The sequence below is a fragment of the Cryobacterium sp. N22 genome (genome assembly GCF_002929555.1).
Lineage (GTDB): Bacteria > Actinomycetota > Actinomycetes > Actinomycetales > Microbacteriaceae > Cryobacterium.
Genome location: NZ_PJJP01000036.1, coordinates 1 through 115,343, shown reverse-complemented (window position 1 = coordinate 115,343; position 115,343 = coordinate 1). Strand labels below are relative to the sequence as shown.

The window sequence follows — 115,343 nt, the reverse complement described above, 5'->3', positions numbered from 1 at the left end:
GATGATGCGGTCGTCGGGTTCCATCACCGTGCGGGCCTCGTCGGTGAGCAGCTGCGCCATCGGCACCAGGGCCGATCCGTCGATGGCGACGATGTCACGCTCCCACGGCTCCCGGATGTCCACGAGAACGAAGTCGGCGGTGCCCGCCTGCCGGTCGGCGAGCAGGCCCGCGAGCTCGGCCGAGGTGACCTCGTCGGGTGCGGGTGCGCCGGCGTGCGGGGGCACCGGGATCGGGTGGGTGTGCACCTGGCTGTGGCTGGTGTCGCGGGGCGGGTCGGCGGCCGCGGCCGGTTCGAGGTGGCCGGTCACACCGGTCGCGGCATCCGCGGCCGGGTCAGCGGCGGCAGGGACGGCGCCGGCAGGGACGGTGCCGGCCGGGGCGGCCGCGCCGTATGGCACCTCCCGCCAGGAGGCGTCGAGGCCGTCGTGCACGAGCAGCCGGCCGAACAACGGTTCGCCGAACCCCACGATGAGCTTGAGGGCCTCACTGGCCATCATGGCGCCGACGCCGGCGCACACCGAGCCGAGCACACCGGCCATGGCGCAGGTTTCGGCCTCGTCGGCGCCCGGGGTGCTCGGGAACAGGTCTTCCAAGCGGGTTCCGCCGGTCGGCCCGTCGACCCAGAACGTCGTGACCAGGCCGTCGAAGCGCAGCACGGAGCCCCAGATGTACGGCTTGTGCAGCAGGGCCGCGGCGTCGTGGGCGAGGTGGCGGGTGGCGAAGTTGTCGGTGCCGTCGACCACGATGTCGTAGTCGTCGATCAGCGCGAGCACGTTGGCGGCCGTGAGGCGCGTCTGGTGGGCCACGACCTCGATCAGCGGGTTGTGCGCGCGCAGGGCGGCCGCGGCGGCCTCGGCCTTGGGCAGGGCCAGGTCGGCCATCGAGTAGATGGTCTGGCGGTGCAGGTTCGAGACCTCCACGCTGTCGGAATCCACGATGCCGAGGGTGCCGACGCCCGCGGCGGCCAGCGCGGTGAGCACCGGGGAGCCGAGTCCGCCGGCACCGATCATCAGCACCCTGGCGGCCGCGAGGCGGCGTTGGCCGAGGTCGCCGACCTGCTCGAGCGAGAGCTGGCGGGCGTAGCGCTGGCGCTGGGCCGGGGTGAGCGGCGGCCCCGGTGAAACGAGGGGAACGTGCGGCATGGCGGCCCTTTCTGCTGGCTTCCAGCCTAGGCCTGAACCGCGGCCGGCCGGCCGGAACCGTGCTGCGTCTCCTGCCGTCATCCTCTGCCGGGGCACGGCGGGTGGCGGTATCCTGAAGTATGACGTTCGTCGCACCACCCTCTGCCTCCGTGCAAGACCAGACCCCGAATGACGAGAGCCTGCCTGACCAGACTCTGAGTTCCGACGAGGTGCTGCGCATCCGCAATGACTTCCCGGTGCTCCACCAGCTCGTCAATGGGCATCCGCTGGCCTACCTCGACTCCGGTGCCACCTCGCAGAATCCGATCAGCGTGATGGAAGCCGAGCAGGAGTACTACGAGCAGCGCAACGCTGCCGTGCACCGCGGCGCGCACACCCTGGCCTTCGCGGCCACCGAGGTGTTCGAGGCCGCCCGCGCCACCGTCGCCGCGTTCGTCGGCGCCGCCGAGAACGAGATCGTCTGGACCTCCAACGCCACCGAGGGAGTGAACCTCGTCTCGTACGCGTTCTCGAACGCGTCACTCGGCCTCGGCGGCCCCGCCGCCGCCCGGTTCGCGTTGGGAACCGGCGACGAGATCGTCGTCACCGAGATGGAGCACCACTCCAACCTCATCCCGTGGCAGCAGCTGGCGCTCCGCACCGGAGCCACCCTCCGCTTCATCCCGGTGCTGCCCGACGGCACCCTCGACCTCGCCGCCGCCGCCGAAATCCTGAACCCGCGGACCCGGCTGCTGGCCGTCACCCACGCCTCCAACGTGGTGGGCACCATCAACCCCATCGACGAGCTGGTGGCCATGGCGCACGCCGTCGACGCCCTGATCTTCCTGGACGCCTGCCAGTCGGCGCCGCACCTGGCCCTGGACCTCACCGCGCTCGACGTGGACTTCGCGGTGTTCTCCGGCCACAAGATGCTCGGCCCCACCGGCATCGGCGTGCTCTTCGGCAAGGCCGAGTTGCTCGCCGCGATGCCGCCGTTCCTCACCGGTGGCTCGATGATCACCACCGTCGACATGCAGAGCGCCGAGTTCCTCGCCCCGCCGCAGCGCTTCGAGGCCGGCACCCAACGCATCTCCCAGGCCATCGCGCTGGCCTCCGCCGTCGACTACCTCAGCCACACCGGCATGGGCCGCATCCGCAGCCGCGAAGCCGAACTCGGCCGCCGGCTCGTCGAGGGCGTCACCGCCATCCCCGGCGTGCGGTTGCTCGGCCCCGGCCTCGGCGTCGAACGCATCGGCCTGGCCGCGGTGGATGTCGCCGGCGTGCACGCCCATGACGTGGGCCAGTTCCTCGACGAGGCCGGCATCGCCGTGCGGGTCGGCCACCACTGCGCCCAGCCGCTGCACAAGAAACTCGGCGTCACGGCGTCCACCCGCGCGAGCACCTACCTGTACACGACCGACGACGAGGTCGACAGGTTCCTGGCTGTGCTCGCCGAGGTCGGCCCGTTCTTCGGAGTATCCCGATGACCTCATCCGCCATGCAGCAGCTCTACCAGCAGATCATCCTCGACCACGCGAAGTCCGCGCACGGCGCCGTCGCCGAGCTGTCGGCGCTGGATGACGACGCGGCAGCGGTCGCCTCCGTCGACGGCCTGCGCCAGGCCCAGTCGCACCAGGTGAACACCACCTGCGGCGACGAGATCACCGTGCGGGTGGCCCTGTCCGGCGCCGGGACGGCGGCCCGGATCGACGGCTTCGCCTGGCGGGGCGTCGGCTGCTCCATCTCGATGGCGTCGGCCTCGGTGCTCAACGACACCGTGCGCGGCACCAGCGTCGCCGAGTCCGAGGTGATGCTCGACCTGTTCCGGGAGATGCTGCGCTCGCGCGGCACCATCGAACCCGACGAAGAGGTGCTCGGCGACGCCGCGGCGTTCGCCGGTGTCTCCAAGTACCCGGCCAGGGTCAAGTGCGCCATGCTGCCCTGGGTCGCCTTCGAGGCCGCCCTGCTGCAGCTGCGCTAGCTGAACCCGGCTCGGCGCTAGCCGATCGAGGTGGCGATGCGGTCGCGTAGGGCGCTGGTGGGGGCCAGCCGGGCCAGGTACTCGGCGCCGTCGAGGGCGTTGGCGATGGCGGGGCGGATGTCGACGTCCGGCCACAGCTCGCGCAGGCCCCGCTCGAACCTGGTGGCGATCTCGGGGGCGCGCAGCACCCCGCCGATGCCGCAGACCACGGGGGCCGGGCTGGTGTCTTCGCCGACCCGGCGGAGCCCGGTGGCGGCCGAGAGCACCAGCTCCGCCGCGGCTCCGTCGCAGATCGCGGCGGCGACGGCATCCGTTGCGGCCAGTTCGGTGACCTGACGGGAGTAGGCGGCGATGCGGCTCACCCGCAGCGGATCGGCCTGCAGATCGAGATAGGCCATCTCGATGTTGGGGAACTCCCGGCGCATGACGCCGGACAGCGCCGTCACCGGGCCGCGGCCGTCGTAGGCGCGCATGACCGCGTCCAGGGCCGCGCGGCCGAGCCAGTACCCGCTGCCGGCGTCGCCGATCAGGTTGCCCCAGCCGTCAATGCGGGCCACGTCGCCGGCGCCCACCGCGAGGGTGACCACGCCGGTGCCGGCGGCGACGACCACGCCGAGCTCATCGCCCAGCGCGCCGAGGTAGCTCGTGACGGAGTCGTGGGCGAGGAAGACCTCCCGCACCCCGAGTGCCGCACCGGCGGCGAGGAGTTCGCGCGGGTCGGTTTCTGCCTTAGAGAAGCCGGAGATGCCGGCGCTGACGGTGACGATGGGCTGCCGGGTCGACGACGCGACGGAGGCGACGACCTCGCCGAGCTGGGGGATCAGGGCGCTGTCGGTGCGGATCCCGCCGAATTCGAACGGAAGCCACTGCCCGTCCCCGGTGTGCAGGCGCGCCCGGATGCCGGTCTGGCCGGCGTCGATGGTGAGGGAGCTGGATTCGACACTCATGGGTGGTCCGTTCTTGCGGGTGTTGCGGGTGCGGGTGCTGCGGGTGCGGGCGGTGCAGAACTGGGCGGTGCAGCCAACCAGGCCCGGTACTCGCGGCCCAGGAAGTCCGCGGCGGGTTTGCCGTAGACACAGTAGTCGTCATTCTGCGCCGCATCGGCCGCGGAGTACAGAGTCGTCGGCCAATCCCAGAGCATGAAGCCGCGCATCCACTCTCGCCGGCGGGTGGCCGCGAACATGTCCTGGTAGTAGCGCAGCTGCTCGGCACCGGACGGCACCCCGGGCAGGGCCCAGTCGTTGGGCTTGTCCGGCGACCCGGTGCGGCTCGGGCAGCCGGCCTCCATGAAGAAGAACGGCTTGCCGGTGGCCGTCACGACCTGCTCGATGCGATCCAGCTGCTCGTCCCACCTTCCGACCGGGTAGTAGCCGCTGGACGTGATCACGTCGACGGCGTCCCACCAGGTGACGTGGTCCTCCTGGAACTTGTCGCAGTTGTAGGTCACCAGGCCGTTGTAGACCTCGCGCACCGCGCTGATCAGGGTGCGCCAGCGGGCGTCCTGCCCATCGGCGCGCACCATCTCGCAGCCGATGCAGAGCATCTCGGCGCCCTCCTCCTCGGCGAGCCGGGCGGCGTGCAGGATGAACGCCGTGTACGACTGGAACCAGGCGGTCCAACCGGGTTCGCCGGGAACCTCCCAGTCGAAGAAGCCGATGTAGGCGCGCCAGGTGCCGTCGGCACAGTTGACAACGGGCTTCAGGCAGACCTTGAGCCCGTGCGACTTGGCCTCGCGGATGGCCCAGCGCACCTCGTCGTCGGTGACCGTCGGCGCGTCGCCGAACGGGATCTCCTCAGACTGGGCGGTGTCCTGCAGCGCCGCGTAGGCCAGGGCCGTCCAGTTGACACCGAGGTCGGCCATGCGCCGCAGGGAATCGGCGGCCGCCGGGGTCGCCCAGGTGCCGCGCACCCCGGTCCAGCCCCAGGTCATGCCGCAGACCGGTTCGCTGAGAACGGATGCGGCGTCTGGCCGGGTCTCATTCGTCACCGCTGCACCAGCTGGTTGGTGCTGCGCAGCACGCCCGGCGCCGTGAAGGCGGCCGGGTCGACCTCGAGCAGGGAGGCGACAGTGAAGACCACGCTTTCGCCGGGCAGCAGCGTGACCAGCATGTCGTCGACCCGGGCGTCCGGGTCGACCTTGTCGACCAGCAACGCCAGGTCGCGGGTGAGCACCGGCACGGTCACGCGCACGCTGTAGCCGCCGTCGGTGCGCACCGCGCTCACCTCGGGGTCGCCCGGTGTCAGGGTGCTGTCGCGGGCCTCGGCGAAGAACCAGTGCCCGCGCGCCCCGGCCAGGTCGGCGCGGAGGAGCTCCGCTGCCGCATCCGTTGCCGCGGACACGGATGCGGGCAGCGGCACGGTCACCGTCGACCGCGCCGGCAGGGTGACCTGCTCGGCGTGCTCGGCCAGGACGGCTCCCGTGTCTGTGTACCGCCGCACCAGGAGCTCTCCGCTCCACGTGTCGGCGGAGTCATTGACCGCGATGACGGCCAGGCCGCCATCGCGGGGCTGGATGGTGACCAGCCGGTCGGCGTAGGCGTGCTTGATCGCGTACAGCAGCGGCTTGGGCCGGCCGTAGCCGTCCACGGCGGCCCAGGAGGTGACCGGCCAGCAGTCGTTGAGCTGCCAGACGATGTTGCCCATACAGTGCGGGGAGAGCGAGCGGAAGTGCTCGATCGCGGTGCTGATGGCGGTGGCCTGGTTCAGCGACATGGCCCAGTGCCAGTCGCCGATCTCTCTGGGCAGCGGCAGGTGCGGCAGCAGCCCGTCGGTGAGCTTGACGTTGCCCTCCATGGCCTTCTGGTGCACGAGCATGCCCGGGGATTCCGGGGTCAGCGGCACATCGTGGATCGACTCGGTGAGGGTCGACCAGGTGGGCGGGCCCTGCCAGCCGAACTCGGCGACGAACCGGGGCTGGTACTCGCGGTAGGCGGGGTAGTCGCGCTGGTTCCAGAGGTCCCAGATGTGCATGGTGCCGTGCTCGGGGTCGTTGGGGTGCAGGTCATTGGCGATGCTGCCAGCCACCGGTGAGAACGGGCTGCCGGGCGTGTACCCGACGTGCGGGGCCAACTCGGCGACCAGGGCAGGGAACACGTCGTAGTAGAAGCCGCCGCCCCAGGTCTTGCCGTCCAGGCGCAGCTTCCAGTTCCACTCCTCGAAGCCCCAGAGGTTCTCGTTGTTGCCGTTCAGCACCACCAGTGAAGGGTGCGCGGCGAGCCGGATGACGTTCTCCCTGGCCTCGGCCTCGATCTCGTCGCCGAGCGGGGCCTCTTCGGCGTAGGCGGCGCAGGCGAGCAGGAAGTCCTGCCAGGTGAGCAGGCCCCGCTCATCGCAGAGGTCGTAGAAGTCGTCGCTCTCGAAGATGCCGCCGCCCCACACCCGGATCAGGTTGATGTTGGCGAACTCGGCCTGCTCGAGCCGGTCGAGGTAGCGTGCCCTGGTGACCCGGTGCGGGAAGGCGTCGTCGGGGATCCAGTTGGCGCCGCGCACGAACACCGGCTGGCCGTTGATGACCAGGGTGAACGGGGTGCCGTTCTCGTCGGGGGTGGTGTCGAACTCCACGGTTCGGAAACCGATGCGGGTGGTCGACCGGTCCAGTTCCACCGCGGTGTCGGCCGCCCGCAGGGTGACCTCCAGATCGTAGAGCGGGTGCTCGCCGTAGCCGAGCGGCCACCACAGGTCCACGTCGGGCACGCTCAGGCTCACGGTGGTGCCGGTCGCACCGGCCGGCAGCTCAACGGTGCGGCTGACGCCGGCGACGGATGCCGTGACGCTGACGGGGGTCTCCGTCGCACGGTCCACGTCGACGTGCACCTCCACGAGCCCGGAGCTGGTCGGCCCGGTTGGGTCGCACACGGTGGCGATCGGGCGCACCGTCGCCAGGCGGGCCGTCGACCAGCTCACCAGGGTCACCGGCTTCCACAGCCCGGAGGTGGACGTGTCGATGCCCCAGTCCCAGCCGAAGCTGCAGGCCATCTTGCGGATGGCGTTGTAGGGGTGGTGGTTCACGTGCGGGCGGTAGCCGAGGTCCAGGCTCGCGGCATCCGCGGCCTTGATGGGGGAGCGGAACACCACCACGAGTTCGTTGAGGCCGGCCTTGAGGCGGGCGCCCACGTCGAAGCCGTAGCTGCGGTGCATGTTGCGGGTGGTGCCCAGCGCCACCCCGTTCAGCTCGATCTCGGCGATGGTGTCGAGTCCGGCGAAGACCAGGTCGGTCCGGTCGGCGCCGACCGGGTTCCAGGCGAAGGTGGTGCTGTACCGCCAGTCGGTCAGCCCGATCCAGGAGAGCAGCTGCTCGTTGCCGTCGAGGTACGGGTCGGGAATGAGCTCGGCGGCCAACAGGTCGGTGTGCACGGAGCCGGGCACGATGGCCGGCACCGTGAGGCGCCGGATGCTCGGGGGCACCGGTCCGTCCAGGGCGGTGACACTCCAGTCGGTGTCGAGCAGCCGGGTGACGGGCGTGAGGGAGGACGACGTGATGGTGAGTGCAGACATTACAGTTTTCCAGACATTACTTGGTGGCTCCGGACGTGACGCCGTTGTAGATGAATCGTTGCAGGAACAGGAAGATGATCAGGGTCGGCACGATGACGATCATGATGCCGGCCGCGATGATCTCCCATTGTGCGCCGTATGGTCCCTGGAACCTGAAGAGCGAGGTGCTGATCACGGCCAGGTCTTGAGCGGGCATATAGAGGTACGGGATGTAGAACTCGTTGTAGATGGCGATGCCCTTGATGATGACCACCGTGGCGATGGCGGGGCCGAGCAGCGGCAGGATGATGCGCCAGTACACTCCGAACCGGCTCGCGCCGTCGAGCATGGCGGCTTCGTCGAGCGACCGGGGGATCGACTGCATGAACTGAATGAAGATGTAGATCGACAGGATGTCGGTACCCATGAACAGGATGATCGCGGCCCCGTGGGTGTTGACCAGATGGAAGAAGTTCACCACCTGATAGGTCGCCACCTGGGTGGTGACGGCCGGCACCAGGGTGGCCACGAGGAAGAGCCCGAAGACCACTTTCTTGAAGCGGAACTCGAACCTGTCGAGCACGTACGCGGCCATGGTGCCGATCAGGATGGTTCCGGTGACCGAGATCACCGCGATGATCGAGGTGTTCAGGAACCCGAGCATCATGCGTCCGTCGACGAAGGCCGTGGCGAAGTTGGCGAAGTTGAACCAATTCGACGGCGGCACCAGTGGACCGGTTGTGGCGTATTCGGTGTTGCTCTTCAGCGATGCGAACAGGATCACGATGATGGGCACGAGCGCGACGAGAGAGCCGAGAACGAGGGACAGGTACTTCCCCGTGGTGCCGAGATGTCTGATCATGAGGCCAACGTCACTTTCTCGTCGGGGACGACCTTGCGCTGCAGCCAGGTGACGAGCAGCACGATGATGAGCAGGATGACCGCCATCGCCGAGGCGAGGCCGACCTTGCGGTACACGAAGGCCGTTTGGATGGTCTGGATGACGAAGGTCATGCTGCCGTTGGTGCCGCCGGTGATGATGTACGGCAGTTCGAACGCGGAGAGGCTGCCGGCGATCGCCAGGATGAAGGACAGGCTGATGATGCGCTGGATGCCGGGGGCGATGATGTAGCGGAACTGCTGCCACTTGTTCGCGCCGTCCAGGTCGGCCGCCTCGTAGAGCTCGCCGGGGATCGACTGGATCGCGCCGAGGAACAGGACGAAGTTGAGGCCGATGTAGCGCCAGATGGCGACGCCGGCCAGCGAGTAGTTGACCACATCCGGGTTACCCAACCACTGGGTGGAGAGCTCGCCGAGGCCGACGAAGCCGAGTACGGCGTCGAGGGTGCCGCCCGGGCGGAAGAAGAACAGGAAGATGAACGCGATCGCGACGGCGTTGATCAGGTAGGGGAAGAACAGGATGCCCTTGAACAGGTTGCGGAACCGGGTCTTGAAGCTGAGGATCGTGGCGAAGTACAGCGCCAGGGCCATCTGCAGGAACGACGCCCCGAAGTAGTACAGGCTGACCACGAAGACCTGCCAGTACTTGGGATCGGTGAAGATCTTGACGAAGTTGTTCAACCCGACGACATCTTTGGTCTTGTCCAGGCCGTCCCAGGACGTGAAGCTGTACCAGATCATGTTGCCCACCGGGATATAGGTGAACGTGATCAGCAGGGCCAGCGGGATGGCCAGGAACAGCCACGGCATGACGATGGAGTCCTTGCGTTTGCCGGTTGCGGTGACGGTGGTGCGGATGAAGCGTTGCGAGAACCGGCTGAACAGGTCCGGCGCTTTCGCCGGGGCCAGTTGTTGAGACACCGAGCGTCCTTTCTCTTGCCTGGGGCAGACATGGTCTGGGCAGAGCGCGGCCAGCCGTTGGGTGCACGGCCGGCCGGCTGCTACTGCTGACTTCTCCTGCGGGTGGTGCGGGTGGGGACGGGGCCTAGCCCTCGACGGATGCCTTGGCCTTGGCCCAGGCGGTGTTCAGGTCGGCGAAGAGCGACGCCTTGTCGCCGTCGGCGGCACCGCGGGCGGTGTCGACGATCTTCTGGCGGTAGAGCGGGCCGGTCAGGTCGATCTCGGACTCGCTGGTGATGTCGTTCTCCAGGGTGGCCTGGTCGGCCGGCACCGGTGTGAGTTCGAGGAATTCGACGCCGCTGGCGGTGAAGTCGGCGAGGGCGTCCGGGGCGGGGCCGTCGACGACGGGGGAGAGCCCGCCTTGGTCGGTGGCGTAGCCGGACTCCTGGGCGAACCAGTCGATCCAGGCGCGGGCCGTGGCCTTGTTCTTGGAGTTGATGCTGATGGCGTTCTGGTAGTCGCCGCCGATGGTGGAGTACGCCTGTCCGTCGACGGCGCTCGGGAACGCCATGTAGCCGATGTCGTCGGCGGAGCCGCCCGCGGTCACCGCGGCATCCTGCATCTGGGTGATGGCCCACGAACCCAGGACCATGGAGCCGATCTCGCCGCTGCCGAGCCCGCCCTTGGACGATTCCCAGTCCGTGGTGGTGGGGTCTTCTTCACTCAGGCCCCGCTCGACGATGTCGTAGAGCAGTCCGTCGGCGATCTCGTGGTACTCGCCCGTTGCCCAGGGGGCGTCGGACTCGACGAGGCTGATGGAGGCGTCCTTGTCGCCGGTGGCTGCCCGGTTGCCGTCCCACTGGCTCAGCGGCCAGCCGTCGCCGTAGTTCGTGTAGTACGGCACGGCGTCGGTGTTGTCCTTGATGAGCTGGAGGTCGGCCAGGAACTCGTCGGGGGTGGTCGGCATCTCGCTGACACCGGCGTCGGCCCAGACGTTCTTGTTGTAGACGATGCCCTGGGCGTTGCCGGTGATGGCGACCCCGTAGGCCAGGTCGTCGTAGGCCTTCTCTGCGACGAAGCGGTAGGTCTTGCTGAGCTCGTCCAGGGAACCGAGCGGCTCGAAGAACTGCGCCAGCTGCACCTTGGTGACGGTGCTGGGAATGAGGAGCACATCACCGTAGCTGCCGGAGGACAGCCGTGTGGAGATGTCGGTTTCGTAGTCCTTGATGGCCTCGAACTTGACGGAGGTGCCGGGGTAGGCCTTTTCGAACTCGGCGGCGTAGTCCTTGAACACGGTGTCGACGATGTCGGTGCGCTGGGTGATCACAGTGATCTCCCCGGTGATCGCGCCCTCGTCTGCCGGGGCTGACCCGGAGCATCCTGCCAGTAGTGCGGTGGCCGCCAGAGCAGCCACCCCCATGATGAGCTTCTTTGCCATCGGTTTTCTCCTAATCGGTATCACCATCGACCCGTTGAGACACGACCGCGACTTCCCGCCCGTGGATCCTTGGTGTTGCTGTTGGGCCTCATGCTAGGCCCGGATTCGGCGGCCAGTCAAACAAAAATGTCAACGCTGTCCCAAGTTGTCCTATCCGCGTTTCGACGCTGCCGATCCTTGAATTAGCGGGGAACTCGCGCATGTTTCGAGTCAAAAACCGTTGCCAATGTCTGCAAAATGTCTTACGTTGACATTGCGGCGATCTGGCCGGTTTGGAGCACTCGCCCATCGAAGGAGATTTCATGACGACACAATCGCGCGCGACGCTGGCCGACGTGGCCATGCTCGCTGGAGTGAGTTCCAAGACGGTGTCGCGGGTCTTCGCCGGCGCCGGCAACGTCTCGGCCGACACCCGGGAGCGGGTGCTCAAGGCCGCCAAGCGGTTGCGCTTCCGGCCCAACAACCTGGCCCGCAACCTGCGCCGGGGGGGAGTGACGAACACCGTCGCGTTCGTCATCGGCGACCTGAAGAACCCGTTCTACTTCCACGTCGCTGCCGGCATCGAACGCGAACTGGCGCTGCGCGGCCTCACCATGGTGCTCGCCACGACGGACGACTCACCGGACAGCGAGGAACGGGTGGTGGACGCCCTGATCTCCCAACGCGTGCGGGCCCTGCTGCTGATCCCCATCGCCGACGACCAGTCGTACCTCGAGGGCGAACGCCAGCTGGGCACCCCGGTGGTCAGCGTCGACCGGCCCGCCCGCAACCTCGTCGCCGACTCCGTGGTGCTGCAGAACCGCCAGGGCATGGCCGAGGCGGTGCGCTCGCTCACGGCCATCGGCCATCGCAGGATCGGTTTCATCTCCAACCCGTCCGCGATGTACACCCAGAGGGAACGGCTGGCCGGGTACCGCGAGGCGCTGCGCGAGGTGGGCGTGCACGAGACCGCCGCGTGGGAACGCCTCGACGACGACCCCGACATCTCACCGGAGCTGGCCGTGCAGAGCCTGCTCGCGCTGCCGGAGCCGCCAACGGCGATCGTGGCCGGCAACAACCGGGGGAGCGCGGGTGCCGTGCGGGTGCTGCGCAATCTCGAGCCGCCGGTGGCGTTCATCGGCTTCGACGACTTCGAGTTGGCGGACGCCCTGGACATCTCCGTTGTGGCCTACGACCCGATGGAGCTCGGCCGCACCGCCGCCCGGCTGGCCCTGGAGCACCTGGAAGACCCCGACTCGTTCACCAAACAGGTCGAGATCCCCACCCGGCTCATCCACCGCGGCTCCGGCGAGATCCCGCCGCCCGCGCGCTGAGCCGGTCGGCCGATCCGGGCCGCAACTGTTGCCCGTGCGGACAATTGCACCCGGTACGCCGGGCGCAGAAGTCCGCAGCGGCAACAGTCAGGCGGTTACCCCGCCAGCTGCGGGGCGAGCTGGTGGGCGAGCCAGGCGGCCTGGCGCACGAAGTGGTGGCCCTGGCCGCCCTCGTGCTCGTTGAACGGGTACACCTCGATCTCGGCATCCGCTGCCCAGTGGTTGTGCGCGGCGAAAACCGTGGACGGTGGGCAGACGGGGTCGAGCAGCCCCACCGAGAACAACGCGGGGGCGGTGGCCCGCTTGGCGAAGTTGACCCCGTCGAAGTACGAGAGGGTCGCGAAGGTCTGCTCGACCTCGTCCCGGTGCACCGAGAGATACCGCACGACCTCCTGGTACGGGTCGCTGCCGGTCATTCCGACGGCGCGCTCGAAGTGGCAGAGGAACGGCACCTCCGGCATCGCGCCCACCAGACCGGTGGAGAGCCCCGCGGCCGCGAGGGCGATGCCACCGCCCTGGCTGCCGCCGCATACCGTCACCCGCTCGGGGTCGACCCTGTCGAGGGTGCGCACGGCGTCGATCGCGCGCACGGCGTCGGTGAACACCCGCCGGTAGTAGTAGTCGTCGGGCGAGTCGATGCCGCGGGTCATGAACCCGGAAGCGGCCGGGCCGCTGCCGTGCGGGTCGGCGGTGTCGCCGCCGGAGCCCCAGCCGCTGCCCTGCCCGCGGGTGTCCATGAACAGGTAGGCGTAGCCGCTGGCCACCCAGCCCAGGTGCTCGTGCGGGAAGCCCCTGCCGCCGCCGTAACCGTTGTACTCGACCACCGTGGGCAGCCGGGCCGGCAGAACCCCCGCCCTGTCGGCGGGCAGCATGAACCAGGCCTTGACGGGGTCGCCGGCAAAGCCGTTGAAGGTGACGTCGTAGACCTCCACCTCGCTGAGCGGCGAGTCGACCCTGGTGAGCCGTGGCGCGGCCGGGTGCACGCGGGACTCCGCCAGGGTGCGCTGCCAGAACGCGTCGAAGTCGGCCGGTTCGGCGACCTCGGGGCGGTACTGGCTGAGCTCGGCCAGGGACATGTCTAAGCGGGGCACTGGTTGCCTTTCGGTGGAGAGCGAATGCGGGTGGTTGAGTTTGTCAGGAGTTCTGGTGCGCGACTATGGCCGAATACCGGCCGCCGAGCGCCAGCAACTCGTCGTGGCTGCCGAGTTCGACGATGCGGCCGGCTTCGATGTAGGCGATCCGGTCGGCCTCGCGGATGGTGGACAGCCGGTGCGCCGCGATGATCGTCGTACGATCCCTGAAGAGGGTGCTGAGGGCATCCTTGACCTTCTCCTCCGAGACGGAGTCGAGGGCACTGGTGGGTTCGTCGAGCACCAGGATGCGCGGGTCACGCACCAGGGCCCTGGCGATGGCGAGACGCTGGCGCTGGCCGCCGGAGAGCCGGGCGCCCCGGTCGCCGACCACGGAGTCCAGGCCGGCGCCCTGGCCGGCGAGGATATCCAGAGCGTTGGCGCCGGCCAGGGCGGCCAGCACGGCCTCGTCGCTGACGCCGGTGAGACCGTAGGCGACGTTGTCGCGGATGGTGCCCTCGAACAGCACCGACTCCTGCGGAACGACGGAGACGAAGAACCGGGCGCTGCGCAGGTCGAGGGTGGCGGCGTCGACGCCGTCCAGCAACAACCGCCCGGTGCCGGGCCGCACGAAGCCGAGCACCAGGTTGAGCAGCGTCGACTTGCCCGACCCCGACGGGCCGACCAGGGCGATGGTCTCGCCGGCCCGGATCGACAGGGTGATGTCCCGCAGGGCGGGCCGGCCATCCTCGTAGCTGAAGCCCACGCCCTCAAGGTCGATCCGGCCGGCCACCGCGGTCACGAGCTCCTTGCCCTCGTTCACCTCCACGTCGGGCTCCTCCATCACCTCGGCGATCGACCGAATGGAGTCGATACCGCGGGTGAAGATCGGCGTCACGTTGAGCAGGGCCACGATGCCGCCGGTGAGCACCGTGAAGTAGGTGCTGAGCAACACGACCTCGCCCGGGCTGATGGCGATGACCCGGGTGATCGAGGCCGCGGATGCGCCGATCAGGCAGATCACGCCGAGCGCCTGGTACGACAACCAGGAGAGCGCCCCAAAACGGCCGTTGAGGGTGTCCAGTTCCTGCCCGGCCACGCGCACGTTCTCGGCCTGACCGGCGACCCGGCTGGTGGCGACCCGTTCGAGGCCGTGCCCGCGGGTGATGGGGATCAGCGCCGCCATCTCGCCCACGCCGGCCGAGAACCGTTCTACCTCGTGCCGGAAGTTCTCGTTGCGGTCGGCGGCGCGCGATCGGATGTAGCCGATGAGCAGCACGGCCAGGGGGACCGTGACGGCGAAGACGCCGACGAACGCGGGCACGGTGAGGGCGGTGAGCACCACCGCGCCGGTGAGGGTGAAGAGGGCGGAGAGGAAAGTGGGCAGGGCCTGCTGCATCATCATTTCGATGCTCTCGACATCGCGCACCACCTTGGTGTGCACGATCGAGGCGCTCTGCCGGTTGTGAAAGCCGATGGACAGCCGCTGGAGGCGCTCGGCGAGGGCGTTGCGGACATCCACGGCCATCGACCGGATCGACCGGCTGGACAACCGCACGAAGATCATGTGGAACGGGTAGTTCAGGCTCAGCAACGCCAGGGCGCAGGCCGCCCAGAACCACAGCTGCGGCAGGGGACCGCGGTCCACGACGATGTCGATGACGGCGGCGGTGATCGGCGGCAGCAGCCAGGCCGGACTGTCCTTGATGAGAAAGGCCAGGGTGGCCAGAGAGAGCCGGCCGCGGTGCGGAAGCAACAGTCGCAGCAGCGAGCGGACCGGGGAGGCTGCGACGAAGGACCGTTCGACCGATCGCAGTGCGGAATTGTCACCCATGGAAGACCTTTGGAGTTCATCCGCGGCGCGCAACAGGCGCGGCGGCAACCTCGACGCGGGTCGAGGGGCTGGGGTGCGTCCTCAGCCGGGAGCTGTCGGAGCCCACGGCTGTCGCGGGTGAGGTCGCCGGCACCAACGCTGGTGCCAGCACCGACTATACCGGCGTTGAGAGCGCGACCACACGACCGGAGAACGGCACGGGCTTAGACCGCGGCGACCTCTGGCTCGGCGCGTGGGGTGAGCTCGGCGCGTAGCGGCCAATCCTGGCCGTCCAGGATGATCTGGGCGCACCGGCCGGTGTCGGCGTTCACCACGATGGGAGCCATCAGGTTCACGGTGGTGCCGGTCTCGCCTGGGTTGGTGACCACCAGGACCATCGCCTGCTCGGGTCCGGCGAGGTCGAGGGCCCTGGCGTGCTCGTCGGAGATCACGGGCGCGTAGTGCGGCAGATAAACCGACGCGTCGAGCACGAACAGCCGGGTGTGCTCGTCGATCGCGGACTGCAGGGCGAACAGTCCGGCGGCGCCGGTGATCTCGCGCAGCTGGAAGTCGGTCAACGGTGCCAGGCCGGGCGGCGGGGAGAGGAAACTCAGGGTGGCGGTCATGAAAGGAAGTCCATCAGGGTCGGTTGAATCACACGGGCGGTGACGGCGAGGGCGGACTGGTAGGCGACCTCCTGCAGCTTGAGGTCGAGGATCACCGTCGCCAGGTCGGCATCCTCGAGCTGCACCCGTTGTGCCTCGAGGCTGCCCTTCTGGGCCACGAGTGATGCCGAGGCCGTCTCGATGCGGTCCTGCCGGGCGCCGACCTCGGACCGGGCGCCGATGACGGCGGTGACGTGTTTGTCGATGGCGGCCAGATGCGCGGACACGCTCACGGTGGGGTCGGGGCTGCGCAACGCCGACGAAATGTTGTCGAGCAGGGTGAACACCGAGGTGTCGCCGGAGCCGAAGATGGCGGCGCCGTCGGCATCCACCCGCACAGTGCTGCCGGCGCCCACGCGCCGTTCGACACCCGCTGAGGAGCCGCCGCTGTGGATACCCTCGGGCGTGAACGCCACGCCGGCATCGGAGTTGCCGGCGAACACGGTTCGGCCGAGGTAGCTCGCGTTGGCCTGGGTGAGCAGGTCCTTCTTCAGGCCGTCGATCTGAACGGCGATGGCTTCCTTGGCCGCCGGTGTCATGGTGCCGGCGTTGGCGCCCTGCACGGTGAGGTCGCGTACCCGGTTCAGGATGGTGGTGCTCGCGCCGAGCGCGGTGTCCAGAGTCGTCAGCCAGCCGTTGCCGTTGTCGGCGTTGCGGGTGTACTGGGCGGTGGCGCGCTGCTCGGCCCGCACCGCGAGCGCGTTCGCTGCGCGGGCAGGGTCGTCGGAGGCCCGGCTGATGGTCTTCAGCGAGGAGGACTGCTCCTGCAGCTGGGCCAGACGCTGCGCGCTGGCCTGCAGATTGGCCTGGGCGGAACGCATCTGGGTCTGGCTGGTGACGCGGGGGATCATCGGTTACCTTCCCACTAGTCCGGTGCGGTTGATCAGGGTGTCGAGCATTTCGTCCACGGCCGTCATCACCCGAGCGGCGCCCTGGTAGGCGTGCTGGAAGGTGAGCAGGTTGACGTTCTCCTCGTCGATGTCGACGGAGGAGTTGGACAGCTGCAGGGTGACTGCGGCGGTGGCGGACAGGTTCGCCGACGAGGCCTGGGCGAGTTCGATGCCGGTGGCGACACCGAGCTGGGTGACGAAGGTGGACCAGACCGCGTTGGGGGAGGTGATCGGCTTCCCGGCACCATCCACGGCACGTCCGGCGCCGAGCTGGGCGATCTTGTCGGCGTTGGCACCGTTGGTCGCCCCAGCACCGACAGCGCCAGCGGCGATCTCGGTGGCGTTCTTCGGTGAGACGCTCAGCGTTGCGGCGGCATTGCCCGCGACGTAGTCGAAGAACTTCCCGCCAGGGATTCCAGCGCTGGTGACCCCGCCGAGATGGATGCTGTTGACGGTGTCGGCCAGATGGGCGGCGAAGCCATTGTAGGAGGCTGCCGCCTGGGCGAGAGCGCCACCGGTGCCGGCAGCATCCGCCGGTCCCAGGAGTGAGAGGGCGCCGGCGAGTTCGCCGCCGTCGACGACAACGGGCTGGCCAGGGTGATGGGCCCATTCGAGCTGAACGGGGCCGTTACCGGCGGCCAGGCTGGTGGGCCCGGAGACCGTGAGCACCCGCACATCGGTGCCGGACACCAGGGGGTTTCCCCCGATGAGCACATCCACGGTGCCATTGGCCTGGGGGCGCACGCTGGCCCCGGTGATGGCGGCGATCGTGGCGGTGAGCCCATCGCGCTTGTCGATGAGCTCGTTGGCCGACCCGCCGGAGGCGAGGGTCTGGCGGATGACGCCATTGAGTTCGGCGACCTGCTTCGCGGCGCCGTTGACCTCGGTGACCAGCGCGTCGGCGCTCGTGCGCACGGCGGCCCACTCGTCGGTGACGGCCCGGTACCCGGTATTGATCTGGGCGGTGAGCTGGCCGGCTTCGCCCAGCAGCAGGCCGCCGGATGCGGCGGCATCGGTGCCGTTGGAGAGTTCCTGCCAGGCCGCCCAGAATTCCTGCAGCTGGTGGGAGAGGCCGTTGACGCCGGGTTCCTTGAGCGAGTTCTCGACCGAACCGAGGGCATTGGCGCGCACAGCGGTGTAGCCGGCGGTCGCGGCGGTCGCGCGCACCTTGGCGTCGAGGGTGGCACTGCCCAGTCGCGCGATGCCGTCGACGGATACTCCGGTTCCCGGCGTGGCTCCCCAGGCGACGAGGCCGGCGCGGGCGGCGGCATTCGTCGAGGATGTCGTCACGCGCTGGCGGGTGTACCCCTCGGTGTTGACGTTTGCGATGTTCTGCCCGACGACGTCGAGGCCGGCGCGCGCCGCGATCAGTCCGGTGTACGCGGTGTTCAGTCCGCCGAAGGTGCTCATGCGTGGGTCACGGGTGGGGTTCTCACAGGCTCTGGTCGAAGAGTCGGGCGCCGGTCGCCGGGGCGCCGGAGGCTCCCCGGGCATCGTAGGTGGTGGCCTGCGCGTCAACGCCGGCCAGGGATTCCTGGGTGTAGCGGGCGGCGGAACGCAGGAACTGCTCGTTCACGTCCCGCAGGCTTCGGATCTGCGCGATCAGCTCGGTCATGGCCGTCAAATGCGCGGTGAGGATGTCGCTCCACGGGCCGGCGGGCGCCTGCTGGACCAGTTCGCTCAGCGTGGCGTCCGGTGAGGTGCCCCACTCCTGGGCGACCGCGGCCACCTCGACCGATCGGCCCAGGCCGGCCTCGCGCACCAGCTCGAGTACCTGCTCCACCTCGCGGGTGGCGTGCTGAATCCAGCGCGTGCGGCCGGCGCTGAGCAACAGCTGTTCCTCGTCGAGCTTGAAAACGAGCAGTTCGAGCAGTTCACGTTCTCGCCACAGCAGGGCAGACAGTTCATTGGCGCCCATGTCGTCACTGCCTTCCCGCTGTTGAAAACCCGATGGTCCATCGTACGAGCCCATGCTCGTTCGGGGGTACTATCGGCCGGTTCTCCCGGTTGGTTAGCGGCATTCTGGTCACACCGCACACCCAGGCCCCGATTTTCGGCGGCCGTGTCCTCCGAAGAGAGGACACGGGATGCCCCGTTCTGGGGGCACGCCTACGCCAGAATCAACAAGCGCGGTTGTTACCGTAATAGCTAGGCGCGAACGCACCGAAACGGGACCCGAACCCCTGTTTCGGCGGGCTGTTTGCGCTCTTGATACGACGTCACCCCTCACGCGTGCTTACCCGGCAGTGAAACGCAGAACCAGTCTTGCGCTCACCGTCAGCGAGAAGAACGCCGGCACCAACCAGGAGGGCAACCGTTGAACCGTTCGGAGCGTAACCGGCTCGTCGTCGACAACCTGCCCCTCGTCGGCTATCTCGTCTCCGAAGTCTGGGCCAAGGCCCGGCACCTCTCCCGCGACGACCTGGCCTCGGCCGGCTCCCTGGCCCTGATCACCTCCGCGGACGCGTTCGACCCGGCCCTGGGCGTGCCGTTCGGCGCTTTCGCCCGCCGCCGCATCATCGGCGCCTTCGCCGACGAGATGCGCTCCAATGACTGGGCCACCCGGATGGCCCGCCGCCGTATCAAGGACACCCGCCAGGTGCAGGAGACCCTCGCCGCCGCGCTCGGCCGCAGCGCCACCGTCGACGAGATCGCCTCCGCGCTCGGCGTCGACCGGGAGACCGCTTTGGCCGGCCTGGCCGACTCCGAGCGCACGCTGAGCACCCTCGACGACAGCACCGCCGAGTTCCTCGTCGCCGACACCGTGCTCCCCGAGGAGTCCCTGCTGTCTGCCGAGCGACTCGCCTATCTGCGAGCGGGCGTCTCGGCGCTGCCCGAGCGGATGCGGCTGATCATCGAGCAGGTGTACTTCGAGGACCGCTCGGTCAAGGAGATCGCCGCGGACCTCGGCATCACCCACTCCGCCGTGTCCCAGCAACGCTCGGAGGCCATCCGGTTGCTGCGTGACGGCCTGGGCACCCACTACGCCGACGACGCCGAGGCCGACTTCGTACCGGAGTCCACCGTGGCGCCGGCCCGCCGCAGCGCCTACCTGTCGCGGATGGCCGACCAGGCGATGCTCGGCATGGCACACCTGGCGCACGACAGGATGCCGGATGCTCCTCCCGTCCTCTCCACGAGCGCGCTGCCCTCGGCCGCCACGGCTGCGTTCGCGACTGACGGGCTGGCCGGCGTCACAGACATCACTGTGGCCCAGTCGATCGCAGGGGCCCAGCCGGCAGCGTTGGATTCCCGCGAACTTTTCTCCCGCAACGGCTAACGCGCCGCGGGGTGGGGCCGATAGGTCACAGTGTCAGCCCATGGATGGGCCGGCGAACACCACCCAATCACGGAGGAACACATCATGGGTATGCAGATCAACACCAACCTCGCGGCGAACAACACCTACCGCAACCTGGCTTCGACCCAGACCGACATGGCCAAGTCGCTCGAGCGCCTCTCCAGCGGCCTCCGCATCAACCGCGCAGCGGACGACGCGGCCGGCCTGGCCATCTCCGAGGGCCTGAAGTCGCAGGTCGGTGGCCTCACGGTCGCCAGCCGCAACGCCCAGGACGGCATCTCGGTCATCCAGACCGCTGAAGGTTCCTTGAACGAGGTGCAGACCATTCTGCAGCGCGTTCGTGACCTCGCCGTTCAGGCCGGTAACGACTCCAACAACGTCAAGTCGCGCGAGGCGATTTCGACCGAGGTCCTCGCGCTGGGTAAGGAACTTACTCGAATCGGGGCGTCCTCGAACTTCAACGGAACCAACCTCCTCGACGGGGTGAAGACGTCGCTCACCTTCCAGGTCGGAGCGGGCAGCGTTGCCGCCGCGGACCAGATCGACGTGAAGCTCACGAACGTTTCTCTGATCGGCGCCGCCATTGAGGTTCTTGGAACGGCCGCAACTGATGGGTTCAAGGACGCAGCGACGGCCCTGACCACAATCGCGACACTGGACACGAACATTGCTGCCGTGTCCACCTCGCGCGCCGAACTCGGTGCGAGCCAGAACCGGTTCGAGAGCGTCATCCGCAACCTCGCCGTCTCCAAGGAGAACCTCACCGCTGCCGGTTCGCGTATCCGCGACACCGACATGGCCGAGGAAATGGTCAAGTACACCCGCTCCAGCATCCTGTCGCAGGCCGGTACCGCCATGCTCGCGCAGGCGAACCAGTCCAACCAGGGCGTTCTCTCGCTGCTGCGCTAAATCACGGACTGACCGACCGACCGGCTGAAAAGCCGCAGAGTCGACTGACCGGGAATCGGCCGGTGGCACGCACGATCTGACCTGGACCTCAGACCGAGCGGGCCGCCGGCCACTCGCACACCCGCAGACAACGGAAACGGACACGGCGCCCATGGGACTCTCCATCGATGGCCTGATCAGCGGTCAGGACACCACGACCCTGATCAACAACCTCATCGCTGTCGAAGCGATCCCGCAGACCCTGCTCAAGGGCAAGGTCTCCGCCGCCCAGAACTACACCACCGCCGTGCAGGGCCTGAACACCCAGGTCGCCGCCCTCAACGACGCCGCCACCAAGGCCGCCAAACCCGCCAGCTACGACCTCTACACCGCCACCAGCAGTTCCAGCCAGGTCACCGCCACCACGAGCACCGGCGCCGCCGCCGGCGTGCTCGACATCACCGTCGGCCGGCTCGCGCAGAACCAGGTCACCGTCACCGGGCCTCTCACCGCCTGGCCCGACGCCACCCTCACCCTCACCGACGCGGCCGGAAAAGCCACCGTGCTCACCCCGGCCTCCACATCGCTTGACGACGTCGTCAGCGCCGTCAACGCGGCCGGCCTCGGCATCACCGCCACCAAGGTCGCCGTGGGCGCCGACGGCTTCCGCGTGCAGTTCAGCAGTGCCGCCCCCGGCGCCGCCGCGTCATTCACTCTCACCGGCGGCACGGTTCCGACCACCCAGGTCAAGGCCGCCCAGGATGCCCAGGTCACGCTGTGGGCCGGCACCACAGCCGAACAGAGGATCACCTCGGGCAGCAACACCTTCACCAACCTGCTGCCCGGCCTGGATGTGACCGTCCAAGCGGTCTCCACCACACCGGTCACGCTTACCGTGACCAGGGACGACGCCGCCATCACCGAGATCGCCGGCGGCCTCGTCAGCAGCCTCAACGACATCTTCGCCGTCATCACCAACCGGTCGGCCGTGTCGACCACGACCGACTCCACAGGTAAGAGCGTCACCACCGCCGGGCTCTTCGCCGGCGACGGCACCATCCGCACGGTCAACCAGAACCTGCTCACCGCCGCGTCGATGCCCGTGGACGGGCGCTCCCCGTCGGAGATCGGCATCAGCATCACCAAGAGCGGCACCCTGGAATTCGACGCCGAGAAGTTCGCCGCTGCCCTGGCCAAGGACCCGGCCGGCGTGATGAAAACCGTGCAGGAGATCTCCGGCCGGGTCGCGTCGGCCGCGGCGACGGCATCGGACAAATACGACGGCACCCTCACCACCACCATCACCAGCCAGCAGTCCCAGGTGCGCACGATGGGCCTGGAGATCAGCGACTGGGACCTGAGGCTCACCGCCAAACGCAGCTCGCTCGAACGGGTCTACACGGCCATGGAATCCAGGCTGGGTGAGCTGAAGACGCAGTCCTCCTGGCTCACGTCGCAGATCAATTCACTACCCGATACCTACACAGGGAGCTCCAGCTGATGACCACCGCACTGTTCCCACCCCACCAGCTTTCGATGCCACAGCAGTCAGCCCAGCCTTCGGCGGCCCAGCTGGCCGCCGCACAGGGCAAACGCGCCCAGCTCAACCGCGAGGCCGTGCTGTCGGCCACGCCGGTGCGCTTGCTCACCATGCTCTACGACAGGCTGATGCTCGACCTGGACCGCGCGGAGGCGGCGCAGGACGGCGAGAACTGGCCGGTCGCCTCCGAGAACCTGCTGCACGCGCAGGCCATCGTCGACGAACTCACCACCTCGCTCAACGTCACGGCGTGGGACGGAGCCGACGGGCTTCTCGCCATCTACACCTACGTCTCGAACGCTCTGATCGGTGCGAACATCCACCGTGACGTGGCCCGCACCCGGGAGAGCATCGTTTTGCTCGAGCCGCTGCGCCAGGCCTGGCACGAAGCGGCCGCTGCGTTGCCCGCGACGCCGACCGCCGCCAGCGGGGAGGGCTACCGTGGAGTCGCCTGAGGTCCACTCCAGCAGTGCCCGGCCCCACAGCACCCGTTCGGGTGCCGCCGCGCCGGGGGAGCCGCGCACCAGCAACGCCGAATGGCTGCAGGTACTCGACGAACTGGAGACCAGCCTGGGCAGCGGTGCCAGGGACGCCGTGCTCTCCGCCCAAGGCGGCCAGCTCGTTACCGGGGTGCAGTGGCGTGCCCCCGAACACATCGGCCAGCTCCCGCGCGAGCTCGAGGAACGGGCGCGGGTTCTGCTCACCGGCCAGCTCGAACTGATCCGCGAGATCGAGGATGCGCGCCGCTCCGCGGGCGCCCACCTGGCCGCCGTGCGCACCATCCTCTCCACCCACCTCTCCGACCAGCCGGTCTATCTGGATATCGCGGGCTGACCCGGCAGATTTTCTGACAGATTCCCTGACAAATATCCCGAAACGTCCTAACGCACGCTCGTCGACGGCCGATAGCTACGGATGAGCACGGATTGCTCACCACAGGCCACGGATCGGCCGTCCGGCACATTGACGACGAATCGGGCCTCTGCGTGATTGAATCCGTGACCACCGCGGCGCTGACCAGCGCCCTGGACGGACTGGCCCTGCGCCAGCGCACCATCGCGAACAACATCGCGAACGTGAACACCCCCGGCTACCAGGCCCAGCGGGTCTCATTCGAGGATGCGCTCGCCCAATCGGTGCGGGACGGCGACGGCCACACCGCGGCCAGCACTGCACGCTCGCTCGAGCCGACCAGGCTCGACGGCAACAACGTGAACCTCGACACCGAAACGGTCTCGAACATCGACACCGTGCTGCGCTACCAGTTCGCCGCCCAGGCCGTGGCGGGCGCCGACTCGAGCATGCGCGCAGCGCTCCGGACCAGCTGATGGGCCTCGACGCTCTCGGCATCGCCGGCACCGGTCTCACGCTGCACCGCAAGTGGCTCGACGCCGTCGCCGACAACATCGCCAATGCCAACACCGCCACCGCCACCTCCGGGGATGCCTTCCAGGCCCGGTACATCGTCGCCCAGGAGGGTGAGGGCGTCTCGGGGGCCTACGTGGCCGGCACCGCGTTGGGCGACGCCGAGGGCCTGTTGGTCTACGAACCCGACAACCCCATCGCGGATGCCGACGGCTACGTGCGCCGCCCCGACATCGACATGGCCGAACAGATGGGCGAGCTGATCATGGCCCAGCGCGGCTACCAGGCCAATGCCGCGGTCATCGACCGGGCCAAGACCTCCTACGAAGCCGCCCTGCAGATCGGACGTAACTGATGACCATCCCCGCCATCGGCTCCGCGCCCGCCGTGAGCGCCACGTCGTACCTGCCCGCCAGTACGGCCACCAGCGGCACCGAATCCTCTGACACCGGCTTCGCCAGCGCCCTCACCGGCGCCGTGAACAACCTCCAGCAGCTGCAGTCCACCTCCAACAGCTATGCCATCCAGGCCGTCACGGGCGATCTCGACGACATCCACACGGCCACCATCGCGTCCTCACGCGCCGCGGTCACCCTTGAGCTCGTCGCTGCCGTGCGCAACAAGGGTGTCGAGGCGTTCAACGACATCATGAGAATGCAGGCCTGATGCCCGCTCAGATCACCTCGGTGTTCCGTCGCCTGGGCAACGCCATCCGCGAGTTCACCGTCGCCCAGCGCACCATGGCCATCATCGGGGTCGCCGTGCTCGCCCTGGGCACCGCCGCGCTCACGATGTGGGCCACGCAACCGGCGTACACCCCGCTGTACTCGGGTCTGAGCGGCTCCGACGCCAACACCATCGTGGAGCAGCTGCGCACCGATGGTGTCGCCTACGAGTTGAGCGACGGGGGAGCGACCATCCTGGTGCCGGAGGCCGACGTCTACGACCAGCGGCTCAAGTCCGCCGCCGCCGGCCTGCCGACGTCGAGCACCGGCGGCTACTCCCTGCTGGACACCATGGGTGTCACCGCCTCCGAGTTCCAGCAGTCGGTCACCTACAAGCGGGCCCTGGAGGGCGAACTCGCCGCCACCATCGAGGCCATGAAGGGTGTGCAGACCGCTTCGGTGCGGCTGGCGATCCCCGAGGCGACGGTGTTCACCGAGGAGACCAACGATCCCACCGCATCCGTCTTCGTGGGTACCCGGAACGGCGTCACCCTGAACGCCGAGCAGGTGCAGGCCATCGTGCACCTCACCAGCGCCTCCATCGACGGCATGAAGCCCACGGATGTCGCGGTCATCGACGCGGCCGGCGTCGTGCTCTCCGCGGTGGGCGTCGGGGCCACAGGGTCGGCCGGCCAGCAGGCCAGCGACTACGAGGAGCGGGTGCGCGGTTCGGTGCAGGCCATGCTCGACAAGGTCGTGGGACCCGGCAACGCCACGGTCGTGGTCGCCGCTGACATGAGCTACCAGAGCGCCCAGGTCGTGGAGGAGTCGTTCACGGTTCCCGAGAACGCCCCGGCGCTCAACGAGGCCGTGACGACCGAGTCGTACACCGGTGCCGGGGATGCCGCGGCCGGCGTACTCGGACCCGACAACATCGCCGTGCCGGCCGAAACCACGGCGGACGGCACCTTCACCAGCGAGGACACCACCCGCAACAACGCCATCAACAAGGTCACCGAAACGCGCACGGTGCCGGCAGGTGAGATCAACCGGCAGACGGTGTCGGTGGCGGTGAACGCCGCGGTCGCCGAAGACCTCAACGTGGCCGACGTGACGAGCCTGGTGTCCTCCGCCGCCGGCATCGACGTGGCCAGGGGAGACGCCGTGACCGTGGAGGTCGTGAGCTTCAACGCCGCCGGCGCCGACGCCGCGGCTGCGGCGCTGGCCGAGGCCGCCGCGGCCGAAGAGGCCGCCCGCAACGCCGGGATCCTGCAGGTGGGGCTGATCGTGGCCGGCACCGTGATCGCTTTTGTGCTCGGACTGATCCTCTATGCCCGGCGCTCACGCCGGCAGAGCCGCCAGGCCATCGAGTTGAGCGACCTGGTGCAGGCGCGGTCAGCGCTGGATGCGCCGACGGTGCCGTTCTCGTTGCCGCCGCAGTTGGCGCCGCTGCACATCGACCCGCCCACCCAGGCGTACCCACTCAGCGGCGGCCCAGCCGGCGCCCTGCCGGGCGGCGGCGACCAGCGGGTGGCCGACATCGACGCCCTCGCCCTGCGTGACCCGCAGATGGCGGCCGAGATGCTGCGCGGTCTGATGGACGATCGGCAGCCCGCATGATGGACGCCAAGACCGGCCTGACCGGCACCCAGAAGGTGGCCGTGGTCCTGATGACCATGGACCAGCAACGCGCGTCCGAGGTGATGAAACAGTTCTCCGAGGTCGAGGCGGCCGAGATCATCGCCGAGATCGTGCAGTTGCGCCGGGTCGACGCGTCGGTCATGGACAGCGCCGTCGCCGAGTTCCACGAACTCACCACCATCGGCGCCCGCAACCCGCGCGGCGGTCACGCCGTAGCGGTCGGACTGCTGGAGAAGTCCTTCGGCGCCGAGCGTGCGGCCGGCGTGATGAGCCGGGTGGCGACCTCGATGGCCGGCAAGGCGTTCGAGTTCCTCGACACCGTCGACTCGATGCAGGTGCTCGCTCTTCTCGACGGCGAATTGCCGCAGACCATCGCCCTGGTGCTCGCCCACCTGCGGCCGGAACACGCCTCCGCGATCCTCTCCGGGCTGGACGGCCCGGTGCGCACCGATGTCGCCCAGTGCATCGCCTCCACCGGGCCCGCCACGCCGGAGGCCGTGCGGGTGGTCACCGACATCCTCAAGAAACGCATCGGGGCCGTCGCCGCGTCGCGGGACTCCGCCGAGGTCGTCGGCGGCGTGCAACCGCTGGTGGAGATCATCAACCGAGCCGACATCAACACCGAAAGGGCGCTGCTCGAGGCGCTCGAGGAACGTGACCCGGTGCTCGCCGAAGAGGTGCGCTCGCGCATGCTCACCTTCGCCGACATCGTCAAGCTGGAGAACCGCGATGTGCAGCTGGTGCTGCGCGGCATCGACGCCGCCGTGCTGGCCGTGGCCATGAAGGGGTCCACCGAGCTGGTCGTCGACATCATCCAGCGCAACCTCTCGGAACGGAACCGGGAGATCCTGAACGACGAGGTCATCGGCCTCGGACCGGTTCGGGTCTCGCAGGTGGAGGAAGCCCGCGCCACCATCGTGCGGTCGATCCGCGACCTGGCCGCGCAGGGCGCGATCACCGTGCAGCGCGCCGACGAGGATGACTTCGTTGTTTAGCGCGGCACGGTCCGGTCAGGCAGCGGCGGTGCCGGACAGCGACTTCTCGGCGCTGGTCTTTCCCACCGTCGCCGATGTCGGAGAGCGCGGCGGCCGGGGCGACGACCGCGCCAGGCTCGAGCGCCAGTGGCAGGCCAGGGGCCACGCCGCCGGATACACCGAGGGACTGCGGGCGGCGGCGGCTGCCGTCGACGCGCGGGTGGCCAGGCTCGAGGCCGAGCATGCCGAGCTGATGCGGGCGGCCGGCCAGCAGCGCGACCGCACGCTGGACGTGCTCAGCGCCGCGGTCCGCGCGCTCGAGACCCGCACCGTGCCCGTGCTCCACGACGTCGAAGACACCCTGCTCGCCGCCGCCATCGACCTGGCCGAGGCGATCATCGGCCACGCCCTCGCCGACGAAGCGACCGCGGTGCGGTCGGCGCTGGGGCGCACCAACGCCGACGGGACAGCGGGGTCGCCCGGTCACACCGTGCGGCTGAACCCGCACGACCTGGCCGCGCTCGATCCCGCTACCGTGGCCGGGGCGGGCGTCACCCTGGTGGCGGATGCGAGCCTGTCCCGCGGCGACGCCGTCAGCGAGTTCCCCGACGGCTACCTCGACGCCCGCATCGGCAGTGCCCTGCAGCGGGCCAGGGCGGCGCTGGCCGGAGGCGCGTCATGACCCTCACCCGGCCGGACAGCACCGACCGCCTGGCCAGAGCCCTGGCGGCGGCCCGCCCGGAGCGGGTGGGCGTGGTCTCGTCGATCGTGGGCCTGAGCGTGGACGTGCGCGGGCTGAACGGCGCCATCGGCGACCTCGTCGTGATCGGCGGACCCGGAACCCAGGCCGGCACCGGCCCTGCCGGCGTTGACGCCGAAGTCGTGGCCACCACCCCCGATGGCATGCGTTGCATGCCGTTGGCCAGGCTCACCGGCATCCGGGTGGGCGACCCCGTGCGCGCCGGCGGCGGCGGCACGGGATTCCTCGTCCCCACCGGTTCGGGCCTGCTCGGCCGGGTGATCGACGGGCTCGGCCGTCCCATCGACGGCAAGGGACCACTCGTCGTGGAGCAGCGGGTGCCCCTGGACCACGCCAGCCCGTCCGCCATGGCGCGGTCGCGCATCCAATCGCCCTTGCAGCTGGGGGTTCGGGTGCTCGACACCCTCACCACCGTGGGCAAGGGCCAGCGGATGGGCCTGTTCGCCGGCTCCGGCGTGGGCAAGTCGTCGCTGCTGTCGATGATCGCCCGCGGCACCGATGCCGAAGTGTCGGTGATCGCCCTGGTGGGCGAGCGCGGGCGCGAGGTGCGCGAATTTCTCGAGGACGACCTCGGCGCCGAGGGACTGGCCCGGTCGATCGTCGTCGTGTCGACGTCGGACGAGCCGGCCATGATGCGCCTGCGGGCCGCGTTCGTGGCCACCCGCATCGCCGAGTCGTTCCGCGACCGGGGTGCCGACGTGATGCTGATGATGGACTCGCTCACCCGGGTGGCGATGGCCCAGCGGGAGATCGGACTGTCGGTGGGCGAACCGCCCGCCACCCGCGGCTACCCGCCGTCGACGTTCTCGTTGCTCGCCCGGCTGCTCGAACGGGCCGGCACCGACCAGGCCGGCTCCATCACCGGCATCTACACTGTGCTCGTCGACGGCGACGACCACAACGAACCCATCGCCGATGCCGCCCGCTCCATCCTCGACGGCCACGTGGTGCTCGACCGCAAACTTGCCGTGCTCGGCCATTTTCCCTCCGTCGACGCCCTCGCCTCGATCTCCAGGGTGGCCTCACGGGTGACGACGACGGAGCAAGCCGCCGTGGCCGGCACCCTGCGCGGGGTGCTCGCCGCCCGGCGCGCCGCACAGGACCTGCTCGACGTTGGCGCGTATCGCCGCGGCACCAACCCGTTGGTCGACGCCGCCGTGGAGCACGACGCGGCCATCACCGCCTTCCTGCAGCAGCGGATGGACGAGCACACCCCGGCCGCCGAGGCCTGGGACCGACTCGCCGCGCTGGCCGGGCTGCTGGGCGGCGCCCGATGAGCCGCACCTTCTCGCTCGCCGGCCTGTTGCGCCTGCGACACCTGCAACAGGACCAGGCCGCGGGCGACCTCGCTGTCGCCAACGCGCGGCTACGGGCCGCCGCGACCCGCATCGACGAGACCCGCGCGGCGCTCGAGCACCTGCCGATCAGCGCCACCGGCGCCGACACCCTCTACGCGATCGCCGCCGCCCGGGCGTCATCCCGCAGCATGCTCGCCGAACTCGCGGCCCTCGACGCCGTCGCCCAGCAGGGCGTCGTCGACGCGCAACGCGAATTCGAGTCGAGGAAGTCCGCCGCGGTGAGCCTGGAGAAGCTCGAGGGGCGCCACGGCGACCTGGCAGCCGCCGAAGACCTGCACGCCGAACAGACCATCATCGACGAGATCGCGTCGACCGGCTGGCACCGACGGCTGGGCGACGAACGCGCCGGCACCGGATCACCGGTTGCCGGCGGGGCACCAACGGGGGAGAAGCGATGACGATGGTGGATGCGCTCGGCCGGATGGGCGAGATCCAGGCCAGGCTGGTGCAGCTCAACGACCTTGTCGCCGGCGGCACCGGGGCGACGAGCGTCACGGCCGGCAGCGCGGCGGGCAGCACCGCCGGTTCGTCAGCTTCCGCGACCAGCTTCGCCGATGCTCTCGCCGCGGCCACCGGCACGACAGCCACGGCCACCGGCGCCGCCGGCTCGGGAGCGACCGGCGCCGGCGTCGTCGCGGCGGCCGAGAAGTACCTGGGCGTGCCGTACGTGTTCGGCGGCGAGGACAGCACCGGAATGGACTGCTCGGGTCTCGTGCAACGCGTCTACGCCGACCTCGGCATCGAGGTGCCCCGACTGGTGTCCGGGCAGATGACCATCGGCACCGAGGTGGCGTCGCTGGCCGAGGCCAAGCCCGGTGACCTCATCGTCACCGGCGGCGGCGACCATATCCTGATCTACGCCGGCAACAACCAGGTGATCCACGCGCCATACGAGGGACGCACGGTCAGCAAGGTGGATGCCTACATGGACGATTCCGAGATCACCACCATCCGCCGGGTGATCCCCGATCAGGCGACCACCGCCGGCGTGGCATCGAGCTCCACCGACCTGCTCACGGCGGCATTCGCGTCGATGTTCAACGGTGCCGCGTCCACCGGCACCGCGTCCACCGGCAGCGCGTCCACCGGCTCCTCGTCCGCTTCGGCGCTGTCCCGGTCTGGATTGTTCTCGTGACCGCGCCCGCTCAGTTCCCTCGTTCCCCGGGAGCGCCCGGGGTCGCCCCAGGTCGCGGGTCTCGCGGGTCCCAGCCGGATTTCGCCGGCGGCGCCGACGCGTTCGCCGGAGTGTTGCGCGGTGCCGCGTCCGGTCCGGAATCCGGCGCCGGATCGGTTGGGGCTCGGCGCGTCGCCCCTGCAGGCCCCCGCGGTACTGGTCCCGGTGGAGCGGGGCCCGGTGCAGCTGTCCCTGGCGGCGCTCCGTCCAGCAGTGCCACTGCGCCCACCCGGCCCGCGCCGACCCGACCCTTACCCAGCACAACTGCATCCGCGAGCCGCACCGAACGCAGCAACACTGAACCCAGCAAGACTGAACCCGGCGACGTTGACCTCAACGACGCTGATTTGCCTGCCGCCTCGCTACCCACAGGGTCGCTGACGGCTCCATCCGCTCTCGTCACGCCGCCTCAGCCGGGATCAGCTTCGGCTTCACCTGCCGATCCCGGCGCCGCCCCGAGCGGCCCGGGCAACGTCGCCCCGGTCGGAGCGGGGGACGCCGGTGTCGGATCCGCAGCCGGCCACGCGCCGATGGCACCAACGTTGGGCCAGCCGACGGGAACTGCCGCCACCGGGCACGCAGCACCCGCTGCGACCGGCAGCACCGACGCCGGCATCGCCGCGATCGGGACTGTGGCGAACGGCACCGCCGCGAACGCACCCGCGGCGAACGGGACCGCCTTGATCGCGACCGCACCCACCGCCACCGCAGCGACCGCCACCGCAGCGATCGCCACTGCCACGACCACCACCGACGCGACCGCCCCTGCCGCTGCCGCCACTGCCACGACCACCACTGACGCGACCGCCCCTGCCGCTACCGCGACTGCAGCGACCGGCACCGCAGCGACTGGCATGGCAATTGGCCCTGCCGGGACGGCGACCGCGGTGACGGGCACTGCCACGACGGCGACCGCGGCGACCCCGGCGACCGTGGCGACCGGTACTGCCGCCGGTGCCGCCACTGCCGTGGGGCCGAGCCGGACGCCCGGTGCGGCTACAGACGAACCCGCTGGTGCCAAGGTGCCAACGGCAGGCCTCGCCCTGCCGGCCGCCGCCGGGCCGGTTGCCGCGGTACCCGTCAACGGCTCACCCGCCGGTGCCCCAGCGCTGCCGCCCTCGACTGGCCCCGCCGTTCCGGTGCCGCTGGCGAGCCAGGTGGCCCGGCCGCTGTTCACCCTGGCGGCCGCCGGACCCGGCGAACACACCATGTCGATCAGCGTCACCCCCGACGATCTCGGGCCGGTCCTGGTGCGGGCGCAGATCAGCGCCACCGGCATCCGTCTGGAGCTGTTCGCCCCCACCGACGTCGCGCGGGATGCCCTGCGGCTCATCCTGCCCGAGTTGCGCCGGGACCTGGCCGGCGGCGCACTCTCGGCCAGCCTCGACGTCTCCGCGCGCAGCCAGCCCGGCGATGCCAGCGCGTCGGGCCGGCAGGACCGTTCCGCCGCCGACCAACCCGGCCAGGGCAACGCGGCGCTCGGCGGAGATCAGCGCGGAGCCCAGGACCGCCGCCGGGAATCTGGTGCCGCAGATCAATGGCTGCGGTCCCCGCCGATCGGCGCCAACGCCGCAGACCCAGTAGCGGACCCGACCCGACCCGACCAGACCAGGGGACGTATCGATGTTCTCGCCTGACCCGCCGCCCGGCTCCCCACAGCCCCGTACCTCACCCCGCACCGCTCACCGCATGCAGCCTCCCAGAATCGAGATCCCATGACCGTCGACGCCGTCGGCTCCGTGTCCACCGCCGCAGCCGACTCCAGCGCTGGAGCCAGCCTGTACTCGACGACACCGGTGCGCACGCCCAAGCAGACTCTCGATTCCGAGACCTTCATGTCGCTTCTGGTGGCCCAGTTGCGCAACCAGGATCCGAGCTCGCCCATGGACACCAATCAGATGATCTCCCAGACTACCCAGCTGGCCATGATGGAGAAGCTCACCGCGCTCTCCACCACCGCGGATGAGAACTTCTCGCTGCAGATGCGCACGGCCGCAGCCGCTCTTGTCGGCCAGAACGTCACCTACACGGATGCCACCGGCGCGAGCGTCACCGGCATCGCGTCAGCGGTCTCCTACGCCGGCTCGGTGCCCCAGGTCACCGTCGGCACGGCCAGCGTGGCTCTCGATGCGATCTCGGGGGTGACCGCCCCCACCGGGTGATCCGGAACCGCGCTCGCACCCAGCGAGCCCGCCACTCGCCAGCTCGATCCGCACCAACGCGACACACTCCCGCAAGACGGGCGAGGTCGCCGCATCCCTTCTCCTTCATCACCTTCTGAAAGGCAGCACTCATGCTTCGCTCCCTGTACTCCGGCATCTCCGGCCTTCGCGCCCACCAGACCATGCTCGACGTCACCGGCAACAACATCGCCAACGTCAACACCACGGCGTTCAAGGGCTCGGCGACCCAGTTCCAGGACACCCTCTCGCAGCTCACCCAGGGCGCCGGTGGCCCGGGCGCCACAACCGGCGGCACCAACCCGGCACAGGTGGGCCTCGGTGTGCAGGTCGCCGGCATCGCCACCAACTTCGCGCAGGGGTCGTCGCAGGCCACCGGCAAGGCCTCCGACATGCTCATCTCCGGCGACGGGTTCTTCCTCACCCAGCAGGGCGGCGAGACCATCTACAGCCGGGCCGGCTCCTTCGACTTCGACTCCGCCGGTCGCCTCGTCACCCCGTCGGGTGCGATCGTGCAGGGCTGGGGCGCGGTGAACGGTGTCGTCAACGAGGGCGGCGCTGTCGGGGACCTGTCCCTGCCGCTGAACGCGGTCGTCCCGGGCAAGGCGACGAGTTCGGTCGCGATGAGCGGCACCTTGCCCTCCGATGCTGTCGGAGGCACGCAGCTGCTGCGAGACATCAAGGTCTACGACGCCTCGGGTGCTGCCCGAACTGTCTCCCTGACCTTCACCAAGGCTGCGACGGGCAGCGGTTGGGATGTCTCGGGCGCCGATGGCGGCACCACGGCAACGACCACGTTGGGCTTCACCGGCAACGTCGTGACGTCCGGCGGCACACTTGTCCTCGGTGACCCCGCCGCCGGCGGAATCACCGTCGACCTCAGCACGCTGAACGGCCTGGCCAGTATCAGCACTGTGGCGGTCAAGTCGCAGGACGGCAGCGCCCCCGGCTCGCTCGAGTCCTACTCCTTCGGCAAGGACGGCACCCTGGTAGGCCTGTTCAGCAACGGTGAGCAGAAGGCGTTGGGCCGGATCGCCCTCGCCACCTTCACCAACCCTGGCGGGCTCGAGAAGACCGGCTCGAACGGCTACCGGGCCACCTTCAACTCCGGAACCGCCAAGCTCGGCGCGCCCGGCTCCACCGGGCTGGGCTCGCTCACCGGGGGAGCCCTGGAAATGTCCAACGTGGACCTGTCGCAGGAGTTCACCAACCTCATCGTCGCCCAGCGTGGCTTCCAGGCGAACGCCCGCATCATCACCACCTCCGACGAGGTGCTGCAGGAGCTCACCAACCTCAAGCGGTAAGAACCGGGCAGGGAGCAGGGCGGGCATCCAGTTCGACTGGATGCCCGCCTTTTCGTGACGTCTGCTCTCAACCGATACTCACATCGCCAGCCATGGGGCCGTTGGCCTCAGAGAGCGTCCGGCATGCCCCTGTGGCTGGGCATCTCGATGAGGGTCTGCCCGGGGTCGATGCTGGCGGGTGGCCGGAGCCAGTAGCAGCCGGTGTTTTCGAAGATTTGCCAGCGTTGGTTGTGCAGCAGCATGTGGTGGGCGGGGCAGAGCAGGATGCCCTGGTTGATGTCGGTTCTGCCGTGGTCCCGAAGCCAGTGGTCGATGTGGTGGGCTTCGGTGAAGGCCGGGGGCCGGTCGCATCCTGGCCACCTACAGCCGCCGTCGCGGGCGGCGAGGGCGCGGCGTTGGGCCCGGCTGAACAGTCGTTGTTCATGGCCGACATCGAGGGGCCGGTCGAACTCGTCGAGCCTGATCTCGACGGTGCCGGAGTCGCAGATCAGGCGTTCGATGGTTTCGGGGGAGACCGGGGCGTTGTTGCCTTCGATGTAGCCGTGGCCGGCCTGCCCGGGTAGGCAGATCAGGATGTCGTCCGGTGTAGCCGGTGCAGCCGGTGCGTCGGTGGCGTGGGGTTCGTTGGTATCGGTGGGCCCTGCGGCGGCGGGCCGGGCGGCCGGGGTGTGGGCGGTGAGGATCTGCACGGCGGGGCGTCGGCCGCCGAGCATGTTGTGGGGGTTGATGGTGGTGCCGGCCTTGAGCAGGTCGATGAAGCCGTCGCAGGTGATCTGGGTGGTTGTGCGCGGGTCGTCCTTGACCCGTTTGGCCCAGGCGGCCCGGTCGCTGTCGACGAAGCGCACGCCGCCGCGGCGGGGGCTGGTGAAGCTGTCGAAGGCGGATTTGATGAACTCGCCCTGTTCCGGCGGGAAGAGGCCATCGACGCGGACCTGGCCGGTGTTCAGGGTCCAGATGCGCAGGTAGCGGTCGTCCCAGGCCTTCTGTTCGCGCACCCGGATGCCGGCCTCGTCGAGGGTGTCACGTACTTGGCGGGCTCGTTTGAGCAGCTGGTCCACGTTCATCGCTTCGGCGTCAACGAGCAGCCCGGCCAGGGCGTCGGCGAGGGCCGCACCGGTGACGACGGTGTCGATGTCGCCCAGGCCGGTGCGCAGGGCGTGGGCGGCATCGATAGAGAGGGTGCCGCCGGTCACGGCGTGCGAGATCGGTGCGTGCCACGGCGCCGGCGCCGGCGGCAGCAGCGGAACCGCACAGTCCAGGGCGGCGGGGTCCAGGGCGTCGGGGGAGTCCGGGTCGAGCGCACCATCCAGCGCGCCATCCAGCGCACCGTCGAGCAACCGGCGGGCCGCCTCGTCCTCGGCAGCCCGGAACGCGGCCGCCTGCGCTTCGGCCTCTTCGGTCTCGGCGAGCATCCGCCCCACCCCGACGAGCTTCCGCGACTCGACCTTGCTCGTGCCGGTCAGCTCCTGGATCAGGGCCTCAGGGTTGAGGAAACCCTGCTGCGCAGCCAGGCCGGAGTGGCCCAGCTCCCACCGGGAACGCTGGGCCAGGGTCTTCGCCATCCAGGCCTTGCGGGTATCGAGCTCGCGCTGCGCCTGCGCGAGAGTGCGCTGACCGGCCAGCACAGCGGCATCCGACAATGTGTCGTAGTCGGTGCTGCAGGAGCCCAGCCGGGCCACGTCGAGGGCCGCACCCACCAGCGCATCGTCGCGAGGAGCGACGAATGTATCTGCGAGAGTCGACTGGTTTGTCATGCCCTGAATCTAGCCCGATTACGAAGCTTTGTGTGAGCAAATGTCAATTTGTGGATAAGATTTTTGGGCCCAGGTGAGACCGCGATCATCTCAGCATTAATCGGCTTGTGATCGGGTTTTTAAATGACTTGCCCCCACCGCGAATGACGGCTAGCTTCGCCTTATGGGCGCACAAGTGATCGGGCAGGGGAACTGGATGAGAACGGCCGCCACCAGGGGCATTCGGGCCGGGGCCATCCTCGCGACCGCGGCGCTCTCCCTGGGTGTTGCACTGGCCCCGACCCCTGGCCCCAGCGAGCCCGCCGAAGCGGCGGCGGCATGGCGCGTCACCGAGCATGCCGGAGCCGGGCTTGCCTCTGACGACGCCTCCATCATGGCGCGGGAGATCTACCCCGGGCACACCCTCGCCGAGTTGGACTACTCCCCGCAAGAGCAGGAATGGGCGCTCTACCAGAAGCCTCTGGGTGACGCCGCGAGTGTGATCGAGACCGAGTTCGCCGACGACTACGCCTACTGCTACTTCGGAGAATCGCGCACCTTCACGATGGCCTTCGCCGGTGACGCGCCGGCCGGGGCGATCGCGGCTCTCGACGCCACCGGTTTGCCGTACACCACCGTCGAAGGCCTCGGCTTCTCTGCGACCGAGTACCAGGCGGCTGCTGACGCTGTGACGAACCAGGTCATCGATGCACTCGACGAGGCGGGACTGAGGTCGACCGCCGGGTTCATGGTCGGGTCGGATCCCACGATTCAGCCCGGAGCCATCGTGGTCTCGATCATGGGTGACGACGCCGCAAGCCGCCGGGCCGGGTTGGCCGCCGTCGGCACGCCGTCGATCAGCGCACCGTTCTCTGTGACCGTCATCGAGGGCGGCGGGATGCTCCGCGCGGCTACGTTCTAGCCCTGACGTCTCCGGCTCCCATCGCCCCCTAACGCAGCGCAGGGAGCGGCCGACAGTGGTCGTTGACGACTGCTGGAGTCGTCCGGGAACCAGGGACGGGTCCATGATCGTTGTAACCAGGCTGAACGACAGTCAGTTCGCGATCAATCCCGACCTCATCGAACGCATCCACGTCAACCCTGACACCACCCTCGTGATGGTGGATGGGGCCAAATTCATCGTTACCGAGAGCCTGGCCGAGGTCATCGAGAAGATCGCGGCCTACCGGGCTCACGTGATCGGCCTGGCCTACAGCGCTGGAGATGGTTCCGCCGGCGACCCCGACACCCGACCGGACGCCGTTGTCCCCCTGCGCCCCCGGAGAATATAGATGGATCCCGCAACCCTGATCGGCATCGTGCTGGCCTTCGGCGCGCTTTTCGCGATGATCACCATCGAGGGCTCGCACATCACCGCGATCCTGCTGCCCGCCCCGATGGTCCTGGTCTTCGGCGCCACCATCGCCGTCGGCATCGCCGGCGGAACGCTGCGTGACACGGTCAAGGCCGTCAAGGCGCTGCCCGGTGCCTTCCTGGGCAAGACCACCCCGCCCCAGAAGCTCATCGACCAGGTCGTCGGCCTGGCCGAAAAGGCGCGCAGCTCCGGCCTGCTCGCCCTCGAGCAGGAGGCCGACTCGATCACCGACCCGTTCCTGCGCGGCGCGCTGCAGAACATCGCCGACGGCACCGACGGTGACGAGCTGCGCATCCTGCTCGAAGACGAGATCGCAACCCGCACCAAGGAGAGCCGCAACGCCGCCAAGTTCTTCACCACCCTCGGCGGCTATGCCCCCACGGTGGGCATCATCGGCACCGTGATCTCGCTCACCCACGTTCTCGAGAACCTCGACACCCCGTCTACCCTCGGCCCCATGATCGCCGCCGCGTTCGTTGCCACGCTCTGGGGACTCCTGTCCGCCAACTTCCTCTGGTTGCCGATCGGCAGCCGGCTGAAGAGGCTCTCCGACATCGAGGCCGAGCGGATGATGCTGCTCATGGAGGGCGCGCTGGCCGTGCAGGCCGGCAGCCAGCCCCGCCTGCTCGGCGAGCGGTTGCAGGCCATGGTTCCGATGGCATCCGCCAAGGGCGCCAAGGCCGGCAAGTCGTCGCCCAAGCCGCTCAAGAAGGCCGCGTGAGCGGACGCGGCCGGGGCCGCGGTCGTGGTCTCGAAGAGGAACACGAGGAGCACGTCGACGAGCGCTGGATGGCCTCGTACATGGACATGGTCACCGTGCTGATGTGCATGTTCATCGTGCTTTTCGCCATGTCGACGGTGGACCAGGCCAAGTTCGTGCAGTTGAAGAACTCGTTGGCGACGGGCTTCGGCGCGGTAGATGTGGGCAAGGTGGACACCGCGGAGGGCATCGTGGTGCCGGCCGACCTCGTCGACACCCCGGCGGTGAACCAGGATGTCGGTCTCACCGACCTCGATCTCGCGATAGCCGAGGTCAACGACCTCACCGCCGTGCAGGCGGCCATGGAGGCGGCGCTCAGCGCCGTCGGACTCGACACCCTGGTGGAGTACACCATCGACGAACGCGGCCTCTCGGTGGGTCTGATCGGCTCGGAGACCTTCTTCGAGCCCAACGTCGCCACCCTCAGCGGCCAGGCGGTCTCGGTGCTCGACACCATCGGCCCGGTGCTGGCCGGCAGCCAGCGCGAGGTGTCAGTGGAAGGGCACGCCGACCGGCACGGTGTGACCATCAACTACCCGACCGACTGGGAGCTCTCCAGCGCCAGGGCCACGCAGGTGCTGCGCCATCTGGTCGAACGCACCGGGGTGGCCCAGGAACGGATCGGCGCGATCGGTTACGGTTCGGCCCGGCCGGTGGACACCGGCGACGACCTGGCCGCGATGGCCCGCAACCGAAGGGTCGACGTAGTGCTGCTCTCCAACCAGCCCGACAGTGTGCGTGCCCTGATCCCGTCGGTGCTCGACGGCACGGCCGTGCCCGAAGAGACGAAACCGGCCGAGAGCGTCCCGGCTAAAAGCGGCAACAAGACCGGCGCGAACAAACCGGTGGTCAGCTCCGGTCACTGAGCTCGCGCAAACAACTGCATCGATGCCCGAGATCCGGGGCAGGTGAAGTCGGGCCCGGATTCCCCTTTGCGTCTATTCGGGTGGGGTTGTCGAGGAGCGCTCGATACGCGGGCCGGTCCATGGCCTCGTCGAGTGGCACGTCCGCGTGGAACGATCGGTAGCTCCACCACCCCCACATCAGGGCGTCGACGGCGCGGGCAGCGTAAGGTCATCGACCCCAGCGGCACGCCCGCCTGTGCTGCGATTCGCATCGTTGGGTGTGCCTTTCCGCACCAGATTCTCCCTATGTCGGTCGAAGTACGTACCGTTGTACGTACTTTCACTCTCGCGACTTTGATCTTGGAGGGCATATGCGGGCCGACACGCTGCAGCATTACGCCAGGGACCGCGTGGAGGAGCTCCCCGGCGCCGGGGCCGAGCATCCGTTCGGCCCGGACTGGGAAGTGTTCAAGGTGCGGGACAAGGTGTTCATGCTGTTGACCGGGATCACCGGGGAACTGATCGTGATCATCAAGGCCGCACCGGAGGACGGCAAAGCGCTCCGGGAGGAGTTTGCGGACATCACGCCCGGCTACCACATGAACAAGCAGCACTGGATCACCCTGCACCCCGGCGGAGAGCTGCCGAAGCGCCTCGTGGAGGACCTGGTGACCGAGTCGTACCTGCTCGTCGTGGAGAACCTGCCCCGAGCGAAGCGCCCTGTGGACCCCGCAACGTTCGGCAGGAGCGAGCAGTGACGCTCTCGGGAGAGCAGCTGCAGCAGACCGCCCGCGACACCGCGGCGGCACTCGCACACGTTAGTCGCGGGCGACCGTTCACACCGCACCTGGACGTGTGGAAGGTGCGAGACAAGGTGTTTCTCATCGTCACGGAGGATGACTCTGATCTGCAGATCATCACCGTGAAGGTGGACCCGCACCACGGGGACGCTCTCCGCCGCGACCACGACTCGATCACGGCCGGGCACTACCTCAACAAGCAGCATTGGATCTCCGTTGGCGCGGGCCGGGGCGTCACCAAGCGGCTCGTCGAGAACCTGGTGCACGGCTCCTACGACCTCGCCGCGGGACATCGAGTGGAGGAGGGATCGTGAGCGAGCAGCCGCCATCCTTGTTCGAGGTGGATGACGAGTCCCGGCCGCTGGCCGACCGGCTGCGCCCCCGCATCCTGACCGACGTCGTCGGTCAGGACCATCTCCTCGCCGATGACGCCCCGATCGGCCGGATGGTCGGTGCGCACCGGCTGGTATCGATGATCCTGTGGGGGCCGCCCGGCAGTGGGAAGACCACCATTGCCCGGCTCCTCGCGGAGCAGACGAACCTCGCATTCGAACCGCTGTCGGCGACGTTCTCGGGTGTCGCGGACCTCCGGAAGGTGTTCCAAGCGGCACAGCGGCGCAGGGAAGTCGGCCAGGGAACGTTGCTGTTCGTCGACGAGATCCACCGCTTCAACCGCGCACAGCAGGACTCGTTCCTGCCCTACGTCGAAGACGGCACGATCGTCCTCGTCGGCGCGACAACCGAGAACCCCAGCTTCGAGCTCAACGGCGCGCTGCTGTCCCGCTGTCAGGTTTTCGTCCTGAAACGCCTCGATGCCGCCGCCCTAGGCACCCTCATCGGCCGCGCCGAGGCCCTTCTCGGCGCACCGCTACCACTCGACAAGGGCGCCAGGGAGGCTCTCGTCGCGATGGCGGATGGGGACGGCCGGTACCTGCTGAACATGATCGAGCAAGTGCAGGCGCTGCCCGGGCCCGTCGACTCGGCGGCCCTTGCCGCGGCGGTGCAGAAACGAGCGCCGCTGTACGACAAGTCGCAGGAGGGCCACTACAACCTCATCTCCGCGCTTCACAAGTCGATGCGCGGTTCCGACCCTGACGCAGCCCTGTACTGGTTGGCGCGGATGCTTGACGGCGGCGAGGACCCGCTGTTCATAGCCCGCCGCATCACCCGGTTCGCTACCGAAGACATCGGCATGGCCGACCCCAACGCGATACAGCAGGCCCTGGCCGCCTGGGACGTGTACGAACGTCTCGGCTCGCCCGAAGGCGAACTCGCGATCGCGCAGGCCGTGCTCTACCTGGCGACCGCGCCGAAATCGATCGGCGTGTACCGCGGCTTCAACAAGGCCCGCGCCGCGGCGAAGCAAACCGGCTCGTTGATGCCGCCGGCGCACATTCTGAACGCCCCGACCCGCCTCATGAAGGACCTGGGCTACGGCAAGGACTACCAGTACGACCCCGACACCGAGACCGGCTTCTCCGGAGCGAATTACTTCCCGGACGGCCTGCCACGGCAGACCTTCTATGAACCCACGACCGGCGGATACGAGAAGGCAATCACCGAACGGCTCCGCCACTGGGCGCAGCTCCGGAACGGTGGCACCGCCGAACCGGCCGCAGACTGACCCTGTCACCGAAGGGACTCTGACGAACGGGACCGCTCAGGTCAAGGAGCCAATCCGGGCCATCGGATGCGTCGGCGATTCCGCTCATGGCGTCGATCGCCCTCAGGCTGTGGGCTTGAGTTGGTCGCTCCGAAGGCACCGAAATCAGCACCGACGACTTTGCCGCTGTCGCTAACATCCGTTTCCGCCCGGCCGATAGTGCCAATCGTGACGGTCCAGGAACACATCAGCACCGGCGTGCCCGGAAAAGCCGCGCGCGCGGTGGAGGTCTACGACTTCAGCCGGCCGACGACGCTGGCCCGGGATCACGCGAGGGTGCTGGAGCTGGCCTTCGAGACCTTCGCCCGCCAGTGGGGCACCCAGCTGACCGCCCAGGTGCGGGTGATCTCGCAGGTCACCTGCGAGCAGGTCGTGATGAGCGGCTACGACGAATACGCGGCCTCACTGCCGGCCACGACCACCATGGTGCTCTGCACCGTCGAGGGCCTCGAAGCGCAGGCCGTCCTCCAGTTCCCGTCGGCGGCAGCGCTGTTCTGGGTCGCCCACATGCTCGGCGGCACCGGGCTGCCCGCACCGCCGGAGCGCCCCTTCACCCAGATCGAACAGGCCCTCGTTCGCCGGTTGATGGATGACGCCCTCGAGGACCTGCGCTACTCGCTCGGCGCCCTGCTCACCCTGCCCATCGCGGTCGGCGGCATCCAGTACAACTCCCAGTTCGCGCAGGCCGCGGCCACCTCCGACCTGATGATCGTGGCGTCCTTCATCATCAGGGTCGGCGACAAGACCACGGCGGCGACCCTGGCCCTGCCGGCCGAGGCGCTGCTTCCCCAACTCGGCGAGCCCGGTCCGCCGATGTCGGCCACCCCGCCGGTGGACCTGCTGCGTGCCCAGCTCGGCTGGGTGCCCGTCGACGTGTCGCTGCGGCTCGCGCACGCGCGGGTGCTGCCGAGCGCCATCCTGGCCCTCGGCGTCGGCGACGTCCTGGCGATCCCGCATCCCACCCACCGGCCGCTCGACCTGGTGGTGGATGGCCGCACTCTCGCCCGCGCGGCCGTCGGCTCCACGGGCTCCCGCCTGGCCTGCATCATCATCGACACCGAGGAAAAGACTCCATGACGATTCATAGCCCCGCCTCCGCCCAGTCACCGTCAGCCGCCCGCGGCACCGGGGTCATCGGCTCCGGGCTCTCCGACGGCGTCGCGGGTGCGGCTGTCGACGCCCTGCTGACGGTGCTGCCCACGCCCACCGTCCTCAGCGCGGCGGCCGGTTCCGGCGCCGTCGTCGTCGGCCGCGCCGGGGGAGCCGTGCACGGTGCCGTCGTCGCCTCGTTCGTGGGCGCCACCTCCGCCGACCTCGCCGTGGTGCTCGCCGATCCGGGCTCCCTCGACGCGGCGGCCGGCGCCGAGAGCGGACTCGTCTCGCGGGAGGACATCATCCGCCCGGCCCTCGAACGCGCCGCAGGCGTCCTCGGCCTGGGCGTACTGGGCGACGCGCGGATCGACGATGCCACGACGCTGTTCCTCGACCCGGAGACCGTGGTCTTCGACCTCACCGGCGCCGGCGTCACCTTTGGCTGGTTCGCGATCCGCCTGCGTCAAAACGGCACGGCCGCCGCCGCCGGGGACCGCACCGTGGTCGGCAACCTCGGCCGCATCAACAGCGTGGAGATGGCCCTCACCGTTGAGATCGGCCGCACCCGGATGACGGTGCGCGACGTGCTCGCCCTCGAACCCGGCGCCGTCGTCGAACTGGACCGCTCCGTCGGATCGCCCGCCGACATCCTCCTCAACGGCCGGCTGATCGCCCACGGCGAGATCGTGGTCGTCGACCAGGATTACGCGGTGCGGATCACCAAGATCCTCGACGTCGCCGAGAGCCTGACCTAGGTGGACACCGTCGTCGTCGCCCTGCGAGTGATCCTGTCCCTGGCCGTTGTGCTCGGGCTGCTCTGGGTGCTGCAACGACGCCTGAGCCGGGGCGCCGGAGCGCGCACGAACAACGTGGTCACCGTCGTGGGCCGGCAGGGCGTCGGCCAGAAGGCATCCGTGGTGGTGGTGGATGTCGACGGCCGCCGCTTCGTGCTCGGCGTCACCGAGCAGTCGATCAGCGTGCTGCACGACGCCGAGACCGACCACGGCGCCGTCGCGGCGAGCCGCCCGGTGCGGGCCGGCTCCGGCAACGATCGGTCGGCGGTGGCGTTCGCCAGGTCGCTGCACGCCGCATCCGGTGGCCCGACCCTCGTGCCGCCGGAAACCGACACCCCGGCCGAGCCGCCCCTCACCTTCCGTCCGCGCCGGGACCGCAGCGCCGGCGCCCGGCTCGGCGGATCCATCCTCTCCCCGTCGACCTGGCAACAGACCGCCGCCCTGCTCCGGCCCGGCCGGTGAACACCACGAACCACCCTCTCGGCCGGTCAGAGTTCGCGGCTCACGCCGCCGCCGTGAGGGAGCGGCGCCGGCGGCTGGCCCGCGTCCTCGTCATGGCGGCGCTGGTGCTCGTCATCGTCGGGGCCCTGATGCTGCTCGTCGCCTCGACCGGCCACGCGGCGCAGCTCACCGAGCCGATCGCGCCCACCGACCCGGCCACCCCCACACCGGCGGCGACCCCCGGCACCGGCCTGACCGTGGAGATCAACGGTCCCAACGGGGCACCGTCCTCGGCCATCGTGACCCTGATCGGGATCACTCTGCTGTCGGTGGCACCGGCGCTGCTGCTGATGATGACCTCGTTCACCAAGATCTTCGTGGTGCTCGCCATGACCCGCAACGCCCTCGCGCTGCCGTCGATCCCGCCGAACCAGGTGCTCGCAGGGCTGGCCCTGTTCCTGTCGCTGTTCATCATGTCGCCCATCCTCACCGACATCAACACCGAGGCCCTGCAGCCCTACCTGAACGGCTCGATGACCTTCGACGACGCCGTCGCGACGGGGTCGGAGCCGCTGCGCACCTTCATGCTCGCGCACACCAGGCAGGAAGACCTCGCGCTGATGGTGCGCGCCTCCGACCAGCCCAACCCGGCCAATCCCGCCGCGGTGTCGTTGCTCACCCTGATCCCCGCGTTCATGATCTCCGAGCTCCGCGCGGCGTTCATCATCGGCTTCGTGATCTTCATCCCGTTCCTGGTCATCGACCTGGTGGTATCGGCGGCGCTGATGTCGATGGGCATGATGATGCTGCCGCCGGTGATGATCTCCCTGCCGTTCAAGATCCTGCTCTTCATCCTCGTCGACGGCTGGGGCCTGGTCATCACCACCCTGGTCAACAGTTACCGGGGTGGCTGATGGATTCCAACGCCGTTCTGGACATCGGCCTGCAGGCCATCGTCGTGTCCGCCAAGCTCTCCGCGCCCATCCTGATCACGGCCCTGGTGGTCGGTTTCGCCATCTCACTGGTGCAGTCGATCACCCAGATCCAGGAGGTGACGCTCTCGTTCGTGCCCAAGGCCATCGCGGTGTGCTTCGCCATGCTCATCTGCGGGCATTGGATGATCTCCGAGATCGTCTCGTTCACCACCAACCTGTTCGACAAGATCCCCGGCCTGATCGGCGGCGGCTAGGTGAACATCACCCTGGACTTCGCCTGGCTGGAGGCGGTGATGTTGGCCGGGGTGCGCCTGGTCGTGTTCCTCGTCATCGCGCCGCCGTTCTCGTTCAACGCGTTCCCGCTGCGCATCAAGGGCATGCTCTCGATCGGCCTGGCCCTGGCCGTGGCCCCCCGGGTGGTGCCCGGCTACGTCTCGCCGGACACCGGCGGTTTCATCCTCGCACTGCTGCTCGAGATCGTCGTCGGCGGGGTGCTCGGCTTCCTGGTGCTCGTCGTGTTCTCCGCCATCCAGTCGGCCGGAAACCTGATCGACCAGTTCGGCGGCTTCCAGCTCGCGCAGGGCTTCGACCCGCAGTCGATGGTCAACGGCGCCCAGTTCACCAGGCTCTACCAGATGACCGCGCTGGCGCTCCTGTTCGCCTCCGGCGGCTACCAGCTCATCCTGGGCGGCCTCGCCCGCTCGTTCGCCGCGCTACCGGTCGGCGGCGGCATCGACCTGGCCGTGCCGATGGAGACGATCACCGCCGCCGTCGGCCAGATGTTGCTCGCCTCGGTACAGATCGCCGGCCCGCTCATCGTGGTGCTGTTCCTCGCCGACGCCGGCTTGGGCCTCCTCACCCGGGTGGCCCCCGCCCTCAACGCCTTCGCGCTCGGCTTCCCGCTCAAAATCCTGATCACCCTCACCCTCGGCGCTGCCGGGTTCATGGCCCTGCCCGGCATCGTCGCCTCCCTCACCGACGACGCCGTCGCCGGCATGTGGAGCGTGCGCTAAATGAGCGACTCCGGCGAACGTACCGAACAGGCCACCGAGAAGCGGATGCGCGAGGTCCGCTCCAAGGGCCAGCTGGCTCGTTCGCAGGACCTCACCGCCTGGGTCGGCATCGGAGCGGCCGCGGTGATGATGCCGATGACCATCGAGGCCGGCGCCGCGGCCGGGCGGGCGCAGCTGTTCGACATCCGTGCGGTGGCCGAGAACCCCGACCCCGAGCGGGCCCTGCAATTGCTCGCCGAGGGGCTGGGCGCCATGGGCGGCATCCTCACGCCCATGCTCGCCGTGGTCTGCGTGGCGGTACTGGCGGCGTCGGTCGCGCAGGGCGGCATCCACGTGAAGAAGGTCGCCGGAAAGTACGACCAGTTCAACCCGGTCACCGGGCTCGCCCGCACCTTCGGCACCCAGGCGCTCTGGCAGGGGGTGAAGGCCCTGCTCAAGACCATTGTCGTCGGCGTGGTGCTCACCGCGGTGATCCAGGGCCTGACCCCGGTGCTGATGACCGCCGGGGGACTCCCGGTGAACGTGCTGATCGGCGCGGCCGGGGACGGCACCGCCGCCCTGGTGCAATCGGCGGTGATCGCCGGACTCGTGCTGGCCGCCGCCGACGTGATGGTCGTGATGCGGCGGAACCGCAAGCGCACCCGGATGACCAAGAAGGAGGTCACCGACGAGCACAAGAGCTCGGAGGGTGACCCGCTGATCCGCTCGCAGCGCCGTGCCCGTCAGCTGGCGATGAGCCGCAACCGCATGATCGCCGCCGTCGCCACCGCCGACGTGGTGCTGATCAACCCCACCCACTTCGCCGTCGCGCTCCGGTACGAGCCCGGTAAGTCCGCGCCCCGGGTCGTCGCCAAGGGTGCCGGGGTGATCGCCGCCCGCATCCGCGAACAGGCCGAGACCGACACCGTGCCCATCGTTCGGGACATCCCGCTCACCCGGGCGCTGCATGGCGCCTGCGAGCTCGGCCAGGAGATCCCGGTGGAGCTGTACAACGCCGTGGCGCGGGTGCTCGCGTTCGTCCTCGCCCTCAAGACCCGCGGCTCCCGGGCCGGCGTGCACACCATGACCCATCCCGCCCAGACCCAGACCCAGACTCAGACCCAGACCCGTCCCACCCGCCCGTCGGAGGCCACCTAAGTGAACAGCACGCTCGCAAAACTCGCCGTTCCCATCGGGGTGGTCGGCATCATCCTGCTCCTGGTGGTGCCGATCCCCGCCGGGCTGCTCGACGTTCTCATCATCGTGAACATCCTGCTCGCCCTGGTGACGCTGCTCACCACCATGTTCGTCAAGAAGCCGCTGGACTTCTCGGTGTTCCCGTCGCTGCTGCTCGTGGCCACCCTGTTCAGGCTCGGCCTGAACGTCGCTTCCACCCGGCTGGTGCTGGGGGAAGGCTATGCCGGCCAAGTGATCGCCTCGTTCGGCCACGTCGCCGTCGGCGGGTCGATCATCATCGGCGCGGTGATCTTCCTGATCCTGGTGGTCATCCAGTTCGTCGTCGTCACCAAGGGCGCCGAACGTGTCGCAGAGGTGGGCGCGCGGTTCACCCTCGACGCCATGCCCGGCAAGCAGATGGCCATCGACGCCGACCTCAACGCCGGCCTGATCACCGACGTGCAGGCCAAGGACCGGCGCGCAGAGGTCTCCGCCGAGGCCGACTTCTACGGCGCCATGGACGGCGCCTCCAAGTTCGTCAAGGGTGACGCCATCGCCGGCCTGATCATCATCATCATCAACCTGATCGGCGGCATCGCAATCGGCATGCTGCAGCGCGGCATGGAGGTCGGCGACGCGCTGAACACCTACGCCCTGCTGACCATCGGGGACGGCCTGGTCACCCAGATCCCCGCCCTGTTGATGGCCGTGTCCACCGGCATGATCGTCACTCGCTCCAACGCCGAGTCCGACATCGGCGCAACGGCGTCGGCCCAGCTCACCCAGTCGCGCACCGCCCTGATGATCGCCGGCGCCGCCGCGATCCTGATGGCGCTCATCCCCGGCATGCCGATCATCCCGTTCATCATCGTCGGCGCGGGACTGATCATCATCTCCCAGCGGATCAAGGGCAACGAGGCCAAGGCCAGGGCCGGAGCCGCCTCGGCGGCGGCCGTGGAGAGTCTCGCGCCCCGGTCGGACACCGCCGAAGACCTCATCGAGCAGATGCGCGTGCACGCGCTGGAGATCCAGCTCGCCCCCGACCTCGTCGACCTGGTCTCCGGGGCCTCCGACGACCTGCTCGCCCGGGTGCGGGCGCTTCGCCGCAAGGTCGCGATCGACCTCGGCGTCGTCGTGCCGCCGGTGCGCACCAGGGACAACATCGACCTGCCGCCGTCCACCTACGCCATCCGCATCGCCGGGGTCGAGGCCGGCCGCGGCGTCGCCCCTGCCGGCAAGGTGCTCGCGCTCGGCGACAACCTGGAGTCACTGCCGGGCACCGCGACGGTCGAGCCGGTGTTCGGCCTGGTCGGCAAGTGGGTGCCGGGTGAGATGCGGCCCCGCGCCGAAATGGCCGGCGCCACCGTCATCGACAGGGTCTCGGTGCTGGTGACCCACCTGTCCTCGATCATCACCGGCAATGCCGCCCGGCTGCTCACCCGCGAAGACGTGCGGGTGCTCACGGATGGCGTCCGCCAGGTCAGCCCGTCGGCCGTCGACGACCTCATTCCCGGCCTGCTGTCGCTGGCCGAGGTGCAGCGGGTGTTGCAGGGCCTGCTCGCCGAGCAGATCCCGATCAACGACCTGCCTCGCATCTACGAGGCCCTGTCGGTGCGGGCCAAGGTCTCCGCCGATCCCGAGGGCCTCGTCGAGGCGGCCCGGCAGGCGCTCGGTCCCGCCCTCACGGCGCTGTACCTGGACGGCGCGGTGCTCAGGGTGATCATGATCGAACCGGGGCTGGAGCAGTCGATGCTCGAGGGCATGCGCCCCAGCGACCAGGGCAGCCAGATCCTGCTCGACCCGGTGCGGATCGACGCGATCCTCGGCTCGCTCCGCACGGCCATGGCCACCGTCGAGGCGAGCGGCCTCACGGCCGTGCTGGTCTGCGCGCCGGCCCTGCGCCCGGCCATCCGCCGTCTGGTGTCCGCCCAGGCGGGCGGCCTGCCGGTGTTGTCCTACGAGGAGGTCACCTCAGCGCGGGTCGCGATCGAGACCGTGGGGGTGGTCCGTGGAACCGAAACGATTACGGCTTGAGGGTTCCACCCTGCCCGAGCTGCAGGCCCGGGTGGCCGCCGAGCACGGCGACGGCGCGCGCATCATCGCGGCAGAGCAGGTCACCGTGGGCGGCATCCGCGGGTTCTTCGCCAAACGGCACATCGAGGTGACCGTGGAGGTGCCGGCGGACGAACCGGCCGAGATCCTGGTGGCGGTCCCGTCGAGTCGCCGGCGCGCGTCGCACGCCCGCGACGAGCTCAGCACCCGGCTCGGCATCGCGGCCCTGCTCGACGATGCGGATGACGCCGAGTCGCTGTTGCACGGCGACAGGGCACCGTGGCCGACCGGCGGTGCTGTCCCGGCCGGGCCTGCTCCGGCAAGCCCCGCTTCGGCCGGCCCAGCCCCGGCCGGCCCAGCCCCGACCGGCCCAGCCCCGGCCCGGCGCCGCGCACGCGAAGCGGCCGCGTCAGCGGATGTCGTGTCGACGGACACGCCGGACTTCGCCAGGTTGATGGACGAGCTCACCTTTGCGACATCGCCCGCCCGTGCCGCACAGGCTGTGGCCGTGCCGGTGCCGCTGCCCTGGCACGCCGTGGCGACGACCGACGCCGCCGCGGCGGCCGCCGCCCAGGATTCGGTGGAACTCACCCCGGGAGCGCCGAGGATTCTGGACGGCCCCGGCGACCTGGTGGTGCTCATCGGGCTGCACGCCGATGTCCTCGAGGCCGCCCGGCTGCTCTCCAGCGGCCCCACGGCGCCGATGGTCGACAGCACCGACCACGCCGTGACCGACCGGCGTTCGGCCCTCGCCGCGCGGGCCAGGGGAGTGGAACAGGGCCGCGGCGTTCTCGTCGTCCGAGGTCTGCCGGCCCGGCCGGGCACGCACCCCGCCGGCCCGCACTCCGCCGGCCCCCAACCCGCCGGTCCCGTGGCCGCGCTGGGCGCCGACCAGGTCTGGGCCGTGGTGCACGCCGGCCGCAAGCCCTCAGACACCGCCCGCTGGGTGCGGGATGCCGGTGCCGACGTCAGCATCGACGGCATCGCGGTGCTCGGCATCGACTCCACCGCCACCCCGGGAACGGTGCGGGAGCTGGGCCTGCCGATCGGCTGGCTGGCCCCGGCGCCTGCGCCCGAGCCGGCGGCGTCCGCCGGGCCGTCCGACCCGATCGCGATAGGCTGAACGGATGCTGGTTCTCACGCGCAAACAGGGGGAAAAGATCCTCATCGGTGACGACATCGTCATCACCGTGCTCGACGTACGCGGCGACAGCATCCGCCTGGGCGTCGACGCCCCGCGGGGCATCTCGATCCAGCGTGCCGAGATCCTCACGGCCGTCACCGAGGCCAACCTCGAGGCCAATCTCGCCGCGGACCGGGACGACCAGGTCGCGGCCGACCAGCTCAAGTCGAGCCTGGGCCTGCTCCCCGCCGCGCCGCCGCCGGCCGCCCAGCCCTAGCCGCCCAGCCCCAGCCGCACCGCCGCTAACTGTTCCCGAAACGGACACGTGCGCCCGGCGTACCGGGCGCACGTGTCCGAACGGGCAACAGTTGCCGCCCGCTGGGTCTACTCGGCGGCGCGGCGGTCCAGCCTGGCCACTCCGATCTTCGAGTCGGCCATGCCGTAGAAGACGTAGAACTGCCCCTCGATCTCCTCGATCGCGGTGGGGAACACCACATTGGGCACGATGCCGCTGGTCTCGTCGGCGGTCTCGGCCTTCAGCAACGGTTCGCTCGTGCGGCTGAGCACGATGGTGGGGTCGTCGGCGTCCAGGATCATGCCGCCGGCGGCGTAGTTCACCTTCTGCTGCTGGTCGAACGCCTTCGCGAGGATGCCCGTGACGCCGTGGTGCAGCAGCAGCCAGCCCTCCGGCACCCGCAGCGGTGCCGGGCCGCCGCCGATCTTGAGCTCTTCGAAGGGGAACTCGGGTCCGGCCAGAAACCGGTGCCCGCGCCAGAGGGTCAGCGCCGAGACATCCGCCACCGCGTCGGCGACGGGCACATAGCTGATCCAGATGCTCTGCCGCTGGTCGGTCACGCCGGCCGGCACCCGGATGCCCTCACCGGGCTTGGTCTCGTCCAGGTCCCACATCGGCCGGTGCAGCACCGCGAAGCTCTCCACGCCGTCCGGCGCGGTGACGGGTTCGGGGAAGAAGACGGTGTCCTTGTTGTGGAACAGGTTGAGGTCCATGTCCAGGGCCTCGTCATAGGCGAACAAGGCCGGGCCGAGGCGCCGCCAGTCGCGCAGGTCCTCCGACACGGCGATTGCCGTGCGCGGGCCGAGCGGCCCGTAGGCGACGTAGGTCATCACGTGCAGGCCGAGCCGCGGAACGAAGGTGACCCGGGGGTCTTCGACGCCGGCGTTGTTGGCCCCGCGCTCCCATCCGCGATCGGGTGCGAGAACCACGCCCTCACGTTCGACGCCGGTGGGTACGCCGTTCTCGATGATCACCCTCGCCAGTCCCACCCTGGAGACGTTGCCGCTGGCAACGAGCCGGGGGAGCAGGTACAGGGTGCCGTCCGGCGTGTGCCCGCTGCCGGGGTTGAGCACGCCCTCAGCCTCGAGTTCGTTGCCGGCTTCCGGCGTCATGATGACGCCCATCCTGGTGAGGGTGTACGGAAATGCTGTGGTGGTGGAGCTCATGACTAACCTTTCACGCCGGAGCCGATATCGCTCGAGACGAAATGCCGTTGGAAGATGATGAAGAGGATGACCATGGGGGCGGCCAGCACACAGGCGCCGGCGAGAACCGCCCCGATCGGGTTCGCGGCGGTGCCCGCGACATTGGTGAGGTAGTTCGCCAGCGAGACCGCGAGCGGTTGCAGCGAGGTTTCCTTGGTGATCAGGAACGGCCAGAGGAACTCATTCCACGGGCCGATGAAGGTGAGCAGCACCACCGTCAGCAGGGCCGGCCGCACGAGCGGCAACGCGATGCTCCACAGGATCTTCAGCTCGCCGGCGCCGTCGATGCGGGCGGCGTCGAAGAGGGCCCGGGGTACCTGCAGGAAGTACTGCCGGAAGACCAGTACCGCCGTCGAGTTGATCGCGAACGGGAGGATCATGCCCGCGTAGGTGTCGGCCAGGCCGTAGTCCCTGGCGATCATCACGTAGAGCGGAATCATCAGCAGCTGGAAGGGAATCACCTGCACGAGCAGCATCAGCCCGAAGGTGACGCCGCGTCCGCGCCACTCCAGCTGCGCCAGGGCGTAGCCGACCAACACGCCGAACACGACGGTGCACAGGATGACGCCGCCGGCGAAGATCCCGGAGTTGACCAGTCCCTGGAACAGGTTGATGCGGCTGTTGATGTCGACGTAGTTCTGGCCGGTGATGTTCGCCGGATTGGGGAACGCCCCGGCGATGGTCGGGTCCGGCGTCGTCTGGAGGGAGCCGATCACCATGTAGTAGAACGGGAACAGGAACAGCAGCGCACCGATGGAGAGAACCACGTACCGCAGGATGTTCTGCCCCCGGCTCAAGCCGTCGACCTTGCGGACGCGGGGCCGAGCGGCGCCGGCACGCGCCTTTTTCGCCGCAGCGGGGTCCGTTTTTGCGAGGTCCGCGGCGACCGCCGGGTTCTGTGCGTTGCTCATGATTCGTCCCCTCCGGCCAGCTTGCGTTGGGCGAATGCCAGGATGAGCACGCCGATCACGAGGATGACCCCGATCGCGGCGGCAATGCCCGGCTCGCCTTGTTCGATACCGCGCTGGTACATGATCAGCACGGGTGACGAGGATGCCCCGTTCGGGCCGCCGCCGCCGGTGAGCAGGTACGGCTCGGTGAAGAGGTTCGCGCCGGTGACCGTGGCCAGCAACAGGACCAGCACGGTCGCCGGCCGCACGCCCGGCACGGTGATCGAGAAGAACATGCGGATCTTGCCCGCACCATCCGTCGCCGCGGCCTCATACAGTTCGTCGGAGACGTTCTGCAGGGCGGCCAGGTAGAGCAGGATGAAGAAACCCATCTGCTTCCAGGTGACGAAGATGGCGATCGTGGGCATCGCCAGTAGCGGGTTGATCAGCCAGGTCGGATCGGGCGCCAGCGGACCGAGGATCTGGTTGACCAGGCCATTGCTGTTGAACAGGAACAGCCAGACGACGACGACGGCGACGCTGGCCGTCACGTACGGCACGTAGAAGGACACCCGCAGGAAGGTGCGGGCACGCACGATCTTGTTCAGCGCTGTGGCGAGCACCAGTGACAGCACCACGGTGAGGGGCACGTTGATCAGCAGGAAAATACCCACGTTGCCGAACGAGCGGACGACGGCGGGGTCGGTCAACACTTCTTGGAAATTGGCCAGCCCGACGAAAGGTCGGTCCACTACGGCGCCGGGTGCGGCGAAGAAGTAGTCGTGGAACGACATGTAGAAGGCGAAGACCAGCGGGTAGGCGAAGACCAGGAGCACGAAGATCAGGTACGGGGCGCTGAGCAGCAGCCCGAGGGGGTTCCTGCCCAGCAGCTGGCGCCGGCGGCCCCGGCGGGGGCCCCCGCCGCCAGGCTTTGCGGGCCTGGCGGCGGGGCTCGGGGTGACGCTCCCGGAGGAGACGGTCGAGGACATCAGCCTTACGGCTCCGCGATCAGTTCGTTGACCTTGTCGGCCGCGGCGTCGAACGCGTCGGCGACGTCGCCCTCACCGCTGATGACCGTCTTCGTCCAGGCATCCCGGAAGGCCTGCCAGGCGGCGACAGAGTTCGGCACCTGGGGCACCTCGATCGTGCGCGACGCCTGGTCACCGAACTGCTCGTAGGCCGGGTTCGCCGCGAAGTAGTCCGGGTAGACCTCGGGGAGGTCCTGGCGCAGGGGCATCTGGCCGGTCAGCTCGAGCAGCTGGCCGTCCTGCTCCTCGCTGGTGGCGAACTTGAGCACATCCCAGGCCGTGGCCTGGTTCTTGCACGCCGTGAACATGCCGACGTTCTTCGCGTCGCTGAAGGTGTACGCGTCTTCAGGGGCGACGCCGGAGCTGGTGGGGAAGGGAACAGCTCCCCAGTTCACCACATCCTTGTAGACGGACACCGCCCACGGTCCCGCGCTGGCCATGGCGGCCACGCCGTCCGCGAACGAGTCACCGGTGTACTTCTCCTTGCCGGCGAGGTTCTCGGCGTACACGGTCTTCCAGAACTCGCCGACCGCGACACCCTCGTCCGAGTTGAAGGTGGCTTCGCCATCTTCGACGAACAGGGTGCCTCCGGTTTCGTTCCCGTACGCCGGGTAGAAGTCGAACCAGCTCTGGAAGAACTCGCTCGTTGCCGCCGGGTTGATGGCATACTGCGACACGCCGGCCGAGACCAGGGTGCGCGAGGTGGCCAGGAACTCATCGTAGGTGGCCAGGGCGGGGTTCTCCGGGTCCAGGCCGGCCGCGGCGAAGAGGTCCTTGTTGTAGAACAACATCACCGGGTTGGACTTCCACGGCATCTGGTAGAACTTGCCGTCCTCGCTCTGGTACTGCGTGCTCAGGTCGCCGGTGCGCTCCTCGATGTAGGAGTCGCCGTCCTTGAAGCTGCTGAGGTCGACCAGGCCGCCCTGCTTGACGAACTGCGGCACCGCAACCGGTGCGGTGTTGAAGATCAGGCAGGGCGCATTGCCCGCGGTGATCGCGGCGCCGATGACCTCTTCGCTGCTCTTCCCGGCCGGGATCTCCTGCGCCTTGACCTGCTCGTCGGGGTTCTCGGCGTTCCAGGCGTCGACCATCGCCTTGCCCCACTTGACCTCGTTCTCGTTGTTCGAATACCAGATGGTGATATCGCCGCGTTCCGTGGCCGAACCGGAGTCGCCTCCGCTGGAACAGGCGCCCAGGGCGACGATCATGGCCGCGGAGGTGGCGGCGGCGGCCAGGAGTCGCCTGGTCGCTCGCGCACTGCGGTGCGGTGTTGTGGTGCTGCTGTGCATGTCCTTCTCCATTCATGAATCCGCAGCGGCTCTGCTGCGGCATGGTGTGCAGTTATACGACTCAGTGCGGCAATAGGTCTCAGTGCGGCGCCGGGATGGACGCCGAGCCCCGGACGATCAGCCGGGCAGCGGGAAGGTCGACGTCCTCGGCGCTTCCGGTGCGGATGAGTCCGAGGAGGGTGGTGGCTGCCGCGCGGCCCCAGACCAGGGGAGTGGCGCCGACGGTGGTGAGCGCCGGGTACAGATACCGGGCGAATTCGATGTCGTCGAACCCGGTGATCGACACGTCCTCCGGAACCCTGACGCCGAGCTCATGGGCAACCCCGATGCCGGCAATGGCCATGGGGTCGCTGGCGAAAACGATGGCGGTGGGCGGCCCGGGCTGGCTGAGCAGCCGGCGTGCGGCGTCGGCGCCGGCGGCGATGGAGAAGTCGGTCTCCACGACCTGGCCGTCGCCGAGGCCCGCCGCGCGCATGGCGCCGGTGAAGGCCTCCTGTCGCCGGCTGCCGTGCAGCATGGCGGGGCTGCCGGCGACGTGGGCGATGCGCCGGTGCCCGAGACCGGCCAGATGGCGCACCGATTCGGCGATCCCGTGGGTGTCGTCGATCGACACGGCCGGGAAGGGGCTGGGCTGGTCGGGCCGGCCGAGGGTGACCGTGGGTAGCCCGAGCTCGGCCAGGTAGGTGATGCGCGCATCGTCGATGCGCAGGTCGCTGAGGAAGACCCCGTCGACGCGGCCGTCCGTGACGAGGGTGCGGTAGGTCTGCAGTTCGGTCTCCGCGTCAGGTACAACACTGAGCACCAGGGCGAGACCTTCCGGGGCGAGAACCGTCTCGACACCCGCGATGAACGAGGTGAAGAACGGGTCGGAGCCGAGCACCTCCGGGTCACGGGCGATGACCAGGCCGAGCGCGAAGGACCGCTTCGACGACAGCGACCTGGCACGCAACGACGGTGTCCAGCCGAGCGCTGACGCAATCTTGAGGATCCGGGCCCGCGTTTCCACCGCTACGCCTGGCCGGTCGTTGAGCGCGAACGAGACCAATCCCTTGCTGACGCCGGCCTCCCTGGCCACGTCGGCAATGGTCACCTTGGCGGAATTCTTGACCGAATCCTGGGTGGACTGCACGGGGCCTCCTCGTTGATGGCGACCAGTTCGCATCCGCGGATGCCTGAACCGGTTTAGGGCCAAACCTAGACCGGTTTAGTCGGCGAAGTCAAGCACATCTCAGTTTCGGCCGCACCCGGGCGCCCGTCCCTCGGCCGGGGGACAGCGCGCTCTGCCCCGCGCGTCTTGTGTCGCGGCCGGGGGAGCCTAGGGTGAACTGCACCATGGACTGGTTCGGAACCGGGGACTACGACATCGCTCGCGAGGTGTTGCAACGGGGAATCGCCGCCATCTTCCTGGTCGCGTTCGCTTCGGCGTTGGCCCAGTTCCCGGCCCTTCTGGGCGAGAACGGGCTGCTGCCGGTGCGCGATTTTGTCGCGCGGGTGCCGTTCCGTCGCACGCCGAGCCTGTTCCACTGGCGCTACTCCGACCGGCTGCTGCGCCTGGTCGCCTGGTCGGGGATCGCTCTGGCCGCATCCGTGGTGCTGGGCCTGCCGCAGCTCGGCCCGGCCTGGTTGGGAATGATCGTCTTCCTGCTGCTCTTCGCCGGCTACCTGTCGATAGTGAACGTAGGGCAGACCTTCTACGGGTTCGGGTGGGAGAGTCTCCTGGTCGAAGCGGGCTTCGTCGTCGCGTTCCTGGGCTCGACCGCCGTGGCCACGCCGGTGCCCATCCTGTTCTTCCTGCGCTGGCTGGTGTTCCGGCTGGAGTTCGGTGCGGGCATGATCAAACTGCGCGGCGGGCGGGAGTGGCGTGACCTCACGGCGTTGTTCTACCACCACGAGACCCAGCCGATGCCCAACCCGGTGAGCTGGTTCGTGCACCACCTGCCCCGGTGGTTCCACCGCGGCGAGGTGCTCGCCAACCACGCCGTGCAGCTCATCGCCCCGTTCCTTCTTTTCGCTCCGCAGCCGGTGGCCTCGATTGCGGCCGGCGTCATCGTGCTCAGTCAGCTGTGGCTGGTGCTCACCGGCAACTTCGCCTGGCTGAACTGGATCACCATCGTGCTGGCCGCCGCGGCGGTCGACGACGCCGCTTTCCGGTGGCTCGGTGGAATTGTGGTGCCGGCCCTGCGCGCGCCCGAGGCATCCGCACCGCCAGCCGCTGCGGGGGAGCAGCCGCTCTGGTTCGTGGTTGTGGTACTTGCCGTGACCGTCGGCCTGCTGGTGCTCAGCTACTGGCCGGCCCGCAACCTGCTGCGCCGCCGGCAGCTCATGAACGCGAGCTTCAACCCGTTCCACCTGGTGAACGCCTACGGTGCGTTCGGCACCGTCACGAAGGAGCGTTTCGAGGTGGTCGTCGAGGGCAGCGATTCCGCGGATCCGCGCGATCCCACGGCCTGGCGGGTCTATGAGTTCCGCGGCAAGCCCGGTGACGTGGCCCGGATGCCCGGGCAGTTCGCGCCGTACCACCTGCGGCTGGACTGGCTGATGTGGTTTCTGGCCCTCGGGTCACGGGAGTCCAGGTGGTTCGAGGTGTTCCTGGCCCGGTTGTTGCAGGGCGACCGAGCCACCCTGCGGATGCTCGCGCACAATCCGTTCGCCAACCAGCCGCCGCGCTATGTGCGAGCCCGGGTGTTCCTCTACAGGTTCAGCACGCCGGCCGAACGCCGGGCCGGGCACGTCTGGTGGGTGCGCACCGAGGTGGGCACCCTGGTGCCGCCCGTGCGGCTGCCGGGCGAAACCGAACCCGGCGCCACAGAGTGACCCGGCCCGCCAGGAACGGCCGGCCGGTCAGTGCCCGCGTAGCTCCTCGATCTCGCGGCGCTCACGCTTGGTGGGCCGGCCGGCGCCACGGTCGCGCATCGGCACCAGGGCCATCTCCTCGCGGGGCGGCGGGGGCGGTGTGTTGTCCACGAAGCACTCGGCGGCCACGCTCGGCCCCACCCGCTTCACAATGATGCGCGACACCACGAGCACCCTGTCGAAGCCGTTGGCCCGGATGCGCACCTCGTCGCCGGCCTTGATGGACTGGGCGGACTTGGCCCGTTCCCCGTTCACCCGCACGTGCCCGGCCCGGCAGGCCGCCGTGGCCTGCGAGCGGGTCTTGTACATCCGCACCGCCCAGGCCCAGCTGTCCACCCGTGCGCTTAGCAACTCCATGCCTTGACTCTACGCGGGCCAGGGCGCGTGGTCAGCGCAGAGCCACCCAGAGGATGAGCAGCATGGTCACCAGGAACCCGGTGACGAAGTTCAGCCGCAGGAATCGCTTCCAGCCGTTGTTGGCCCGCTCGGAATCGTCGTCGCTGATTGACCGGTACGGCCAGGCGGCGAGGATGTACGGGATCACCAGGAGCGCGGCGAGCGGCCCCGGCCAGTCGGTGACCAGCATCAGCAGACCGGCCAGCAGCCAGAAGCCGATTGCCAGTCGCACGGTCTGGGCGGCGCCGAACGCCGTCGCGATCGAGCTGATGCCGCCCTGCCGGTCGGGTTCGACATCCTGCACGGCACCGAAGGCGTGGCTGGCGATGCCCCAGAAGAAGAACGCCGCCAGCACCGCCACGAGGTCCGGCGTGACCAGGGCGCCCGCCACGGCGAGGCCGTAAACGGCCGGGCTCACGAAGTGGATGCTCGAGGTCACCGAGTCCAGCACCGGCCGTTCCTTGAAACGCAGCCCGGGGGCCGAGTATGCGACCACGGCGAAGAGGCTGATCATGAGCACCACCCACGACCAGGGGTCCGCGCCGGCGAGAACGAGCATCAGCAGCAGCACGGGCACCGCCGTCGCGACGCCGGAGATCAGCACGGTGCGGTGCAGGCCGGGGTCGAGCATGGCGCCCTCGACGCCACCCTTTCGCGGGTTGCGCAGGTCGGATTCGTAGTCGAAGACGTCGTTGATGCCGTACATGAGCAGGTTGTAGGGAATCAGGAAGAACAGGGTGCCCACCACCAGCAGCGCGTCGACCCGGCCCGTTGTGACGACGTAGGCGGCGGCGAACGGGAAGGCCGTGTTGATCCAGCTCAGGGGGCGGGACGAGAGCAGCACCTGCCGAACCGTGTGGCCGAGTCCGGTTGCCGCGGGGCCTGTGGGGTGAATCGACTCGGTCATTCGTCCTGCTCCGATCGTGGGGTGTTCCGGCGGCGTGCGGGCGGCCGGGTGTCGCCGCCGAGGAGCGACCAGACGGCCGGCAGCAGCAGGGCCGCGGCCACCGGATAGCCGAAGTCTTCCACGGGCGCGATCCCCACGAACACTCCGGAGATCAGGGCCGGATCGTACGCGACGAGTCCCACCCCGATCATGATGTTATCGAAGACCGCGGTCAGTAGCAGTACGGCGGCCAGGGCGAGCGCGGATGCGGCGTAGAGCCGTCTCGACGCCGGCCGCCGCCACAGGGCCACGGCGGCCACCAGCACCGCGAGGCCGAGAAAGATCGTGTTCAGCGCCAGGTAGCTCACGCGGTGCGCCTCCACTCGAGCAGCATCCGGGCGCCCTGCAGGGCATTCATGAACAGGTAGCAGAGGAAGGTCAGGAAGAGCACCTCTTCGACCGGCAGCTCGGGGGCGACCTGCAGCCCCGTCATGAAGGCGGTCTCACCGCGGTAGAAGATGCCCGTGGCGATGCCGATCAGGTCCCAGGCCAGGAAGAACAGCACCCCCACCGTGAGCACGACGGCCGCGGCGCGCGGGGCACGCCAGAAGAACAGGCCGAACCGGCGGTCGAGCACGACCATCCCGGTCAGCGACACCAGCAGGGCCAGCAGGTACGCGAACCCCAGCATCAGCGCAGGACGGCGCGACTCGGCTCGGGCAGCGGGCCGGTACTCACGTCCCCGCGAATCCGCTTGAGCAGAATCTCCGCGCTGATCAGGCACATCGGCAGACCGATCCCGGGAATCGTGGTGCCGCCGGCGTAGTAGAGCCCGTCGATGTGCGCGGACACATTGGCGCCGCGGAAAAAGGCGCTCTGCCTGAGCGTGTGCGCCGGGCCCAGCGCCCCGCCCTTCCAGGAGTTGAGGTCGTCGGCGAAATCAGCCGGTCCGATGGTGCGCCGCACCAGGATCCGCTCGGCGAGGTCGGGGATGCCGGCCCACTCGGCGAGTTGGCCGATCGCGGCATCGGCGATGCCCTCGACAGCGGCCGAGCCGGCTCCGTCGATGCCACCGTGCCCGATGCCGGTGTCGGCGGGAACCGGGATGAGCAGGAACAGGTTGCTGGCGCCGTCCGGGGCCACGCCGGGGTCGGTGGCGCTGGGCAGGCAGGCGTAGAACGACGCCGGGTTGGGCACCGAGGTCTCCCTGCCGAAGATGCGGTCGAAGTTGTCGGCCCAGTCCTCGGTGAAGAACAGGGTGTGGTGGGCGAGCGCGGGCAGCTCCCCGCTCACGCCGAGCAGCACCAAGACGGCACCGGGCCCCGAGGTGCGCTTTGTCCACCAGCGCTCCGGGTAGGTCTGTTTGGCGGGTTCGACCAGCTCGGTTTCGGTGTGGTGCAGGTCGGCGGCGGAGACGACGATGTCGGCATCCAGCCGCACGGTCTCGCCGGCCGCGTTCGTGTAGGTGACACCTTCGACGGCGGCCTGCGCGCGCCGGCCGGCGGGGGTGGGCCCGCTTCGGATGGCCTGCACGGTGGCGCCGGTTTCGATGGTGACGCCCTCCGCACGGGCCAGGTCCGCAATGCTCTGGATGAGCCGGGTGAAGCCGCCCTGCGGGTAGAGCACACCGTCGGCCAGGTCGAGGTGGCTCATCAGGTGGTACATCGACGGGGTGCGGTCGGGGGAGGAACCCAGGAACACGGCCGGGTAACCGAGGATCTGGCGGATCCGCGGGTCGCGGAAGTAGCCGGCCACGAACCTGTCCAGCGGCTGCAGCAGCAGACGAGTGAGCCGGCCCATCCTGGCGAGCACGTCTGGCACCAGCAGGGGCGTGAACGAGGCGAAGCTCGTGTAGAGGAACCTGTCCACGGCCATGTCGTACGTTTCCTTGGCACTGGCCAGGTACGTCTCCAACCGGGCGCCGGCGCCGGGTTCGAGGCTCTCGAACAGGCGGATGTTGTCGGCCCGCTCCGCGCGCACGTCGACGGGCTCGGCATCGGACTCGAAGAACACCCTGTAGCCGGGGTCGAGCCGGGTCAGCTCGAGCTGTTCGGCCGCGCTCGTGCCCATCAGCCGGTAGAAGTGCTCGAAGACCTCCGGCATCAGGTACCAGGACGGCCCGGTTTCGAAGCGGAAGCCGTCGGCCTCCCAGAAGCCGGCCCGGCCGCCGAGGGTGTCGTGGGCCTCCAGCAGGGTGACCTGGTGGCCCTCCCTGGCCAGGAGCGCCGCGCTGGCCAGGCCCGCGATGCCGCCGCCGATCACGACGGTGCGGGTCGGGGCGGTGCGGCTGCCGTCCTCAGCGCCGCTCACCGACGCCACGCCTGCGGACCGAGCGAGGACGAGAGGGCGATCATCAGTTTCTCCGGATCCGGCACCCGCACGCGGGTGCTCATCAAAGCCTGGGCGGGGGTCTCCCGCAGTTTCGCAGACAACCGGGCGAATAGCCGGTGGGCGGCGGTGACGGCGCGGCGGCTGCCGGGCGGCAACAGGGGCAGCACCCGTGCGGCGGCCTCGAGATCGGCATCCATATCGTCGAGCAACAGGTGCTTCTGCGGGTCGGTGAGCCGGGTCAGGTCGACGCCCGGGAAGTAGTTGCGCCCCAGCGCATCCCGGTCGGCGGCCAGGTCGCGCAGAAAATTCACCTTCTGGAACGCGGCGCCGAGGCTGCGCGCGCCGTGTTCGAGAACGGCCAGCTCGTCGGGCGACCGGGGGGAGTCGCGCAGGAAGCTGCGCAGGCACATCAGCCCGACGACCTCCGCTGATCCGTAGATGTATTCGGCGACGCTCGCCTCGGTGAACGGGGCCGGGTCGAGGTCCCGGCGCATTGAGGCGAAGAACGGGCGGGTGAGGGTGGGGTCGATGCCCACCCGGCGCGCGGTGACGGCGAAGGCGTGCACCACGAGGTTGGTGCTGAAGCCGCGCGCCATCGCGTGTTCGGTTTCGTGCTCGAGGTCGTCGAGCAGCTGCCGCTGTCCGGCCAGGTCGATGCCGGCGCCGCTGGCGGCGCCGTCGACGATCTCGTCGGCGATGCGGACGAGCGCGTAGATGCTGCGCACCTCGTCCCGCAGCCCGGGCGCGAGCAGGCGGGCGGCCAGGCCGAAGGAGGTGGAGTATTGGGCGATCACGGTCGTGGCGCTGGCCAGCGCGGCCGCGTTGTAACTGTCCAGGCCCGTGGTCGCCGCCCCGACCAGGGGACCGGCCGTGTCGCGGCTCATTTCTGCCGCGTCACGGCGCTGAGGGCGAGCTGGGTGAGGGTGGCGCGCAGGTCGTCCGGCATCTGCGGGCCCTGCAGGGCCTGAACCGCGCGGCCGGCGTACTCGCGGGCGAGCGCGTCGGCGGTGTCCGGGGCGCCGCAGTCGCGCAGGTGCCCGCGCACGAGTTGGGCCTCGGCCTCGGTGAGGTCGCTCTTGCCCAGGAACGGGGCGATCAGGGGCCACCGGTCGGTGGCGCCGGCGTGCGCGATCAGCGCGGTCTGCTTGCCCTCGCGCAGGTCGGCGAGAACGCTCTTGCCGGTGCTGGCGGGGTCGCCGAACACGCCCAGCAGGTCGTCGGTGAGCTGGAAGGCGACACCGATCAGGCGGCCGAACCGGCCGAGCGCATCGATGGCCTCCTCCGGCGCGCCGGCCAGGACCGCGCCGGCCTGGAGGGGAGCCTCGAACGAGTAGATCGCCGTTTTGTGCTCGAGCGTCGCGACGACCTGATCGATCGTGAGGGGATCCCGGCTGACGGTGTTGGTCACATCCGCCAGTTCGCCGGCCGCGGAGACGAACACGGCCCGGTCGAGCAGGTCCAGCAGCCGGCCGCGCAACCCGGCGGGCACCGGCAGCAGGGCGAGCGCGCGGTGCGCCTCGCTCAGGGCCAGGTCTCCGGCGAGGATGGCGGCCGTCGCGGCCCACGCCTCGGCCTGCCCGGTTGCTGCGCCGTGGGCGATGGCACGTTCGGTGAACCGGCCGGCGATGTTGGCCATCCCGCGGCGGGACAGGTCGCGGTCGATCACGTCGTCGTGGATGAGGAACGCGGTGTGCAGCAGTTCAAAGCTCACCGCGACGGGCGTCGACAGGGTGCGGTCGGTGCCGCCGAAGCCGTCGTAGGCGGCCAGGACCAGGGCGGGACGTACTCTCTTGCCGCCGCGGCTGGCCTGGTCCAGGGCGTCCCAGAGAGCGACGTAGTGGTCGCCGTAGTCGCTGGCGCGCAGCCGGGCCGCGGCGAAGAACCTGTGCAGTTCGGTTTCGACGCCGAGCGTCGCGATCTCATGCACGGAAGGTCTCCAGTTCGCTCATCTGCAGCACCATCCAGGGACTGAAGGCGAACGGACTGGCCAGCACGGAGCGGCGGAGGCTCTCGGGCTGGGTCCAGGTGAATTCCATCACCTCGTCGGGGTTGGGCACCGGATCCCCGGATGCCCGGGCCAGGTAGACCGGGCATACCTCGTTCTCGACGATGCCGCTGCTGTCGGTGGCGCGGTAGCGAAACAGGGGCAGGGCCAGGTCGATCTGGTGGATGTCGAGACCGAGTTCGAAGTCCGCGCGTCGGTGCACAGCGTCGGTGAGAGTCTCGGCCGGGGCCGGGTGGCCGCAGAAGGAGTTGGTCCAGACGCCGGGCCAGGTCTTCTTGGTCAGCGCCCGCCGGGTGACCAGCACCTCGCCGCGATCGTTGAAGACGTAGCAGGAGAACGCCAGGTGCAGGGAGGTGTCGGCGCCGTGCACGCTGCTCTTGTTGGCGGTGCCGATCTCGCGCCCGTCCTCGTCGAGCAGAACGACCAGGTCGTCGGCAGGGGCGGCGTGCCGAGGTCCGATGGTGTCGAATTCGATCGTGTGTTCTGCTGTGTGCATCACGGGACTTCCTCTCGTGCAGCCAAGATACCCGAAAAAGTACCTAACCGAGTTAGCGATATTAGAGGCTAGCATGGTGCCTATGCCTCCCGCCGTCGAACCCGCCGCCGAGCCGAGTCGACGCGATCTGGGCGCGTACTGGTACCGGGACAGCGCCGCCGGGGCCGGCGCACCTCCGGTCACCGCGGTCGACGTTCTCCGTGCGGTGCGCCGGTTCCGCGCGGCCGATGTGGCCATGCGCATCCGGGCCCGCTCGGACATGGACATGAACGACTCCGACATGGTCGCCCTGCGACACCTGATCGCGGCGGAGGAACGCTCGGAGCCGATTGGGCCGAAAGATCTCAGCGTGTTGCTCGGCATCACGTCGGCCGCCACGGCCAAGCTCCTCTCGCGGCTGGAGGCCTCCGGCCGGCTACGCCGTGAGCCGCACCCGAGTGACCGGCGGGCGCAGGTGCTGCACGCCACGGGGCGCGCCCACGACGAAATCCGGCGCGTGCTGGGAGCGGCGCATGAGCGGATGCTGGCCGCCGCCCAGAAGCTCACCGCACCGGAGCAGCTCGCCGTGGTGCGGTTCCTCGACGAACTCAGCGGCGCGATGGACGAGCCTGACGAGCCCGACGAGCCGGTCGAGCCGGTCGCCACCGCAGAGTAACCCGCTGGCCGAGGGGCGGGCAGGCCGGGCGGTACCCTTGAGTACGTGATTGTTCCCGCTGCCCAGCACGTGCAAACCCTCCTCGCCTCGTACCCGGACTTCCCGCAACCCGGGATCCTGTTCCGTGACCTCAACCCGGTCTTCGCCGACGCCGTGGCCTTCCGCGCGATCATCGAGGACCTGAGTGAGCGCTACCAGGGCCAGTTCGATGCCGTGGCCGGCATCGAGGCGCGCGGGTTCCTGCTCGCGGCCGGGATCGGCTATGCGGCACAGTGCGCCGTCCTCGCGGTGCGCAAGGGTGGCAAGCTCCCCGGCACCGTGCTCACCGAGGAATACGACCTGGAGTACGGCTCCGCGCGCCTCGAACTGGAGGTCGGGCAGTTGCCCGCCGGCTCCCGGGTGCTCATCGTGGATGACGTGCTGGCCACCGGCGGCACCGTCGCGGCGACCGCACGCCTCATCGAACGGGCCGGCTACCTCACGATCGGTGTCGGCGTGGTGCTCGAACTGGCCGAGCTCGACGGGCGCAGCCGCATCGGCGACACACCCGTGCACACCATCGTGTCGGTCTAACCAGAGACCCTCTGCCCGCGGCACAGGGCGTTTCCCGCGGCACGCGGTAATTGCGGCGGCACAGGTTAGACCGTGTGCCGCCGCGAATACCCCGTGCCGCCGGGGCGCTACTAGTAAGCGGCGGGGTTGGCCGACGGCTCGACCGGTGCGCCGGAGAGCACGGCCTTGCTGCCGGAGACACCGAGGCGGGTCGCGCCGGCCTCGATCATGGCGAGGGCGTCGGCGTGGCTGCGCACCCCGCCGGAGGCCTTGACGCCCAGGGCGTCGCCGACGGTTTCCCGCATCAGGCGCACGGCGTGCACGGTGGCGCCGCCGGCCGGGTGGAACCCCGTCGAGGTCTTGACGAAGTCGGCGCCGGCGGCGACGGCCGCGCGGCATGCGCCGACGATCTCGTCGTCGGTGAGTGCGGCGGACTCGATGATCACCTTGAGGATCAGGGGAGCGGGGATCTCGGCGCGCACGGCGCTGATGTCGGCCTCGATGAGATCGAACCGGCCGGCCTTGGCCGCACCGACGTCGATGACCATGTCCACCTCGTCGGTGCCCTGCGACACGGACAGGGCGGCTTCGGCGGCCTTGATCGAGCTGGCGTGCTTGCCGCTCGGGAACCCGCAGACTACCGCGACCTTGAGGTCGGCGTCCGCGGGAAGGATCAGCGGCAGCATCGACGGCGACACGCAGACCGAGTAGACGCCCAGCTGTACGGCCTCGGCGATGAGGGCGGCCACGTCGGCCTGGGTGGCCTCGGGCTTGAGCAGGGTGTGGTCGATGTAGCGGGCCAGGCCGGCGGCGTCGAGGGCGGTGGCGGGTGTGGAAGACGTCATGCTTATAAGTCCTTTGGGAGGGGCGGTGGGGTGTCCGCCGGGCTCGATCTTACCCGCGTACGGATGATGTTCCCTGGCTGGTGCGGCATGCTTAAGCCATGAACGGCAGTGGTCAATGAGCGGCAGCGGTGATGCGTGGGTCTACGGCCCCGACGGCGCCAGGTTCTGGGGCCGGTACGGGGCGGCCGGCCTGCTCGTGCACCATCCCGAGCTCGGTGTGCTCCTGCAGCACCGTGCCCTCTGGAGCCATCAGGGTGACACCTGGGGAGTCCCCGGCGGTGCCAGGCACGAGAACGAGAGCGCCCTCGACGCCGCGATCCGGGAGGCCGGCGAAGAGGCCGGTGTTCCCGCGCACCTGCTCAGGCTGAGCTTCAGTTCGGTGGTCGACCTCGGCTTCTGGTCGTACACCACGGTGGTCGTGCGGGCGCTGGAACCGTTCGACCCGATCATCAGCGACACCGAGAGCATCGCGCTGCGCTGGGTGGCGCCGGCGGAGGTGCAGCTGCTGCCGCTGCATCCGGGGTTCGCGGCCAGCTGGCCCGCGCTCAGGGATCGCCTGGCCTGAACGGGTCGTCGCCGGCGGATGCCCGAACAGCGCTGGGCGCCGGTCGGCGCGGCGGCCACGGCACGAGAGCCGACACCTCGCGCTGATATGCCCGATAGCCGGGATGCCGCGAGACCGAGATGCTCTCGGTGAAGGCGATGGAACCCGCGAAGAGCAGGGTCAGCAACACCGCACCCAGCCCACCCGGCTGCAGCCAGCTGCCGGCGGCGATGGCTCCGAAGCCCGCGATCACCCACCACTGGGCGATCTCGCAGAAGTAATTCGGATGCCTGGAAAACCCGAACAGCCCGCTCCGCAGGAAGCCCGGGTCGGCGCCGCCCTGCGCACGGAGGACGGCCCGGGAGCGTTGGAAATCCCACTGTTGCTGGTCGGCCACGGTCTCCCCGGTGAGGAACGCGAGGAACAGTGCGGTGGCGACCAGATCGGCAGCGCCGAACGGTGTCTGGGGGTGCTGCAGCCCGATCCACGCTGGCAGGGTGATGAGCAGCAGCAGCACGTTCTGGTAGCCGGAAATGAAGCCCAGGTTGAACAGGGCGAACTGGCGCCGGCTCATCCGGCGGCGCAGCGCCACCCACCGATAGTCCTCGCCCCCGGGCCGGTAGCCGCCCTTGCGGGCGAAATTGAGGGTCAGCCGCAGGCCCCACAGTGTGCCCAGCACGGCCATGACGACCAGCCGGGGATCGGTGAGCCCGCCGGCGACGGCGAACACCCACAGATAGACCGGCGGCAGCACCGACCAGGCCCGGTCGACCCAGGAGTACTCGCGGGTCAGAACGGACAGCAGCCAAGTCGTGGCGATCGCGGCCGCACACAGACCCAGGCACACCAGCAGGGCGGATGCGGCAGCGGCGGTCATCGGGGCGCCGGCCCTTCCTGCACCACATCATCGGGGGACTTGTCGGGGCGCAGGCCCCGCCAGCTCGGGTGCCGCAGCCGGCCGGCCGGCGTCCACCCGGCGAACTCCACCTCGCCCACGAGCACCGGCTGCACCCACACGGCGTCGGCGGCATCCTCCGGCGGCACGTCGCCGAACGGGTTGTCCGTCGCCGGCAGCTCGTCGAGCCGGCGCCGCAGGCTCGTGAGGTCGCGGTCGCGAAAGCCGGTGCCGATCCGCCCGGCATAGCGCAGGCCGGCCGCCGTGCCCGCTTCGCCAGCCTCACCCCCGGGTCCCGCCGTCGGCACGCCCACCAGCAGCGAGCCGAACGTGCCGCCGCGGTGCCCGTTTCCAGGCCGCCAGCCGCCGATCACGACCTCCTGCGCCGCGACGTTCTTGATCTTCACCCACCGGTCGGAGCGGCGTCCGCTCGAGTAGGTGCTGCCGGCCTCCTTGGCGATCAGTCCCTCCAGGCCGAGCTGCAGGCTGGTGGCCAGCACGGTGGCGGCATCGCCGGTGAAGGACGGCGGCACCTGCACGGTCCCCGTTGCCGTCACGCGGTCCTCCATCGCCGCGCGGCGCTGGGAGTACGGCTGGTCGACCAGGGCGACGCCGTCGTCCTCGAGCAGGTCGAAGACGAAATAGTGCACGGGTGCCCTCCGTTGCGCCCGGCGCACATCACCCTCGTCGGTGAGCCCGAGCCGGGTCTGCAACAGCGAGAAGTCGGGCCGGTTTTTCGTGTCCAGGGCCACGACCTCCCCGTCGAGCACGGCACCGCCCGTCCCCACGGCCGCGCGCAGGTCGTCGACGAGCTCGGGGAACGAGGCCGTCACGTCGTTGCCGTTGCGGGTGAGGAAGCGCACAGTCCCGGCGGCGCCGCCGTCGAGGTAGGCCAGCATCCGGATGCCGTCCCACTTCATCTCGTATGCCCAGTCGGCCTCGGCCGACAATTCCCGCAGACTGCCCAGCCGAGCGAGCATGGGGGAGTAGCGGGCGGCGGCTCCGTCCATCGCCGTCGCTGTGGCCGGGGCCCGGCCCGCCGGGACCGGCCGTTTCGGTTTCATCAAATGGATCAGCCAATTGCGCGACTCCGCCCCGCCGGTGCGGATGAGCGCGAACTCGCGTTCGGCGCCGGCGAGGCCTCCGTCCGGCCGCCCGTTCAGGGTGACGATGACCTCGTCATCCCGCCACTTCTCCAGCGAATAGGTGCCGGAATCCCAGATCGACATGGAGCCGGCGCCGTATTCTCCCGCCGGAATGTCGCCCTGGAATTCGAGGTACTCCAGCGGGTGGTCCTCGGTGTGCACGGCCAGGTGGTTGTGCGTGGGGTCGACGGGCACGCCCTTGGGCAGCGCCCACGACACCAGGACGCCGTCACGTTCCAGGCGCAGGTCGAAGTGCAGGGCCCTGGCGTGATGCTCCTGGATCACGAACGCCGCCCCGCCGCTGCCGGCGGGCGCCGACGGTGAGGTCAACGGTGTGGCCGCCGGGACGGGCTCAGGGGTGCGCCGGGCGTCCCGCTTGCTGCGGTACTGGTGCAGACGGTCCTCGTCGGTTCGCGAGGCCGATCCGGCGCCGGCGTCGATGGCGTCCGCCACCGGGCCCAACAGGTCGGGGCGTCGCTCCAGGCGCTTCTGCACCTGCCGGTAGTCCAGCTGCTCCAGCCCCGGCGACTCCAGCTCCCGCCAGCTGCGCGGCGCCGCCACCAGCGGTCGCAGCTGTCCCCTCAGGCTGTACGGCGCGATGGTGGTCTTGTTCGCGCTGTTCTGGCTCCAGTCCACGAAGACCTTGCCGTCCCGCAGCGACCGGGTCATCGCGCTGAGCACCTCGCCGGGGTGGTCAGCTTCCAGCGCCCGCGCCAGTTCATGCGCCACCTGGCCCACTTGCTCGGAGGTGTGGCCGCCGTCAAGCGCCGCGTAGAGGTGGATGCCCTTGCTCCCGCTGGTCACCGGCAGAGTGTCAAGGCCCATGTCCAGCAGCAGCGCCCGGGCCCACCGGGCCACCTCGGCGCACTCGGCGAGGCCGACCCCCTCGCCCGGGTCCAAGTCCAGCACCAGCCGGTCGGGCCGGGCCGGGGAGCCCGCCGCGTCGAACCGCCACTGCGGCACGTGGATCTCCAGGGTCCCGATCTGGGCGAGCCAGGTGAGGGTGGCCAGGTCGTTCACCAGCGGGTACACGGTGGTGCGCGACGTGTGCGCCAGTTCCCGGCGTTCCACCCAGGCCGGCGTGCCCTCGGCCAGGTTCTTCTGGAAGAACACCTGCCCGGGCTCCTGGGGCGTGCCCACGCCGTGCACCCAGCGTTTGCGCGTCGCCGGCCGGTCCCGCGCATGCCGGATGAGCGCGTCAGCGACCGCCGCGTAGTAGCCGAGGATGTCGGCCTTGGTCGTGCCGGTCTCCGGGTACATCACCTTGTCGAGATGGGTGAGGGTGACCCGTCGGCCACCCACCGTCACGACCTCCCGGCGGGCGTCGGCGCCCACAACGCTCTTCCCCGCAGCCCCCGCGCCAGTCGCCATGTGCCCAGCTTGCTCCACGCCCGGCCGTCGGTCTAGCCTCACCCCATAGGACGGGTGTGTACTGGGGTCGGGAGGACGAGCGATGAGATCAATCTGGAAGGGCGCCATCACGTTCGGGCTGGTCAACGTGCCGGTCAAGGTCTACAGCGCCACCGAGGACCACGACGTCGAACTGCACCAGGTGCACGACGAGGACGGTGGCCGCATCCGCTACCAGCGCCGCTGTGAGGTCTGCGGCAAGATCGTCGACTACGCGCACATCGACAAGGCCTTCACCGACGGCGACAAGACCGTCGTGATCACCGATGCCGATCTCAAGTCCCTGCCGGAGGAACGCAGCCGCGAGATCGACGTCGTCGAGTTCGTGCCGAGCGACCAGCTCGACCCGATCATGTTCGACCGCAGCTACTTCCTCGAGCCCGACGGCTCCTCGCCCAAGGCCTACGTGCTGCTGCGCCGCACCCTGGAGCAGACCGACCGCACCGCCATCGTGCACTTCGCGTTGCGGCAGAAGACCCGCCTCGCCGCCCTCCGGGTGCGCGACGGCGTCCTGATGCTGCAGACGTTGCTCTGGGACGACGAGGTGCGCGTGGCCGAGTTCCCGGCCCTCGAGCAGACCGTGAAGATCTCCGACCGGGAGCTGGACCTCTCCGCGGCGCTCGTGGACTCCTTCGCCGACGACTTCACCCCGGGCGACTACACCGACGAATACCAGGCGCAACTGCGCCGCCTCATCGAAGAGAAGCTCGAGAAGGGTGACGCGATCGACACCGAAGCCACCTTCGGTGGCGGCGACGAGGAGGCCAGCGGGGGAGAGGTGCTCGACCTGATGGAGGCCCTGCGCCGCAGCGTCGACCGCAGCCGGGCCGGCGGCAGCGCTGCCAAGACTGCCACAGCCAAATCCGGTGCCGCCAAGACCGGTGCCGCCAAAACCGGCGCGGCCAAGACCGCCGCCGCGAAGTCCGCCGCCCCCAAGAAGAAGAAGACCGCGGCCCAGGCGGATGCGGCGCCCGCCACCAAGAAGAAGACGACGAAGAAGACGCCGGCCACCCCGCCGGACGAGACCACGGAAGTCCGCCGTGAAGCCTGAGCCTTCCGCGCCGGCGCCTCGGTAGACTCGTGTCGTGACCGGGCCCGTTCCAACCGACCTCAGCTCCAGGGTGCTGACGGTGCCGAATCTGCTCAGTTTCCTACGGCTGGCACTCGTGCCGGTCTTCCTCGTCCTGCTGGTGCGCGGCGAAGACGCCTGGGCGCTCCTGGTCCTCGCGGTGGCCAGCCTCACTGACTTCCTCGATGGCGCGATCGCGCGCAGGTTCAACCAGATCACCCGGCTGGGCCAACTGCTCGACCCGGCCGCGGACCGGCTCTACATCTTTGCCGCGCTCATCGGGCTGGCCTGGCGCGACCTCGTTCCGTGGTGGATCGTTGCCGTCGTCGTCGGCCGCGACGTGTTCCTGCTCGGGTTGGGAGTTGTCCTGGCCAACCATGGTTTCGGCCCGCTTCCCGTGCATCAGCTGGGCAAGGTGGCCACGTTCTGCCTCTTTTACGCCCTCCCGATGATCATGCTCGGCCAGGCGTTCCCCGAGCTGGCCTGGTGGTCGCAGCCCGTCGGTTGGGCGTTCGGCCTCTGGGGCGCGTACCTCTACTGGTGGGCCGGCGTCATCTACGCGATTGAAACGGTTCGGGTGATTCGGCTGCCGCGCGCTTGAAGGCCCGTTCCATCCGATACGATTTACCCAGTAGGAGGTGCACGGTGGTCGATTCCGACGAGAAGAAAGAACCCGAGCGTAGGGTGGCGCCTGAGAATGCCACGGGCAACGTCGATACGACAATGACGTTCAGCCAGGAGTTCGCGGCGTCTTTGGCCGCGCTCGACGCCAACGTCACTGTCGAGGAGCAGGAAGCCATTGCGGCGCTGCCCTCAGGGTCAGCCCTCCTGGTGGTGCGCCGCGGTCCCAATTCGGGTGCGCGCTTCCTCCTGGATGCCGATGTCACCACTGTGGGACGACACCCGAACGCGGACATCTTCCTCGATGACGTCACGGTGTCGCGCCGCCACGCCGAATTCCTGCGTAACGGCCGCATCTTCCAGGTGAAAGACCTGGGATCGCTCAACGGCACGTATTTTGACGGCGAACGCATCGACCTGGCCGTCCTCACCGACGGATCCGAAGTACAGGTCGGCAAATTCCGCCTCACGTTCTACGCCTCGCGGCTCGACCTCGTTCACCTGGCGAGCGACTAGTGTCGGCGTCCTCCGCCCAGGCCAGACTGCCGGGCGCGACGTCACTCTTGAGTATCGGCCAGGTCCTGGCCCGGTTGACACCGGAATTCCCGGACCTGACCCCGTCCAAACTGCGGTTCCTTGAGGAACAGGGCCTTGTCTCCCCGGCACGCACGGAGTCCGGCTACCGCAAGTTCAACGGCGGCGACGTCGACAGGTTGCGCCTGATCCTGTCCATGCAGCGCGACCACTACCTGCCGTTGAAGGTGATCCGCGCCTACCTCGACGACCTCGATGCCGGTCTGTCGCCCGTGCTCCCCGGTGGCGGAGCGCCCGGTCCGAGCATGCTCGTGATCGCGCGACGCTTCACCCGTGACGAGCTCGTGCGCGAGGCCGGCGCGTCCTCCACTCTTCTGCACGACGCCGTCACCGCGTCGATCATCGTGCCCGCCGAACACTACGGCGACGACGCCCTCAAGGTGCTCCGCGCCCTGGTCGACCTGCAGCAGAGCGGGATCGAACCGCGCCACCTCCGCGGCTTCCGCGGTGCGGCCGAACGCGAGCTCGGCCTGATCGAAAGCGCCCTGGTGCCGCTGGCCCGCCGCAAGGACGCCTCCAGCCGCGCCAAGGCGGCCGAGATGGCCGTGGAGATCGCCGGGCAGCTCGAAGTGATCCGTGGCAGCCTCATCAGGTCCGCTCTGGGCCGCCTGACCAAATAGGTCGTAGACTGAAAGTTCAACGCACCGAGAACCAGCGTTCTCTCGACACGCCGACACGTTCGGGCGGATGTCATCGGTTGGGGCCGTCGGCCTCGCTAACGTTGAAGTGCGGGCTGAAGGTTCGCATCCACCCCCGAGAGGCTGTCCGTATGAGTGAACTCAATCCCCGAGACGATTCGTCTCGGTACGGTCAGGGACTGCTCTTCACCGACGGCATGCCCGAGCTCGACGAGAACTCCGGTTACCGGGGCGCCGTCGCGGCCCGTGCCGCGGGCATCAGCTACCGCCAGCTCGACTACTGGGCCCGCACCGAACTCGTGGAGCCCACGGTTCGCGGCGCTGCCGGCTCCGGCTCCCAGCGGCTCTACGGCTTCCGCGACATCCTCGTGCTCAAGCTCGTCAAGCGCCTGCTCGACACCGGCATCTCCCTGCAGCAGATCCGCACCGCGGTCAACCAGCTGCGCGAATCCGGCGTCAACGACCTGGCCCAGACCACGCTCATGAGCGACGGCGCCAGCGTCTACCTCTGCACCTCCAACGACGAGGTCATCGACCTCGTCAGCCGCGGCCAGGGCGTCTTCGGCATCGCCGTCGGCAAGGTCCTGCGCGAGGTGGAGACCACCCTCGTCGAACTCGACACCCAGTCCAGCGACCCGTCCGACGAACTCGCCGCCCGCCGCGTCTCCCGCAAGGTCTCCTAACCTGCGCGAACTGTGAGAAAAGCCCCGAAAACGCGAGCGTTTCGGGGCTTTTCTCACAGTTCGCGAGAGCGTACGGGCGCTAGCGCGCGGTGACTTCCGCGTACTCGCCGATGCGCGCGGTGCGCAGCACCCGGTCCAGGAGCTGGTCGAAGTAGTGCGCCATCTCCTGGGCGCTGTCGCCAGGCCAGGTGTGCAGGGGCTTCGCGGCGCCCTGGGCCTGCTGCAGGCTGGTGCGCTCCGGCAGCTGCGGGCTGAGTACCAGCGGGCCGAACATGTCGCGCAGTTCCTTGATGCGGAACTGGTGCTCCAGCGACGCGGTGCGGGCCCGGTTGACGATGATGCCCAAGGGCTGCAGCCGGGGGCTGAGGCCACGACGGATCTCCTCGATCGCACGCAGCGCGCGGTCGGCGGCGGCCACCGAGAACAGGCCGGGTTCGGTCACCACGGCGACACGGTCGCTGGCGGCCCACGCGGTGCGCGTGAGCGCGTTCAGCGACGGGGCACAGTCGATCAGCACGAGGTCGTAGTCCTTCTCCACTGTGGAGAGGGCCTCCTCGAGCTTCCAGATGTCCCGGATGCTGGGGTGCGGGCCGTCGAAGTTGATGGCGGAGGGACTGCCGATCATCACGTCGATGGTGCCAGGGCGACCGCGGGTCCAGCCGCTGGGCGCGATGGCGGCCCGAACGACTTTTTCCTTCGGCGAAGCCAGCACGTCGGCGACGTTGAGGTGGCCGGCGAGCTGGATGTCGAGCCCGGTTGAGACATCTGATTGCGGATCGAGGTCGACCACGAGGGTCCGAACACCGCGGGCGAAGGCGGCGGAAGCCAGACCAAGGGTTACCGTGGTCTTGCCTACCCCGCCCTTGAGGGAGCTAACGCTAAGTACGTGCACAAGTAGATACGTTACCTTCACTAGTCTTAGAGAACCTAACCGTCAGCTGTGTGCCGCTCCCGGATCGAAAGGTCTCTATGTTCACCAAAATCCTCGTCGCCAACCGTGGAGAGATAGCAATCCGCGCGTTCCGCGCCGCCTATGAACTGGGCGCGAAAACCGTCGCCGTCTTCCCCTTCGAAGACCGCAATTCACTGCACCGTCTGAAGGCCGACGAGGCCTACGAGATCGGCGAACCGGGTCACCCGGTGCGCGCGTACCTCGATGTGTCGGAGATCATCAGGGTGGCCAGGGAGAGCGGCGCAGACGCCATCTACCCCGGCTACGGATTCCTCTCGGAGAACCCCGAGCTCGCCGAAGCGGCCAAGGCCGCCGGCATCACCTTCATCGGGCCGGGCTCGCACGTGCTCGAGATGGCCGGCAACAAGGTCACCGCCAAGGAACACGCCATCGCGGCCGGTGTTCCCGTGCTCAAGTCCAGTGCACCGTCGCGTGACGTCGAAGAACTCATCGCGGCCGCCGACGAGATCGGCTTCCCGATCTTCGCCAAGGCCGTCGCCGGTGGTGGCGGACGCGGCATGCGCCGGGTCGCCACCATGGCCGACCTCCGCGGCTCCCTCGAAGAGGCCATGCGCGAGGCCAACAGCGCCTTCGGTGACCCCACCATGTTCCTCGAGCAGGCGGTGCTGCGGCCCCGCCACATCGAGGTGCAGATCCTCGCGGACGCCACCGGCGAGACCGTGCACCTGTTCGAGCGGGACTGCTCCGTGCAGCGCCGTCACCAGAAGGTCATCGAGATCGCGCCGGCCCCCAACCTGCCCGAGGAGATCCGCCAGCGCCTGCACGCCGACGCCGTGGCCTTCGCCAGGTCAATCGGCTACGTCAACGCCGGCACCGTCGAATTCCTGCTCGACACCGTCGGCGAACGCGCCGGTCAGCACGTGTTCATCGAGATGAACCCGCGCATCCAGGTGGAGCACACGGTGACCGAAGAGGTCACCGATGTCGACCTCGTGCAGTCCCAGATCCGCATCGCCGCGGGGGAGACCCTCGCCGACCTCGGCCTGAGCCAGGACACGATCAAACTGCGCGGCTTCGCCCTGCAGTGCCGCATCACCACGGAAGACCCCACCGCGGGTTTCCGCCCCGACACCGGCAAGATCACCACCTACCGCTCACCCGGCGGCGCCGGCATCCGCCTGGACGGCGGAACCATCAACCCCGGTGCGCAGATCAGCCCGCACTTCGACTCGATGCTCGCCAAGCTCACCTGCCGCGGCCGCGACTACACCTCGGCGGTCACCCGCTCCAAGCGGGCGCTGGCCGAGTTCCGCATCCGCGGCGTCTCCACCAACATCGCCTTCCTGCAGGCCGTGCTGGAAGACCCAGACTTCGCCAACGGCGACCTGAGCACCTCGTTCATCGACGAGCGCCCGCAGCTGCTGCGCGGCCGGGCCTCGAAGGACCGCGGCACCAAGATCCTCAACTGGCTCGCCGACGTCACCGTGAACCAGCCCAACGGTGTGCCCCTGACCCTGCTGAACCCCGCGGAGAAGCTGCCCAAGCTCGACCTGTCCATTCCGGCGCCGGAGGGTTCGCGGCAGAAGCTGCAGCTGCTCGGCCCCGTCGGCTTTGCGAGCGCCCTGCGCGCCCAGACCGCGCTGGCCGTCACCGACACGACCTTCCGGGACGCCCACCAGTCACTGCTGGCCACCCGGGTGCGCACCAAGGACCTCGTCGCCGTGGCCCCGTACGTGGCCAGGCTCACCCCCGAACTGCTCTCGGTCGAGGCCTGGGGTGGCGCGACCTACGACGTCGCACTGCGCTTCCTGGGCGAAGACCCGTGGGAGCGCCTGGGCGCCCTGCGCGAGGCCCTGCCCAACATCAACATCCAGATGCTGCTGCGCGGCCGCAACACCGTGGGCTACACCCCGTACCCCACCGAGGTGACGGATGCGTTCGTCCGCGAAGCCAGCGACTCCGGTGTTGACATCTTCCGTATCTTCGACGCCCTCAACGACGTCAACCAGATGCGCCCGGCCATCGACGCCGTGCTGAACACCGGAAACAGCGTCGCCGAGGTGGCCGTCTGCTACACCGGCGACCTGCTCGACCCGGCCGAGGACCTCTACACACTCGACTACTACCTGCGGCTCGCCGACCAGATCGTGGCCTCCGGCGCGCACATCCTCGCCATCAAGGACATGGCCGGGCTGCTGCGGCCCGCCGCGGCGGAGAAGCTCGTCACCGCGTTCCGTGAGCGCTTCGACCTGCCGGTGCATGTGCACACGCACGACACCCCCGGCGGTCAGCTCGCCACGCTCCTGGCCGCCTCCAGAGCCGGCGCGGATGCCGTCGACGTGGCCAGCGCCCCGATGGGCGGCACCACCAGCCAGCCGTCGGCGTCCTCGCTCGTCGCCGCCCTCGCCCACACCGAGCGGGACACCGGTATCTCCCTGCAGAACGTGTGCGACCTCGAGCCGTACTGGGAAGACGTGCGCCGGGTCTACCACCCCTTCGAATCGGGCCTCCGCGCCCCCACCGGCCGGGTGTACAAGCACGAGATCCCGGGCGGGCAGCTGTCCAACCTGCGCACCCAGGCCATCGCGCTGGGCCTCGCCGATGACTTCGAGCTCATCGAAGACATGTACGCGGCAGCAAACGGCATCCTGGGCCGCGTGCCCAAGGTGACCCCGTCCTCCAAGGTCGTCGGCGACCTGGCCCTGTACCTCGCGGCCGTGAACGCCGACCCGGCCGACTTCGAAGCCAACCCCGCCAAGTACGACGTACCGGACTCCGTGGTGGGCTTCATGGCCGGCGAACTGGGCGACCTGCCCGGCGGCTGGCCGGAGCCCTTCCGCAGCAAGGTTCTCGAAGGCCGCAGCATCCGGGTGAGCACGACCGAGCTGACCGACGAGGAACGAAGCGCCCTCGACGCGGACAGCCCCACCCGCCGTGCCATGCTCAACCAGCTGCTCTTCCCCGCCCCGACCCGGCACTTCCAGCAGATCCGCGAACTCTTCGGCGACCTGTCGGTGGTCGACACCGTCGACTACCTCTACGGTCTGCGCCAGGGCACCGAACACTCGGTCGAGATCGACAAGGGCGTGCGGCTCTATGTCGGGCTCGAGGCGATCGGCGAGGCCGACGACAAGGGCATGCGCACCGTCATGACCATCCTCAACGGGCAGCTGCGTCCGGTCTTCGTGCGTGACCGCAGCATCGCCGTGGTCACCAAGGCGGCCGAGAAGGCCGACGCCAACCAGCCCGGCCAGGTCGCCGCTCCGTTCTCCGGAGTGGTCACCCTGCAGGTCGCCGACGGCGACCACGTGGCGGCCGGCCAGAGCGTCGCCTCGATCGAGGCCATGAAGATGGAAGCGGCCATCACCTCACCCATCGCCGGTGTCGTCGAACGGGTGGCGATCCCCGCCACCCAGCAGGTCGACGCGGGTGACCTGCTCGTAGTGGTGCGGCCACGCTAGGCTGAGGCCTGATTTGGGGCCCCATTCGTGGCCCGCGAAAGAACGAGGAGTCTGCTGTGACAGATCGACGGACAGACGATGCCGAACCGTACGACGAGGGTGACGGTCAGCTGAACCCGGCCCCGGCAGGGGCCGGGACGCCGGTGTCCGGCGCTGCCAGGGCGCGACAGGGTGACGACTACCACAGCGAACTCCCGCCGCACACCTTCGACAATCTGGCCGCCGCCCTGCCGGAGAGCTTCGTCTCGCTCGGCGGTGCCGGCCTGCCCAGGTCCGCTGTCGCGGCCGCCGCCACGCACGACCACGACAGGTCGTCCACCGGCGCGCACCCCGGCACGCACACCATCGAGATCGTCACCCCGCAGCCGGCACGGCCGGCCGCGGCTCCGTTGGGCGCGAGCGGCACCGCAGCGGCAGCGCTGTCCCGACAGACCGGTCCCACGAGCGCCGCAACGGCCAGCCGGCGGGACCGCAGCCGAACGGATGCCGTCGCCCCGGAATCCGCGTCGATGCTCACCTCCGACCGGCTGCTGGAGATCAACCGCAAGACCCGTCGTGCGCCGAACGGTAGCTGGAACCGCTTCGTCTACAACGCCACCTTCCACCTCGTCAACCTGGGCGACTCGGCCGCCGTGCGCGCGCACCAGGCCATGGACGAGCGCATCCAGAAGCAGTTCGAGGGCGGCGCGCGGTTCGTCCCGATCCTCACCCGCAAGGGCGGAGTGGGCAAGACCACCGTCACCGCACTGCTCGGCATGGCCATGGCCGACGCCAGGGAAGACCGGATCATCGCCGTCGACGCCAACCCCGACCGGGGCACCCTGAGCGAACGGGTCTCCAAACAGACCAGGTCGACGGTGCGCGACGTCGTGACCAAGGCGGCCTCCATCGGTGGCTTCACCGACTTCTCGGCACTGGTGTCCCGGGACGAGACCCGGCTGGACATCCTGGCCAGCGACACCGACCCCCTTCTGTCCGAGGCGTTCGACGAGAACGACTACAACGTCGTCGCCGACCTCGCGGCCCGGTTCTACTCCATCGTGTTGACCGACTGCGGCACCGGGATCGTGCACTCGGTCATGCGGGCCACCCTGCAGCGCGCCGATTCCATCGTGATCGTGTCCGGCGGCAGCGTCGACGAGGCCCGGCTGGCCTCCGAAACGCTGACCTGGCTCGAGGCCAATGGCTACGGCGAACTCGTGCGCAACGCCATCGTCGCCCTCAACACCGCGACCCAGGGCACCAACCTGGTCAAGCTCGAGGAGATCGAGTCGCACTTCCGGTCCCGGGTGCGCGAGATCGTGCGGATCCCGTACGACCCGCAGCTGGCCGCCGGCAGTGTGGTGTCCTTCAAGGACCTCAAGCCGATCACCCGGTTGGCCGCGCGCACCCTCGCCGCGCTCGTCGTTGAAGGGTTGCCGGCCGAGCGCCGCGCCTGAAGCCCTCCGTACTCCCCACCCGTTCCATTCTGAAGAGAGCCACCCGTGCCCGAACGCCAGATCCGCCTGCTGGGCGATCCCGTCCTCAAGACCCGCTCAGAGCCGATCGGCACCATCGACGCCAGGGTGCGCAGCCTCGTCGAAGACCTGCTGGACAGCGTGAAGCTGCCGGGCCGGGCCGGCGTGGCCGCCGCCCAGATCGGCGTGAACCTGCGCGCCTTCAGCTACAACATCGACGGGGACATCGGATACATCCTCAACCCGGTTCTGGTGGAGTTGGCGGGGGAGCCGGAACTGGTCGACGAGGGCTGCCTGTCGGTCCCCGGCCTGTGGTACCCGACCAAGCGCTATCCGTTCGCCAGGGTCACCGGCATCGACCTGGCCGGCAACCCCGTCGCTGTCGCCGGCGAGGGGCTGATGGCGCAGGCGCTCCAGCATGAGACCGACCACCTCGACGGGCTGCTCTACCTGGACCGGCTCGACAAGGAGAACCGCCGGGCGGCGATGAAGGAAGTCCGCGAGTCCGACTGGTTCTAGCCCACGCATAAACGAACGAGCTGCCCCGCGGTTGCCGGGCAGCTCGTTCGTCTTTGCGCGCTCTCAGTCCTGGGCGGTCTCCCGCACCGGCACGGCGGCCGTCATCGGATTCGCCCCGTAGAGGTTCTGGATCTCGGCCGCGAAGTCGCGGAGGATGACGTCGCGCTTGATGCTCATCTTCGGGGTGAGATAGCCACCGGCCTCGGTGAGTTCGATCGGCAGCACCACGAACTTGCGGATGGACTCCGCCCTGGACACCGTCTCATTGGCGTGGTCGATGGCCCGCTGCACCTCGGCGAGGACCTTCGGGTGCACCGACGCGTCGATGAGGGACATCCCGGCGTCCTCGTGGTTGTTGTTCAGCCAGACGGGCAGCATCTCGGGGTCGAGGGTGACCAGCGCGGCGATGAACGGCTTCTTGTCGCCGACGACGATGACCTGGCCCACCAGCGGGTTTGACCGGATCGGGTCTTCGAGTGCTGCCGGCGCGACGTTCTTGCCGCCGGCGGTCACGATGATCTCCTTCTTGCGGCCGGTGATCGAGAGGAACCCGTCGTCGTCGAGGGCGCCGATGTCACCGGTCTTCAGCCAGCCGTCGTCGAAGACGGCGGCGGTGGCCTCGGGGTTCTTCCAGTACTCGGTGAAGACGTTGACACCCTTCACCTCGATCTCACCGTCGTCCATCACCCGCACCGAGACGCCGGGCAGCGCCGGACCGACACTGCCGATCTTGGCCTTGGTGGCCAGGTTCACCGTCGCGGGAGCGGTGGTCTCGGTCAGGCCGTAGCCCTCGAGGATGACGATGCCCAGGCTGTGGAAGAAGTGGCCCAGGTGGGCGCCGAGCGGGGCGGAGCCGGAGACGGCGAACTTGACGTTGCCGCCCATCGCGGCGCGCAGCTTGCTGTAGACCAGCCTGTCGAACAGGGCGAACTTGACCTTCATACCCAGCGGGATCCGCTCGCCGGCCTCGACCAGCTTGGAGTGCGCCACGGCGACCTCAGAGGCGGCCTCGAAGATCTTGCCCTTGCCGCCGGCTTCGGCCTTCTGCTCGGCGGAGTTGTAGACCTTCTCGAAGACCCGGGGGACCGCGAGCAGGAAGGTGGGCTTGAAGCTGCCCAGTGACGGGAGCAACTGCCGGGTGTCCGGCTGGTGTCCCACCCGAACGCCGCCGTGCACGCAGAGCACCGCGATGAAGCGGGCGAACACGTGCGCTGTCGTGATGAACAACAGAGTGGATGCGCCGTTCTCGTCGGTGAGAACGGGCTTGAGGGCGATCCCGGCGTTGCGGCTGGTCTCGACGAAGTTGGCGTGGCTGAGCACGCAGCCCTTGGGTCGGCCGGTGGAGCCGGAGGTGTAGATCAGCGTGGCCATGTCGGAGCCGACGGCCAGGCGACGGCGACGCTCGATCTCGGCATCCGGAACGTCGACGCCCCTGGCGGCGAGCTTGTCCAGGTCGCCCAGATCGATCTGCCAGACCGTCTCAACGTCGGGCAGGTCGGGGTGCACCTCGTCGAAGCGGGCGAAGTGGTCAGCGGTTTCCACGATCAACGAGGTCGCACCGGAATCGCTGAGGATCCACTGCACCTGGCTGGGCGAACTCGTCTCGTAGACGGGCACGAGCACGGCGCCGGCGAACCAGACGGCGAAGTCGATCAGCGTCCACTCGTAGCGGGTCTTGCAGGTCAGGCCGATCTTGTCGCCGGGCTGAATACCGGCGGCGACAAAGCCCTTGGCCAGGGCGACGACCTGCGCGTGGAACGCGGCGGTGGTGACCGGAAGCCAGCCGCCGTTCTCGGGGAGGGAGAACAGCACCAATTGTGGGGTCAGGGCGAGACGGTCGACCAACAGGTCGGTGACGTTCGCGTTCGGGTCGGCGGGGACGACGGCGGGCTCATCGAACTGTTTCACGGTAACTCCTTTGGCACCGGACGGGTAAGTGCGACCACTCTAGCCGCTGAATCGACCTGAACTGCGATTCTCCCGGCGGCGTACTCATTTACTACACTCTAGGGGGTGCCTTGCGTGGTCGATCAGGTCGCTGCGTGCCCCGTGCCGTTTTTTGAGCCGACCTGAAGAACTTCCTGTTGCTCCACCAACGAAAGGTGCGCTCGTGCACGCCATTGGGATTGACATCGGCGGAACCAAGATCGCCGGTGCCCTCGTCGACGAATTCGGAACCATCATCAAATCGGATCGTCGACCGACCGACGCCGCGAACCCGCTCGAGATCGAAAACGCGGTCGTGGAGATGATCAAGGATCTCTCCGTCGGCGAAGAGGTCGTGGCCGCCGGCGTCGCCGCCGCCGGGTTCATCGACGCGGCCCAGTCGACCGTGTACTACGCCCCCAACATCAACTGGCGCAACGAACCGATGCGCGAAAAGCTCGAGTCGCGTCTGTCGCTGCCGATCATCGTCGAGAACGACGCCAACGCCGCCGGATGGGCCGAATTCTGCTTCGGCGCCGGCCGCCTGTACAGCGACATGGTCACCCTCACCATCGGCACCGGCGTCGGCGGTGCCATCGTCTCCAACGACCGCCTGTTCCGCGGCGGCTTCGGCGTGGGCGCCGAGCTGGGTCACATGCGCGTCGTGCCGGACGGCCTGCCCTGCGGTTGCGGCGCGCACGGCTGCATCGAACAGTACGGCTCAGGGCGGGCGCTGGCGCGCATCGCCAACGAGTTCGCGGATGCCGGCGGGATCGGCCTGGGGCTGGCCGCCGCTCGTGCCAAGCGCGGCAAGCTCACCGGCAAGGACATCGGCCGGCTGATCCAGGACAGCGACCCCGGCGCCCTCGCGGCGCTGCGCCAGCTGGGCACCTCGCTCGGCCAGGCCTGCGCGAGCCTCGCCGCGGTGCTCGACCCGCAGGTGTTCGTGTTCGGCGGCGGCGTCGCCGCGGCCGGCGAGCAGCTCCTGGAGCCGATCCGCACCGCCTACCTCGCCAACCTGCCCGCCCGCGGCTACCACCCGGAGGCCGAGTTCGCGATCGCGGAACTCGTCAACGACGCCGGCGTCGTCGGCGCCGCCGACCTCGCCCGCCGACACGTGACCGGTGAGTAGGCTGGCTGTGCTGCGTACGACAGCGCTGCACCCCGCCGGCCGGCATCCGCTCACTTAAGGACACCGATGTTCTACTGGTTCATGAAGAATATTGTGGCCGGCCCTCTCCTGCTCGGCCTCTTTCGGCCCTGGGTGATCGGGCTGGACAACATCCCCAAGGAGGGCGGCGTCGTCCTGGCGAGCAACCACCTGTCGTTCATCGACTCGGTGTTCCTGCCGCTCGTCGTACCGCGCCGGGTGGTCTTCCTCGCCAAGAGCGAGTACTTCACCGGCACCGGCCTCAAGGGCTGGGCGACCCGGCAGTTCTTCAAGGCCACCGGCCAGCTGCCCATCGACCGCTCCGGCGGCAAGGCGTCGGAGGACTCGCTGAACACCGGCCTCGCCGTGCTGAACGGCGGGGGAGCGCTCGGCATCTATCCCGAGGGCACCCGCAGCCCGGACGCCCGCATGTACCGGGGCCGCACGGGTGTGGCCCGGATGGTGCTGGAGGCCGGCGTCCCCGTCGTGCCCGTGGCCATGATCGACACCGAGAAGGCCATGCCCACCGGCACCCGCATCCCCAAGGTGCGCCGGATCGGCATCGTCATCGGTGAGCCGCTGGACTTCAGCCGGTTCGAGGGAATGGAGGGGGACAGGTTCGTGTTGCGCTCCGTGACGGACGAGCTGATGTACGAACTGCGCCGCCTCAGCACCCAGGAGTACGTCGACGTGTACGCCACCAGTGTCAAAGAGAAGCGCGCCAGCCTTTCACGCTAGGCTCGAATATCGTTCATCCCAGACCCGCGCTCGTGCGGGCCGCTTTAGAGAAAACAGGCTCAGTCCCGTGGTAGACCCCACCGAACCGGTTGTAATGGCAGACAAATCTGTGATCGCCGGACTGGACTATTGGCGCACCCTTCCCATCAAGCAGCAGCCGGCCTGGCCGGATGCCGATGCCGTCGCGGCCGCCTCCGCCGAGCTGGCCACCCAGCCGCCGCTGGTCTTCGCCGGTGAGGTCGACATCCTGCGCGACCGCCTGGCCGAGGCCGCCCGCGGCGAGGCCTTCCTGCTGCAGGGCGGCGACTGCGCCGAGACCTTCAGCGGCGCCACCGCGGAGCAGATCCGCAACCGCGTGAAGACCGTGCTGCAGATGGCCGTCGTGCTCACCTACGGCGCCTCCATGCCTGTGGTGAAGATGGGCCGCATGGCCGGCCAATTCGCCAAGCCCCGCTCCAGCGACTTCGAGACCCGCGGCGGCGTCACCCTGCCGGCCTACCGCGGCGACATCGTCAACGGTTACGACTTCACCCCGGAGTCCCGCGAGGCCGACCCCGACCGGCTGGTGAAGGCGTACCACACGAGCGCATCCACCCTCAATCTCATTCGCGCCTTCACCCAGGGCGGCTTCGCGGACCTCCGCCAGGTGCACAGCTGGAACCAGGGCTTCGCCAAGAACCCGGCCAACCAGCGCTACGAGGGCCTGGCCAAGGACATCGACCGCGCCATCAAGTTCATGATCGCCTGCGGGGCCGACTTCGAGGCCATGCGGCGCACGGAGTTCTACACCAGCCACGAGGGCCTGCTGATGGACTACGAGCGCCCCATGACGCGCATCGACTCCCGCACCGGCACGCCGTACAACACCTCGGCGCACTTCGTCTGGATCGGCGAACGCACCCGGGAGATCGACGGCGCCCACGTGGACTTCCTGTCCCGCGTGCGCAACCCGATCGGCGTCAAGCTCGGCCCGAGCACCTCGATCGACGACATGCTGCGCCTGATCGACAAGCTCGACCCCAACCGCGAGCCCGGCCGTCTGACCTTCATCACCCGGATGGGCGCCGGCAAGATCCGCGACGCCCTGCCGCCGCTGCTCGAGGCGATCAAGGCCAGCGACGCCATGCCGCTCTGGGTCACCGACCCTATGCACGGCAACGGCGTCACCACGCCCACCGGCTACAAGACGCGTCGTTTCGACGACGTGGTCGACGAGGTCAAGGGCTTCTTCGAGGCGCACCGCTCCGTCGGCACGCACCCCGGCGGCATCCACGTGGAACTCACCGGTGACGACGTCACCGAATGCCTCGGTGGCTCTGAGCACATCGACGAGGCCGCCCTGGCGACCCGGTACGAGTCGCTCTGCGACCCGCGGCTCAACCACATGCAGTCGCTCGAACTGGCGTTCCTGGTGGCCGAAGAGCTCGCCGTCCGCTAGCCCAACGCGCGCGGTGCGAACCGCACGACCCGCACCACCCAGTTGCCCCGTTCCGGACGAGCTGCTCCCTAAACCGGAGCAACTCGTCCGCAACGGGGCATCTCGCGTCTGGCGCCCTCGCGCATCCCGCGAACCGTGAGAAAAGCACCAGGACGCGCGAGTTTTCGGGGCTTAACTCACAGTTCGCGGAAGGAACGGCGCGCCTGCCGACGCCGCGACGGGCTTGACCGACGAGGACGGTCTCAACGTGCGGCGGCCTCTAGAACGTCCCCGCTCGTTAATCGAGCGTGTCGAGACCCCGCGACGTACCAGTGTGTTGTGCCCCGCCCGTCGGTCGAGCGTGTGGCGTCGCCGCGCACCCGCGCCACCCAGTTGCCCTGTTGCGGACGAGCTGCTACCTGAGACCGGAGCAACTCGTCCGGAACGTGGGGTCTCGCGTCGGGCGGGTGCGCTGGTCGAGCTTGTCGACGCTGTGCAGCGATTGTCAAGGTAGACCCCGACGTGCTGCCGGATCGTTTCCCCGTCCGCTGGTCGAGCTTGTCGAGACCCAACGACCTGCCTACGGATCGTGCCCCGCCCGCAGGTCGAGTAAGTGGCGTGCCCTATGGCAGCGCTGGTGAGCGTCTTGCGAGGTCTCGACAGGCTCGACCAACGACGTTGGTCCGTCCCCAGCGTGGCGAACGATGGAGCTCCCAGTGTTTGCGGGATGTCGGGCTGGGCTAGAAACTCACGCTAACTTTGGTGCCCTTGGGGTGAGTCGTCCCCTCGCCGGGGTCCACAGCAGAGACCCTGACCAGACCAGGCGCAAGATTCGCCAAGAGGTCATACTCAGGCTTAAATCCGGCTTCCTCGAGAATAGGTCGTGCCTCGGACCATGTCAGGCCAATGACCTTTGGCACCGGAACGGGCTCGGGGCCGCGGGACACCGTGAGGATGAGTGTGGAGCCGGCCCGGATCGGGCCCTCCTCGGCGGCGGCCACCGAGATGACGTCGCCCTCCGCGATGGTGTCGCTGTAGGTTTCCTCGCCCGAGGTGGCGACGAGGCCCTTGTCTTCGAGGATGCCGATGGCGTCGTCGAGAGACTCGCCGCCGACGTCGGGGATGGCTCCGAGTGACACCACGAGGTTGACCTTGAGTCCCTCGAAGTAGTCACCGCCCGCGGAGACATCGCCGCCGTCGCTCTCCCGGCTGGCCGAGATCACCAGGCCCTCCTCGACGTCGCCGCTGAAGATCTCGTCGATGGCCCCGGGAACGGCCTTCGCCTCGGCGATGGCCGAGGACGCGGCATCCGCGCTGAGACCCGCCAGCGGCGGCAGCGTGATCGGTGCGGGTCCCTGTGAGACGTTGAGGGTGACCGTGCTGCCCTTGGGCACCCGGGCCCCGTCGCCGGGGTCGGTGCCGACGATCAGCCCGGCCGGGATCGTGGTGCTGTATTCGGTGCCCTGCGCGGCGACGAGGCCGAGCTCTTCGAGCGTCGCCGTGGCCTCTTCCGGGCTCGTCGACACCAGGGACGGAACCTGGATCTCCGAACCCGGACCGGCACCGAAGTACCAGCCGGCGGTTCCGGCCAGGGCGGCGAGAAACACGATCAGGGCGAACAACCAGTACCCACGGCGGCGGCGCTTTGTGGCGCTGCCCGCGAGTTGAGCGGTGTTGTCGGGCTCGTCGTGGTCGCCGGCCGGTGCGGGTGCGCCGGCGGTGGCGACGGCCAACGGGCTCCGGCCGAGAATTTGGGTTTCGGCGTCGGCCGATTCGGCCGCAATGCCCCGGGGGAGCACCATGGTCGCCTGCATGGCGGTCTCGCCGGGGGGTCGCACGAGTTTTTCCACGTCGAGCAGCTGGTCGAGCATCACCCTGGCGTCGCGGGGGCGCTCCTCAGGGTCGCGGGCCGTGGCCCAGAGCACGAGTTCGTCGAGCTCGGTGGGAACGCCGGGCGCGACCAGGCTGGGCATCGGCACGGTGTCGTTGGCGTGCTGGTAGGCCACCTGCATGGGAGCCTCACCGACGTACGGCTGCTCGCCCGTGAGCATCTCGTAGGTCATGATCCCCAGCGCGTAGATGTCGCTGCGGGCGTCGGCGACGCCGCGGGTGACGAGTTCGGGGGAGAGGTAGGCCACGGTGCCCAGCAGCGCCTGACCGGTGGCGGTGTTGTTGTTCACGGCGCGGGCGAGCCCGAAGTCGCCGATCTTGATGCGACCGTCGTCGGCCAGCAACACGTTCTCCGGCTTGACGTCCCGGTGCACGATCCCGGCCTTGTGCGCGGCAGCGAGACCGGAGAGCACCGCCTCGAGGATGTCCATGGTCTGCTCGGGCGTGAGCCGGCCGTAGTCCTTGAGCAGGTCCCGCAGGGTGATGCCGGGCAGGTGCTCCATCACCAGGTAGGCGATATCGGCATCCTGGCCCTGGTCGAACACGTTCACCACGTTGGGGTGGGCCAGTCGGGCCGCGGAGCGGGCCTCCTGAATGAAGCGGCTGCGGAACGCATTGTCGTCGGCCAGGTGGCCGTGCATGATCTTGATCGCCACCCGGCGCTCGAGGCGCAGGTCGGTGGCGAGGTACACGGTGGCCATACCGCCGCGGGCGATCCGGGAGCGCACCTGATACCGGCCGTCGATGAGACGGCCGATCATGGGGTCTGTGGGGCTTTCGGTCACCCGACGAGTCTACGGAAAAGTCGGGCGTTCCTCTGGACCGCCCGCAGCGCGGCGGGACACGATTCGGTCACTGACACCCCAAACCCGGGTTTCAGCCGAGGTCGGCGAGCCAACTGCGGGCGGAAGCCTCCCAGTTGGCGTACAGGTCGGGGTGCCCGGAAAGCTGCACGGCCTGGGCAGCCTGAGTCACCGTCATGGCCTCCCAGCCCGTGATGTCCAGCAGCCCGCGGGTGACGCCGGGGTTCGGGTTCACCGATCCGCCGAAGAAGGCCCGGATGGCCCGCTCAGCGTTCATGACCTGCTCCTCGGTTCCCCAGCCTGAACTGGGGCGCTGCTGGAAGAGGCCGAGCGAGTCGCGGTCGCCGTAGTCGATGTTGCGCATGCCCGATTCCTGTGCGGCGGCGGCCAGGGCCACGACCAGGGCGGCGTCACTGGCGCCGGCGTCCCGGCCGATGGAGATGATGAGGCGGGCGTTGGCGGCCATGTCCGCGGTGAGCGGAGTGACGGTTCCGCGGGCCGGAGCGGGCGTGATCACCACGGCGGGCACCGCGTTCAGGACCGGTGCGGTGCTTGCCGATGCGGAGCCGGTGGCTTCGGGAGCGGGGAGGGCCAGCACCTGGCCGGGGTAGATGATGCTCGAGTAGCCCAGGCCGTTGGCTTCCAGGATCGACTGCACCGAGACACCGGCGCCGGTGGCGACCTTGTCCACGGTGTCGCCGGCTACCACGGTGTGGCTGCCGGGCGTCGAAGCCGTGACCGTCGCCGCGGCGACCGTCGCGACGGCGGCAGCGGGGGAGGCGGCGGAGCCGGAGGCGGGCAACACGATGACCTGGCCGGGGAAGATGATGCTGTTGCGGCCGAGGCCGTTCACGCTGAACAGGGCGTCGGTGGGCACCCCGTGGGCGGCTGCGACGCCGCTGAGGGTGTCGCCGGACGCGATGGTGTACCTGGTGAGTTCGGTCGCGACGGAGGCCGGGGTCGCGGCGACAGCGATCGGTGCCGTCGACAGGGTGAGAACCTGGCCGGGGAAGATCACGGCGGACCAGCCGAGACCGTTCAGGGCCAGGACCGATGCCGTCGACAGGCCGAACTTGCCGGCGATGGCGCTGATGGTGTCACCGTCGACGACGGTGTACTGGCTGGGCGCGGGCGTCGCCGCGGCCGGCTGCACGGCCTGCACCGGCTTGACGGCGACCTGCGGCAGTGTGGTGCGGCTCTTCAGCGGCTTCTTGAGCGCGGTGGCCGCCTGGGCCGGCGACGCCAGGTTGAGCACGATCGCGAGCGTGCTCACCACAACGAGGGGGATGCTGGCGAAGGCGCCGATGGACCGACGCATGCCGGTCGGCGCCGGGCTGTGCCGCGCTGAGCTCGTCTCGACGGGGGAGTCCGGTCGGACCGTGCCCGTTTCGATCTTGCTGGCTCTAACCGACATGACGCTCCGCTCGTTGACTGCTCGTCGACAACTATCTCCGTGAGAGCTGACGTGTCCTCAACGCTGACACAGATGGAATGCCGAGTCAATTAACCACGCGGGTACGCCCCAGGAAGTCTGGCGAATTGGCGAAAAAGGCCGCTCAGCCCGGCCAATCGGCCGCGCCAGGGGGGTTTGTCGGCGATGACGAATCATGGGAAGATTGACGGGTGACCGATTCGTCTTCTGTTCAAACATCCGCGTCCAACTCAGACTGGCTCGCCATTCCCGACCTCGTAGAGGTCCTCGGCATCAGCCACAGCCGTGTCCGGCAGCTCATCGAGGACAAGCACCTGCTGGCCGTCCGCCGCGACGGCAAGGTCAGCGTGCCGGCGTCCTTCATCCGTGACGGCGCGCCGGTCGGCGAACTTCGCGGCACCCTGATCGTGCTCGCCGACGACGGCTTCACCGACGACCAGGCCATGGAGTGGCTGCTCGAGGTGGACGACAGCCTCGGAGTTCCCCCGATCGACGCACTTCTCGCCGGCCGCAAGGCCGAGGTGCGTCGCGTCGCTCAGGCCCTGGCCTGATCGAACTCTGACCGACAACGCGACGCGCCGCTGAGGACGCAAGAACATGCGCCGCCGAGCACGCTAGAACACGCGCCGCGTCACCGTCCCGGCGAAGTCGGTCAGCTCTGCCGAGACCCCGGCCGCCACATCCGAACCGTCCAGTACCGCCAACGCCTGACCGACGTTCTGCTGGATAAGGGTCTCCACCCTGTCGACGGCTCCGCTGTCCACGATGATCTGTTGCAGCGACGAGATCTGATCCGGGGTCAGGTCCGGCCGGCCGAGCAGCCTGTCGACGGTGTGCCGCGAGGACGTGTCGAGGCGCTCCCTGGCCAGCGCGATCAAGACGGTGCGCTTGCCCTCCCGCAGATCGTCCCCGCTGGGCTTTCCGGTCACGGCGGCGTCCCCGAAGACGCCGAGCAGGTCGTCCCGCAGCTGATAGGCGATGCCGAGCGGCAGGCCGAACGCGCGCAGGGTGTCCAGCTGGTCGTCGGTGGCTCCCGCGAGCGCGGCGCCGATCACGAGCGGGGCCTGAACGCTGTACTTCGCCGACTTGAAGATGATCACCCGAACGGCGCGGTCGAGGAGTTCGGCCTCCGGCTGGGTGAGCCAGGCGCGTTCCTCGAGGATGTCCAGGTATTGGCCGGCCGTGACCTCGGTGCGCATGAGGTTGAACTCACGGCGGGCCCGGCGGGCGCTGGCCCGGTCGGGGGCGTCGTCGAGTCCCTCGTCGAGAAGCTCGTCGCTCCAGCCCAGCAGGAGGTCGCCGAGCAGGATCGCCGAGGCCCGGCCGAAGTCGCCGGGGCTGCCCGCCCACCCTTCAGCGCCGTGCAGGCTCTCGAAGCGGCGGTGAGCGGATGGCGCACCGCGGCGGGTGTCGGAATTGTCGATGATGTCATCGTGCACGAGAGCCGCGGCGTGGAAAACCTCCAACGCCGAGGCGACGGACACGATGCCGGCGTTCTCGCCGGGGCGGCCGGCGGAAGGGCCCGCTGCGGGGTGTCCGGGGGAGGCCGGAACGCTCTGCCAGCCGAGGTGCGCGAACTGGGCCCGGAAGCGCTTTCCGCCGCTGAGAAACTGCCGTGAGAAGTCGACCAGCACAGCCAGGTCGCTACTGATGGTCGTCACAATTGACTCACGCGTATTGATGAATTCGTCGATGCGAGAATGAACCAGATCGACCAGTCGAGTGCTTTGGGTCACCTGCCTAGCCTAGCCATCTCAGCGGGACTAGAATTAGGGTCTAATCCGCTCGATCCCCAATTGGAGGAATGAGATGCCGCTTTCAGAACAAGAGCAGCGACTCCTCGAAGAGATGGAGCGCAGTCTCTATCACAACGATGCCGAATTCGTGGCGAGCGTTGGAGGCACCCGCCTTCGCCCCAACTACCGTTCAATTGTGCTCGGAGTACTCGCCGGCGTCGTCGGGATAGCGACTCTTGTCGCCGGTGTCGCGGTGCAACAGCTGTGGCTGGGCATCGTCGGATTCATCATCATGTTCGGTGGTGTGCTCCTGGCCATCACACCTGGCCGCACGGCTCGGGCGACGAGGCCGTCGCCTGGGCAGTCCCGCCGTCCGGCTCAGGCACGCAGCCAGCAGGGCTTCATGGACAAGCTCAACGATCGCTGGGACCGCCGACAGGACGGCCAGCAGTAACCCAGTAACCAGCAACCAGTAACGCCCGCCCTCACCCAGACGGCGGGCGTTCTGCATTGGCCCCGCCGTTCGTCCCCCCGCCACCCCCAGCCCTCCCTTTTCGCCCACTTCGTGTCACCCCGCAGGACCGGCCACCAGGTCGGTCCTTTTTTGCGCCCGAAACATCCCCACGGGCCCCAAAATGTGGGATTTTCCTCCACCCTGTGATTCCCAGTGTTTCCAGGGAATAATTGGGCAAGTTCGCAGCAATATCGCGCGTTTTCCAGACGCGGTGGTTGATAGTGGAGTAAAGTGGAGCAACACCTGACCTTGGCCGGAAGAGAGGGGTGATGAATGTTCCTCGGGACCTATGCCCCCAAGCTCGACGAAAAAGGACGCGTCATCCTGCCGGCCAAGTTCCGCGAGGAACTCTCGACCGGCATCGTCATGACGCGCGGCCAGGAACGGTGCCTGTACGTCTTCACCTCGCGTGATTTCGATGAGGTGCACGAAAAGATCCGCCAGGCGCCCATCACGAGCAAGGAGGGGCGCGACTTCTTTCGTGTCTTCCTGTCCGGAGCCAGCGCCGAAACCCCCGACAAGCAGAACCGGGTGACCATCCCCGCCAACCTCAGGGCCTACGCGGGCCTGGGCCGCGACCTCACGGTGATCGGCGTGGGCAACCGCGTGGAGATCTGGGACACCGAGGTGTGGGACCTCTACCTCATCGAGCAGGAAGCCTCGTTCGCCAACATCACGGAGGAGGTGATTCCGGGACTCTTCTAGCTCCTGGTGCCCGACTCCCAGCCGTCGCCCTCCTGACACACTTCCCCGGTGCCAGGCGGAACGGATGGGGATCGGGCCTCAGGATCCGGCCCCGGTAGCTATGAACAACAACAACAACAACGACACGAACAACGAGATGAACAGCGACAAAACCCCCGCCGCCCCGGTCGAACGACCGCAGCTCAGCGAGATCCACACCCCGGTGCTGCTCGAGCGCAGCATCGAACTGCTCGGCCCGGTCCTGGCCGCGCCCGGCGCGATCCTCGTGGACGCCACCCTCGGCATGGGCGGTCACGCCGAAGCCATGCTGACCCGGTTCCCCGGTCTCACCCTGGTGGGCCTGGACCGCGACCTCGACGCGCTGGCCATCGCCGAGGAACGCCTCAAGCCGTTCCGGGACCGCATCCACCTCGTACACACCGTTTATGACGGCATCCTCGACGCGCTGGCCGGCCTCGGCATCAGCGAGGTGCAGGGCATCCTCTTCGACCTCGGCGTCTCCAGCATGCAGCTCGACCAGGTCGAGCGCGGCTTCTCCTACTCCAAGGATGCGCCGCTGGACATGCGCATGGACAGCACGTCGCCGCTCACCGCCGAGCGCATTCTCGCCGACTACAGCGAGTCCGAGCTGCGCCGCATCTTCCAGGAGTACGGCGAAGAGAAACTCGCCGGCCGCTACGCCAAGGCGATCGTGGACGCCAGGGCGACGACCCCCTTCGTGCGCTCCGCCCAGCTTGTCGAGGTCATCACCAAGGTCACTCCGGTTGCCGTGCAGCGCATGGGTCACCCCGCCAAGCGGGTTTTCCAGGCGCTCCGCATCGAGGTCAACCAGGAACTGGCCGTCCTCGAACGCGCCATCCCCGCCGCGATGGAGGCGGTGGCCGTCGGCGGCCGCATCGTCTCGATGGCCTACCAATCCCTCGAAGACCGCATCGTCAAGCGGATGTTCGCCGCCGCGTCGCAGTCGAGCGCCCCTGCCGGCCTCCCCGTGGAGCTCCCGGAACACAAACCGCTGTTCACCCTGCTGATCCGGGGCGCCGAACTGGCGTCCGAGGATGAAAAAGCCATCAACCCCCGTGCAACATCGGTTCGCCTGCGTGCCGCCGAACGACTAAGGAGAGCCGAATGAGCGACAACCTGGCCCGGGTGCTGACCACAGAGACACTGCGCCCCGAATTCACCGAGCGCACCGGCGCCGACGAACGCCGCCACATCGAGATCGTGAGCCCCAGCACTCACACGCGTCCTCGCGTCGTCTACGCGCTGTCGGCGGTCGCCTGCGTGGGTGCCGTCATCGTGGCGCAGCTGTTGCTGAGCGTGGGGATCTCTCAGGGCGCCTATGAGATCTCGGCCCTGCGCGCCAGCCAGGTCGAACTCGGCCGCACCGCCGACAGCGTCAGCGAAGATCTCATCCGGGTGTCCTCGCCGCAGAGCCTCGCAGCCAACGCCGAGGCACTCGGCATGGTCAGCAACTCCACCCCGGCCTACCTCCAGCTCTCCGACGGTGCCGTCCTCGGCGCACCGACCTCGGCCAGCGGTGGAGCGGCCGGCGCCGCCGGCCTCGTTCCCAACGCCCTGCTCGCGGGGGTTCCCCTGGTCACCCAGCTGCCCGCCGGCGGCCAGGGAACCAGCGTCGCGTCCGGCGCGCCTGCCGCCGGAACCGCCCCCGCGGCGGTTACGGTAGCCGACGGCCTGCCGTCGCCGACCACTCGATAAACCGGTTACGGCGGCCGACGGCCTGCCGTCGACGACAACTCGATAAATACGGCATAGTCCGAACCGGGAGGACCACCACGTGGCGAGAACGAACATGTCCAGCAAGCGCAGGATCGCGGCGACCGTCGTCGTCCTCGTCGCCATCATCGGCGTGTTCGTGGTTCGCCTCGTCGACATCCAAGTGGTGCGCGCTGACACCCTCAGCGCCGATTCCCTGGGCAACCGGTCGGTCGAGAGAACCGTCTACGGCTCGCGCGGCGAGATCCTCGACGCCAACGGCGTTGTCATGGCGGGCACGGTGATGCGTTATGACGTGGCCCTCTCGCCCAAGAACGCGACAACGTTCACCCGCACCGTGGACGACGTGGATACGACCATCACGGTGGCCGATGCCGCTGCCGAGATCGGTGCCGTCATCGGCCAGTCGCCCGAGAAGGTGGTGGCACTGATCAAAGAGTCCCTCGCCGATGACCCCAAATCGGACTACGCCGTCGTGGCCAAGAAGATCGACGTGGACGCGTTCCGTGCCCTCGACGCTCTCGATATCCCGTGGCTCTACCTGTACCAGAACCCCGGCCGGGTCTACCCCAACGGTGCCGTGGCCGGCAACATCGTCGGGTTCGTCTCGTCGGCGGGCGAGGCGCAGGCCGGCCTCGAAGTGGGCCAGGACGCCTGCCTCGCCAGCCACAACGGTTCGGAGACCTACGAGCGCGGCGCCGACGGCGTGCGGCTGCCGCAAAGCACCGTGACGACCGAGGCCGCCTCCGACGGCAGCGACGTCATCACCACCATCGACTCTGACCTGCAGTTCTTCGTGCAGAAGGTGCTCGCCGAGCAGGCCCAGAAGACCGGGGCGGCCTGGGGAAACGTGATCGTGCAGGAGGTCAAGACCGGCAAGCTCGTCGCCGTGGCCGACTACCCGAGTGTCGACCCCAACGACGTCAGCGCCACGACCAACCCCGATGATCGCGGCTCGCGCGCCTTCACGGCCTCCTACGAGCCCGGCTCGACGTTCAAGGCCCTCACGGCCGCATCCGTGCTCGACGCCGGCGTGGCGACGCCCGAATCACAGGTCGTCGCCCCCTACCGGTACCTGCCGGAGAACGGCGCCAACATCAATGACAGCTCGATGCACGACGACCTGCGCCTCACCCTCAGCGGGGTGCTGATCGAGTCGTCCAACACCGGCACGTCTCTGTTCGGCGAGCGTCTGACCGATCAGCAGCGGTACGACTACATGACTAAGTTCGGGGTCGGCACCGAAACCGAGAGCGGCTTCCCCGGCGAAGACCCCGGTATTCTGCACCCCGCCGAGAAGTGGGACAACCAGACCCAATACGCCACGATGTTCGGCCAGGGCCTGACCACGACGGCCCTGCAGGTGTCGAGCATCTACCAGACCATCGCCAACGGCGGCGTCCGGATGCCCGTTCAGCTGGTCTCCGGCTGCCGCACCCCTGACGGCACCCTCACCGACGTCCCCGCGGCAGAGGGCACCCAGGTCGTCTCGGCCGAAGCGGCGCGCGACACCGCGGACATCCTCGAAATGGTCTACCAGAAGGCCTGGCTCGCCGACACCTGGGAAATCCCGGGCTACCGTGCGGCCGCCAAGACCGGTACCGCGCAGATGCCAGACGGCAACGGCGGCTACTCCAAGGGCTATCTGGTCTCGGTGTCGGGCTTCGCTCCGGCCGACGATCCGCAGTACGTCGTTTCGGTGAGTCTGGCCGATCCTGTTAACATGAATTCGTCAGCAGCTCCCGCTCCGGTCTTTCAAGAGGTCATGAGCCAAGTGCTGAAAAAGTACCGGGCAGTTCCCTCGGGCGCCGCCGCGCCTGATCTCCCCGGTACCTGGTAAGAAAGTGAGCCTCGTGACCGATTTGGCACCCTCGGCTCTCCGTCCTCAGCATCCGGTCCCGCGATCGTTGTCAGGACTGGTCGATGAATTTGAGCTTGACGTACGCGGAGACACCCTGAGCCGTGAACTGACCGGCGTGAGCCTCAGCTCGCGCACCGTGCAGCCCGGCGACCTGTTCGTCGGTGTGCCCGGCATGATGATCCACGGGGCATCCCACGCCCGCGCGGCCCGCGAAGCCGGGGCCGTTGCCGTGCTGACCGACGAGGCCGGCGCCCTGCTGGCCGCGGACTGCGGCCTCCCGATCCTCGTCACGGCGGATGTGCGCGCCGCGCTGGGCGCCGTCGCCGCCTGGATCCATCGCACCGCCGAGAACCCCGCGGACCTGTTCGCCGTCACCGGCACCAACGGCAAGACCAGCGTCGTCTACCTGCTGTTCGCCATCCTCAGCCAGCTCGGTGTCGTCGCCGGGCTCACCTCCACGGCGGAGCGCCGGATCGGCGACATCGCCGTGACCAGCGCCCTGACCACTCCGGAGGCCAGCGAACTGCACGCCCTCCTGGCCCGGATGCGCGAAGCCGAGGTGCGCGCCGTCGGTATCGAGGTGTCAGCCCAGGCGATCAGCCGCCACCGGGTCGACGGCCTGGTCTTCGACGTCGCCGGCTTCACGAACCTCTCCCACGACCACCTCGACGACTACGCGTCGATGGAGGAGTACTTCCAGTCCAAGCTGGAGCTCTTCCAGCCCGACCGCTCCCGCCGCGGAGTGGTCACGGTGGACTCCGAGTGGGGCCGCCGCATCGCGGCGGAGAGCCGCATCCCGGTCACCACCCTCGCCAACAACCCCGTGGTCGGGTCGGCCGACGCCGACCGCAGTCCGGTCGATGCGGACTGGCGCATGAACGTCGTGCAGACCGGTGCCCGTTTCACCGAATTCACCCTCGACGGACCCGATGGCCGCCGGCTGCAGACGCGGGTGCCGCTCCTCGGCTGGTACATGGCCGCCAACGCTGCCCTGGCCATCGTGATGCTGGTGGAGAGCGGCTTCGACCTGGCCGCCATCGAGCATGCCCTCACCCGGGACGGCGGCATCAACGCCTACATTCCCGGCCGCGCCGAACTGATCTCCGGAGACCGGGGCCCGCTGGTCTACATCGACTACGGCCACAGCCCTGATGCCTTCCTCAACACCCTCGGTGCGATCCGCGACTCCACCGCCGGGCGCATCATCATGGTGTTCGGCGCCGACGGCGACCGGGACAAGACCAAGCGCGACGCCATGGGCGCCATCGCCGCCCGCGGTGCGGATGCCGTCGTCATCACCGATTTCCATCCGCGATTCGAAGACCCGGCCACCATCAGGGCCACCCTGCTCGCCGCGGCACGCGCGGCAGTACCAGAACGGGAGCTCTACGAGGTCCCCGACCCCGCCACAGCGTTCCGCCGCGCGCTATCGTTGGCCGCGGAGGGCGATGTCGTGCTCTACGCAGGGCCCGGCCACGAGAACTACCAGGAGGTAGCCGGAGTGAAGCTCCCGTATTCAGCCAGGGATGACGCCCGACTCGCACTGCAGGAAGCCGGGTGGCTCTAGATGATCGCCCTGACCCTGGCGGAGATCGCCGCAGCCATGAACGGCACCCTGCAACTCGATTCCACGAACCCGTCCGTGACGGCGGAGTCAGTCGTCGACGGTGCCGTGCACACCGACTCCCGCGAGGTGACCGCCGGCGACATCTTCGTCGCCAAGCCGGGGGAGGAGACCGACGGTCACCTCTTCGCGCCGGCCGCCGTCGCCAACGGAGCCCTCGTCGTCATCGTCGAACGACTCCTCGACCTGCCGGTGGCCCAGATCGTCGTCGGTGACGCCGTCACCGCCCTCGGGGACCTCGCCACCGTATCGATCAGCCGCGCACGATCCGCCGGCTCCCTCAAGGTCATCGGCGTGACCGGGTCCAACGGCAAGACCACCACCAAGAACCTCTTGCGCGCGATCCTCGAACGGGTCGGCCCCACCGTCGCCGCCCGCGCCTCCTTCAACAACGAGGTCGGCGCGCCGCTGACCATGCTCGAAGTCACCCCGCAGACCGAATTCCTCGTCGCGGAAATGGGCGCCAGCGCCGAAGGCGAGATCAGGCGCCTGGTGCGGATGGCCCGGCCCGACATCGGCATCGTCCTCAGCGTCGGGCTGGCCCATGCCGGCGGATTCGGCGGCATCGAGACCACCGTGCGCACCAAGTCCGAAATGGTCACCGACCTCGGACCCGACGACATCGCCGTCCTGAACGTCGACGACCACCGGGTGGCCGGCATGGCTGACCTCACCGCCGCGAGGGTGGTCTGGTTCGGCGAGGGTGAGCGGGCCATGGTGCGCGCCTCCGACATCCACGGCAGCCGAACCGGAACGACATTCACCCTGCACGTGCCCGGAGGCGACAGCCGGCCGGTGTCATTCAGGGTGCTCGGCGAGCACCACGTGATGAATGCCCTGGCCGCCGCCGCTGCCGCCGACGCCCTCGGGGTTCCGCTCGACGACATCGTCGCCGCGCTCGAATCCGTCACCGTCGCCGAACGCTGGCGCATGGAGGTCCTGGGCGGACGGGACGACGTCACCGTCATCAACGACGCCTACAACGCCAGCCCCGATTCGATGACCGCGGCCCTCAAGACCCTCGCCCAGATTCGCACGCCCGACGGACGCACCATCGCGGTGCTCGGCGAGATGAGCGAGTTGGGGGAGCTCTCCGGTGAGGAACACGACAGGATCGGCCTCCTGGCGGTTCGCCTCAACATCTCCCAACTGATCGTGGTCGGCCGCGCCGCCCGCCGAATGCACATCAGCACCATCAACGAGGGGTCTTGGGACGGGGAATCGGCCTACGTCGACACCGCCGACGAGGCCTTCGACCTGCTTCGCGACACCGTGAAGCCCGGCGACACCGTACTCGTCAAATCATCAAATTCAGCCGGACTCCGCTTCCTCGGAGACCGACTGGGAAAGTTGTACTCGTGATAGCCCTCCTCCTGGCCGGAGCGATGTCCCTCGTCTTCACCCTGCTGCTCACCCCGCTGTTCATCAGGCTGTTCCACAAACTCGGCTGGGGCCAGTTCATCCGCGATGACGGACCCAAGAGCCATCACGCCAAGCGCGGCACCGCCACCATGGGCGGCATCATCATCATCGTCGGCGTCCTGGTCAGTTACTTCCTCGCCATGTGGCTGCAACAGCGGCCGCTGACGGCGTCGCCCCTTCTCGTGCTGTTCATGATGGTGGGCCTGGGCCTGGTCGGTTTCCTCGACGACTACCTCAAGACCCGCAACCAGCGCAGCCTCGGCCTCGGCGGCTGGCAGAAGATCGCCGGCCAGGTCGTCGTTGCCGGCGCGTTCGGCTGGATGGCACTGCGGTTCCCCGACAAGTACGGCCAGACCCCGGCCTCCACGCACATCTCGTTCATCAGGGACCTGCCGCTGGACTTCATGAAGCTGGGCACCTTCATCGGTATCGCCGCGTTCATCATCTGGATCTGCCTGATCGTCGCCGCCGCCTCCAACGGTGTCAACGTCACCGACGGTCTCGACGGCCTCGCCACGGGTTCCCTGGTGTTCGCGATCGGCTCGTACATCATCATCGGCTTCTGGCAGTCCAACCAGTCCTGCAACACCGGCGGGTCCGACATCGCCGACATGTACAAGTGTTACGCCGGACCGGACTCCTTCGACCTGGCCATCGTGGCCGCGGCGATCGTCGGCGGGCTCATCGGCTTCCTCTGGTGGAACACCTCGCCGGCGAAAATCTTCCTCGGTGACACCGGTTCGCTCGGCCTCGGCGGGGCACTGGCCGCCCTGGCGATCCTCAGCCGCACCGAACTGCTGCTGGTTCTCATCGGCGGCCTCTTCGTGATCGAGGCCGGTTCGGTCATCGTGCAGCGCGCCTACTTCAAGGTCACCCGCGGCAAACGGATCTTCCTGATGAGCCCGATCCATCACCACTTCGAACTCAAAGGCTGGGCAGAGGTCACCGTCGTGGTGCGTTTCTGGATCATCGGCGGACTGCTCGTGGCCGCCGGCGTCGGAACGTTCTACCTCGAGTGGCTGGCCCGGTGATGGGCGCCCACTCCTTCGACGCTCCAGGCACCGACCGGCTCGACACTCTGACCAGCTGGCACTCCGACTGGTCCGGCCTGCGCGTGGCCGTTCTCGGCCTCGGGATGACCGGATTCGCCGCGGCGGACACCCTGGCCGAACTCGGCGCGGAGGTCCTCGTCGTCGCCGGCCGCGCCCCCGACGAGCGTGCCCGCCTGCTCGAGGTCCTCGGCGTCCCCCTGGTCACCGCCGACCTTGACGCCGCGCCCCCGGCCCTGGTCGAGCACGACGCCGAGCTGGTCATCGTGTCGCCGGGATTCCATCCTGACCACCCGCTGCTGCTGTGGGCCGCCGAACAGGGCATCCCGGTCTGGGGCGACATCGAACTGGCCTGGCGCCTGCGCGACAAGGTCGGCCCCGCTGCACCGTGGATCCTCGTCACCGGCACCAACGGCAAGACCACGACAGTGCAGATCGCCGCGACGATGCTCGCCGCCGGCGGCCACAGGGTCGCCCCCTGCGGCAATATCGGCGTGCCCGTGCTTGACGCCATCCGCGACCCGCAGGGCTGGGACGTGCTCGTGGTCGAGCTGTCCAGCTACCAGCTGCACCACCTGCCGCTGACCGGTCCCGGCGCCCTCGTGCCCGTCTCCAGCGTCTGCCTCAACATCGCCGACGACCACATCGACTGGCACGGATCCGCGAGCGCATACCGCGACGCGAAGGCCAAGGTCTACTCGAACACCACCGTCGCCTGCGTGTACAACAAGGCCGATCCCGCCACGATGCGGATGGTCGAAGACGCCGACGTCAGCGACGGTGCCAGGGCCATCGGCTTCGGCCTGGGTGTGCCGGGGCCCAGCGACCTGGGGATCGTTGACGGCATCCTCTGCGACCGGGCGTTCCTTGAGGACCGGTTCGACAGCGCCATCGAGCTCACCACGATCAGCGACCTCGCCGCCGTCGGACTGGCCGCCCCGCACGTGGTGGCCAACATCCTCGCTGCCGCGGCCCTGGCGCGGTCCTTCGACGTGTCACCGGAGGCCATCCGGGCCGCCCTGGCCACATTCACGCTCGACGCGCACCGCATCGAGGTGGTGGCGATCCGCGACGGCATCAGCTGGATCGATGATTCCAAGGCGACGAACCCGCACGCGGCGGATGCCTCGCTGGCCGCGTTCGACTCCGTCGTCTGGCTGGTGGGCGGCCTGCTGAAGGGCGTCGACATCGGCGACCTCGTGGCCCGGCACGCCGGCCGGCTGCGCGGCGCCGTCGTCATCGGCGTCGAGCGCGAGGAAGTCCTGGCGGCATTCAGGCGACACGCCCCCGCCCTGCGCGTCTTCGAGATCGACTCGGATGACACTGGGGAGGTCATGCCGTCCGCGGTCGTCCTGGCCGCGTCCCTCGCCTCGGCCGGGGACGTCGTCCTGCTGGCGCCGGCGGCGGCATCCATGGACCAGTTCGCGAGCTATGCGGAACGCGGAGCGAAGTTCGCCCAAGCCGTACACGATTATTTGGGAGGTGGGTCGCATGAAGACTCGTCCTCGTACCCGGGTGCCTGAGCGCACCGAGAACCATGGTTCCCACGAACGCGGCAGTACCCTGACGCGGATCAACCTCGGCAGGGTGTTCAGGGCCGAGTCCACGAACTACCTGCTGCTCCTGGGCACCACGCTCTTCCTGGTCGTCTTCGGCCTGGTCATGGTGCTGTCCTCCTCGTCGGTGGACTCCTACCTCGAGGACGCCGGATTCTTCGGCGGGCTGTTCAGGCAGGGCATCTTCGCGGTACTCGGAATCCCGCTGATGCTGGTGATCAGCCGGCTGCCCGTGACCTTCTGGAAACGCGTCGCCTGGCCGGCGCTGGCCGCGGCCTGCTTCTTCCAGTGCCTCGTGATCTTCACCCCGCTCGGCGTCACCGTCGCCGGAAACACCAACTGGCTCTCGATCGCCGGGGTGCAGTTCCAGCCCTCCGAGGCCATCAAGGTCGCCCTGGTGATCTGGCTCGGCGTGATCCTCGCCCAGAAGAAAGACAAGCTCGACGACTGGCGACACGTGTACATCCCCGTGTTCGGCGTCGGCGGCGGGGCGGTCATGCTGGTGATGATCGGCGGCGACCTCGGAACCGTGATCATCATGGCCGGGATCCTGTTCGGCGCGCTGTTCTTCGCCGGGTTGCGGTTGCGGATGCTCGCTCTGCCCCTGATCGTCGGCGGGGTGGCCGGCATCCTGCTCGCCATCAGCAGCGAGAACCGGATGACCCGCATCCTCAGCTTCGCCGCGGAGGGCTGCGACGAGCTGAAGGGCACCATCTCCGCCGCGTGCTGGCAGCCCCTGCACGGCACCTGGGCGCTGGCCAACGGGGGAGTGTTCGGCGTCGGTCTGGGTAACTCCAAGGCCAAGTGGTCCTGGCTGCCCGCCGCCGACAACGACTACATCTTCGCCATCATCGGCGAGGAGCTCGGATTGATCGGCTGCATCGTCGTTCTGCTGATGTTCGTCCTGCTGGCCTTCGCGTTCATCCGCATCATGCGCGGCACCGCCAACATGCAGATCAAGGTCACCACCGCGGCCGTCATGGTCTGGATCATCGGCCAGGCCCTCGTGAACGTCGGCGTGGTCCTGGGCGTTCTCCCGGTCCTCGGGGTGCCACTGCCGCTGATCTCCGCTGGTGGCACGGCGCTGCTGACCACCCTCGCCGCCATCGGTGTGGTGTTGTCCTTCGCCCGCAGCGATCACAACCTGAACGAGGACTCCAAGACCCGCGACAGTGCGGTCGCACCCGCACGCCCGGCTCCCGTCGGTGCCGCACCGAAACGAGGAACCACCCGATGACTACGTACCTGCTGGCCGGGGGCGGCACCGCCGGCCACGTCAACCCGCTGCTCGCCGTCGCCGACGCGCTCCGCCTGCGCGACGCCGACGCGACGGTCCTCGTCCTCGGCACGGCGGAGGGCCTCGAGTCCCGGCTGGTCCCCGAACGCGGCTACGAACTGCTGATCGTCCCGCGGCTGCCCTTCCCTCGTCGGCCCAATCGTGCGGCGCTCGGCTTCCTGCCCAAATTCAATCGCGCCATCAACGATGTAGCCGCCATCCTGCGCGACCGCCGGGTCGATGTCGTCGTCGGTTTCGGCGGATATGTCGCCACGCCGGCCTACCTGGCCGCGCGCCGGGCCGGCGTGCCGATCGCCATCCACGAGGCCAACGCCAAGCCCGGGCTGGCCAACCGCGTCGGCGCCGCGCTGACGCGCTCGGTCGGGGTGGCCTTCGCCGGCACCCGGCTTCGCCACGCCAGGGTCGTCGGCATGCCGCTGCGCCGGGAAATCGAGACTCTCGACAGGGCCGGCTCCCGCGCGGCCGGGTTGGCCTTCTTCGGCCTCGCCGCCGACCTGCCGACCCTGCTCGTCACGGGCGGCTCGCTCGGCGCCCGCCGCATCAACCGCACCGTCGTGGATTCCGCCACGACCCTGACCGAGGCCGGCTGGCAGGTGCTCCACATCACCGGCAACGCCGCGGAAGTCGAGGACCCCAAGCTGCCCGGCTACCGGATGATCGCCTACTGCGACCGGATGGATCTGGCGCTCTCCGTCGCCGACTTCGCGGTCTCCCGCGCCGGAGCCGCCACCGTCTGTGAACTGAGCGCCCTCGGGATCCCCGCCGTGTTCGTGCCGTACCCTGTCGGCAACGGCGAGCAGCGATTCAACGCCGCCGACGTCGTGGCCGCCGGCGGTGGCATCCTCGTCGACGACGCCGCCTTCCTGCCCGGCTGGGTCCAGGCGGAGTTGCTGCCGGTCCTCGCGGAGCCCCAGCGCATCCACAGCATGAGCGCCGCCGCCCTGTCCGCCGGTGTGCTCGACGGCACCGCCCGCACGATCGCCCTCATCGACGAGGCGGCGGGTGCGACCGCTCCGCACTCCGCGTAACGTTGACCCAGACCCGCGTCACCCGCGCCACCCACGCACCGCCAGCCAGAAAGACATTCACGTGATCAAGCCTGACCTGACCCTGATAGTTCCCGAAGACCTGGGCGTTGTGCACTTCGTCGGCATCGGCGGCTCGGGAATGAGCGGCATCGCCCGTCTGTTCCTGGCCGCGGGCCACACCGTGACCGGCTCCGACTCGCGCGACTCCGACAACGTGCAAGCGCTCCGCGAACTGGGCGCGACCATCAGCATCGGGCACGATGCGGCCAACGTCGGCGACGCCGACAGCCTCGTCGTCACCGGCGCCCTGTGGCAGGACAACCCCGAATACGTTCTCGCCACCGAACGCGGTCTCCCGGTGCTGCACAGGTCCCAGGCGCTGGCCTGGCTGATCCGCTCGCACCGCCTCGTCTCTGTCGCCGGCGCCCACGGCAAGACCACCTCCACGGGCATGATCGTCACCGGCCTGCTCGGCCTCGGCCAGGACCCCAGCTTCGTCAACGGCGGGGTGATCGAATCCCTCGGCGTCAGCGCCGGCAGCGGAGCCGACGACCTCTTCGTGGTGGAGGCCGACGAGTCCGACGGCTCATTCCTGCTCTACAACACCAACGTCGCGCTCATCGCCAACGTCGACCCCGACCACCTCGACCACTACGGCTCGCTCGAGGCCTTCGAAGCGGCCTTCGTCGAATTCGCCCAGAACGCCGACGAATTCGTCGTGGTCTCCTCGGACGACCCTGGTGCCGTGCACGTCACCGCCCAGCTCACCGACAAGCGCACCATCACCTTCGGCGAGGCCGACGACGCCACGGCGAGGGTGCACTCCATCGGCACCAGCGGCCCCGTGAGCTTCACCGTGAACTGGGACGGCGTCGACTACTCCGCCACCCTGCGCATCCCCGGCCGCCACAACGCCATCAACGCGGCCGGCGCCTTCGCCGTGCTCGTGGGACTCGGCTTCGAGCCGGCCGCCACGCTCGAGGCGATCTCGGCCTTCGGCGGCACCGAGCGACGGTTCGAACTGCACGGAACCGTGCGCGGCGTGAGCGTCTACGACGACTACGCCCACCACCCCACCGAGGTCGCCGCGGCGCTGTCCGCCGCACGCACGGTGGTCGGCGAGGGCCGGATCATCGCCGTGCACCAGCCGCACCTATACAGCCGCACCCGGCTGTTCGCCCAGGAGTTCGCCGACACCCTGGAGAAGTACGCCGACGAGACCATCGTGCTCGCGGTCTACGGCGCCCGCGAAGACCCCGAACCCGGAGTGACCGGTGCGCTGGTCTCCGAACGTTTCCAGGACCCGGCCCATGTCGCCTACATCCCGGAATGGCAGGACGCCGCCGACTACCTCGGCACCATCGCCAGGGACGGTGACTTCGTCGTGACACTCGGCTGTGGCGATGTGTACCGCATCGTTCCGCAGCTGCTCGAGTCTCTCGCCGAGGAGTCGGCCGCGGGAGCGCGCGGATGAGGCACCGTCCGGGCGCTCACGCATGAAGCGTCCCGCAGGTCCAGCGGCGCGACCGGCGGCGTCGCCCACGCCGCCACGTACACCTGAGCCGCGCCAGGAGCCTGCCCGCGGGCCCGCCAGGCCGGCTGCGGGCCGGAGCGCCTCCCGGAGCACCGCCGCCTCCCGTGCCGAGCCTGAGGCGGTGACCGAGCCCATCGTGTTGCCGACCAGCGACGCGTCCGACACCTCAGCGTCCGACACCGCGGCGCCTGACACCTCAGCGCCTGACTCCGCAGCGCCTGACACCCACACGCCCCGGCGCCGCCCGGGCGGCTTCAGCCTGCCGAAACGCGGTGCCAAGGCCGCCGGCGCACAGGACGCCCCGGCCGCGTCGACAGCGGGGGAGACCCCGCTGACAGCGCGAGCGGCCCGCGGCCGGCTGCGAGCGGCGCGGCGCGCCCGCAAGCAGTACGAGCGCAGCGAGGTGCGTCGCTTCACCTCCCGCTCCCGCCACCGCCGCAATCTCTGGCTCGCCGCCGGCGGCACCGTTCTCGCCCTGGTGGCCTTCGTCCTCGTCGGGGTGTTCTCCCCGCTGATGGCGTTGCGCACCATCGAGATCACCGGCACCAACCGCATCGCGGCCGCTGACGTGGCCCAGGCGCTCGAGGGGCAGCTGGGTACCCCGCTGCCGCTGCTGGACCTCGCCGAGGTGAAGGGGCAACTGAGCGAATTCAGCCTGATCCGCAGCTACGTCACCGAGAGCCGGCCGCCGGACACCCTCGTGGTGCGCATCGTCGAACGGGAGCCCGTCGGCGCGATCACCTCCGCAGCCGGCTTCGACCTCGTCGACGCCGCCGGTGTGGTCATCCAGAGCGGGCCGGACCGGCCACCGGGCTACCCCCTCGTCGACGCCGCCGGCGGGGCCAGCGGCGCCGGATTCCAGGCCGCGGTCGCCGTGGTCGGAGCGTTGCCGGAGGGCATCCGCGGCCAGCTCGACACCGTGACGGCCGCCACCAAGGACGACGTCACGCTCACCCTGGGTGGGGGAGCGCGGGTGGTCTGGGGCAACGCCGAACGAAGCGAGTACAAGGCCCTCGTTCTGGCGGCATTGCTCGTGAGCCACCCCGTGGGCAGCGTGACCGAATACGACGTGTCATCGCCGGACAGCGCCGTTGTTCGCTGAGATCCGACTGGGCATTCGCGACACGCGGGCGCGCCTCCCCAAGCCACCACCGGTGGCACCTAACTTCGAATTTAGAATTGCATACTCAGAATAACTTTAAGCCTCGACTAGAGGTTTAGGGTTCCACCGGAGGCCGGACGTGTCAACTAATCAGAACTACCTAGCAGTCATCAAGGTTGTTGGAATTGGCGGCGGCGGCGTGAACGCCGTCAACCGCATGATCGAGCTCGGCCTCCGAGGGGTCGAATTCATCGCCATCAATACGGATGCCCAGGCACTCCTGATGAGCGATGCAGACGTCAAGCTCGACGTCGGCCGCGACCTCACCAGAGGTCTCGGCGCCGGAGCTGACCCCGAGGTCGGCCGTCGCGCCGCCGAGGACCACGCCGAGGAAATCGAAGAAGCGCTGGCCGGAGCCGACATGGTCTTCGTCACCGCCGGCGAGGGCGGCGGTACCGGTACCGGTGGCGCCCCCGTCGTCGCTCGGATCGCCAAGTCGATCGGCGCCCTGACCATCGGTGTCGTCACCAAGCCGTTCGGCTTCGAGGGCAAGCGCCGCCAGGCGCAGGCCGAGACCGGTGTCGCCTCGCTCAAGAACGAGGTCGACACCCTCATCGTCGTGCCGAACGACCGCCTGCTGGAAATCAGCGACCGCGGCATCAGCATGCTCGAGGCCTTCGCCACCGCCGACCAGGTGCTCCTCGCCGGTGTGCAGGGAATCACCGACCTGATCACCACCCCCGGGCTGATCAACCTCGACTTCGCCGACGTCAAGTCGGTCATGCAGGGAGCCGGTTCCGCCCTCATGGGCATCGGTTCCTCGCGCGGAGCGGACCGGGCCATCAAGGCGGCGGAACTCGCCGTGGCCTCGCCCCTGCTCGAGGCGTCGATCGATGGCGCCCACGGCGTGCTGCTCTCCATCCAGGGTGGCTCGAACCTCGGTATCTTCGAGATCAACGACGCCGCCCGCCTGGTGCAGGAAGCCGTGCACCCCGAGGCCAACATCATCTTCGGTGCCGTCATCGACGACACCCTCGGTGACGAGGTGCGCGTCACCGTCATCGCCGCGGGCTTCGACGGCGGTGAGCCCGGCGCCAAGGTCGCCGAGGTTCGTCGCTCCGACCTGGTCGCGGCCGGTGTGGCCGCGGGAGTCTCCGGTGGCGCCGCCGGTGCCATTGCCGGTGCCTCGGCCGCATCCGACAGCGCCCCGGTCGCCGAGCCCGCCGGTTCGGTCTGGTCGACCGATTCCGCGGCGAGCACCCCAGTCGCCGACCCGGCGTTCGAGGACGATTCAGACGACCTGGACATCCCCGACTTCCTCAAGTAATGACCGACCCGGACCTCTCCCAACGGCTGGCGAACGTGCGCGGCGGCATAGCCGACGCCGCACGGCTCGCCGGTCGCTCGGTGGATGACATCACCACGGTGGTGGTGACCAAATTCCAGCCGGTCTCGCTGGTGCGTGAGCTCCTCGAGCTCGGCGTGCGCGATTTCGGGGAGAGCCGGCACCAGGAAGCCCAGGTGAAGGCGGCCGAACTGGCCGGGTCCGGCATCCGCTGGCATTTTGTGGGCCAGGTTCAGGGCAAGAAGGCCCGCCAGGTGCGGGCCTACTCGTCGGTCATCCACTCGGTGGACCGGGAGTCTCTCGTAGCCGGCCTGGCCACCCCGGTGGCCGACCAGGGCGAGAGCACCGCCGAGCTGGACAGCTCGGTGGTGGACTGCTTCGTGCAGGTCAACCTCACCGAGGACCCGGCCAGGGGCGGGGTGTCCATTCCGGACCTCGCGCCGCTGGTGGAACGAGTCCTGTCGGCCCCGGGCCTCAGGCTGCTCGGGCTCATGGCCGTCGCCCCGCTCGGCGCGGAGCCGAAGCGCTCGTTCGCCCTGGTCAGTGAGCTGGGCGCCCAGATGCGCGGCATCGCTCCCGACGCCAGGTACCTGTCGATGGGAATGTCCCAGGACTACGCGGCCGCCATCGCCGAAGGCGCGACACACCTGCGAATTGGCACCGCAATCACCGGGAATCGCCCGGCAGCGGTTAATCTGAAAACGTCGTAATACCAACACGGAGGTCGAGATGTCCAACCCGCTCAAGAAAACCATGGTCTACCTGGGTCTGGCAGACGAAGAGCTGGAATATGAGGCGCCCGCAGCGGCTCCCGTCTCCACTCTCCCCACCCAGTCAGCCCATGTCGCGTCGTCCCACGCCACTCCGGCGAACGGATCGCACTCGTCCGGCCGCGCACCGGTCACGCCGTTGCACAAGACCTCCACCCCCAAGAATGTTGTCGTGTCCGAAATGAACGAGATCCTTACCGTCCACCCTCGCCAGTACCGCGATGCTCAGGTGATCGCCGAGTCCTTCCGTGATGGAATCCCGGTCATCATCAACCTCTCCCAGATGAGCGATGCCGATGCTCGCCGTCTCATCGACTTCGCCAGCGGCCTGTCCCAGGGCCTCTACGGCAAGATCGAGCGCGTCACGGCCAAGGTCTTCCTGCTGTCGCCGTCGCACGTCGTCATCTCCGGCGACAACGCCGTCGAGGAGGGGGACGCCGATTCCTCCTTCTTCGCCCAGTCATAACCCGACGTGTCCGTAGTCAACCTGGTCCTGGGGATCGCGTACTACCTCCTGCTCCTGTACTTCTTCGTGATGTGGGGCCGATTCATCGTCGACCTGGTGCGGGGGATCAACAGGTCGTGGCGGCCGCACGGGTTCGTCCTGGTTCTCATTGAGCTCGTTTACACGCTCACCGACCCGCCGATCAATTTCTTCCGTCGCATCTTCCCGCCGCTCCGCATCGGCCCGATCGCGTTCGATTTCGGCTGGAGCCTGACCATGCTCTGCTGCATCATCGGAATGTGGATTACGGCGATTCGGTTCTGACACGCAGCCCCATCAGGGCCTCGGCATGTATTCTTGATCGATAACGGCCAACCGGCCCGGTACAACACCGAGTGCCAGTTGGTCGTAAGCACGTGTTCGCACAACTGTTCGCAATTAAGTTTTGAGGTGGAAAGCCATGGCGCTAACTCCGGAAGATGTAGTCAACAAGAGGTTCCAGTCGACCAAGTTCCGCGAGGGATATGACCAGGACGAGGTTGACGACTTCCTCGACGAGGTCGTTGTCGAGCTGCGACGCCTGACCCAGGAGAACGAGGACCTCAAGGCCCGTCTCTCCGGCGGCGAGGGCGCACCTGTCAGTGCTGCTCCGGTCAGTGCAGCAGCGGCCAAGGCCGCTGAGCCCGTCAACACCCCTGAGCCCGTCGCAGAGCCCGTCGCTGCCGTCGTGCCCGAGCCCGTCGCAGCAGCACCCGTCGCCCCGGCGCCGGTTGCCGAGCCGATCGACGAGACCGCCGGCACGACGAACCTGTTGCAGCTGGCCCGCCGCCTGCACGAGGAGCACGTCAAGGAAGGCGCCGAGAAGCGCGACGCCCTGATCGCCGAGGGCCACGCCACGGCCGCCCGCGTTATCGCGGAGTCCGAAGCCAAGCAGCGCGCGCAGATCAACGTACTCGACAAGGAGCGTGCCGTCCTCGAGAACAAGATCGAGGAACTGCGCACCTTCGAGCGCGAATACCGCCAGAAGCTGAAGAGCTACATCGAGGGTCAGCTGCGCGACCTCGACTCCACGTCGCCCGTCGGCGCGGGTGCGGGCAAGGACTCGGGCAACTCGCCGAAGGCGAGCTTCCAGGGCTTTGGCGCGTAACAACCCGACGAAGGTCAGTTACCGCGCACTACTCGTCCTGGCCCTCGTGGCCGTGGGCGGGTACGCGTTTGATCAGATCAGCAAGGCCCTCGTCGTCCGCGGGATGATCGAGGGCGAGAGCGCCCGGGTTCTGGGTGATGTGCTTCAACTGCACTTCATCCGGAACCCCGGCGCGGCATTCTCCTTCGCCACCGGCCTCACCTGGGTGTTCTCACTCGTTGCGGCCGGTGTCGTCGTGTTTGTCGTGTGGTTCGCCCCACGCATCCGCTCGAGCCTCTGGGCGATCGTCTTCGGTCTCCTGCTCGGCGGTGTGCTCGGCAACCTGACCGACCGACTGTTCCGTGAGCCATCCTTCGGCCTCGGACACGTCGTCGACTTCATCTACACCCCGTGGATGATGCCGGCGATCTACAACATCGCGGACTGCTGCATCGTGGTGAGCATGGCGCTCTTCATGCTCCTCACCCTGCGCGGCATCGGCCTCGACGGCCGCCGCACCCCGGCATCCGACCCGGATGCAGCCGAACCGGCCGGCGACCCGGCCCCTCTCGCCACCACCAACTGAACGGCATTATGGAAAACCGAGCCCTTCCCCTGCCCGATGGCCTGGACGGTGCACGCGTTGACGCGGGCATCGCCAAGCTGTTCGGCTTCTCCCGCAGCTTCGCGGCCGAAATCGCCGAGTCCGACGGGGTCACCCAGGACGGTGTCGTGGTCGGCAAGTCGGACAAGCTGCGCGCCGGAGCCTGGCTCGACGTGAGCTGGGCACCCAAGCAGGACCTCGTCATCGTGCCCATCGCGGTACCCGATCTGACGATCGTGCACGACGACGACGACATCGTCGTCGTCAACAAGCCGTCCGGTGTCGCCGCCCACCCCAGCGTGGGCTGGACCGGCCCGACGGTGCTCGGCGCCCTATCCGCCGCCGGCTACCGCATCGCCACATCCGGAGCATCCGAACGCGCCGGCATCGTGCACCGCCTCGACGTCGGAACCAGCGGCCTCATGGTCGTCGCGAAGTCCGAGAACGCCTACACACACCTCAAGCGGGCCTTCCATGACCGCGAGGTCGACAAGATCTACCACGCCGTCGTGCAGGGCCACCCCGACCCGTCGAGCGGCACGATCGACGCGCCCATCGGGCGCCACCCGCGCTCGGATTGGAAGTTCGCCGTGGTCGCCGGGGGCAAGGACTCCGTCACGCACTACGAGACCCTCGAGGCATTCCCCTCTGGGTCGCTGCTCGAGGTGCACCTCGAGACCGGTCGCACCCACCAGATCCGGGTGCACATGGCCGCCCAGCGTCATCCCTGTGTCGGCGACGCCATGTACGGTGCCGACGCGAAGATCTCCGCCAGGCTCGGCCTCACCCGGCAGTGGCTGGTGGCCAAGCAGCTCTCCTTCGATCACCCGTCCAGCGGCGAGTGGGTCACCTTCAACGCCGAGTACCCGGACGACCTGGCCAACGCTCTGCGCATTCTGCGCGGCGATTAGGCCGCGTTGATCAGAGCAGGGGCGTCTTCCTGCGCTTAGGCTGGAAGACCCGCAACCCCTCTTCATCAGATAAACCCCAGAGCAGCTGGAGCAGTCGTGTCGCCGCAGAATGATTCGTTCGTCCACCTCCACGTGCACAGCGAGTACTCCATGCTCGACGGCGCCGCGCGGGTCAAACCGCTGATTGCCGCCGCAGTCGAGCAGGGCATGCCCGCGATCGCCGTCACCGACCACGGCAACGTGTTCGGCGCTTTCGACTTCTGGAAGACGGCCACGGATGCCGGCATCAAGCCCATCATCGGTACCGAGGCGTACATCACGCCCGGCACCGACCGCCGCGACAAGACCCGGGTCAAGTGGGGCACCAACGCCCAGAACCGCGACGACGTCGGCGGTAGCGGCGCGTACACCCACATGACCCTGCTCTCGGAGAACACCGAGGGAATGCACAACCTGTTCAGGCTGTCGTCGCTCGCGTCGCTCGAGGGCTACTACTTCAAGCCGCGGATGGACCGCGAACTGCTCAGCACCTATTCCAAGGGCCTGATCGGCACCACCGGATGCGTCGGCGGGGAGGTGCAGACCCGGTTGCGGCTCGGCCAGTACGACGAGGCCAGGCAGGCGGCGGGGGAGCTGCGCGACATCTTCGGCAAGGACAACTTCTTCTGCGAGGTCATGGACCACGGCATCGACATCGAGCGCCGCACCATGACCGACCTGCTCAAGCTGGCCAAAGAACTCGACCTGCCGCTGGTGGCCACCAACGACCTGCACTACACGCACGCCCACGACGCCACCGCGCATGCCGCGCTGCTCTGTGTGCAGTCGGCGTCGACACTGGACGACCCCAACCGGTTCAAGTTCGACTCCAACGAGTTCTACCTCAAGACCGCCGCCGAGATGCGGCACCTGTTCCGGGACAACCCCGAGGCCTGCGACAACACCCTGCTCATCGCCGAGCGGTGCGAGGTCAAGTTCAACACCTCGGCCAACTACATGCCCCGGTTCCCCACCCCGGAGGGCGAGAACGAGGAGAGCTGGTTCATCAAGGAGACCGAGCTCGGCCTGCTCCGGCGCTACCCGAACGGCATCACGGCGGCGGTGCGCAAGCAGGCCGACTATGAGGTCGGCGTCATCACCCAGATGGGCTTCCCCGGCTACTTCCTCGTGGTCGCGGACTTCATCAACTGGTCCAAGGAGAACGGCATCAGGGTCGGCCCAGGCCGTGGCTCCGGCGCCGGCTCGATGGTCGCGTACGCCATGGGCATCACCGACCTCGACCCGCTGGTGCACGGCCTGATCTTCGAGCGCTTCCTCAACCCCGACCGCGTCTCCATGCCCGACTTCGACGTCGACTTCGACGATCGTCGCCGCGGCGAGGTCATCCATTACGTCACGGAGAAGTACGGCTCCGAGCGCGTTGCGCAGATCGTCACCTACGGCACCATCAAGGCCAAGCAGGCGCTGAAGGACTCCAGCCGGGTGCTCGGTTTCCCGTTCGGTATGGGTGACAAGCTCACTAAGGCCATGCCGCAGCCCATCATGGGCAAGGACATGCCGCTCACCGGCATGTTCGACAAGGATCACCCCCGCTACCGCGAGGCGGGCGACTTCCGCGCCGTCATCGAGACGGATGCCGAGGCGCGCACGGTCTTCGACACCGCGCTGGGCATCGAGAACCTCAAGCGCCAGTGGGGTGTGCACGCCGCCGGCGTGATCATGTCGTCCGACCCGCTCATCGACATCATCCCGATCATGCGCCGCGAGGCCGACGGCCAGATCGTCACTCAGTTCGACTACCCGGCCTGCGAGAGCCTCGGCCTGATCAAGATGGACTTCCTGGGGCTGCGGAATCTCACCATCATCGACGACACCCTCGACAACATCGCGGCCAACCGCGGACACCGGCCCGTGCTCGAGGACCTCGGCCTGGACGACCCGCTGGCCTACGAGCTGCTCGCCCGCGGTGACACCCTCGGGGTGTTCCAGCTTGACGGCGGTCCGATGCGCTCACTCTTGCGCAGCATGAAGCCCGACAACTTCGAAGACATCTCCGCCGTCATCGCGCTCTACCGCCCCGGCCCCATGGGCGCGAACTCGCACACCAACTACGCCCTGCGCAAGACCGGGCAGCAGGAGATCATCCCGATCCACAAGGAGCTCGAGGAGCCCCTCAAGGACATCATCGGCGGCACCTACGGGCTCATCGTGTACCAGGAGCAGGTGATGTCGATCGCACAGAAGCTGGCCGGGTTCACCCTGGGCCAGGCCGACCTGCTGCGTCGCGCGATGGGCAAGAAGAAGAAGTCCGAGCTGGACAAGCAGTTCGAGGGCTTCTCCGGCGGAATGATGGCCAACGGTTACTCGATGGAAGCTGTTACCACCGTGTGGAACATCCTTCTACCGTTCTCCGACTACGCCTTCAACAAGGCCCACTCCGCCGCCTACGGCGTGCTGTCCTACTGGACCGCCTACCTGAAGGCGCACTATCCCGCCGAGTACATGGCGGCCCTGCTGACCAGTGTCGGCGACGCCCGCGACAAGCTCGCGCTGTACCTCAACGAGTGCCGCCGCATGGGTATCCAGGTGCTGCCGCCGGACGTGAACGAGTCGATCGGGTTCTTCGCCGCCGTCGGCACCGACATCCGCTTCGGCCTGGGCGCCGTGCGCAACGTCGGCTTCAACGTGGTCGAAGCCATCCGCGCCGCCCGCACCGAGAAGGGCGACTTTGAGTCGTTCCATGACTTCCTCCGCAAGGTGCCGCTCCAGGTCACGAACAAGCGCACCGTCGAGTCGCTGATCAAGTCCGGCGCCTTCGACTCCCTCGGCGCCACCCGCCGCGCCATGTTCGAGATCCACGAAGGCGCAGTCGACTCCGCCGTCAAGATCAAGCGCGACGAGTCACACGGCATGGTCGGCTTCGACTTCGACAGCCTCTTCGACGACCCGCAGGAGACCGACCAGGTACCGGAGCGGCCGGAGTGGAGCAAGAAGGAGAAGCTCGCGCTGGAGCGCGACATGCTCGGCCTCTACGTCTCCGACCACCCGTTGGCCGGCCTCGAGATTCCGCTGGCCAAGCACGCCAGCACCACGATCACCGATCTGATCAGTTCGGAGCACACGCAGGACGCCGACACCGTCACGGTGGCCGGTCTGATCACCAATGTGCAGCACCGCATCGCCAAGAAGTCCGGTAACCAGTACGGCATCATCTCGGTGGAGGACTTCGGCGGTGAGATCGACGTGATGTTCATGGGCAAGGCGTACCAGGAGTTCTCCCTGGACCTCGTCAGCGACTCCGTCGTGGTGGTGCGCGGCCGGGTGAGCATGCGCGATGACGGCATGAACCTGCACGCGTACAGCATCTTCGCGCCCGAGCTCGGGCAGGCCTCCGATCACGGCACCCTGTCGATCACGTTGTTCGAGGCGCGAGCCACGACGGATACCGTCACCCAGCTCGGCGAGGTGCTCAAACGGCACGGTGGCACCTCGGAGGTGCGTCTGAAGCTCATCAAGGGCGACACCGCCCGCGTCTTCGAGCTGCCGACCCGCGTCACTGTCACCGCCGACCTCTTCGGCGAGCTCAAGAGCCTCCTGGGTCCGTACTGCCTCACCTGACCTGGTACCTGGACGGGCTTGGGCTGCGTTCGGGCGGCGAGACCGCGGGTCAGAACGGCGGGTTCTCGGGCACCGGTGGTGTCGGCTTCCGGGTCGGCCGGTGTCGCAGCGCCAGGTAGCTCTCATCCGCTGGCCGCTTCCGGGTCTTGGGCCCCACCACCGGTGGCCGGGGCCGGGGCGGCCCCATCGGGTTGGCGGGGTCGGTGCGGTAGCTGCGTTTTCCCGGTGAGGTCCAGAGCAGGATGCCGCCGGGTTCCTGGGTCACTCGCCACTGCGAGAGGTGCTTGAGCCGGTGGTGTGGTTCGCAGAGGTGGGCGAGGTTGTCGCAGTCGGTTCTGCCGCCGCCGGCCCAGCCGTCGGTGTGATCGACGTCGCTTGTGACCGCCGGGCGGGAGCAGCCGGGGAACCGGCAGGTCTCGTCGCGCACTCGCAGCCATTTCTTCATGGCCTTGGTGTTCTTGTGCTGGGTTTTGCCCAGGGAGAGCACCACCCCGGTTTCCGGGTGGGTCAGCAGCCGGGTGAAGCTCGGTGCGTGTCCGGCGATCTCTCTCGCTGCCTCGGGTGAGATGGGCCCGTAGCCTTCGAGGGTGGCGGGTTCCTCGTCCAGGCCCAGCAGGGTGAGCACCGGCACGGTGATCATGACCGTGCCGCGGATCCCGGCTCCCATCCCGTCGGGCGTGATGCCGTCCAGCAGCAGCGCCCGGGTGATGTCCGCGCGGAGCTGGTCCAGGCTCCGCTTGCTCTGCTCCTGGTTGATCTCTGAGTCGGCGCCCGCTGGCGTCGGGTCACCTGTCTTTTTCAGGCTCCCGGCCATGCCGTTGATCCGGTCGTAGGC

109 protein-coding genes and 1 pseudogene (1 of these 110 running past the window's edge) are annotated in these 115,343 nt (G+C 68.8%); 74 read left to right on the top strand and 36 right to left on the bottom strand.

Features of this window, described 5'->3' with window-relative positions; genetic code table 11:
* Window positions 1-1,143, bottom strand: the 5' portion of a protein-coding gene (locus CXY76_RS11995) for a ThiF family adenylyltransferase (RefSeq protein WP_104164748.1). 138 nt of this gene lie to the left of the window's left edge; 1,143 of the gene's 1,281 nt are visible here — the first part of the coding sequence; its start codon is at window positions 1,141-1,143; the stop codon falls past the left edge of the window.
* 149 nt (window positions 1,144-1,292) lie between these two features.
* Here CXY76_RS11995 and CXY76_RS11990 point away from each other — a divergent pair, with 149 nt between their 5' ends.
* Window positions 1,293-2,609, top strand: coding sequence for an aminotransferase class V-fold PLP-dependent enzyme (locus tag CXY76_RS11990; RefSeq protein ID WP_233199752.1), 1,317 nt, complete (start codon window positions 1,293-1,295; stop codon window positions 2,607-2,609).
* Window positions 2,606-3,103 carry a Fe-S cluster assembly sulfur transfer protein SufU gene (sufU, locus tag CXY76_RS11985; protein WP_104164744.1) on the top strand — a complete coding sequence of 166 codons (498 nt, stop codon included), beginning with the start codon at window positions 2,606-2,608 and terminating at the stop codon, window positions 3,101-3,103. Before CXY76_RS11990 ends, sufU begins: the two co-directional genes overlap by 4 nt.
* Before the next feature lie 17 nt (window positions 3,104-3,120).
* Here the strand turns inward: sufU and CXY76_RS11980 are convergent, their stop codons facing one another.
* The 6 genes from CXY76_RS11980 to CXY76_RS11955 form a co-directional block, all read right to left on the bottom strand.
* Window positions 3,121-4,050 (bottom strand): BadF/BadG/BcrA/BcrD ATPase family protein, encoded by a 930-nt coding sequence (locus CXY76_RS11980; protein WP_104164742.1) that lies wholly within the window; start codon window positions 4,048-4,050, stop codon window positions 3,121-3,123.
* A complete protein-coding gene (locus tag CXY76_RS11975) occupies window positions 4,047-5,033 on the bottom strand; it encodes a 1,4-beta-xylanase (RefSeq protein WP_233199789.1) in 987 nt (328 codons plus the stop codon). Before CXY76_RS11975 ends, CXY76_RS11980 begins: the two co-directional genes overlap by 4 nt.
* A 53-nt stretch (window positions 5,034-5,086) precedes the next feature.
* Window positions 5,087-7,597, bottom strand: a complete 2,511-nt coding sequence (locus CXY76_RS11970; protein WP_104164740.1) for a glycoside hydrolase family 2 protein — start codon at window positions 7,595-7,597, stop codon at window positions 5,087-5,089.
* Between the two features lie 16 nt (window positions 7,598-7,613).
* Window positions 7,614-8,438 carry a carbohydrate ABC transporter permease gene (locus CXY76_RS11965; RefSeq protein ID WP_088455979.1) on the bottom strand — a complete coding sequence of 275 codons (825 nt, stop codon included), beginning with the start codon at window positions 8,436-8,438 and terminating at the stop codon, window positions 7,614-7,616.
* The gene (locus CXY76_RS11960) at window positions 8,435-9,397 is read right to left on the bottom strand and encodes a carbohydrate ABC transporter permease (RefSeq protein ID WP_369826137.1); all 963 of its coding nucleotides are present in this window, start codon (window positions 9,395-9,397) and stop codon (window positions 8,435-8,437) included. Before CXY76_RS11960 ends, CXY76_RS11965 begins: the two co-directional genes overlap by 4 nt.
* A gap of 124 nt (window positions 9,398-9,521) precedes the next feature.
* Window positions 9,522-10,814: an ABC transporter substrate-binding protein gene (locus CXY76_RS11955; RefSeq protein WP_104164738.1), complete on the bottom strand. Its 1,293-nt coding sequence runs from the start codon at window positions 10,812-10,814 to the stop codon at window positions 9,522-9,524.
* A gap of 302 nt (window positions 10,815-11,116) precedes the next feature.
* On the opposite strand from CXY76_RS11955, the gene CXY76_RS11950 reads away from it, so the two are divergent.
* Window positions 11,117-12,127 (top strand): LacI family DNA-binding transcriptional regulator, encoded by a 1,011-nt coding sequence (locus tag CXY76_RS11950; RefSeq protein WP_104164736.1) that lies wholly within the window; start codon window positions 11,117-11,119, stop codon window positions 12,125-12,127.
* Between the two features lie 95 nt (window positions 12,128-12,222).
* Here the strand turns inward: CXY76_RS11950 and CXY76_RS11945 are convergent, their stop codons facing one another.
* The 6 genes from CXY76_RS11945 to CXY76_RS11920 all read right to left on the bottom strand — a co-directional run bounded on the left by CXY76_RS11945 (window position 12,223) and on the right by CXY76_RS11920 (window position 18,483).
* Window positions 12,223-13,218 (bottom strand): acetylxylan esterase, encoded by a 996-nt coding sequence (locus CXY76_RS11945; protein ID WP_104164733.1) that lies wholly within the window; start codon window positions 13,216-13,218, stop codon window positions 12,223-12,225.
* Between the two features lie 43 nt (window positions 13,219-13,261).
* Window positions 13,262-15,031, bottom strand: a complete 1,770-nt coding sequence (locus CXY76_RS11940) for an ABC transporter ATP-binding protein (RefSeq protein ID WP_104164731.1) — start codon at window positions 15,029-15,031, stop codon at window positions 13,262-13,264.
* A gap of 203 nt (window positions 15,032-15,234) precedes the next feature.
* Window positions 15,235-15,636, bottom strand: coding sequence for a flagellar assembly protein FliW (locus tag CXY76_RS11935; RefSeq protein ID WP_104164729.1), 402 nt, complete (start codon window positions 15,634-15,636; stop codon window positions 15,235-15,237).
* Window positions 15,633-16,526, bottom strand: coding sequence for a flagellar hook-associated protein FlgL (gene flgL, locus CXY76_RS11930; protein ID WP_104164727.1), 894 nt, complete (start codon window positions 16,524-16,526; stop codon window positions 15,633-15,635). The genes CXY76_RS11935 and flgL overlap by 4 nt, the downstream gene beginning before the upstream one ends.
* Window positions 16,527-16,529: 3 nt before the next feature.
* Complete coding sequence (gene flgK / locus CXY76_RS11925; protein WP_104164725.1) at window positions 16,530-17,975, bottom strand: flagellar hook-associated protein FlgK; 1,446 nt, start codon at window positions 17,973-17,975, stop codon at window positions 16,530-16,532.
* 22 nt (window positions 17,976-17,997) lie between these two features.
* A complete protein-coding gene (locus CXY76_RS11920) occupies window positions 17,998-18,483 on the bottom strand; it encodes a flagellar protein FlgN (protein WP_104164723.1) in 486 nt (161 codons plus the stop codon).
* 399 nt (window positions 18,484-18,882) lie between these two features.
* On the opposite strand from CXY76_RS11920, the gene CXY76_RS11915 reads away from it, so the two are divergent.
* The 17 genes from CXY76_RS11915 (at window position 18,883) to CXY76_RS11835 (ending at window position 33,715) form a co-directional block, all read left to right on the top strand.
* A complete protein-coding gene (locus CXY76_RS11915) occupies window positions 18,883-19,845 on the top strand; it encodes a sigma-70 family RNA polymerase sigma factor (RefSeq protein ID WP_104164721.1) in 963 nt (320 codons plus the stop codon).
* Window positions 19,846-19,929: 84 nt separating this feature from the next.
* Window positions 19,930-20,775, top strand: a complete 846-nt coding sequence (locus tag CXY76_RS11910; RefSeq protein WP_199190284.1) for a flagellin — start codon at window positions 19,930-19,932, stop codon at window positions 20,773-20,775.
* Between the two features lie 151 nt (window positions 20,776-20,926).
* Window positions 20,927-22,255 (top strand): flagellar filament capping protein FliD, encoded by a 1,329-nt coding sequence (fliD, locus tag CXY76_RS11905; RefSeq protein WP_104164719.1) that lies wholly within the window; start codon window positions 20,927-20,929, stop codon window positions 22,253-22,255.
* Window positions 22,255-22,749, top strand: a complete 495-nt coding sequence (gene fliS / locus CXY76_RS11900) for a flagellar export chaperone FliS (RefSeq protein ID WP_233199750.1) — start codon at window positions 22,255-22,257, stop codon at window positions 22,747-22,749. Before fliD ends, fliS begins: the two co-directional genes overlap by 1 nt.
* Window positions 22,736-23,128, top strand: a complete 393-nt coding sequence (locus CXY76_RS11895) for a hypothetical protein (protein WP_104164717.1) — start codon at window positions 22,736-22,738, stop codon at window positions 23,126-23,128. The genes fliS and CXY76_RS11895 overlap by 14 nt, the downstream gene beginning before the upstream one ends.
* Before the next feature lie 152 nt (window positions 23,129-23,280).
* The gene (locus CXY76_RS11890) at window positions 23,281-23,622 is read left to right on the top strand and encodes a flagellar basal body protein (RefSeq protein WP_088457967.1); all 342 of its coding nucleotides are present in this window, start codon (window positions 23,281-23,283) and stop codon (window positions 23,620-23,622) included.
* Window positions 23,622-24,014, top strand: coding sequence for a flagellar basal body rod protein FlgC (locus tag CXY76_RS11885; protein ID WP_103431658.1), 393 nt, complete (start codon window positions 23,622-23,624; stop codon window positions 24,012-24,014). Before CXY76_RS11890 ends, CXY76_RS11885 begins: the two co-directional genes overlap by 1 nt.
* Complete coding sequence (fliE, locus tag CXY76_RS11880) at window positions 24,014-24,325, top strand: flagellar hook-basal body complex protein FliE (RefSeq protein ID WP_104164715.1); 312 nt, start codon at window positions 24,014-24,016, stop codon at window positions 24,323-24,325. The genes CXY76_RS11885 and fliE overlap by 1 nt, the downstream gene beginning before the upstream one ends.
* A complete protein-coding gene (gene fliF, locus CXY76_RS11875; protein ID WP_104164713.1) occupies window positions 24,325-25,944 on the top strand; it encodes a flagellar basal-body MS-ring/collar protein FliF in 1,620 nt (539 codons plus the stop codon). Before fliE ends, fliF begins: the two co-directional genes overlap by 1 nt.
* On the top strand, window positions 25,941-26,960 hold the full coding sequence (gene fliG / locus CXY76_RS11870) for a flagellar motor switch protein FliG (RefSeq protein ID WP_369826135.1): 1,020 nt from the start codon (window positions 25,941-25,943) through the stop codon (window positions 26,958-26,960). Before fliF ends, fliG begins: the two co-directional genes overlap by 4 nt.
* A complete protein-coding gene (locus CXY76_RS11865) occupies window positions 26,953-27,621 on the top strand; it encodes a FliH/SctL family protein (RefSeq protein ID WP_146073443.1) in 669 nt (222 codons plus the stop codon). The genes fliG and CXY76_RS11865 overlap by 8 nt, the downstream gene beginning before the upstream one ends.
* Entirely contained in the window at window positions 27,618-28,976 is a 1,359-nt protein-coding gene (locus tag CXY76_RS11860; RefSeq protein ID WP_104164707.1) for a FliI/YscN family ATPase, read from the top strand. The genes CXY76_RS11865 and CXY76_RS11860 overlap by 4 nt, the downstream gene beginning before the upstream one ends.
* Window positions 28,973-29,455, top strand: a complete 483-nt coding sequence (locus CXY76_RS11855; RefSeq protein WP_199190283.1) for a hypothetical protein — start codon at window positions 28,973-28,975, stop codon at window positions 29,453-29,455. Before CXY76_RS11860 ends, CXY76_RS11855 begins: the two co-directional genes overlap by 4 nt.
* Window positions 29,452-30,192, top strand: coding sequence for a C40 family peptidase (locus CXY76_RS11850; RefSeq protein WP_104164705.1), 741 nt, complete (start codon window positions 29,452-29,454; stop codon window positions 30,190-30,192). Before CXY76_RS11855 ends, CXY76_RS11850 begins: the two co-directional genes overlap by 4 nt.
* 569 nt (window positions 30,193-30,761) lie before the next feature.
* Entirely contained in the window at window positions 30,762-31,868 is a 1,107-nt protein-coding gene (locus tag CXY76_RS11845; protein ID WP_146073442.1) for a flagellar hook-length control protein FliK, read from the top strand.
* Between the two features lie 78 nt (window positions 31,869-31,946).
* The gene (locus tag CXY76_RS11840) at window positions 31,947-32,393 is read left to right on the top strand and encodes a flagellar hook assembly protein FlgD (RefSeq protein WP_104164701.1); all 447 of its coding nucleotides are present in this window, start codon (window positions 31,947-31,949) and stop codon (window positions 32,391-32,393) included.
* 131 nt (window positions 32,394-32,524) lie between these two features.
* Entirely contained in the window at window positions 32,525-33,715 is a 1,191-nt protein-coding gene (locus CXY76_RS11835) for a flagellar hook protein FlgE (protein WP_104164699.1), read from the top strand.
* A gap of 107 nt (window positions 33,716-33,822) precedes the next feature.
* Here CXY76_RS11835 and CXY76_RS11830 read toward each other — a convergent pair whose 3' ends face one another.
* Window positions 33,823-35,469: an HNH endonuclease signature motif containing protein gene (locus CXY76_RS11830; RefSeq protein ID WP_104164697.1), complete on the bottom strand. Its 1,647-nt coding sequence runs from the start codon at window positions 35,467-35,469 to the stop codon at window positions 33,823-33,825.
* Between the two features lie 196 nt (window positions 35,470-35,665).
* Between CXY76_RS11830 and CXY76_RS11825 the strand changes: the two genes are divergently transcribed.
* From CXY76_RS11825 to csrA, 17 genes are all read left to right on the top strand, one after another.
* Window positions 35,666-36,370: a hypothetical protein gene (locus tag CXY76_RS11825; RefSeq protein ID WP_104164695.1), complete on the top strand. Its 705-nt coding sequence runs from the start codon at window positions 35,666-35,668 to the stop codon at window positions 36,368-36,370.
* 103 nt (window positions 36,371-36,473) lie between these two features.
* Entirely contained in the window at window positions 36,474-36,740 is a 267-nt protein-coding gene (locus CXY76_RS11820) for a flagellar FlbD family protein (RefSeq protein WP_104164693.1), read from the top strand.
* Complete coding sequence (locus tag CXY76_RS11815; RefSeq protein ID WP_104164691.1) at window positions 36,741-37,544, top strand: motility protein A; 804 nt, start codon at window positions 36,741-36,743, stop codon at window positions 37,542-37,544.
* A complete protein-coding gene (locus CXY76_RS11810; RefSeq protein WP_104164689.1) occupies window positions 37,541-38,449 on the top strand; it encodes a flagellar motor protein MotB in 909 nt (302 codons plus the stop codon). Before CXY76_RS11815 ends, CXY76_RS11810 begins: the two co-directional genes overlap by 4 nt.
* Before the next feature lie 350 nt (window positions 38,450-38,799).
* Window positions 38,800-39,186 carry an MmcQ/YjbR family DNA-binding protein gene (locus tag CXY76_RS11805; RefSeq protein WP_104164687.1) on the top strand — a complete coding sequence of 129 codons (387 nt, stop codon included), beginning with the start codon at window positions 38,800-38,802 and terminating at the stop codon, window positions 39,184-39,186.
* Entirely contained in the window at window positions 39,183-39,542 is a 360-nt protein-coding gene (locus tag CXY76_RS11800) for an MmcQ/YjbR family DNA-binding protein (RefSeq protein WP_104164685.1), read from the top strand. The genes CXY76_RS11805 and CXY76_RS11800 overlap by 4 nt, the downstream gene beginning before the upstream one ends.
* The gene (locus CXY76_RS11795) at window positions 39,539-40,852 is read left to right on the top strand and encodes a replication-associated recombination protein A (RefSeq protein WP_233199748.1); all 1,314 of its coding nucleotides are present in this window, start codon (window positions 39,539-39,541) and stop codon (window positions 40,850-40,852) included. Before CXY76_RS11800 ends, CXY76_RS11795 begins: the two co-directional genes overlap by 4 nt.
* A 207-nt stretch (window positions 40,853-41,059) precedes the next feature.
* Window positions 41,060-41,968, top strand: coding sequence for a flagellar motor switch protein FliM (locus CXY76_RS11790; RefSeq protein ID WP_233199746.1), 909 nt, complete (start codon window positions 41,060-41,062; stop codon window positions 41,966-41,968).
* Window positions 41,965-42,738 carry a flagellar motor switch protein FliN gene (fliN, locus tag CXY76_RS11785; RefSeq protein WP_104164681.1) on the top strand — a complete coding sequence of 258 codons (774 nt, stop codon included), beginning with the start codon at window positions 41,965-41,967 and terminating at the stop codon, window positions 42,736-42,738. The genes CXY76_RS11790 and fliN overlap by 4 nt, the downstream gene beginning before the upstream one ends.
* Window positions 42,739-43,239: a flagellar biosynthetic protein FliO gene (locus CXY76_RS11780; protein ID WP_104164679.1), complete on the top strand. Its 501-nt coding sequence runs from the start codon at window positions 42,739-42,741 to the stop codon at window positions 43,237-43,239.
* Between the two features lie 92 nt (window positions 43,240-43,331).
* Window positions 43,332-44,132, top strand: coding sequence for a flagellar type III secretion system pore protein FliP (fliP, locus tag CXY76_RS11775; protein WP_104164992.1), 801 nt, complete (start codon window positions 43,332-43,334; stop codon window positions 44,130-44,132).
* Window positions 44,132-44,407: a flagellar biosynthesis protein FliQ gene (gene fliQ, locus CXY76_RS11770; protein ID WP_088456015.1), complete on the top strand. Its 276-nt coding sequence runs from the start codon at window positions 44,132-44,134 to the stop codon at window positions 44,405-44,407. The genes fliP and fliQ overlap by 1 nt, the downstream gene beginning before the upstream one ends.
* Window positions 44,408-45,166: a flagellar biosynthetic protein FliR gene (locus CXY76_RS11765; RefSeq protein ID WP_104164677.1), complete on the top strand. Its 759-nt coding sequence runs from the start codon at window positions 44,408-44,410 to the stop codon at window positions 45,164-45,166.
* Window positions 45,167-46,303 (top strand): flagellar biosynthesis protein FlhB, encoded by a 1,137-nt coding sequence (locus CXY76_RS11760; RefSeq protein WP_104164675.1) that lies wholly within the window; start codon window positions 45,167-45,169, stop codon window positions 46,301-46,303. It abuts the gene before it with no gap.
* A complete protein-coding gene (locus CXY76_RS11755) occupies window positions 46,304-48,355 on the top strand; it encodes a flagellar biosynthesis protein FlhA (RefSeq protein WP_104164673.1) in 2,052 nt (683 codons plus the stop codon).
* Window positions 48,330-49,496, top strand: a complete 1,167-nt coding sequence (locus tag CXY76_RS11750) for a hypothetical protein (RefSeq protein WP_146073441.1) — start codon at window positions 48,330-48,332, stop codon at window positions 49,494-49,496. Before CXY76_RS11755 ends, CXY76_RS11750 begins: the two co-directional genes overlap by 26 nt.
* A gap of 4 nt (window positions 49,497-49,500) precedes the next feature.
* Window positions 49,501-49,773 carry a carbon storage regulator CsrA gene (gene csrA / locus CXY76_RS11745; RefSeq protein WP_104164670.1) on the top strand — a complete coding sequence of 91 codons (273 nt, stop codon included), beginning with the start codon at window positions 49,501-49,503 and terminating at the stop codon, window positions 49,771-49,773.
* Between the two features lie 107 nt (window positions 49,774-49,880).
* On the opposite strand, the gene CXY76_RS11740 is transcribed toward csrA, so the two are convergent.
* From CXY76_RS11740 to CXY76_RS11720, 5 genes are all read right to left on the bottom strand, one after another.
* Window positions 49,881-50,957 carry a glycosidase gene (locus CXY76_RS11740; protein WP_104164668.1) on the bottom strand — a complete coding sequence of 359 codons (1,077 nt, stop codon included), beginning with the start codon at window positions 50,955-50,957 and terminating at the stop codon, window positions 49,881-49,883.
* A gap of 2 nt (window positions 50,958-50,959) precedes the next feature.
* Complete coding sequence (locus CXY76_RS11735; RefSeq protein ID WP_199190282.1) at window positions 50,960-51,907, bottom strand: carbohydrate ABC transporter permease; 948 nt, start codon at window positions 51,905-51,907, stop codon at window positions 50,960-50,962.
* On the bottom strand, window positions 51,904-52,875 hold the full coding sequence (locus tag CXY76_RS11730) for a carbohydrate ABC transporter permease (protein WP_104164666.1): 972 nt from the start codon (window positions 52,873-52,875) through the stop codon (window positions 51,904-51,906). The genes CXY76_RS11735 and CXY76_RS11730 overlap by 4 nt, the downstream gene beginning before the upstream one ends.
* A 5-nt stretch (window positions 52,876-52,880) precedes the next feature.
* Window positions 52,881-54,203 (bottom strand): extracellular solute-binding protein, encoded by a 1,323-nt coding sequence (locus tag CXY76_RS11725; protein ID WP_104164988.1) that lies wholly within the window; start codon window positions 54,201-54,203, stop codon window positions 52,881-52,883.
* A gap of 79 nt (window positions 54,204-54,282) precedes the next feature.
* Window positions 54,283-55,332, bottom strand: coding sequence for a LacI family DNA-binding transcriptional regulator (locus CXY76_RS11720; RefSeq protein ID WP_233199744.1), 1,050 nt, complete (start codon window positions 55,330-55,332; stop codon window positions 54,283-54,285).
* Between the two features lie 203 nt (window positions 55,333-55,535).
* On the opposite strand from CXY76_RS11720, the gene CXY76_RS11715 reads away from it, so the two are divergent.
* Window positions 55,536-57,017 (top strand): lipase maturation factor family protein, encoded by a 1,482-nt coding sequence (locus CXY76_RS11715; protein WP_104164662.1) that lies wholly within the window; start codon window positions 55,536-55,538, stop codon window positions 57,015-57,017.
* Between the two features lie 27 nt (window positions 57,018-57,044).
* Here the strand turns inward: CXY76_RS11715 and CXY76_RS11710 are convergent, their stop codons facing one another.
* The 8 genes from CXY76_RS11710 to idi are packed head-to-tail and all read right to left on the bottom strand — an operon-like array spanning window position 57,045 to window position 63,170.
* A complete protein-coding gene (locus tag CXY76_RS11710; protein WP_104164660.1) occupies window positions 57,045-57,413 on the bottom strand; it encodes an RNA-binding S4 domain-containing protein in 369 nt (122 codons plus the stop codon).
* A 31-nt stretch (window positions 57,414-57,444) separates the two neighbouring features.
* Window positions 57,445-58,359: a prenyltransferase gene (locus CXY76_RS11705; protein ID WP_104164658.1), complete on the bottom strand. Its 915-nt coding sequence runs from the start codon at window positions 58,357-58,359 to the stop codon at window positions 57,445-57,447.
* Entirely contained in the window at window positions 58,356-58,706 is a 351-nt protein-coding gene (locus CXY76_RS11700) for a lycopene cyclase domain-containing protein (protein WP_104164986.1), read from the bottom strand. Before CXY76_RS11700 ends, CXY76_RS11705 begins: the two co-directional genes overlap by 4 nt.
* The gene (locus CXY76_RS11695) at window positions 58,703-59,029 is read right to left on the bottom strand and encodes a lycopene cyclase domain-containing protein (protein WP_369826133.1); all 327 of its coding nucleotides are present in this window, start codon (window positions 59,027-59,029) and stop codon (window positions 58,703-58,705) included. Before CXY76_RS11695 ends, CXY76_RS11700 begins: the two co-directional genes overlap by 4 nt.
* Window positions 59,029-60,648, bottom strand: a complete 1,620-nt coding sequence (gene crtI, locus CXY76_RS11690; protein WP_104164982.1) for a phytoene desaturase family protein — start codon at window positions 60,646-60,648, stop codon at window positions 59,029-59,031. Before crtI ends, CXY76_RS11695 begins: the two co-directional genes overlap by 1 nt.
* Window positions 60,645-61,553, bottom strand: coding sequence for a squalene/phytoene synthase family protein (locus CXY76_RS11685; protein WP_104164656.1), 909 nt, complete (start codon window positions 61,551-61,553; stop codon window positions 60,645-60,647). Before CXY76_RS11685 ends, crtI begins: the two co-directional genes overlap by 4 nt.
* Window positions 61,550-62,596, bottom strand: a complete 1,047-nt coding sequence (locus CXY76_RS11680) for a polyprenyl synthetase family protein (RefSeq protein WP_104164653.1) — start codon at window positions 62,594-62,596, stop codon at window positions 61,550-61,552. The genes CXY76_RS11685 and CXY76_RS11680 overlap by 4 nt, the downstream gene beginning before the upstream one ends.
* Window positions 62,589-63,170 carry an isopentenyl-diphosphate Delta-isomerase gene (gene idi, locus CXY76_RS11675; RefSeq protein ID WP_104164651.1) on the bottom strand — a complete coding sequence of 194 codons (582 nt, stop codon included), beginning with the start codon at window positions 63,168-63,170 and terminating at the stop codon, window positions 62,589-62,591. The genes CXY76_RS11680 and idi overlap by 8 nt, the downstream gene beginning before the upstream one ends.
* A gap of 82 nt (window positions 63,171-63,252) precedes the next feature.
* On the opposite strand from idi, the gene CXY76_RS11670 reads away from it, so the two are divergent.
* Together CXY76_RS11670 and CXY76_RS11665 are read left to right on the top strand one after the other, a co-directional pair.
* Entirely contained in the window at window positions 63,253-63,825 is a 573-nt protein-coding gene (locus CXY76_RS11670) for a MarR family winged helix-turn-helix transcriptional regulator (RefSeq protein ID WP_158253891.1), read from the top strand.
* 45 nt (window positions 63,826-63,870) lie between these two features.
* A complete protein-coding gene (locus tag CXY76_RS11665) occupies window positions 63,871-64,398 on the top strand; it encodes an adenine phosphoribosyltransferase (RefSeq protein WP_104164649.1) in 528 nt (175 codons plus the stop codon).
* Window positions 64,399-64,508: 110 nt separating this feature from the next.
* Here CXY76_RS11665 and deoC read toward each other — a convergent pair whose 3' ends face one another.
* A complete protein-coding gene (deoC, locus tag CXY76_RS11660; RefSeq protein WP_104164647.1) occupies window positions 64,509-65,222 on the bottom strand; it encodes a deoxyribose-phosphate aldolase in 714 nt (237 codons plus the stop codon).
* 115 nt (window positions 65,223-65,337) lie between these two features.
* On the opposite strand from deoC, the gene CXY76_RS11655 reads away from it, so the two are divergent.
* On the top strand, window positions 65,338-65,787 hold the full coding sequence (locus tag CXY76_RS11655) for an NUDIX domain-containing protein (protein ID WP_104164645.1): 450 nt from the start codon (window positions 65,338-65,340) through the stop codon (window positions 65,785-65,787).
* Here CXY76_RS11655 and CXY76_RS11650 read toward each other — a convergent pair.
* Both CXY76_RS11650 and CXY76_RS11645 read right to left on the bottom strand, forming a co-directional pair.
* Window positions 65,768-66,643 (bottom strand): DUF1295 domain-containing protein, encoded by an 876-nt coding sequence (locus CXY76_RS11650; protein WP_104164643.1) that lies wholly within the window; start codon window positions 66,641-66,643, stop codon window positions 65,768-65,770. The two genes, CXY76_RS11655 and CXY76_RS11650, sit on opposite strands and share 20 nt — an antisense overlap.
* On the bottom strand, window positions 66,640-69,177 hold the full coding sequence (locus tag CXY76_RS11645) for an ATP-dependent DNA ligase (RefSeq protein WP_104164641.1): 2,538 nt from the start codon (window positions 69,175-69,177) through the stop codon (window positions 66,640-66,642). Before CXY76_RS11645 ends, CXY76_RS11650 begins: the two co-directional genes overlap by 4 nt.
* 82 nt (window positions 69,178-69,259) lie before the next feature.
* On the opposite strand from CXY76_RS11645, the gene CXY76_RS11640 reads away from it, so the two are divergent.
* The 5 genes from CXY76_RS11640 (at window position 69,260) to CXY76_RS11620 (ending at window position 72,821) form a co-directional block, all read left to right on the top strand.
* Entirely contained in the window at window positions 69,260-70,267 is a 1,008-nt protein-coding gene (locus tag CXY76_RS11640) for a Ku protein (RefSeq protein ID WP_104164639.1), read from the top strand.
* A gap of 34 nt (window positions 70,268-70,301) precedes the next feature.
* Window positions 70,302-70,886 (top strand): CDP-alcohol phosphatidyltransferase family protein, encoded by a 585-nt coding sequence (locus CXY76_RS11635; protein WP_233199742.1) that lies wholly within the window; start codon window positions 70,302-70,304, stop codon window positions 70,884-70,886.
* Between the two features lie 122 nt (window positions 70,887-71,008).
* Complete coding sequence (locus tag CXY76_RS11630) at window positions 71,009-71,422, top strand: FHA domain-containing protein (protein ID WP_088457974.1); 414 nt, start codon at window positions 71,009-71,011, stop codon at window positions 71,420-71,422.
* A complete protein-coding gene (locus tag CXY76_RS11625; protein WP_104164637.1) occupies window positions 71,422-72,120 on the top strand; it encodes a MerR family transcriptional regulator in 699 nt (232 codons plus the stop codon). The genes CXY76_RS11630 and CXY76_RS11625 overlap by 1 nt, the downstream gene beginning before the upstream one ends.
* Before the next feature lie 149 nt (window positions 72,121-72,269).
* Window positions 72,270-72,821 (top strand): MerR family transcriptional regulator, encoded by a 552-nt coding sequence (locus CXY76_RS11620; RefSeq protein ID WP_104164635.1) that lies wholly within the window; start codon window positions 72,270-72,272, stop codon window positions 72,819-72,821.
* Window positions 72,822-72,900: 79 nt separating this feature from the next.
* On the opposite strand, the gene CXY76_RS11615 is transcribed toward CXY76_RS11620, so the two are convergent.
* Complete coding sequence (locus CXY76_RS11615) at window positions 72,901-73,713, bottom strand: ParA family protein (protein ID WP_104164633.1); 813 nt, start codon at window positions 73,711-73,713, stop codon at window positions 72,901-72,903.
* A gap of 77 nt (window positions 73,714-73,790) precedes the next feature.
* Between CXY76_RS11615 and CXY76_RS11610 the strand changes: the two genes are divergently transcribed.
* The 3 genes from CXY76_RS11610 to CXY76_RS11600 are packed head-to-tail and all read left to right on the top strand — an operon-like array spanning window position 73,791 to window position 79,171.
* Window positions 73,791-77,195 (top strand): pyruvate carboxylase, encoded by a 3,405-nt coding sequence (locus CXY76_RS11610; protein WP_104164631.1) that lies wholly within the window; start codon window positions 73,791-73,793, stop codon window positions 77,193-77,195.
* 56 nt (window positions 77,196-77,251) lie between these two features.
* The gene (locus CXY76_RS11605) at window positions 77,252-78,634 is read left to right on the top strand and encodes a MinD/ParA family protein (protein WP_233199740.1); all 1,383 of its coding nucleotides are present in this window, start codon (window positions 77,252-77,254) and stop codon (window positions 78,632-78,634) included.
* A gap of 45 nt (window positions 78,635-78,679) precedes the next feature.
* On the top strand, window positions 78,680-79,171 hold the full coding sequence (locus tag CXY76_RS11600) for a peptide deformylase (RefSeq protein WP_104164629.1): 492 nt from the start codon (window positions 78,680-78,682) through the stop codon (window positions 79,169-79,171).
* A gap of 63 nt (window positions 79,172-79,234) precedes the next feature.
* On the opposite strand, the gene CXY76_RS11595 is transcribed toward CXY76_RS11600, so the two are convergent.
* Entirely contained in the window at window positions 79,235-81,079 is a 1,845-nt protein-coding gene (locus tag CXY76_RS11595; protein WP_104164627.1) for a long-chain fatty acid--CoA ligase, read from the bottom strand.
* Between the two features lie 202 nt (window positions 81,080-81,281).
* Here CXY76_RS11595 and CXY76_RS11590 point away from each other — a divergent pair, with 202 nt between their 5' ends.
* The 3 genes from CXY76_RS11590 (at window position 81,282) to CXY76_RS11580 (ending at window position 84,423) form a co-directional block, all read left to right on the top strand.
* Entirely contained in the window at window positions 81,282-82,229 is a 948-nt protein-coding gene (locus tag CXY76_RS11590) for an ROK family glucokinase (RefSeq protein ID WP_104164625.1), read from the top strand.
* Between the two features lie 66 nt (window positions 82,230-82,295).
* A complete protein-coding gene (locus CXY76_RS11585) occupies window positions 82,296-82,985 on the top strand; it encodes a 1-acyl-sn-glycerol-3-phosphate acyltransferase (protein ID WP_104164623.1) in 690 nt (229 codons plus the stop codon).
* Between the two features lie 94 nt (window positions 82,986-83,079).
* Window positions 83,080-84,423, top strand: a complete 1,344-nt coding sequence (locus CXY76_RS11580; protein ID WP_104164621.1) for a class II 3-deoxy-7-phosphoheptulonate synthase — start codon at window positions 83,080-83,082, stop codon at window positions 84,421-84,423.
* 719 nt (window positions 84,424-85,142) lie between these two features.
* Here CXY76_RS11580 and pknB read toward each other — a convergent pair.
* Window positions 85,143-87,077: a Stk1 family PASTA domain-containing Ser/Thr kinase gene (gene pknB / locus CXY76_RS11575; RefSeq protein ID WP_104164618.1), complete on the bottom strand. Its 1,935-nt coding sequence runs from the start codon at window positions 87,075-87,077 to the stop codon at window positions 85,143-85,145.
* A 91-nt stretch (window positions 87,078-87,168) separates the two neighbouring features.
* On the bottom strand, window positions 87,169-88,509 hold the full coding sequence (locus CXY76_RS11570) for a LysM peptidoglycan-binding domain-containing protein (protein ID WP_233199738.1): 1,341 nt from the start codon (window positions 88,507-88,509) through the stop codon (window positions 87,169-87,171).
* Between the two features lie 209 nt (window positions 88,510-88,718).
* Between CXY76_RS11570 and CXY76_RS11565 the strand changes: the two genes are divergently transcribed.
* Entirely contained in the window at window positions 88,719-89,078 is a 360-nt protein-coding gene (locus tag CXY76_RS11565; RefSeq protein WP_104164616.1) for an Rv2175c family DNA-binding protein, read from the top strand.
* 63 nt (window positions 89,079-89,141) lie between these two features.
* Here the strand turns inward: CXY76_RS11565 and CXY76_RS11560 are convergent, their stop codons facing one another.
* A complete protein-coding gene (locus CXY76_RS11560; protein ID WP_104164614.1) occupies window positions 89,142-90,263 on the bottom strand; it encodes a polyprenyl synthetase family protein in 1,122 nt (373 codons plus the stop codon).
* A 73-nt stretch (window positions 90,264-90,336) separates the two neighbouring features.
* On the opposite strand from CXY76_RS11560, the gene CXY76_RS11555 reads away from it, so the two are divergent.
* The 21 genes from CXY76_RS11555 to dnaE all read left to right on the top strand — a co-directional run bounded on the left by CXY76_RS11555 (window position 90,337) and on the right by dnaE (window position 114,508).
* Window positions 90,337-90,717 (top strand): DUF3040 domain-containing protein, encoded by a 381-nt coding sequence (locus CXY76_RS11555; RefSeq protein ID WP_104164612.1) that lies wholly within the window; start codon window positions 90,337-90,339, stop codon window positions 90,715-90,717.
* Window positions 90,718-91,050: 333 nt separating this feature from the next.
* Window positions 91,051-91,482: a division/cell wall cluster transcriptional repressor MraZ gene (mraZ, locus tag CXY76_RS11550; protein WP_088456053.1), complete on the top strand. Its 432-nt coding sequence runs from the start codon at window positions 91,051-91,053 to the stop codon at window positions 91,480-91,482.
* A gap of 136 nt (window positions 91,483-91,618) precedes the next feature.
* Window positions 91,619-92,611 carry a 16S rRNA (cytosine(1402)-N(4))-methyltransferase RsmH gene (gene rsmH / locus CXY76_RS11545; protein ID WP_104164972.1) on the top strand — a complete coding sequence of 331 codons (993 nt, stop codon included), beginning with the start codon at window positions 91,619-91,621 and terminating at the stop codon, window positions 92,609-92,611.
* Window positions 92,608-93,198 (top strand): hypothetical protein, encoded by a 591-nt coding sequence (locus CXY76_RS11540; protein ID WP_104164610.1) that lies wholly within the window; start codon window positions 92,608-92,610, stop codon window positions 93,196-93,198. Before rsmH ends, CXY76_RS11540 begins: the two co-directional genes overlap by 4 nt.
* 79 nt (window positions 93,199-93,277) lie before the next feature.
* Complete coding sequence (locus CXY76_RS11535; protein ID WP_233199733.1) at window positions 93,278-95,056, top strand: penicillin-binding protein 2; 1,779 nt, start codon at window positions 93,278-93,280, stop codon at window positions 95,054-95,056.
* Between the two features lie 13 nt (window positions 95,057-95,069).
* On the top strand, window positions 95,070-96,644 hold the full coding sequence (locus CXY76_RS11530) for a Mur ligase family protein (protein ID WP_104164970.1): 1,575 nt from the start codon (window positions 95,070-95,072) through the stop codon (window positions 96,642-96,644).
* Window positions 96,645-98,063 (top strand): UDP-N-acetylmuramoyl-tripeptide--D-alanyl-D-alanine ligase, encoded by a 1,419-nt coding sequence (gene murF, locus CXY76_RS11525; protein WP_104164606.1) that lies wholly within the window; start codon window positions 96,645-96,647, stop codon window positions 98,061-98,063.
* A complete protein-coding gene (gene mraY, locus CXY76_RS11520) occupies window positions 98,060-99,154 on the top strand; it encodes a phospho-N-acetylmuramoyl-pentapeptide-transferase (RefSeq protein ID WP_104164604.1) in 1,095 nt (364 codons plus the stop codon). Before murF ends, mraY begins: the two co-directional genes overlap by 4 nt.
* Window positions 99,154-100,695 (top strand): UDP-N-acetylmuramoyl-L-alanine--D-glutamate ligase, encoded by a 1,542-nt coding sequence (murD, locus tag CXY76_RS11515; RefSeq protein WP_104164602.1) that lies wholly within the window; start codon window positions 99,154-99,156, stop codon window positions 100,693-100,695. Before mraY ends, murD begins: the two co-directional genes overlap by 1 nt.
* Complete coding sequence (gene ftsW, locus CXY76_RS11510) at window positions 100,664-101,965, top strand: putative lipid II flippase FtsW (RefSeq protein ID WP_104164600.1); 1,302 nt, start codon at window positions 100,664-100,666, stop codon at window positions 101,963-101,965. The genes murD and ftsW overlap by 32 nt, the downstream gene beginning before the upstream one ends.
* On the top strand, window positions 101,962-103,053 hold the full coding sequence (locus CXY76_RS11505) for a glycosyltransferase (RefSeq protein WP_104164598.1): 1,092 nt from the start codon (window positions 101,962-101,964) through the stop codon (window positions 103,051-103,053). The genes ftsW and CXY76_RS11505 overlap by 4 nt, the downstream gene beginning before the upstream one ends.
* A gap of 61 nt (window positions 103,054-103,114) precedes the next feature.
* Window positions 103,115-104,527 carry a UDP-N-acetylmuramate--L-alanine ligase gene (gene murC, locus CXY76_RS11500; RefSeq protein WP_104164596.1) on the top strand — a complete coding sequence of 471 codons (1,413 nt, stop codon included), beginning with the start codon at window positions 103,115-103,117 and terminating at the stop codon, window positions 104,525-104,527.
* 181 nt (window positions 104,528-104,708) lie between these two features.
* The gene (locus CXY76_RS11495) at window positions 104,709-105,689 is read left to right on the top strand and encodes an FtsQ-type POTRA domain-containing protein (protein WP_104164594.1); all 981 of its coding nucleotides are present in this window, start codon (window positions 104,709-104,711) and stop codon (window positions 105,687-105,689) included.
* A gap of 139 nt (window positions 105,690-105,828) precedes the next feature.
* Entirely contained in the window at window positions 105,829-107,016 is a 1,188-nt protein-coding gene (gene ftsZ, locus CXY76_RS11490; RefSeq protein WP_104164592.1) for a cell division protein FtsZ, read from the top strand.
* Window positions 107,016-107,744, top strand: coding sequence for a YggS family pyridoxal phosphate-dependent enzyme (locus CXY76_RS11485; RefSeq protein WP_104164590.1), 729 nt, complete (start codon window positions 107,016-107,018; stop codon window positions 107,742-107,744). The genes ftsZ and CXY76_RS11485 overlap by 1 nt, the downstream gene beginning before the upstream one ends.
* Window positions 107,745-107,763: 19 nt before the next feature.
* Window positions 107,764-108,270, top strand: coding sequence for a cell division protein SepF (locus CXY76_RS11480; RefSeq protein WP_104164588.1), 507 nt, complete (start codon window positions 107,764-107,766; stop codon window positions 108,268-108,270).
* A gap of 6 nt (window positions 108,271-108,276) precedes the next feature.
* Window positions 108,277-108,573 (top strand): YggT family protein, encoded by a 297-nt coding sequence (locus tag CXY76_RS11475; protein WP_104164586.1) that lies wholly within the window; start codon window positions 108,277-108,279, stop codon window positions 108,571-108,573.
* 136 nt (window positions 108,574-108,709) lie between these two features.
* A complete protein-coding gene (locus CXY76_RS11470; protein ID WP_104164584.1) occupies window positions 108,710-109,396 on the top strand; it encodes a DivIVA domain-containing protein in 687 nt (228 codons plus the stop codon).
* Window positions 109,386-109,961, top strand: coding sequence for a signal peptidase II (lspA, locus tag CXY76_RS11465; protein WP_104164582.1), 576 nt, complete (start codon window positions 109,386-109,388; stop codon window positions 109,959-109,961). The genes CXY76_RS11470 and lspA overlap by 11 nt, the downstream gene beginning before the upstream one ends.
* Window positions 109,962-109,969: 8 nt before the next feature.
* Window positions 109,970-110,890 (top strand): RluA family pseudouridine synthase, encoded by a 921-nt coding sequence (locus CXY76_RS11460; RefSeq protein ID WP_104164580.1) that lies wholly within the window; start codon window positions 109,970-109,972, stop codon window positions 110,888-110,890.
* Between the two features lie 150 nt (window positions 110,891-111,040).
* Window positions 111,041-114,508 carry a DNA polymerase III subunit alpha gene (dnaE, locus tag CXY76_RS11455; RefSeq protein WP_104164968.1) on the top strand — a complete coding sequence of 1,156 codons (3,468 nt, stop codon included), beginning with the start codon at window positions 111,041-111,043 and terminating at the stop codon, window positions 114,506-114,508.
* Window positions 114,509-114,557: 49 nt separating this feature from the next.
* Here dnaE and CXY76_RS11450 read toward each other — a convergent pair.
* Window positions 114,558-115,343, bottom strand: a pseudogene (locus CXY76_RS11450) (HNH endonuclease); the annotation flags it as partial.

Bases quoted from the DNA above. Each gene is read 5' to 3' on its own strand.
- sufU (WP_104164744.1), top strand. From the start codon at position 2,606: ATGACCTCATCCGCCATGCAGCAGCTCTACCAGCAGATCATCCTCGAC.
- CXY76_RS11980 (WP_104164742.1), bottom strand. From the start codon at position 4,050: ATGAGTGTCGAATCCAGCTCCCTCACCATCGACGCCGGCCAGACCGGC.
- CXY76_RS11975 (WP_233199789.1), bottom strand. From the start codon at position 5,033: ATGACCTGGGGCTGGACCGGGGTGCGCGGCACCTGGGCGACCCCGGCG.
- CXY76_RS11970 (WP_104164740.1), bottom strand. From the start codon at position 7,597: ATGTCTGCACTCACCATCACGTCGTCCTCCCTCACGCCCGTCACCCGG.
- CXY76_RS11965 (WP_088455979.1), bottom strand. From the start codon at position 8,438: ATGATCAGACATCTCGGCACCACGGGGAAGTACCTGTCCCTCGTTCTC.
- CXY76_RS11955 (WP_104164738.1), bottom strand. From the start codon at position 10,814: ATGGCAAAGAAGCTCATCATGGGGGTGGCTGCTCTGGCGGCCACCGCA.
- CXY76_RS11950 (WP_104164736.1), top strand. From the start codon at position 11,117: ATGACGACACAATCGCGCGCGACGCTGGCCGACGTGGCCATGCTCGCT.
- CXY76_RS11940 (WP_104164731.1), bottom strand. From the start codon at position 15,031: ATGGGTGACAATTCCGCACTGCGATCGGTCGAACGGTCCTTCGTCGCA.
- CXY76_RS11935 (WP_104164729.1), bottom strand. From the start codon at position 15,636: ATGACCGCCACCCTGAGTTTCCTCTCCCCGCCGCCCGGCCTGGCACCG.
- flgL (WP_104164727.1), bottom strand. From the start codon at position 16,526: ATGATCCCCCGCGTCACCAGCCAGACCCAGATGCGTTCCGCCCAGGCC.
- flgK (WP_104164725.1), bottom strand. From the start codon at position 17,975: ATGAGCACCTTCGGCGGACTGAACACCGCGTACACCGGACTGATCGCG.
- CXY76_RS11920 (WP_104164723.1), bottom strand. From the start codon at position 18,483: ATGGGCGCCAATGAACTGTCTGCCCTGCTGTGGCGAGAACGTGAACTG.
- CXY76_RS11910 (WP_199190284.1), top strand. From the start codon at position 19,930: ATGGGTATGCAGATCAACACCAACCTCGCGGCGAACAACACCTACCGC.
- fliD (WP_104164719.1), top strand. From the start codon at position 20,927: ATGGGACTCTCCATCGATGGCCTGATCAGCGGTCAGGACACCACGACC.
- fliS (WP_233199750.1), top strand. From the start codon at position 22,255: ATGACCACCGCACTGTTCCCACCCCACCAGCTTTCGATGCCACAGCAG.
- CXY76_RS11885 (WP_103431658.1), top strand. From the start codon at position 23,622: ATGGGCCTCGACGCTCTCGGCATCGCCGGCACCGGTCTCACGCTGCAC.
- fliE (WP_104164715.1), top strand. From the start codon at position 24,014: ATGACCATCCCCGCCATCGGCTCCGCGCCCGCCGTGAGCGCCACGTCG.
- fliF (WP_104164713.1), top strand. From the start codon at position 24,325: ATGCCCGCTCAGATCACCTCGGTGTTCCGTCGCCTGGGCAACGCCATC.
- fliG (WP_369826135.1), top strand. From the start codon at position 25,941: ATGATGGACGCCAAGACCGGCCTGACCGGCACCCAGAAGGTGGCCGTG.
- CXY76_RS11860 (WP_104164707.1), top strand. From the start codon at position 27,618: ATGACCCTCACCCGGCCGGACAGCACCGACCGCCTGGCCAGAGCCCTG.
- CXY76_RS11855 (WP_199190283.1), top strand. From the start codon at position 28,973: ATGAGCCGCACCTTCTCGCTCGCCGGCCTGTTGCGCCTGCGACACCTG.
- CXY76_RS11850 (WP_104164705.1), top strand. From the start codon at position 29,452: ATGACGATGGTGGATGCGCTCGGCCGGATGGGCGAGATCCAGGCCAGG.
- CXY76_RS11845 (WP_146073442.1), top strand. From the start codon at position 30,762: ATGGCACCAACGTTGGGCCAGCCGACGGGAACTGCCGCCACCGGGCAC.
- CXY76_RS11840 (WP_104164701.1), top strand. From the start codon at position 31,947: ATGACCGTCGACGCCGTCGGCTCCGTGTCCACCGCCGCAGCCGACTCC.
- CXY76_RS11835 (WP_104164699.1), top strand. From the start codon at position 32,525: ATGCTTCGCTCCCTGTACTCCGGCATCTCCGGCCTTCGCGCCCACCAG.
- CXY76_RS11830 (WP_104164697.1), bottom strand. From the start codon at position 35,469: ATGACAAACCAGTCGACTCTCGCAGATACATTCGTCGCTCCTCGCGAC.
- CXY76_RS11825 (WP_104164695.1), top strand. From the start codon at position 35,666: ATGAGAACGGCCGCCACCAGGGGCATTCGGGCCGGGGCCATCCTCGCG.
- CXY76_RS11820 (WP_104164693.1), top strand. From the start codon at position 36,474: ATGATCGTTGTAACCAGGCTGAACGACAGTCAGTTCGCGATCAATCCC.
- CXY76_RS11815 (WP_104164691.1), top strand. From the start codon at position 36,741: ATGGATCCCGCAACCCTGATCGGCATCGTGCTGGCCTTCGGCGCGCTT.
- CXY76_RS11805 (WP_104164687.1), top strand. From the start codon at position 38,800: ATGCGGGCCGACACGCTGCAGCATTACGCCAGGGACCGCGTGGAGGAG.
- fliN (WP_104164681.1), top strand. From the start codon at position 41,965: ATGACGATTCATAGCCCCGCCTCCGCCCAGTCACCGTCAGCCGCCCGC.
- fliP (WP_104164992.1), top strand. From the start codon at position 43,332: ATGGCGGCGCTGGTGCTCGTCATCGTCGGGGCCCTGATGCTGCTCGTC.
- fliQ (WP_088456015.1), top strand. From the start codon at position 44,132: ATGGATTCCAACGCCGTTCTGGACATCGGCCTGCAGGCCATCGTCGTG.
- CXY76_RS11760 (WP_104164675.1), top strand. From the start codon at position 45,167: ATGAGCGACTCCGGCGAACGTACCGAACAGGCCACCGAGAAGCGGATG.
- csrA (WP_104164670.1), top strand. From the start codon at position 49,501: ATGCTGGTTCTCACGCGCAAACAGGGGGAAAAGATCCTCATCGGTGAC.
- CXY76_RS11740 (WP_104164668.1), bottom strand. From the start codon at position 50,957: ATGAGCTCCACCACCACAGCATTTCCGTACACCCTCACCAGGATGGGC.
- CXY76_RS11735 (WP_199190282.1), bottom strand. From the start codon at position 51,907: ATGAGCAACGCACAGAACCCGGCGGTCGCCGCGGACCTCGCAAAAACG.
- CXY76_RS11730 (WP_104164666.1), bottom strand. From the start codon at position 52,875: ATGTCCTCGACCGTCTCCTCCGGGAGCGTCACCCCGAGCCCCGCCGCC.
- CXY76_RS11725 (WP_104164988.1), bottom strand. From the start codon at position 54,203: ATGCACAGCAGCACCACAACACCGCACCGCAGTGCGCGAGCGACCAGG.
- CXY76_RS11715 (WP_104164662.1), top strand. From the start codon at position 55,536: ATGGACTGGTTCGGAACCGGGGACTACGACATCGCTCGCGAGGTGTTG.
- CXY76_RS11710 (WP_104164660.1), bottom strand. From the start codon at position 57,413: ATGGAGTTGCTAAGCGCACGGGTGGACAGCTGGGCCTGGGCGGTGCGG.
- CXY76_RS11705 (WP_104164658.1), bottom strand. From the start codon at position 58,359: ATGACCGAGTCGATTCACCCCACAGGCCCCGCGGCAACCGGACTCGGC.
- CXY76_RS11695 (WP_369826133.1), bottom strand. From the start codon at position 59,029: ATGCTGGGGTTCGCGTACCTGCTGGCCCTGCTGGTGTCGCTGACCGGG.
- CXY76_RS11685 (WP_104164656.1), bottom strand. From the start codon at position 61,553: ATGAGCCGCGACACGGCCGGTCCCCTGGTCGGGGCGGCGACCACGGGC.
- idi (WP_104164651.1), bottom strand. From the start codon at position 63,170: ATGCACACAGCAGAACACACGATCGAATTCGACACCATCGGACCTCGG.
- CXY76_RS11670 (WP_158253891.1), top strand. From the start codon at position 63,253: ATGCCTCCCGCCGTCGAACCCGCCGCCGAGCCGAGTCGACGCGATCTG.
- deoC (WP_104164647.1), bottom strand. From the start codon at position 65,222: ATGACGTCTTCCACACCCGCCACCGCCCTCGACGCCGCCGGCCTGGCC.
- CXY76_RS11655 (WP_104164645.1), top strand. From the start codon at position 65,338: ATGAGCGGCAGCGGTGATGCGTGGGTCTACGGCCCCGACGGCGCCAGG.
- CXY76_RS11650 (WP_104164643.1), bottom strand. From the start codon at position 66,643: ATGACCGCCGCTGCCGCATCCGCCCTGCTGGTGTGCCTGGGTCTGTGT.
- CXY76_RS11645 (WP_104164641.1), bottom strand. From the start codon at position 69,177: ATGGCGACTGGCGCGGGGGCTGCGGGGAAGAGCGTTGTGGGCGCCGAC.
- CXY76_RS11640 (WP_104164639.1), top strand. From the start codon at position 69,260: ATGAGATCAATCTGGAAGGGCGCCATCACGTTCGGGCTGGTCAACGTG.
- CXY76_RS11630 (WP_088457974.1), top strand. From the start codon at position 71,009: ATGACGTTCAGCCAGGAGTTCGCGGCGTCTTTGGCCGCGCTCGACGCC.
- CXY76_RS11620 (WP_104164635.1), top strand. From the start codon at position 72,270: ATGAGTGAACTCAATCCCCGAGACGATTCGTCTCGGTACGGTCAGGGA.
- CXY76_RS11610 (WP_104164631.1), top strand. From the start codon at position 73,791: ATGTTCACCAAAATCCTCGTCGCCAACCGTGGAGAGATAGCAATCCGC.
- CXY76_RS11585 (WP_104164623.1), top strand. From the start codon at position 82,296: ATGTTCTACTGGTTCATGAAGAATATTGTGGCCGGCCCTCTCCTGCTC.
- CXY76_RS11580 (WP_104164621.1), top strand. From the start codon at position 83,080: ATGGCAGACAAATCTGTGATCGCCGGACTGGACTATTGGCGCACCCTT.
- CXY76_RS11570 (WP_233199738.1), bottom strand. From the start codon at position 88,509: ATGTCGGTTAGAGCCAGCAAGATCGAAACGGGCACGGTCCGACCGGAC.
- CXY76_RS11555 (WP_104164612.1), top strand. From the start codon at position 90,337: ATGCCGCTTTCAGAACAAGAGCAGCGACTCCTCGAAGAGATGGAGCGC.
- mraZ (WP_088456053.1), top strand. From the start codon at position 91,051: ATGTTCCTCGGGACCTATGCCCCCAAGCTCGACGAAAAAGGACGCGTC.
- rsmH (WP_104164972.1), top strand. From the start codon at position 91,619: ATGAACAGCGACAAAACCCCCGCCGCCCCGGTCGAACGACCGCAGCTC.
- CXY76_RS11540 (WP_104164610.1), top strand. From the start codon at position 92,608: ATGAGCGACAACCTGGCCCGGGTGCTGACCACAGAGACACTGCGCCCC.
- murF (WP_104164606.1), top strand. From the start codon at position 96,645: ATGATCGCCCTGACCCTGGCGGAGATCGCCGCAGCCATGAACGGCACC.
- murD (WP_104164602.1), top strand. From the start codon at position 99,154: ATGGGCGCCCACTCCTTCGACGCTCCAGGCACCGACCGGCTCGACACT.
- ftsW (WP_104164600.1), top strand. From the start codon at position 100,664: ATGAAGACTCGTCCTCGTACCCGGGTGCCTGAGCGCACCGAGAACCAT.
- CXY76_RS11505 (WP_104164598.1), top strand. From the start codon at position 101,962: ATGACTACGTACCTGCTGGCCGGGGGCGGCACCGCCGGCCACGTCAAC.
- CXY76_RS11485 (WP_104164590.1), top strand. From the start codon at position 107,016: ATGACCGACCCGGACCTCTCCCAACGGCTGGCGAACGTGCGCGGCGGC.
- CXY76_RS11480 (WP_104164588.1), top strand. From the start codon at position 107,764: ATGTCCAACCCGCTCAAGAAAACCATGGTCTACCTGGGTCTGGCAGAC.
- CXY76_RS11470 (WP_104164584.1), top strand. From the start codon at position 108,710: ATGGCGCTAACTCCGGAAGATGTAGTCAACAAGAGGTTCCAGTCGACC.
- CXY76_RS11460 (WP_104164580.1), top strand. From the start codon at position 109,970: ATGGAAAACCGAGCCCTTCCCCTGCCCGATGGCCTGGACGGTGCACGC.
- dnaE (WP_104164968.1), top strand. From the start codon at position 111,041: ATGCTCGACGGCGCCGCGCGGGTCAAACCGCTGATTGCCGCCGCAGTC.